Here is a 113,281-nt window from a genome sequence, read left to right on the forward strand (position 1 = left end):
TCAGCACCCCGGCGAAACCATGGCCGAGTGGTTTGTTGAAGGTTTCCTGAACCGCCTGCTCGATCCGCTGGACGCCACTTCGCGCGCCCTGCTGGACAAGGCTACCTTCTATGTGGTGCCGAACATGAACCCGGATGGCTCCATCCTGGGTAATCTGCGCACCAATGCAGCCGGCGCCAATCTCAATCGCGAATGGCTGGCACCGTCGGAAGAAACCAGTCCGGAAGTACTGGTCGTGCGTAACAAAATGCAGGAAACCGGCGTTGATTTGTTCCTCGACATCCACGGCGACGAAAAACTGCCCTATGTCTTTGTGGCCGGCACAGAGGGTGTTCCTTCCTACGATGAGCGTATTCGCCAGCTGGAAGACAAGTTCAAACACTACCTGATGGTGGCCAACCCGGACTTCCAGGATGAGTTCGGCTATGACAAGGATGCCCCGGGCTCGGCCAATCTGAGCCTGGCCACCAACTGGGTGGGTGAAAACTTCAAGTGCCTGGCCTTTACACTGGAAATGCCGTTCAAGGACAATGCCAACCTGCCTGATGATGACTATGGCTGGAATGGCCAACGCAGCCTGCGCATGGGTGAAGCAGCCCTGACGCCAATCTACGCAGTGATCAACGAATTACGCTGATCTCTCCCTACCCAGCAAAAAGCCGGAATCGCGATTCCGGCTTTTTTGTTTTTCGCAGCATGTAATCACATGGCTAGTGGCAGCTTGTCCAGCGCCTTCACCAGTTCGATTTCTGCCAGACACCAGTCACTCCCCTTTTCCAGCACCTTGCCCAGCGCTATCTGAAAATGCTTGCCGCGTGCTGTCATGTAATACTGCCGGCCCAGGGTATACACCGAGATCGGCATGATCAGGGCATTGATACGGCGCCCGCCACGGTCAAAGGGCACAAACAAGGCGATATGCCCTGCCAGCCACACCATGTCAGGCGGCAAGGTGGGATCGATCAGCTTGCTGTCGGTGGGGCGGATGGAGGCCGCCACTGGCCGGGTACACAGGGTTTCCACCCCGAGATAAATGCGCTCCCGCTGATTGGCCCGCTTGACCCGCCGCACCAGCCCCAGGCTCCAGTTGGTGTTATCGACATCTCGATAGCCCACCAGGCTACCCAGCGTGACCCATTCATTACCCAACGAGTCCAGCGTCACGCCAAGGCCGCTCTGGCTGATATTCTCGACCGACCAGCGCAAGAACTCGTCACGCAAAGACTGCGGTGCCGGCGCAGAATCGCCGGACATGGCAAGCGGAGCCAGCGCGAGTGTACTGCGATCGCGCTTGCGACTGGTGACAAAGCCATAGATACGGATATTGGCCGCATCATCAAAGCTGTCGTTGTCCGTATGACGTGCCTGCGCCTGAATGGCCTCATCCGGCTGACGAATCAGCCGGTGCAGGGTGGACAGACGATGCGCCACTTCCAGATTACGGTTTGTCACCGCAACACGTTCGGCACGCTCAAAGCGCAGCGGCTTGGCAGACCACTCACGGCACAGCATGTGCAGCAAGCTGGCATCAATACCAGGCTCGATCCATGGCTTGAGCTCTGGCGGCACCCGCCCCCCCTCCATCACCGTGGCCCAGCCATGGATGATTTCCACCATATTGGCAGTACTCCAGAACCGGGCGGATTCACTGACAAAACTGGGATTGGCACGAGCAGCAGGCTTGGCCTCGGCCAGTGTCACAGCAAAGCTGGCATCTTCATCATATTGCGGATGCAGCGACATGCGATTGGAAACGAGGCACAGCAGCTGATAAGAGAAATTGAATTGTCGCAGGCTGAGATTGCCACTACTTAACAATGACAACATCAACATGATCAGATATTGATCCTGTACCGTAGTACCCGGACTGCCTTCCCCGAATAAAAATACCGGGGTGGAGTCAATACGTCGCTGCTCTGCCAGGCGATAAAGCTGATTTACATTCAGCCAGAAAACATCATCCGGGCTGAAATGCCGCAAATATTGCCAACGGGCGAACTCGCCAAAGAAATGCATCATGCGTACCAATACCAATGGCAGCATGGCACGCACCCGCTCTTCTTGCTGCATGTCGGTATCAAGAGACAAGGCACGCTGATAAAACTCGAGAAACTGCTTTCCATACGCCAGTATCTGCGAGCGCAACTGCCCTTCCAGTACCTTAGGCATACGGGAATTCATAAAATACTGCGTGCACAAATTTTCATGCAGCGGCTGGATTTCCAGATTAAGCGTCAACACCGCATCCAGCAAATCTGCCGTCACATGGGGAGACAGCATATTGACCTCGGCCAGCATCTCGGTAATTCTCTCGTGCGCAGCCGCGCCATACTCTTGCTTCAGAGTATCGGCATAGGCTTTGGCAGCCGCTGCATTGGCCAAAGGATCTGACTTGTTCTTTGAGCCTCGGGAGAAGAAGTCCAACATGGCGTAACTTTCAGTCTGTCATCGTGACGGGATCAGGGCGAACCCGGAGCTTGCACTCGTCGGCCATACCAGTATTTATACAAGCCGGCAAATCAGCAAGAAGAACTTGCGCCCCAAAACAAAAAGCGCCCGTGCAGGCGCTTTTTGTCAGGCACTTGGAAGACAGTGTCACATCAGATAGCAAGATCTTCAAGCGTTTTGCCAGCAGCCAGCAGTTCCTGTACCCAAACCGGCTTACGGCCACGGCCAGTCCAAGTCAGCTCTGCATTTTCCGGGTGACGATACTTGGCTTCAACCGGCTTGCGCACAACGGCACCCACCTTGCCCAGAACCTCTTCTACGCTCAGGCCATAAGCCTTTGCCAGCTCGATGATCTGCTTTTTAGCCTTGGATTTTTCTTCGGATTCACGACGTTTGATTTCGTTTTCAACGTCGCTTTTCAATGCTACCAGTTCAGTAAAGCTAAGATTGCTAATATCCATTTTGCCGCCCTTATTATTCAGTTGGAGAACCACTGATTCAATTTAGCCAAAAGCCTATCTTCTCGTCAAGGCAAAGAGGTTAAATTTCAGTAAACAAAGCAATTTTTATTCATCCTGCGTAGGATAGGGCAAAGCCAGCTGCTCCAGCGCATTGATATATTCTGTCTCCAGATAAATACCCTTATCCCAGCATGCCGACTGCGCCACAACCAAAGCCTCATACTTGCTGTCTTCCACCTGACAAATTGCGGCCACCATACCGATAGACTGATCGGGCAGTTCAGGACTAAATAACTTGCTGCCAACCGCAGCAAATTGCGTCAGACGAGCCTTGAATAAGCGCCGTTTCAGCTTGCCCAGGTACTGGGTACGCGCCACAATTTCCTGGCCAGGATAACAGCCCTTTTTAAAGCTGACGGCGCCAATTATTTCCATATTGGCCATTTGCGGCACGAACTGTTCTTGCGTGGCCTGCGTCACCCATGCAATGCCGGCATCAATATCACGAACAGCCCAGGCTGCGGCAGACACGGCTACCGCAGCTACTCCTTGCAGCAATGCCGGCAATGGTGAATCAACCGCCGGACACACCAGATACCCTCCGTCGGGCAGCGCAATCGCCACATCAGCGCCCTGCTGCATCACATTGAGCGGTGGCTGTTCTTTGGCGTTGAAATACTGCTCCACGACCGACTGCAATAATGGGCCGCGCAAACCGGCCACCGGTGACAACGAGGTATCCAGCAAAGTCACCTTCACCTTGGAACGCATGACAAACATGGTCAGGCGCTTGGCGATTGCGGCGGCAATATCGGCCGACAACAACAGATAATAACTGTCCGCATGCTGCCAGATTAGAAAGCTGGCCAGCATGCGCCCCTTGGCAGTGGAATAGGTACTGAATTGCGCACGCGCGATGGACACATCCCGGATATCGGCAGAAAACTGCCCCTGCAGAAAGGTTTGCGCATCCTCGCCCTGCACCTGGATGATTCCCAGGTTATCCAGCAGTGCAAGCGCATTGCCGGTGCGCACGGCAGTGACTTGTGCCAGAAAATCGGAAAATGACAGCCGCCCTTCCTGGTCGATCTGTCCCTGATTCTTGTCTACCCACGACTGCCACGGCTGCTTCATGTTGCGATACCTGTGATTAAGCACACTAAATTAGTCAAGAATTTTACTTTTTTCAGCCCATTCCTGCCAGCGCCACTGTGCACCAGAGCCGCATGCCGTGGCGATATTCTTTTCGCCTCATGGACTTAGTCCACACACTACCCCCGACCATTTAAAAAGCTGGCATTTTCCATGGGCAAAGCGTTGACAGGCCTGATTGCCGTCGGTATAGTTCGCACTCTCTTGGATGTTCCCTGATAGCTCAGTTGGTAGAGCGACGGACTGTTAATCCGCAGGTCGCAGGTTCGAGCCCTGCTCGGGGAGCCAAGACCCTACAATTTATTGTGCATTGCCGGTTATTCCCTGATAGCTCAGTTGGTAGAGCGACGGACTGTTAATCCGCAGGTCGCAGGTTCGAGCCCTGCTCGGGGAGCCACCCCTACAATGCCATGCCAGTTTATTCCCTGATAGCTCAGTTGGTAGAGCGACGGACTGTTAATCCGCAGGTCGCAGGTTCGAGCCCTGCTCGGGGAGCCAGACAAAAGCCCGCTTTGATAGCGGGCTTTTTGCATTCCATTTGCGCCAAATATTCCCTTTTGACAAAACCTCTGTTTCTCGCCAAGAATCGTCTGGCTTTCAGCACTGTTTATTCGTGTTAAAATAAGCATCAATTAACTCTGTATTAAACAATAACCATAGGATCAGCCATGTCCATTCTGAAGGAATTCAAGGAATTTGCTGTTAAAGGCAATGTCATCGATCTGGCCGTCGGTGTGGTCATTGGTGGTGCGTTCGGCTCCATCGTCAAATCACTGGTCGACGATGTCATCATGCCGCCCATCGGCCTGCTGATCGGCAATGTCGATTTTGCCAACCTGTTCTTCGTATTGAAGGAAGGTGCCAAGCAAGCCGGGCCTTACGCCTCGGTGGCTGCCGCCAAACAGGCAGGTGCGGTAACCATGAACATCGGCCTGTTCATCAACTCGCTGGTTAGCTTCACCATTGTTGCCTTCGCCATTTTCATGCTGGTGAAAGCCATCAACAAGCTGAAGCGTGAAACCCCGGTTGAAGCTGCCCCCGCAGCCGCCACCAAGGAATGCCGCTACTGCCTGTCCAGCGTGCCAGAGAAGGCCAGCCGCTGCCCTTGCTGCACATCGCAACTGGATTGATCTTTTAAAGCATGCTCCAATAAAAAAGAGGCCGAATGGCCTCTTTTTTATTTCCCTTCGCGCCGGCCTTTATTCTCCAGGCCTGCCGCCTCCAGCAGACTTCCAGGATCAAAGCCCAGACGCAGCGCCCCCCAGTGCCGACCATCCAGGAAGACCGGCAGTGTCAGCTCCGACAGGATTTCGCCGGTATCACGCATATAGGTATGCAGCAGGAAGGGTTCGGTATTGCGGGCCGACTTGAGGCCGGCAGGATCGGCAAAAATGCGCTTATCGCGGCTATTTACCAAATCCTTTTGCTCGTCGCCAGTCAGTGGCTGGCTATACCAGCTGTTATGGGTAGGCGCATAGCCATTGTTGTCCACCAGCAAGCAGAAGCGCCCTCCCACCACATCACGCACCAGACTGTCGTAATGTGCCTGCACCAGGCCTGTCAGCTTCTCGTCATAGGCGGTGTGGTATTTACTGGGTTTGCTGCCGGGGATGGGCTGATAACGCTGGTCAAACACATTGACGCCGGCTTTTTGCTGTTGCTGCAGCACACCCTGCAACTGATCACGCATGCCGCGCGCCAAGCCTATCATGCGGTCAAATTCACCCTCGCCGATTACGAAGCGCGATACCATTTCCTGCACCTGTTCGGCCACTCCGGACAATTCATCGGCAACCTGCTCGGTATGGTTGAGGCGTTCGGTTACCTGCTGTCCCAGATCGTGAATTTCCGACACATGCCGGTTTACCTGCCGATTGGTTTCGGCGAAATCTTCCATGGTGCCTGCGATTTGCGTAAGGCTGCTGGCGGTGGATTCAAAATCACCCATCATGCGGCCAAAGTGCTGCGAGGCACGTGAGACAACCTCGCGGGCCTGATGGGTTCCCGCGGTGATTTCATTGGTTTCCACCTGGGTATCCGACACCAGCCCCAGCATGCCGTCGATATTGCTGGAGATCTCGTCGGTGGCCTTTTTCACCTTTTCCGCCAGCTTGCGCACTTCGTCGGCCACTACCGCAAAACCACGGCCGCTTTCGCCTGCCCGTGCCGCCTCGATGGCCGCATTCAGTGCCAGCAGATTGGTCTGGTCGGAAATATCCTTGATCAGATCGACAATAGTCTTGATGCTGGCCGAGCGCTGACTCAGATCTTCCACGGTCTCGTTAAAGTGGCTTACCTTCTGGCTGATATCGTAAATGCGGTCGGCCACGGTCTTCAGTTCGTCATAAGACTCGCGCGCCACATCCAGATTGGAAAGGGTGGACACGGAAATGCTTTGCGTCTGGCCGGTTACCTGATTAATGCCCGTGGTGGTCTGATCGCTGGCATCGCGTACGCGAGTAGCGAATTCATCCTGCCGCACGGCACTGTTCAAGGATTCACTCACATTTTTACGGGTACGGGCGGAGTCCATGGCGATACGCACGGTCATCAGCCGCACATTGCTGATGATTTCGCGCATTTTCAGCTGGAAGCGATTATAGGAAACCGAAACATCGCGGATTTCGTCGTAGGTAATGGCCGGAATATCGCGTGACAGATCCCCCTCGCCAGCGCCAATCTCATTGAAAATGCCGATAATCATGTTCAGCGGCCGCACAATGAGATAGCGCAGATACCAGACCATGAAGCAAGTAAAGGCCACACCCAGCCCCCACAGGCAGCTGCCCCAGAAAATGGCACTGTCGATACTGGACAGGATATTGGCGGAAACCGAGCCGGGAACCGCCGGGTTATTCAGTTGGCCACGAATATCGGTCAACACCAGATAGGAATAAGCCAACATGATCAACTGGAACAGGCTTAAACAAAAAAAACTGCACAATTTCCTGGTCAGTGTATTGAAGAAGGTTTTTTCGACCAGGGTATATACGCGCCAGAACCAATCCATGCTCTCTCCTTACGACCTGCTGATATTGCTTGTTATATGTTTAAAGCGGGCGCTACATTTTTACCTTAAATCTGTGAAATAACCAATCCCAATTGCAATAAAAATGACGGTTATCAAGAACCATTCGCAGGTAGTTCACAGCAAGCACAAACTGTAACTACAGGATATGAAAGATTATTCTGCCAGCCCACTGCCTGCGGCAGGCTTGCGCTGCCACACCATCCAGAACTCCTGGCCGGCAAACACCGGCAAAGCTGCACCAACCGGCTGGCAGTCTCTCAACTCAAAGCCCTCAGCAAACAGTTGCTGCAGTGCAGCGCGGCTCGTACCAAAGGGAGGCCCCTTGGCTTTGTCCGCCAGAAAAAACACCCCGGCCAGATAGGCGCCACGAGGAGTCAGTTGCATCATCTTCTGGGTATAGTCTCTCCACATCCTCGGCGGCAAGGCGCACAAGAAGGCTCGCTCGAACACCAGGTCGTATATTGCGGCGGCTTCAAGGGCAAAGAAGTCGGCCTGCCACAGACGCGCCGGGCTGTCTTGCAGTGCGGCCGCCGCGCGCCGAATGGCTTCATGGCTGAAATCGATGGCATCCACCTGCATGCCGGCCTGTAACAGCCAGCGCACATCCGCCGCCGAGCCGCACCCCGGCAGCAAGACTCTACTGCCTTGCGGCAGGCTGGCGATGAAGCGATGCATATGTGCATCCGGCTGCGCTCCCTCCCATGGCGTAACGCCCTGCTGGTAGCGCACATCCCAGAAATCTGCCAAGGAACTGTCCTGCGCCATATTTCAGTTCTCCATTAACTACTAATTAGCCAGCGCAGCATACTCACGCAATTGCGCTGTGATGCCATCCAGGCCTTGCTGCACATCCAGCGGCAGCGACCGGCCATCCGGCAAGCGCAGTTGCACACCGGAGGACTGCATGCGAATGAACAAGCGCCGCCCATCCAGCGACAACATCCCCCACTCCTCACCATCCAGTTGCTGCAGGTCGAGCAGCACCCCCAGCCGCTCGGCGATATCCAGCAAGGGCTGCCGCTGCGGCAACTGCTGCCAGACCTGCTCACGGGCGGGCTCATCCATGAAGCACCAGTTGGAAATCTCGGCAAAGCTGCGGCCGCAGCCCCGGCAGACATTGTCACCAACGGCCGTTGTGCAACGGGCGATACACGGTGAATCAGGACGCTCAAGCACCATGCACCACTCCAAACTGAAACACTTCTGTCATATTTCTTGACTTTCCCAACAAAAATGTCAGATAAATGAAAGATCGCTGCAACAATATAAACACAAATGCCACGCAACGAATTATTGGTATTCCGAATACTACGCATTTTGCGCCTGAAACAGGTGCAATATCTGGACGAGCGCCAGCTCATCGCCGCCATTCGCCGCGAAACCGGTGATGAATTCAACGAGCTGATCATCCATGAGCATCTGCGCCATATGCAGCAGCATGGCCTGCTCAAGCCTGTCAATCTGCGCAAGGTCAATGGCTACGCCCTGGACTGGGCCGGCTACGACTATCTGGATGCTTCCTGAAACCGGGTCCACCACCCCGGTCAACAAGATCGGCTCTGCGGCAGGATGCCGTCCTGAAAACAGAAAACCCCGGTTTGACCGGGGTTTTTCATTACAGGCAACAACAGTTCAGCCCTGAGCAGGCGGCGACGGTGACAGCATGGCCAACTCCTCTTCGCTCAGCAAGCGCGACAGCGTGACAAAGCGCATTCCTTCGGCCGACTCCAGCGAAAAGCCCCCGCCACGTCCCGGTACAGCATCAATGGTCAGTGCGCAGTTCTGCCAATAGCCATACAGAAATTCGCTGATGTAAAAAGGGCAGCCGCCGATTTCTCCCAACAGGATGTCATGATCGCCAACACGGAATTCCTGCTGGGTAAAGCACAGTGGCGCACTGCCGTCGCAACATCCACCAGACTGGTGGAACAGCAAGGAACCATGGCGCTGGCACAACACCGACAACAGTTCCGCAGCACGCTCTGTCATGTTGACGCGGGAAATCATGTCACCCCTTTTTGCGAGAAACCGGCGGCGCCAAAGCGAGGGCGACTTGCGCCACCCCCAAGGAGGACCGCTGCTTGCAAGCGGTCAACCGCCCGCAGGCGGTGACCGTGAAAAGAACTGCTTAGAAGAAGCCCAGTGCCTTCGGGCTATAGCTCACCAGCAGGTTCTTGGTTTGCTGGTAGTGATCCAGCATCATCTTGTGGGTTTCGCGACCAATGCCGGATTTCTTGTAGCCGCCAAAGGCAGCATGTGCCGGGTAGAGGTGATAGCAGTTGGTCCAGACACGGCCAGCCTTGATCTCGCGGCCCATGCGATAGGCGGTATTGCCATCACGCGTCCACACCCCTGCCCCCAGGCCAAAGGCGCTGTCATTGGCAATGTGCAGTGCTTCTTCCTTGTCCTTGAAGGTGGTGACAGCCACGACTGGCCCGAAGATTTCCTCCTGGAACACACGCATCTTGTTGTGGCCGGCCAGGATGGTGGGCTGTACATAGAAGCCCTCTGCCAGTTGGCCACCCAGATGGGCCTGGCCGCCACCAGTCAGCACCTGTGCACCTTCGGCGCGGCCGATGTCGATATAGGACAGGATCTTGTCCAGCTGCTCACGCGAGGCCTGAGCACCGATCATGGTGGACATGTCCAGCGGATTACCCTGCTTGATGGCTTTGACGCGTGCCACGGCACGTTCCATGAAGGCTTCGTAGATGGATTCCTGCACCAGCACGCGCGACGGGCAGGTACATACTTCGCCCTGATTGAGGGCAAACATGGCAAAGCCTTCCAGCGCCTTGTCGAAGTAATCGTCGTCCTCGCGCATCACGTCTTCGAAGAAGATATTGGGTGACTTGCCACCCAGCTCCAACGTCACCGGGATGATGTTTTCGGCAGCGTACTGCATGATCAGGCGGCCAGTGCCGGTTTCACCGGTGAAGGCGACCTTGGCAATGCGCGGATTGGTGGCCAGCGGCTTGCCGGCTTCCACGCCAAAGCCGTTCACCACATTCAGTACGCCATCGGGCAGCAGATCGGCAATCACTTCCATCAGCACCAGAATGGCCATCGGGGTCTGCTCGGCCGGCTTGAGCACCACGCAGTTGCCGGCAGCCAGCGCCGGGGCCAGCTTCCAGGCGGCCATCAGCAGCGGGAAATTCCAGGGAATGATCTGGCCGACCACGCCCAGCGGTTCGTGGTAGTGGTAGGCCACGGTGTCTTCGTCCAGTTCGGACAGCGAGCCTTCCTGGGCACGCAGACAAGCGGCAAAGTAGCGGAAGTGATCAACTGCCAGCGGCAGGTCGGCCGCATTGGTCTCGCGGATGGGCTTGCCGTTGTCCAGCGTTTCGACCAGGGCCAGGAAAGGCAGGTACTCTTCCATGCGGTCGGCAACCTTCAGCAACACATTGGCGCGCACCGCCGGTGCAGTACGACCCCAGCGATCGGCTGCGGCATGGGCGGCATCCAGTGCCAGTTCGATGTCAGCCGCGGTGGAGCGGGCAATATCGCACAGCGGTTTGCCGTCGATCGGGCTGACATTGGTGAAATATTGCCCTTGTACCGGCGCTACCCAGCGGCCGCCGATGAAATTTTCGTAACGGGATTTCAGCGGGAGTTTCTTGCTGAGTGCTGCGAGTGCTTGCTGATACATGACGTTGCCTCCTGGCTATTAGAATCGGAGCGCCGGTCGTTGCTACCGGCTGCCAAGTCATTGTGCGAAATCACCCGCCATTCCTCTATTCGACTTTGGTCTTAGAACAGCCCCCGCGCCACCTGGCCAATGCCTTCTTCCTGGATCTCGCCTGATGACAAAGCCAGCTTGCCCAGATGGCCGATCAGCGCCCGCAGCCTGGCCGGCCGCACCGGCTTGCTGAGCAAGGACCAGCCTTCGGCAGCGATTTCGGCGGCCACTTCCGGGCTGCGATCTGCGGTGATGATGGCAGCAGGAATCTTCACCTGTAGCTGGCGGTATAGCGCCAGGATGACTTGCGGCCCGCTCACATCGTGATCCAGATGATAGTCAGCCAGAATCACATCCGGCGGGCGACTAAGTTGTCCCAACAAGGCTTGGGCCTCGTCCAGTCCGGCAGCGGCCAGTGGCAGGCAGCCCCAGCCAGAGAGCAAGGTGCTCATACCGGCCAGAATCGTCGCTTCGTTGTCGATCAGCAAAATTGTCAGGCCCAGCAATTCCGATGGCAGCACCGTACTGATCCCTTCCTGCTGCCGCGGCATGGCGCTGGCGGCGGCCTGCTCGCCATAGGGCAGCACGATGCCGAAAAATGAGCCGCGCCCATGCTGCGAACGTACTTCCAGCCGGTGCTGCAAGCGCGTGGCCAGCCGCTTGACGATGGCCAGCCCCAGCCCCAGTCCCTTGCTGCACATGGCACGGTGCTCGGGCAAGCGCTGGAATTCTTCAAAAACCTGCGCCAGCTTGTCAGCCGGAATGCCCTGCCCCTGATCCCACACGCCAACCAGCACACCTTCGGCGGTACGACGGGCCGCCAGCAATAGCCGGCCATGCTCGCTGTAACGCAAGGCATTGCTGAGAAAATTGCGCAGGATGCGGCTGAGCAAGACCCAGTCGCTATACACCACCGCGCCACACAGGTGGCTGCGCAGGCTCAATCCGCGCTCGGCCACCAGCGGGCTGAATTCGATGCTGAGCTGGCGCAGCAGCTGGTCGATATGAAAATGACTGCGCTCCACCTCGATAGCACCGGCATCGATGCGCGACAGTTCCAGCAGGGTATTGATCAGATCATCCACGGCCTCCAGCGAGCTTGCGGCATGCTGCACCAGCCGCATGTTTTCACCGCTGGCTTCGCGTTCGGCCAGGCTGGCCACAAACAGCCGCGCGGCATTCAGCGGCTGTAGCAAGTCGTGGCTGGCCGCGGCAAAAAAGCGCGTCTTGCTGCGATTGGCCTCTTCGGCGGCGACAATGGCTTCCTGCAAGCGGCTATTGGCACGGCGCAGCTCGCTGGTGCGGGCGGTAACCCGCAGCTCCAGCTCCTGCTTGGCCTGCGTCAACACCTGTTCGGCACGGCGGGTCTGGGTAATGTCCTGGATCAGCGCATAGAAGCCATGCACCACGCCGTCTTCGCCAATATGCGGGATAAAGGCGGCCTGGGCGTACTCCACCGAGCGCTTGGGTGCCGGCATTTTCAGCTCGAATACCGACGACACCCCGGCCAGCGCGCGTTCGACAAAATGCTGGCGCGGATCGTACAAGGCCGGCCCCAGCACCTCGCGCAGGGTACGGCCATTGATTTCCTGTACCGGCAGGCCAAACCAGTCTTCGTAGCCCTTGTTGGTGAAGCGGTAAATCTGGTCTTTGTCGACATAGGAAATCAGCGCCGGCAAGGCATCGGTAATCAGCCGCAGCTTGGACTCACTCTCGCGCAAGGCCAGTTCATCGCGCTTGCGGGCGGTGACATCGCTGCAGGTAATGACAAAGCCGGCATTGGGCATGGGGCAGGATTCGATTTCCAGCACCAGGCCGCTGGCTGTTTCCACCTCGTAGCTGCCATTGACCGGGCACAGCAGCGGAATTTCCGCACTGCCCGGCAAGGCCTGCCCAACGCGCAAGGCCGCCGGCGACAGTCCGGCCAGCTCGCAAAAACGGTGATTCCAGGCCAGCAGCAGTGACTGGTGATCAAACACCGCAATACCCTGACGCAGGCTGTTGACAGTAGCCTCCAGCAACTGACGGTGGGCGGCCTGATCCTGCTGCCGCAAGCGCTGCTCCTGCCGTTTGATTTCGCTGATATCGGTATAAATGGCCACTCGGCCACCGTCGGCGGTCTGGCGTTCGCTGATGCGCAAATAGCGGCCATCGCTGAGCGCTTCCAGATAGCTGCCACTGCTGTCACGGTGTAGCTGGATGCGCTGCTGCCGCCAGTGTTCGACCTGGCCCAGCGCCTCCAGCGCGCTGCCGGAATCGGCCAGATGATCGAGGTACTCGGCAAACTGCATGCCGCTGCGCACATGCCGTCGCAATGCCGGCTGCAGCTCGACAAAGCGCTGGTTGAAGCGCACCAGCCGGTCGTGCTGGTCCCACTGGGCAAAGCCGTCAGCAATGGTATCCACCGCCACGCCCAGCCGGTTATTGGCTTGCTCGGCCGCTAGCCGGGCTTCTTCCAGCGCGATATTGCTGGTTTTCAGCTCATTCATGGCGCGCTCGAGTGCGTGGGTACGCTCCTGGATACGTTTTTCCAGCTCGGCCGATACCTGGAAGATGGTGAAGGAATTGCCATTGTCGGCCATGCCGCTTTCCACGCGGTAGATCAGGGCCTTGTTGATCTTGCGCAGCTTGGCATTGTCCTTTTCCAGCCGGGCAATGTGCAGCAGCAGCTGTGATGGATCAGCCACCGATAAATCCAGCTCCTGTTCCATCATCCCGCTCCGTGTATTGCGGCCGTCCCGGCGGCATAGCCGATGGCAATGCCGGTGAAGGTCTGGTTGACATGCATGGCATTGAACTGCTCGCCATAGGTGTTGAAACCCACCACACGGTTTTGCACCAGCAAACCGGACAGGCGGCTTTGTGCGGCGGTATTGCTGATCATGATGCGCCGCAAGATGCAGTCACAGCCCAGCACCACCTGCAGACGGCCCAGCTTGCTGCGGACCTGGGCAAAGGTGTGGGCCAGGCTGCCCACCAGATCTTGCTGTTCGGTGCCGGACAGCACCACCCCCTCGTCCACGCTGCAGAAAAAAGACAGCGACAAGTCATCGTTGACGCGCTGGATGGAGCGCGCATAAGGCACACCGCCCACTTGCAAGACCAGCGGGTGGGCGGCAAAGGTGTGCGGGTCCAGCTGCTCGGGGTCCAGCCCCAGCAGCCGGCAGTATTCTGCCGCCGCCGGTTCGGCATTGATCTCGGTGACCAGCCGGCTATCGGCATCGGCCTCGGTAATCACCATGCGCTCGCCACTGCGGGCGGCATGCTCGGACTTGAACATCTCGAAGGGATGACGGCTGGCCACCATCACAAAAGCCGCGCTATTGCTGTGAAAGCGTCCATTCAGCAGGATGGCGGTGTTTTCGAAGCGCATATTGTCACCGGCCGACCCGCCCAGCAAGGGGATATGCCCCAGTGCCGACGACAGCCGGCTGGCCACCCGCTCCTCGCAGGCCGCCAGCCCGTCGATCAGCATCAGGGCAAAGCTGTTGCGGTCGATTGCCTGGCCGCTCTTGCGCGCCAGCTCATGCCGCGAAGTCATCACCGCCTCGAAGGCATCGGACAGTTCGAAAGCGTGCAGATTATCCAGCCGTGCAGCCACGGCAAAGAAGTCGGGCTCGGCAAAACTCACCCCGCTGATACTGCCCTGCTGATAGCCATGACAGCCGATTTCCCCTGCCGTGGTACAGCCCACCACCAGCGCATCGCCAAAATGCCGGTGCAAGCTGGGGCCGAGGCGGGCCAGATCGTAGGCCGGGGAAATAAACAGCAATACCAGTGCCAGGTCTGGCTGATGCAGCTGCTGAAACAGCTCGGCTGCGGCCAGTGCGGGGTCCTGCTGCTGGGTACTTCCCAGCAGCACCAGGCTATTCTCCATCTTGTCTCCAGCTTGCCGTCTCACCACAGCGGGCGGCGGCCTTGTCATTCTATTGACCGGTCTTTGCCGGCTTGAACTGTGCTGCCCGTACCGCCTGCCTTGCACAAGATGGCGCTGGCCGGCAGATACGGCAAACAGGCTGATTCATTCTAGCGCGATCAGCGCGCAGATCATCCAGCCATGGCGCTCAATCAGCCGTGCAGCGCCAGATGAGCGCCAGACATGCAGCGGACATGCTGCCAGCATTGGCCGATTCAGGCTATAGTCTTGGACGCTGCCGCTGCCGGGCGCGCTATTTTGCGAGACTGAATCGATATGGAAATGAGTGTACTGATTGCCGACGACCACCCGCTGTTTCGCGAAGCCTTGAAGGACGTGGTGCGGGAAGTGTTTGGCCCGGACATCCACCTGATCGAATGCACCTCGCTGGCGGAAGCCAGCGCTGCCATCCACGACGACAGCCTGGAGCTGGCACTGCTCGACCTCAATATGCCGGGCATGCAGGGGCTGAGCGGCGTCGCCAGCCTGCGCCATGCCGCGCCAGTCGTGCCGCTGGTGGTGGTGTCCGCCGACGAGCGCAGCGAAGTGGTGCAAGCGGCATTGGCGCTGGGGGTATGCGGTTTCATTCCCAAATCCACCCCGCGCCAGCAAATGGCGGAGGCGGTGCGCCGCATCAGCGCGGATGGTGAAATCTACCAGCCGCCACAGCTCGCCGGCCACGATACCAACAGTCCCACCGCCATCCCGCTCTCGGCCGAACAGCAAGCCATGCAGGCCCGACTGGCCAGCCTGACCCGCCAGGAACGCTGCGTGCTGGAGGCTATTGTCGCCGGCAAACCCAACAAGATCGTGGCGCACGAACTGAATATCGCCGAGAGCACGGTCAAGGCGCATGTTTCCGCCATCCTGCGCAAGCTGGAAGTCAGCAGCCGCACCCAGGCCGTGATCAAGGCCGGGCCGCTGCTGGAGTAAGGCGGGACACGGGCCGCCAACCAGGCTGGCAATGACAAGGCCCCGCCAGCATGTCACTGCGCGGGGCCTTGTTCATCAGCAAAATCAATCAGACCTGATACTGCGCCACTGCCTTGCCCATGCGCTCCACATTGAGCTGCAAGCGGGTCGATGCGGCTTCGGTAGCATGCGCCACCTCCAGGTTTTTACCAGTCAGGGCGGCCACCGACTCCAGCCCCTGGCCCATCAGATCCATGCCCATTTTCTGCTCATCGGCCGAATGGCTGATTTCCGCCACCATGCTGACGGCTCTTGCCATTTGCACACTGATTTCATCCAGCACCGCATGGGCCTGATGCACCAGCTCGACACTGGTGCCCACTTGCGCCGCACTCTGGCGCATGCCGGTCACCGAACCCACGGTATCGGCCTGGATGCGTGAAATCATCTTGTCGATTTCCTGGGTGGCATTGGCCGTACGCTCAGCCAGCTTGCGTACTTCGTCGGCCACCACGGCAAAGCCACGTCCGGTTTCGCCAGCACGGGCGGCCTCGATGGCGGCATTCAGCGCCAGCAAATTGGTTTGATCGGCAATATCCTTGATGACACTGGCCACCTTGCCGATGTCTTCAGTGCGCCGGCCGAGTTTTTCCACAGTTTCAGCCGAGGTGGCAACGGTAGCCGCCAGTTCGCGAATGGTTTCACTGGCCCGCTCTGACAAGCGTGCCGCCTCGCCAGCCTTGCTACCGACATCACGCGTCACCGACTCGGTATCGTGGGCATGCTGCGCGATCAAACCTATCGATGCCGCCAGCTGCTCAATGGTGGCAGCCGAAGCCGTGGTCTTTTCGGTTTGCAGCGATGCAGACGAAACCAGCGACACCACGCTCTGGTTCAGATTGCCCGAGGTATCCTGCACATTGTGGGCCGAATTCATCATCACCTGGATGGTGGCACCGACGGCGGCCGTCTGGTTATCCAGCTCCGTCGCAATCTTGCTGATCAGATCACCGCGCTTGGGGTGCAAATTGGCGCGTAAATTGCCTGTTTTGAGCAGATCCTGCAAGAAGTGGTGGATGCGCGTCAGGCGACCAAGCACTCCCGGCAGGATGAATACCACCGCCAGCAAGCAGCACAGCAGCGCCAGCACCGCCGCACCCTGAAACAAAGGCATGAAACTGCTCTGGCTACTAGCCAGCAAACCCAGCAGCAAAGCCAGTGCAGCAAGCACCAGCACAGCGTAGAGCTGAAACACAAAACCACTCACCGCTTGCACCAGTGGTGACCGTTTTTTCACTACTGCGCCATTTTCGATAGACAAAGAGCGATCGCCCTGGCGGATGCGGCCATACAGCAGCTCGGCGGCAGCCACTTCCTCACGCCCGGGAGGGGTACGCACCGACTGGTAACCAACAATCTGCCCGTTTTCACGCACCGGGGAGGCATTGGCACGCACCCAGTAAAAACCACCATCCTTGCGCCGATTCTTCACCAGGCCACGCCAGGGCCGCCCATCCTTCAGATTGCGCCACATATCGGCAAATGCCGCTTCCGGCATATCGGGGTGACGAATCAGGTTATGCGGCTGACCAACCATCTCCTCTTGATCGAAGCCACTGATCTGGGCAAAGGCGCTGTTAGCCTCGACAATATTACCCTGGGTATCGGTACGTGAATAAATGAACACACCATCTGGAACGATGGTTTCTTGCTGGTTGACTGGCTGATTATTTCGCATATCTTTTTGTTTTATTTGGTGTTTATCAAAAATACATCATGACGCAACCAGGGAGAATAGTGATTGATTACCCTGCTTGTTTTTTGGCTCGATGGCGGCCCACTCCGGTTTTAATTGGACACGGCCAAATCATAAGCCGATTAAACCAGAGCACTACTGCAAGCGCACTGATTCATGACAAAAACAATAATAACTGTGTGGTTTTTGCACTTCAGGAAAATTTGCTGATTGCTTTACTGCGAAACCTGCAGATACAGCAGACTACATAGCAATAAGTTAAGAGACATTACAGTAGGAGAAGTGAAATGCAGCAATAACAGGCAATAAATAACAGTATGAAAAAGCAGAAACGTACAGACAAGCCGATCCGTGGATTATTTAGAATAAAACCGCGTAAAAATCGGTAAATAAATAGATAGAAAACAAAAAAGCCACCCCGCAGGATGGCTTAATGTTGGTATTACTGTGGTCTTGTGGTCGGGGTGAGAAGATTCGAACTTCCGACCCCCTGCACCCCATGCAGGTGCGCTACCAGGCTGCGCTACACCCCGACTTCAAGAGAAACGCATTGTAACTGTTTATTTATGGTTTGCCAATACCCGCATCCAACCAAGCCAGAATTGTTTCCAATTCTGCGCGCACTTCCTGCGCGGTAATCGGACGTTCCATCTCGCCGCCAGCGCCCAGACGCTGACGTGCACCATGAATGGTAAAACCATCGTCGTACAGCAGACCGCGAATGCGCCGCACCAGCAGCACCTCGTGGTGCTGGTAATAGCGACGGTTGCCACGGCGCTTGACCAGGCGCAACTGGGAGAATTCCTGCTCCCAGTAACGCAGCACATGCGGCTTGACCCCGGTCAGTTCACTGACTTCGCTGATGGTGAAGTAGCGTTTGGACGGGATTGCCGGCAGATCAGCCTTGCTTGTTAGCATGGTATTGCTCAACCATTCCTTTGAGTTTCTGACTGGCATGGAAGGTGACAACCCGGCGGGCCGTGATGGGAATTTCTTCCCCGGTCTTGGGATTGCGCCCCGGACGTTGCGGTTTGTCACGCAGCTGGAAATTGCCGAAACCGGACAGCTTTACCGAATCGCCGGCTTCCAGCGCGATACGGATTTCCTCGAAAAACGTTTCAACCATGTCCTTGGCTTCACGCTTGTTCAGACCTACCTGGTCAAACAACAGGTCGGCCAACTCAGCCTTGGTCAAAGTCATGACTACCCCTTAACTTCTTGAATGCAAATATGGAAGGCGGACATTATGCCACGCCTTCCGGCAATAATGGCTTACAGTCGTAGTTGGGCGGCGTGGCTGGCAGCCACGGCATCCAGCAGCTTCTGGATGGCCGGCTCGACATCTTCGTCGGTCAGGGTGCGGGCATCATCCTGCAACACCACGCGGAAAGCCAGGCTCTTCTTGCCTTCTTCCACGCCCTTGCCACGATAGACATCAAACAGGGCTACTTCCTTGACTAGCGCGGACGCATTCTGCCTGAAAGTGTCCAGCATAGCAGCAACCGTTACCTCTTCGTCAACCACCAGCGCCAGGTCACGCCGTACCGGCTGCAGCTTGCTCACCGGTTCTGCCTTGATGGCGGAGCGTGCTTCAACCGCAGCCAGATCCAGTTCGAACAATACCGGGGCAGTCGGCAGGCCGTATTCTTGCGCCCAGCGCGGATGCAGCTCGCCCATCACGCCAATGACCTTGCCGTGCAGGCTGATCTCGGCGCAACGGCCGGGATGGAAAGCCGGGTGCGCAGCCTTGGCAAAGCTGGCACGGGCCGGCAGCAGCAGGGCTTCGACATCAGCCTTCACATCGTAGAAGTCAACGCGCTCGGCTTTCTGCCCCCACTGCTCTGCTACACGCGGGCCCCAAGCGAGACCAGCTACTTTTTCCGGCTGAGTGCTTTCATCGGCCACACCCGCAGCATTCTTGCCGAATACGCGGGCCACTTCAAACACCCGCACGCGCGGCTGTTTGCGATTGAGGTTGCCTTGCAGCACATTGACCAGACCGCCAATCAGCGACGAGCGCATTACGCTCATCTGCGAGGCGATCGGATTGATCAGGCGTACCGGGTCGGTATTGCCGGCGAAATCACGCTCCCAGGCCTCTTCGACAAAGGCGTAGCTGACCACTTCCTGATAGTCGCGCCCCGCCAGGAAATGGCGGATGTCTTCACGCGGGCGACGCTCTTCCGGCAGCGCCAGCATACGCAGGCGCGCAGCCGGTGCGGCGTAAGGGATGGCATCGTAGCCATGCACGCGGGCCACTTCTTCGATCAGGTCTTCTTCGATTTCAATGTCGTAGCGGAAGGACGGCGCATGCACCAGGAAGCCGTCTTCCAGCGTGTCGAAGGACAGGCCCAGACGGGTGAGGATGGTCGCAATTTGCTCGGCAGTCAGGCTGATGCCCAGCAGGCGGGCGACACGGGCAGTACGCAGCTTGACACCACCGCGCGCCGGCAGTTCGGCTACCTTTTCGTTCAACGGGCCAGCTTCACCCCCACAGATGGACAGCACCAGCTCGGTAGCACGTTCCATGGCTTCGGTTTGCAGCTGGAAATCCACACCACGCTCGAAGCGGAAGGAGGAGTCCGAGCCGAAACCCCAGGCACGCGCCTTGCCAGCAATCGCGGCCGGAGCGAAAAAGGCACTTTCCAGCATGATGTCCGTGCTGGCGGTGGTGACACCGCTTTCTTCGCCACCCATGATGCCGGCAATGGCCAGTACCTTGGCATCGTCGGCAATCACCAGATGCTCGTCGCTGAGGGTGACGGTTTTTTCGTTCAGACACAGCAGCTGCTCACCAGCCTTGGCCATGCGCACGGTGATGCCACCGTCCAGCTTGGACAGATCAAAGGCGTGCATCGGCTGCCCCTGCTCCAGCAGCACATAATTGGTGACATCGACGATAGCCGAAATGGAACGCAGACCGGAACGCTCCAGACGGCGCTTCATCCAGTCCGGCGTCGGCGCAGCGGCGTTGACATTGCGGATGACGCGGCCAATGTAGCGACCGCAAGCTTGACCTGCCTGGATGGCAACCGGCACCACGTCGTCGATTTGCGGGGCAATGCTGGTAATGGCTTGCGGTTGCAGGGCAGCACCCGTCAGCGCCGCCACTTCGCGGGCAATGCCCTTGATGGACAGGCAGTCGGCACGATTAGGGGTGATTTTCAGCGTAAACAGCTGATCATCCAGCCCCAGATAATCCCGGATACTCTGGCCAACCGGCGCATCAGCCGGCAGCAACATCAGGCCATCGACATCTTCCGGCACACCCAGCTCCTTGCCGGAGCACAGCATGCCGCCCGATTCCACACCGCGCATCTTGGTGGGCTTGATCTTGAAGTCACCCGGCAATACCGCACCCGGCAGCGCGCACGGCACGCGTACGCCCACAGCCACGTTCGGTGCGCCACAGACGATCTGTACCAGCTCGCCACTGCCCACATCGACCTTGGTCACACGCAGGCGGTCGGCATTTTCGTGCTTGACGCACTCTTTGACTTCACCAATCACCACGCCAGTAAAGGCCGGTGCGGCAGCGGTGGTTTCTTCTACTTCCAGACCTGCCATGGTCAGCAGATTGGACAATTCCTCGCTGGAAAGGGAAGGATTAACCCAGCTTCTCAGCCACTGTTCGGAAAATTGCATTGTTTATCCCCTGCCTGCGATCAATTGAACTGTTTGAGGAAATTGAGATCGTTCTCGAAGAACAGTCGCAGGTCATTCACGCCATAGCGCAGCATGGCAAAACGGTCCAGACCAATACCAAAGGCAAAGCCGCTGTACTTTTCCGGATCGATATTCACATTGCGCAGCACATTCGGATGCACCATGCCGCAGCCGCCCACTTCCAGCCAGCCGCGCTCGCCCAGTACGTCTATTTCGGCGGAGGGCTCGGTGAAGGGGAAGAAGGACGGACGGAAACGCACTTGCAGATCGTCACGCTCGAAGAAGCGGCGCAGGAAGTCAGTCACCACGGCTTTGAGGTCGGCAAAGGACACGCCCTCTTCCACCCACAGGCCTTCCATCTGGTGGAACATCGGCGAATGAGTGGCATCGGAGTCGACACGGTACACACGACCGGGAGCCACGATCTTGATCGGCGGCTCGTTGTTCAGCATGTAGCGCACCTGGATCGGGCTGGTATGGGTGCGCAGCACATCGCCACCTTCCACATAGAAGGTGTCGGCCATGGCACGCGCCGGGTGGTTTTCCGGAATGTTCAGCGCCTGGAAATTGTGGAAATCGGTTTCGATTTCCGGACCATCCGCTACCTGAAAACCCATGGAGCGGAACAAGGTGGTGATACGTTCCAGCGTCAGCGCTACCGGATGCAGGCCACCGGTGGACAGGCCACGACCCGGCAGGGTCACGTCCAGCGATTCTGCCGCCAGCTGGGCTTCCAGCTTCTGGGCATTGATCAGGTCACGGCGGGCGTTATGGGCGGTTTCAAAAGCCTGCTTGGCCACATTGATGGTGGCACCGGCAGCCTTGCGCTCCTCCGGCGGGAGCTTGCCCAGTTGCTTGAGGAGTTCGGTCAGCTCGCCACTCTTGCCGAGATAGCGCGCCTTGACCTGCTCCAGTTCGATCAGGTCAGCGGCAGCCTCGATGGCAGCCAGACCAGCTTGGAGAATCGCGTCAACGTTAGTCATTGGGTCTCATACCGTATGCGTCTTTCCGGCCACCCGGCAGGCGATGCGACCGCCGCTGCATGACAACATCGGCACCCTGCATCGACCAGCTGGCCGAAACAAAAAGGCTGACCACACTCATGGCAGTCTGGTCAGCGCTCTTGCTACATCACTACCACAGGCAAATGAAAAAAAAGGGAGGCATCAGCCTCCCCTTTTACAGTCTTGCTATTAAGCGAGGCTAGCTTTCGCCTTTTCAACGAGCTGAGCGAAAACCGGCTTGTCGAACACGGCCAGATCGGCCAGGACCTTACGGTCGATTTCGATAGCAGCTTTCTTCAGGCCGTTCATGAACTTGCTGTACGGCAGACCGTTTTCACGCGCAGCGGCGTTGATACGGGCAATCCACAGCTGGCGGAACTGACGCTTTTTCTGACGACGGTCGCGGTATGCATATTGACCGGCTTTCATCACCGCCTGTTTGGCGATGCGATAGACGTTCTTGCGACGGCCGCGATAGCCTTTCGCCAGGGCAAGGATTTTCTTGTGACGAGCACGTGCGGTTACACCGCGTTTAACGCGTGGCATTATTCAGTCTCCTTATGCGTAGGGCAGCATGGCGCGAACAGAAGCCATATTGGTAGCGTGCACCATGGTGGTACCGCGCAACTGGCGCTTGTTCTTGGTGGTTTTCTTGGTCAGGATGTGACGCTTGAACGCATAAGAGCGCTTTACACCGCCATTGCCCAGCACGTTGAGACGCTTTTTCGCGCTCGACTTGGTCTTCATTTTCGGCATGGAAAACTCCTGCAGAATTTCTGAGTTAGATTAGACACAGGGTGGCCCGAAAGCACTTGATACCACTGCGTCACGCTTTTACGCGGGGCGTTGCCACCCCACAAAATCAACACGGCAGGGATGACCCTGCCGTATTGAGGAGACGATTATACCCGATTATTTCTTTTTCGGGGCAATCATCATCACCATTTGGCGACCTTCCAGCTTGGGGAACTGCTCGACTGTCGCAATTTCAGCCAGATCGGCCTCGACACGCTTGAGCAGAGCCAGGCCGATGTCCTGGTGAGCCATTTCACGACCACGGAAACGCAGGGTGATTTTGGCCTTGTCGCCATCATTGAGGAAGCGGGTCAGATTACGCAGCTTGACGTTGTAATCGCCATCATCAGTGCCCGGACGGAACTTGATTTCCTTGATCTGGACCTGCTTCTGCTTCTGCTTGGCTTCGTGACGTTTCTTCGACTGTTCGTACTTGAACTTGCCGTAGTCCATCAGCTTGCACACCGGGGGTTGAGCGGTCGGCGAAATTTCCACCAGATCCACATCATTTTCCTCGGCCAGAGCCATTGCCTCACGCAGACCAACAACACCGATCTGCTCACCTTCCATGCCTACCAGACGAATCTCGCGAGCGGTAATCTCGCCGTTGATCCGTGCTTCGCGTTCCTGAGCTATAGCCAAATCTCCTATTAATCTATCAAATGCCTGCCGCTGCCGGATCAGGCCTCTGGCATCTCAGCCTTGAGGCGGGCAATGAATGCATCCAGCGTGAGCTGACCGAGATCTTCACCCCGGGCGCGCACGGCAACCAGTTCGCCTGCTTTTTCCTTGTCGCCCACAATAATCTGGTACGGCAGCTTTTGCAGGCTGTGCTCGCGGATTTTATAGCCGATCTTCTCGTTTCTCAAGTCAAGATCAACGCGGAAGCCTTGTTTCTGCAATGCTCCTGCAATTTCCGCAGCATAATCGGCCTGTGCTTCGGTGATATTCATCACCACCATCTGCACCGGCGCCAGCCACAGCGGGAAGGCCCCGGCGTGGTTTTCAATCAAAATACCGAGGAAGCGTTCCAGCGAACCCAGCGCTGCGCGGTGCAGCATGACCGGGCGCTTGCGGCTGTTGTCATCGGCCACATATTCGGCATCCAGACTCTCCGGCAACATGAAGTCGAGTTGCAGGGTACCACATTGCCAGGAGCGACCCAGCGCATCCTTGACGTGGTATTCGATCTTGGGGCCATAAAAAGCCCCCTCGCCCGGCAATTCCTCCCAGGCTACACCGCAAGCCTGCAGCGCTTCGCGCATGCCTTGCTCGGCCTTGTCCCAGGTTTCTTCCGCACCCAGGCGCTTTTCCGGACGCAGCGCCAGCTTGATCGACACCTTGTCGAAGCCGAAGCGCTCGTACACTTCCATCACCAGACGATGGAAAGCCTTGGCTTCCTGATTGATCTGGTCTTCGGTGCAGAAAATATGGCCGTCATCCTGCACAAAACCGCGCACGCGCATGATGCCGTGCAGCGCACCACCCGGCTCGTTGCGGTGACAGGAACCAAACTCGGCATAACGCAGCGGCAGGTCACGGTAAGAACGCAGACCGCTGTTGAAAATCTGAATATGACCCGGGCAGTTCATCGGCTTGACGGCGTAGTCGCGCTTTTCCGACTCGGTGATGAACATGTTTTCCTTGTAGTTCTGCCAGTGACCCGACTTCTTCCACAACTCCACATCCATCATCATCGGCGTGCGGACTTCCTGGTAGCCCTCTTTCACCAACTTGCCACGCATGTATTGCTCGACGTTCTGCCACAGCTGCCAACCCTTGGGATGCCAGAACACCATGCCCGGCGCTTCATCCTGCAGGTGGAACAGGTCCAGCTGCACGCCCAGCTTGCGGTGGTCGCGCTTTTCCGCCTCTTCCAGCATGTAGAGGTAGGCTTCCAGGTCTTCCTTCTTGGCCCAGGCCGTGCCGTAAATACGCTGCAGCATTTCGTTCTTGCTGTCGCCGCGCCAGTAAGCACCGGCCACCTTCATCAGCTTGAACACCTTCAGCTTGCCGGTAGACGGCACGTGCGGACCGCGGCACAGGTCGGTGAATTCACCCTCGCGGTACAGGCTCAGCACCTGATCAGCAGGAATGGACTCGATGATCTCGGCCTTGTAAGCCTCGCCAATGCTCTTGAAGTAGGCCACAGCCTCGTCACGCGACAGCTCGTAGCGCTCGACCGGAATATCTTTCTTGGCCAGTTCGCTCATCTTCTTTTCGATGGCAACCAGATCTTCCGGAGTAAACGGGCGCTTGTAAGCAAAGTCGTAGTAGAAACCGTTTTCGATTTCCGGACCAATGGTGACCTGGGCTTCCGGGAACAACTCCTTCACTGCATAGGCCAGCAAGTGAGCCGTCGAGTGACGGATGATGCCAAGGCCATCGGCATCCTTGTCGGTCACGATGGCCAGATCGACATTGCGGTCGATGCTGTACGAGGTATCCACCAGCACGCCATCGACGCGACCCGCCAGCGCAGCGCGCGCCAGACCGGTACCGATGGACGCAGCCACTTCATGGACCGTTACCGGCTTGTCGAAGGATCGAACCGAGCCGTCAGGCAGGCGAATGTCAGGCATGTCAACTCCAAACAGGACGAAATATGATTGCGAAGGGTAAAAAAAAAGAGCGGCCTGAGCCGCTCTTTTTTTGCATGGTACAACCCGCAGGGCTCAGCTAGCGTGAGAATGTCGGGTTGTGGTAGTTCGCCAGTGTTTCACCTGGGATAACTCCATGCTAAGTGTTGGTAGGCACGATTGGACTCGAACCAACGACCCCCACCATGTCAAGGTGGTGCTCTAACCAGCTGAGCTACGTGCCTGTCGTCGAGTTGGCAATACTAGCGATGACGCCCGAAAAAAGCAAGGCCATTTTTAGCAAAAACACCGTAGCCGCCTGCTTCCTGTATACTAGCGCGCTGATTTTGCATAACAAATACACCATATGCTGAAGTTTACCGTACACAAAACGTCCGGCGGTGCACGCCGCGGGACTCTGGAACTCAACCACGGCACCGTGGAAACCCCGGTTTTCCAGCCGGTGGGCACCTACGGCTCGGTCAAGGCCATGAGCCCGGTGGAGCTGAACGATATCGGCGCGCAGATCATTCTGGGCAACACCTTCCACCTGTGGCTGCGCCCGGGGCTGGAGGTCATCGAGCAATTCGGCGGCCTGCACGACTTCATCGGCTGGGACAAACCCATCCTGACCGACTCGGGTGGCTTCCAGGTATTCAGCCTGTCCGACATGCGCAAGCTGACCGAGGAAGGCTGCACCTTCCAAAGCCCCATCAATGGCGACAAGCTGTTCTTGAGCCCGGAAATCTCGATGAAAATCCAGACCGTGCTCAACTCCGACATCGTGATGCAGCTGGATGAATGCACGCCGGGGCAGGTGGATCATGCTACCGCGCAAAAATCGCTACAAATGAGCCTGCGCTGGGCCGAGCGCTCGCGTCGCGCCTTTGACGATCTGAAAAATCCCAATGCGCTGTTCGGCATCGTGCAAGGCAATTTGTACACCGACCTGCGCCAGGAATCGCTGGAAGGCTTGCTGCAGGTTGGCTTTGACGGCTACGCCATCGGCGGCCTGTCGGTGGGCGAACCCAAGCCGGAAATGTACCGCATGCTCAACGAGCTGAACGGCATGTTGCCGGCCGACAAGCCGCATTATCTGATGGGCGTGGGCACACCGGAAGACCTAGTGCATGGCGTGGCCAACGGCATCGACATGTTCGACTGCGTGATGCCCACCCGCAATGCCCGCAACGGCTGGATTTTCACCCAGCACGGCGACATCAAGATCAAGAACGCACGCTACAAGGATGACAAGAAGCCGCTGGACGAAGAATGCGCCTGCTACGCCTGCCGCAACTTCAGCCGCGCCTATCTGCATCACCTGCACCGCGTGGGTGAGATTCTGGGCGCACGCCTGAACACCATTCACAACCTGCACTACTACCAGGAGCTGATGCGCGAAATGCGCAAGGCCATCGAGGAAGACCGCTTCGAAGACTTCCGCCTGGAGTTCGCCGACAAGCGCGCACGCGGCGTGTCGTAAAGCGCGGGAACCTGCCACTTCGCCAAGCGGTCTGAGCCTGCGTTCAGGCCGGAAGGTTGGAAAAGACACGCAGCGTGGCTACAATGGCCCGTTTGTTTCACCATCAACACTATAACAAGGGAGCAAATCCATGCCCTTTATTGACAAGGCTTTCGCCGCTGGCACCGCACCGGGCGGTTTTGACATCATGTCTTTCCTGCCGATGATCGTCATTTTCGTACTGTTCTGGTTCCTGATGGTTCGTCCGCAGCAGAAGAAAATGAAAGAGCATCAGAAGATGCTGTCGGAAATCCAGAAGGGTGATGAAGTAGTTACCCAGGGTGGCATTCTGGGCCGCGTCGTCAAGACCGGCGAGCAGTTCCTGACCGTAGAAATCGCCAATGGCGTGGAAATCAATGTGCAGCGCCCGGCCGTTACCGGCAAGGTGGAAAAGGGCACGCTGAAGTCCCTGTAATCCCCAGGACGGCCGCCCGGCCCGCAAGCCGGGCGGTCAGTTTCGTTTCCTACCTCCGATATCACTCATGAACCGCTATCCTCTCTGGAAATACCTCGTCATTGCGGTAGCCCTGATCATTGCCACGATCTACACGCTACCCAACTTCTACGGCGAGACTCCTGCGGTACAGGTCTCCAGCACCCGCCAGTCCATCACCGTGGACACCGCCCTGATGGGCCGCGTGGAAGAGGCACTGAAAGCCCAGAACATCAGCCCGGACGGTCTGTACCTGGACGGCAGCAGCCTGAAGATCCGCTTCAAGGATGCCGACACCCAGATCAAGGCGCGTGATGCCATCCAGCACGCGCTGGGCGACAGCTACATCATCGCGCTCAACCTGCTGCCGGCCTCGCCGCAGTGGCTGGCCGACCTGAAAGCCTACCCCATGTTCCTGGGTCTGGATTTGCGCGGTGGCGTGCACTTCCTGCTGCAGGTGGACATGCAGGCGGCCATCGACAAGACCATGGAACGCTACGCCGGCGACATCCGCCGCGAGCTGAAGAACAAGCAGGTGCGCTACGGCAGCATCAAGCGCAACGGCAATGTGCTGGAAGTGCAGCTGCGTGATGCCGACACCCTGAAGGCCGCGCAAAATGTGGTCAGCCGCACCCTGCCCACCCTGGTGGTGAGCAGTGATGATGCCGCCTACAAACTGACCGCCACCCTGAAGCCGGAAGAAGTCACCAAGATTCAGGGCGATGCCGTCAAACAGAACATCTCCACCCTGCACAACCGGGTGAATGAACTGGGCACGTCCGAACCCATCATCCAGCAGGCTGGCCCCAACCGCATCGTGGTCGAGCTGCCGGGCATCCAGGATACCGCCCGCGCCAAGGACATCATCGGCCGTACTGCCACGCTGGAAGTACGCATGGTGGAAGACGACCAGGGCAAGGTCAGCGACGCGCTGGCCGGCAATATTCCGGCTGGTTACGACCTGCTGGACGAAGCCACCTCGCATGGCGCCAGCAAGATTCTGGTGAAAAAAGATGTCGAGCTGACCGGCGACAACATCAACGACGCGCAAGCCGGCTTTGATGAAAACGGCGCACCGGCAGTCCACATCAATCTGGATTCCACTGGTGCCTCCATCTTCCGTCAGGTGACTGCTGAAAGCATCGGCAAGCGCATGGCGATGATTCTGGTGGAAAAAGGCCGTGCCGAAGTGGTGACCGCTCCGGTTATCCGCTCGGAAATCGGTGGTGGCCGTGTACAGATCTCCGGCAGCATGAACCCGGCCGAAGCCAATGACACCGCCCTCTTGCTGCGTGCCGGTTCGCTGGCCGCGCCGATGAACATCATCGAAGAGCGTACTGTCGGCCCGAGCCTGGGTAAGGAAAACATCGAGAAGGGCTTCCACTCCACCCTGTGGGGCTTTGCCGCCATCGCGGTGTTCATGGTGATCTACTACGGCGTGTTCGGGGTGTTCTCTGCCCTGTCGCTGGCCGTCAACGTGTTCCTGCTGCTGGCCATTCTGTCCATTTTGCAGGCCACCCTCACCCTGCCCGGCATCGCCGCCATTGCGCTGGCACTGGGTATGGCGATTGACGCCAACGTGCTGATCAACGAGCGTATCCGCGAAGAACTGCGCAATGGCGTACCGCCGCACTCGGCCATCCAGGCCGGTTACGGCCACGCCTGGGCCACCATTCTGGACTCCAACGTCACCACCCTGATCGCCGGCCTGGCCTTGCTGATTTTCGGCACCGGCCCGGTACGTGGCTTTGCCGTGGTGCACTGCATCGGCATTCTGACCTCGATGTTCTCGGCAGTGCTGGTTTCGCGCGGCCTGGTGAACCTGTGGTACGGCCGCCGTCGCAAACTGACCTCGCTGGCCATTGGCCAGGTGTGGAAACCTGAGAAATAAGGACAGGACAGATCATGGAGCTTTTCCGCATCAAACGGGACATCCCGTTCATGAGCTACGGCAAGCTGACCACGGCAATTTCGCTGGTCACCTTCATTCTTGCCGTGTTCTTCCTGGCCACGCGCGGTCTTAACTACAGTGTGGAATTCACTGGCGGCACGGTACTGGAAGTGCAATACCAGCAATCGGCCGACCTGAATCTGATCCGCGACTCGGTCGACAGTCTGAAGCTGGGTGAGGCTACGGTACAAAGCCTGGGCAGCAGCAGCGATGTCATGATTCGCCTGCCGAACAAGCCGGGCACCACTTCCGCCCAGCTGTCGGAAAAGGTGATGATCCTGCTCAAGGCCAAGGACAGCACCGTGCAACTGCGCAAGGTCGATTTTGTCGGCCCCAGCGTGGGTGAGGAGCTGGTGACCCACGGCCTGACCGCCGCCATCCTGGTGTGTCTGGGCATCATGGCCTACCTGGCCATCCGCTTCGAATGGCGCTTCGCCGTGTCGGCCATCATTGCCAACATGCACGACGTGGTGATCATCCTCGGCTGCTTTGCCTTCTTCCGCTGGGAATTCTCGCTGACCGTACTGGCCGGCGTGCTGGCGGTGCTGGGCTATTCGGTGAATGAATCGGTGGTGGTGTTCGACCGTATCCGCGAGAACTTCCGCAAGCCGGGCCTGCGTGGCAAGACCACCGCCAGCATCATCGACAACGCCATTACCGCCACCATGAGCCGTACCATCATCACCCACTTCTCGACCGAGATGATGGTGGTGTCGATGCTGGTTTTCGGTGGCCCGGCACTGCATGGTTTTGCCATGGCACTGACCATCGGCATCATCTTCGGTATTTACTCTTCGGTACTGGTCGCCAGCCCGATCGCGCTGTGGCTGGGTGTCAGCCGCGAGCACATGGTCAAGCCGGTCAAATCGAAAGAGGAAGCCGTGGTCTGAAGCAGAGCACGTCCTAAGCAATACACACTGGCCGGCTTGTCCGGCCGGTTTTTTATCCGCCTACAGCCAACCACGACGGTGACTCATGGAAGCCATCACTTTCCTGCTCGACTTCATCCTGCATATCGATGTCCACCTGACCCAGCTGGTCGTCCAGTACGGAGTGTGGATCTACGCCATCCTGTTTCTCATCATCTTTTGCGAAACCGGGCTGGTGGTTACCCCCTTCCTGCCGGGCGACTCGCTGCTGTTCGTTGCCGGTGCACTGGCGGCCATGGGCAAGATGGACGCCCACCTGCTGGTACTGTTGCTGACACTGGCCGCCATTCTGGGCAATAGCGTCAATTACGCCATCGGCCGGCATCTGGGCGCGAGCCTGCTGCAGCGTTTCCCGCGGCTGATCAAGCCGGAATACCTGGCCAAGACCCATGCTTTCTACGACAAGCACGGCGGCAAGACCATCATCTTTACCCGCTTCGTGCCCATCATCCGTACCTTTGCGCCCTTTGTGGCCGGCATTGGCAGCATGGGCTACCGCCAGTTCACGCTGTACAACGTGACCGGTGCCGTGCTGTGGGTAGCCGGCTTCTGCTATGCTGGTTATTTTTTCGGCAATCTGCCCTTCATTCGCAAGAATCTGGAATACCTGATTTTCGGCATCATCTTCGTCTCCTTCCTGCCGGCCATCATCGAAGTATGGCGCCACAAGCGCGCGGCACAACGCCAGTAAGCCTTGCCTACTCCCGCCAACGGTGGCGGGAGTATTGCCCTACCCTTTCAGCCAGTCCGGCACTATCATGGCCTGCATATGAAACGCATTCACAAGCTCCCAGATCACCTCGTCAACCAGATCGCCGCTGGCGAAGTGGTGGAACGCCCCGCCTCCGCCCTCAAGGAAATGCTGGAAAACAGCCTGGACTCCGGTGCCAGCAAGATCACGGTCGATCTGGCCCAGGGCGGCATCAAGCTGATTCGCGTCACCGACAACGGCAGCGGCATTACCGCCGATGATCTGCCGCTGGCACTGGACCGCCACGCCACCAGCAAGATTGCCTCGCTGGATGACCTGGAACAGGTCGGCACCCTGGGCTTTCGTGGTGAGGGACTGGCCAGCGTGGCCTCGGTATCGCGCCTCACCCTGACCAGCCGGCCGGCTGACAGCAGCCACGCCTACCAGATCATCGCCATCGATGGCCAGTTGCACCCGGTGGAACCGGCCGCCCACGCGGCGGGCACCAGTGTGGAAGTGGTAGACCTGTACTTCAACACCCCGGCGCGGCGCAAATTCCTCAAGAGTGAAAACACCGAATACGCCCACTGCGAAGCCACTTTCGAACGCATTGCCCTGGCGCATCCGCAAGTCGAGTTTCTGCTGCGCCACAATGGCAAGGTAATCTGGCGCTTGCCGGCGCAAGACCTGGCCGAGCGTGTTGGCGCACTGCTGGGCAAGGATTTCATCAGCGAAGCCATTGCGGTGGAGACCTCCGCTGGCAGCATGACGCTGAGCGGTTTTGTTGGCTCGCCCACTTATTCCAAGGCCAGCCGCGACGCCCAATATTTCTACGTCAATGGCCGCTTCGTGCGCGACAAGACCGCCCAGCATGCGCTGCGCCAGGCCTACCGCGATGTACTGCATCACGACCGCCACCCGGTGTATGCACTGTTCCTGTCGATGGACCCGGCCGGGGTGGATGTGAATGTGCACCCCACCAAGATCGAGGTGCGCTTTCGCGAAAGCCAGGCCATCCACCAGTTTCTGTTCCACAGCATCAACAAGGCACTGGCCGCCACCACCGCGGGCAGCAGTTCCCCCGTGCCAGCCCAGGGCGAGATCAATCAGGACACCATGCAAGGCAGCCGCTCCGCAGCCGAACCGCAAGCAGCCCTGTTTCCGCCGCGCGCCCCTCTGTCGGCCGCAACGCCCGCCAGCAGTGCCAGCGGCCATACCCCGGTGCGCCCCTTCAGCTATCAGCAGCAGAGCATCCCGCTGCATGTGGCACGCGAGGCCATCGGCACCTACGACAAGATGTTCTCCGGCCTGCGCGAAGAAGAAAACCGCAGCACGCCAGCTAGCGACAACCTGCCAGCCATGCTGTCGCCGGCCCAGTTGCAGGCACTGCCACAAGCCAGTGAAGGCATTCCGCCGCTGGGCTTTGCCCTGGCCCAGTTGCACGGCGTCTATATCCTCAGTCAGTGCGAAGACGGGCTGATCGTGGTGGACATGCATGCCGCTCACGAACGCATTGTCTACGAACGGCTGAAAACCGCGCTGGAAGCCGACATCATCCCCATGCAACCCTTGCTGCTGCCGGTATCCTTTGCCGCCGACCGCATGGAAGTGGCCACGGTGCACGAGCATGGCGAGCAGATGAAACAGCTGGGCGTGGAGCTGGCTCCGCTCTCCCCCACCCAGATTGCCGTGCGCGGCGTGCCGGTATGGCTGCAGGATGGCAACCCGGTGGATCTGGCGCGGGCCGTGCTCAAGGATGTGCGCGAATTCGGCCTCAGCCAGGTGCTGACCGAACGGCGCAACGAATTGCTGGCCACCATGGCCTGCCACGGCGCAGTACGTGCCAACCGCCAGCTGACGCTGACTGAAATGAATGCCCTGCTGCGTGACATGGAAAACACCGAGCGCTCCAACCAGTGCAATCACGGCCGCCCCACCTGGTCGCGACTGGGCATGAAGGACCTCGACAATCTGTTCATGCGCGGGCGCTGAACCACTTTTTATTTGAAACAGACGTATGGCCAAACTGTTTTTCCGCTACGCCGCCATGAACAGCGGCAAGAGCACCCAGCTGCTACAAATCGCCAATAATTACGAGAGCATGGGCAAGCAGGTGGCGCTGTATACCGCCGCCATCGACGACCGCTTCGGCGTGGGCATGATTTCCTCGCGACTGGGCATCCAGCGCCAGGCCCGCACCTTTGCCGACCATACCGACTTCCTGGCCGCAGACCTTGCCGGCATCAGTTGCCTGCTGCTGGATGAAGCGCAATTTCTCAGCCCACAGCAGGTGTGTCAGCTGCATCGGCTGGCGCATACCCGCAATATCCCGGTGATCTGCTTCGGCCTGCGGGTGGACTTTCAGGGCCACCCCTTCCCCGGCTCCACCTGGCTGCTGACCCGCGCCGAGGAGATTGAAGAAATCAAGACCATCTGCACCTGCGGCAAGAAGGCCACCATGCATATCCGCATCAATGCCGATGGCAGCCGGGTGGTAGAGGGCCCGCAAGTGGAGATTGGCGGCGAAGCACGCTATCGCGCCGTCTGCGGCCGCTGTTTTCATCAGGCAGACTGAGGCCGCCCACCGCCGCGCCTTGGCCCGTGGGCACATCGCTGCCACACTCAAGGCCCGGCCACCCACCGAGTGACAGCCTCCATGCATACTTTTTTCTGGCACGACTATGAAACCTTTGGCGCCGTGCCGCGCCAGGATCGCCCTTCGCAGTTTGCCGGGATACGTACCGATGCCGAGCTGAACGAAATCGGCGAACCGGTGATGCTGTACTGCCAGCCGGCACCCGATTACCTGCCAGCGCCGGAAGCCTGTCTGCTCACCGGCATCACGCCGCAACACTGCCAGGCCCATGGCGTGGCCGAGCATGAATTCGCCGGCGTGATTGAACGCGAACTGGCCGCGCCGGGCACCATCGGTGTGGGTTACAACTCCTTGCGCTTCGACGATGAGGTCAGCCGCTTCCTGTTCTGGCGCAATCTGATCGACCCCTATGCGCGCGAATGGCAGAACCAGTGTGGCCGCTGGGACATTCTCGATCTGGTGCGCGCCACCTACGCGCTGCGCCCGGAAGGCATCGAATGGCCGCAGCACGAAGATGGCCGCCCCAGCTTCAAGCTGGAACACCTGTCCACCGCCAATGGCCTGGCGCACGAAGCCGCCCACGATGCGCTGTCCGATGTGCGCGCCACCATTGCGCTGGCCAGGCTGATCAAGCAAAAGCAGCCCAAGCTGTTCGACTACTATCTCACCCTGCGCAAGAAAGACGCGGTCAAGGCGCAGCTGAACCTGCACCAGCCGCGCCCGCTGCTGCATGTGTCCGGCATGTATGGTGTGGAGCGCGGCAATATGGCGATTGTCTGGCCACTGGCCCAGCACCCCACCAATGGCAATGAAGTGATTGTGTGGGACCTGGCTTTCGACCCGGCCATGCTGCGCGGCCTGAGCGCCGACACCATCCGCCAGCGCATCTATACCCGCAGCGAAGATCTGCCAGAAGGCATGACACGGCTGCCGCTCAAGACCATCCACATCAACAAGTCCCCCTTCGTCGTCGCCAATCTCAAGGTGCTGAGTGCAGATCGCGCCACACACTGGGGCGTGGACATGGCGGTGATTGAGACCCATGCCGCCAGCGCCGCGGTCCTGCCCGACCTCAGCCCCATCTGGCGCCAGGTCTACCGCCGCGAAGCGGGCGAGGCGCGTGATGTGGACGAAAACCTGTATGGCGGCTTTGTCAGCAACAACGACCGCAAGGTGCTGAACAAGCTGCGACTGAAATGTGCCGCCCAGCTCACCAGCGAAATGGCCTTTTTTGAAGATGCCCAGCTGGGCGAGCTGCTGTTCCGCTACCGTGCGCGCAACTTTCCCAGCAGCCTGTCTGGCGAGGAGAGCCAGCGCTGGCAGCAATGGTGTCGGTACAAGCTGGATGAAGGGCTGGGTGGCCGCAGTCTGGCGCAATTCCAGCAGGAGATGGCAGCGGCACGCGAGCGCGAGCTGACGCCGGCCCAACACGCCATCCTGCAACAACTGGATAGTTACGCGGCCAGCCTGCTGCCGCAAAACCACTAACAGGAGGTTCCGGGGCGGCTACAGCTGTGCGACAATCCCGCCCCGGACCCTGCCAGCACTAAAGACCACACCATGTCACAGACACCCGACGCCATCCTGTTGATGGGCCCCACCGCCTCCGGCAAGACCGGCCTCGCGCTAGAGCTGGCCCGCCATTTCCCGGTGGAAATCATCAGCGTGGATTCGGCCCTGGTGTATCGCGGCATGGACATCGGCAGCGCCAAGCCCAGTGCCGAGGAAATGGCGGCCTGCCCGCATCACCTGATCGACATCATCAGCCCGCTGGAAACTTATTCCGCCGCCCAGTTTCATGCCGATGCCAACCGACTGATCCACGAAATCCGTGGCCGTGGCAATATGCCGCTGCTGGTCGGTGGCACCATGCTGTATTACAAAGCGCTGCTGGAAGGCTTGTCCGACCTGCCACAAGCCGACGCCGCACTGCGCGCCGAACTGGATACCGAAGCCGGCACCATCGGCTGGCCAGCCATGCACGCCCGGCTGGCCGAGCTGGACCCGGACACCGCCGCCCGCCTCAATCCCAACGACGCACAACGCATTCACCGCGCGCTGGAAATCTGCCTGATCAGCGGCCAGACCATGTCCAGCCTGATTGCCCGTGGCAAGGAAGCTGCGGCCGACTTTAACTGCCTGCCGCTGGCACTGGTGCCGGAGGAGCGCAGCTGGCTACACCAGCGCATTGCCCAGCGCTTCGACCTGATGCTGCAGCAGGACTTTCTCGGCGAAGTACGCCGCCTGCGCCAGGACTACCCGACACTCACGCCCGAGCTGCCCTCGATGCGCTGCGTCGGCTACCGCCAGGCCTGGGAGTATCTGGACGGCCAATGCAGCGAAGCCGAATTCATCGAACGCGGCGTGGCGGCCACCCGCCAGCTGTGCAAACGGCAGCTCACCTGGATGCGCAGCCTGCCGGTGATTCCGGTCAGCGCCCAGCGCGCCGACCTGGCCGACAGCGTATTGCAGGCCTGTAGCGATTTCATCGCCGGCCAGCCGCTGGCGGACAGCCTGCGCTATCCCGGCAGCTTTTAAGAGCTGCCAACAAAAACCGGCTGCTGCATTACCCCAGGGACGCGGCCCCATGTTTAGCCGCTCTCAGTCGGCCAGCAGCAGACAAGAAAAAACCCGCCGCAGCGGGTTTTTTCATCTTCAGCCAAATACGGCTTAGCTGGCAGCCACCAGCTTGATTTCCACTTTCCACGCCGGGTTGGCCAGCTTGGCCTCCACCGTGGCACGGGCCGGCACATTGCCAGCCGGCACCCAGGCATCCCAGGCGGCGTTCATGGCGTCGTAATCGGCCAGACTGGCCAGGAAAATGGTCACATCCAGAATCTTGCTTTTGTCCGAACCCAGCTCGGCCAGCAGGGTGTCAATCTGGGCCAGCACATTGGCAGTCTGCGCCTGGGCATCGGCCTCGGTGTTTTCCGGTACCTGGCCAGCCAGGAAAATCATGCCATTGCAAACGGCCGCCTCGGCCAGACGTGCGCCCTGCTTGTGACGATAGATGCTCATGCTGCTTCCCTCTTGCTACGGATGGTGGGTAAAACAGCGATTTTACCGAGAATACAGCTGACTGAAAGCCTGTTTTCAATAGCACACAGGCATGAATCGCCCTTCAGTCCGGCTTGCCGGGCGCTATTTTGTCGAATGTGCAAAAAAATATAAAAGCAGCGTTGACATGGCAAAAAGCATGGGAATAGAATCCGGCCTATTCCATTTTTCAGGTTTACTGCCTTGGACTGCCAGAGTCGTCAACAACGTTTTCAGTTTACTCGGTAAGACACGCGTCGTATTCCTTCGCCGCCGTTCTGCCGAATAAGCAGGCCGGTGCGCTTCCAGTTTTCTTGCAGCACACCCCCAAAAACCAGTAGTTCAGCCTTGCGCTCTGCCCTCTTTGCCTGGCAAGCCGGCCTATGGCTTTTGCATACCAGCCAATGCGGCGTATTCGGCCCGATAGCGCATCGCCGCCTGATCTGCCTCAACAGCCGGCTTGCGCATGACATTGCGCAGCGCTTGCTCACGACGCACACCGATCAGCCAGGACATACATTCAGGCTGACGGGCAGCAATACTTTACCCAGCCGCGTCCACGCGACGGAAAGGAGCCGCCATGCCATCTGACAGTTGTCGATGTGATTGCCGTACCGTTACGCCATTTTGCCAAACGGGAAGTGCCACCATCGCCTGAGATGATCGCGATCAAGCACTACCCGGAATACTCCAGGAGTCTGATCATGCACTACGCCATGCTGCTTTCCTCCAGCCAGGAGCGCGAAGTCACCCTGCCGGACAACTTCAAGCTGTACCAAGAAGACGAAAGCCTGTGGGCCTGCCTCGCCAGCAAGCTGCAGGCACTGAAACTGAAGTTTTTTCATTGAAATTGCCCAGCTTGCTGGCAAAGAAAGGATAAACATGGACCCCTACCCCAGTAGCGCGGTCGTACTGAGCGGCAAGGCGCCGCCAGGCCGGATGAGGGTGCGCTAACCACCAACCTCTTCCCCCCTGTCCGCCTCCCTTCCTTCAGTGCGACCTCCCCGCACGCCGGCCTTCCCGGCCACACCATATTGATCTTGCAGCGATTGCCCTGTTTCAGGATGCCTAGATATCTTCTCTTGTCCGCACACAAGAAAACACATCTATGCGCTCAGAACTGCCGGCTTCTGCTGCCTAATGCTTGCAAAAAGCATACCCAGGGAGTATTGCATGTCCAAAAACGAAAACCAGGCAGCCGTGCTGGATAGCGCCCACGTGGGCGATATCAAGGGGGCATTCGGCACCATCCACCACGACGACACTGTCGCCCGCAAGGGCTGGATGGCCAAATTCAAAACCCTGCTCGCCATCCTTGGCCCCGGCCTCATCGTGATGGTCGGCGATAACGATGCAGGCGCTTTCAGCACCTACGGCCAGGCCGGGCAGAACTACGGCACCTCGCTGCTATGGACGCTGGCCCTGCTGATTCCGGTCATCTACATCAGCCAGGAAATGGTATTGCGCCTGGGCGCGGTAACCGGCGTGGGCCATGCCCGGCTGATTCTGGAGCGCTTTGGCAAATTCTGGGGTGCATTCAGCGCCATCGACCTGCTCCTGCTCAATGCGCTGACCATCGTCACCGAATTCATCGGCATCAGCCTGGGCATGGACTTTCTCGGCGTATCCAAGATCACCGGTGTCTTGCTGGCCGCGCTGTTCATCATGCTGTCCGCCAGCACCGGGGATTTCCGCCGCTTCGAGCGCTTCTCGCTGCTACTGGTATTCGGCAGCCTGATCCTCGTCCCCATTTTCGTGATGGTGCACCCGCCGCTCAGCCAGGTTGCCCACGACTTTGTCGTGCCGCAGATGCCACCAGGCGGCAAGCTGTCCGACGTCATGCTGCTGATCATCGGCATTGTTGGCACCACGGTTGCCCCCTGGCAGCTGTTCTTCCAGCAAAGCTATATCATCGACAAACGCATCACCCCGCGCTTCATCAAGTATGAACGTGCCGACTTGTGGCTGGGCATTGTGCTGGTGATTGTCGGGGCGGTGGCAATGATTTCCTTCACCGCAAAAATCTTCATGGGCCACCCGGAATTCGGCAATTTCCAGGATGCAGGGGCCATCTGTGCCGGCCTTGCCAAATACTATGGCCGCCTGCCTGGGGTGCTGTTTGCCATTGCCCTGATCGACGCCAGCATCATCGGCGCCATGGCGGTATCGTTGTCCACCGCCTATGCCCTGGGCGATGTACTGAGTCTGAAGCACTCGCTGCATCGCAAGCCGGGGGATGCCAAGGGCTTTTATGCCATGTACTGCGGCCTGATCATCCTGGCAGCTGCGCTGGTGCTGCTGCCGGGCGTACCGCTGGGCCTGCTGACCAATGCCGTGCAGACGCTGGCCGGCGTACTGCTACCCAGCGCCGTGGTATTCCTGCTGATTCTGTGCAATGACAAGGAAGTACTGGGCCCCTGGGTCAACAACCGCCTGACCAACCTGATTGCCGCCGCCATTGTGGCCGTACTGGTGCTGCTATCGGTCATCTTGACTGCTGCGGTGGTATTCCCCGACATCTCCAGCGAAACCATCAGCAACATCCTGATTGGCGGTAGCGTATTGGGCCTGATCATTGCCATTGCCGTGAATGTGCTGCATGCCCGCGAAGAAATGGAAAGGGGCCAGCAGGCCAATCACAAAGCGCACAAGCGCGATGTACAGCATCGCCATGACTGGCGCATGCCGGCACTGGACAAGCTGAAACCCATGGTACTGTCCAGCCGCAACAAGCTATGGATGTCGGTACTACGGACTTATCTGCTCGTCGCCATGGGCATGGTGATTTACAAGGTGATCATTTCCCTGGTCTGAACCCTGCCGGCAGGCACCCTTGCCTGCCAAAGCGGAGCGGCACCCCCGGCGGCGTGCCGCTCATTCACCAGCTTGCAATCGTCATCTGTTATATCCATCAGGCGGAAACCGACAGCAGGAGAGCACATGCATTTCGACTTTGCCACTTTCACCCATTCCTTTATTGCGCTGGTCACGGCCTTTGTGCTCGGCTCAGCCATCGGCTACGAACGCCAGGTGCGCCAGCGTACCGCCGGCCTGCGTACCAATGCCCTGGTCGCCGTGGGCGCGGCGGCCTTTGTTGATCTCGCCATGCGGCTGGGCGGCAATGACGGTGCCACCCACGTGGTGGCATACGTGGTATCTGGCGTGGGTTTTCTGGGTGCCGGCACCATCATGAAAGAAGGGCTGAATGTGCGTGGCCTGAATACTGCCGCCACGCTATGGGGCTCGGCCGCGGCCGGAGCCTGCGCCGGGGCCGGCCTGCTGGATGCTGCGCTGCTGGACGCCGTATTTGTACTCGCGGCCAACACCCTGCTGCGGCCGGTGGTGAATTCAATCAACCGCACACCGCTGGACGATGAGCACAGCGAAGTCACCTACCAGCTTTGTGTAATCAGCGCTGAGGAACAGCAGAAACTGGCCTTCACCCTGATCGACCAGTTGCTGGAGCAGGCGCAGTACCCGCTGGGCGATATGAATGTCGAGCCGTTTGGCGATGATGATGTGGAAATCACTGCCACCCTGCTGTCGACATCGGCCGATTCGGCAGTGCTGGAGCAGATTGCCACCCAACTGGCCGCCAAGCCCTATATCAAGCAGGCCTACTGGAACCAGAGCATTACCGAGTAATACTGTCCTGCCCATGAAAAATCCCGCCAGCGGCGGGATTTTCTGTGTGCGGCAAAGCTGCTGTTTAAGCTAGCGCCGTCATGCGCAGACTCTGGGCAAAACGCTCCAGTGCGGCAATCCCGGACTGCTCGGCCCGCACACACCAGTCCTGCAGCTCATGCAGCAACTGTTCGCGGCTGAGCGAGGAACGCTCCCACAGCCGGCACAGCTCCTGACGCATGGTGTAGACGGTATGCAAGGTTTCGCTATGTTGCAGCACCACAGCCAGCTGCGCCTTGTCGCAAGACGGCGTGTCCTTGGCATCCTGCTTCAGCCATACCTTCATCTTGCGCGCCATATCATCCATGTCCGGCAAGCTGATTTTTTCCAGCTCGCTGCGATACACCTCTTTCAGCTCGCGGGCGTAGCGCGAGGCAATGGCGTAGCGGTTGGAGATGATGGCCTGCAGATGTTCCAGATCCAGCTGCGTCCGGCTGGCATCCTGCGCCAGGCGCGGTGCCACCCGGCGTACCTTGGCCAGATGGCAAATTTCCAGCAGGCGGATATACATCCAGCCAATATCAAACTCATACCACTTGTAAGACAGCTTGGCCGAGGTGCCGAAAGTGTGGTGGTTGTTGTGCAGCTCTTCGCCGCCCACGATGATGCCCCAGGGAATGAGGTTGGTAGAGGCATCTTCGTTTTCGAAGTTGCGATAGCCCCACCAGTGACCCAGGCCATTGATGACACCGGCGGCCCAGAAGGGAATCCACAGCATCTGTACCGCCCAGATCGACAGACCGGCCGGGCCAAACAGCAACAGGTCGATGGCCAGCATCAAGATGATGCCCTTGCCGAAATGCGGCGCATACAACTTGCGCTCCAGCCAGTCGTCCGGTGTGCCATGGCCAAACTTGTCCATGATGGACTGGTCCTTGCAGGCGGCGCGGTACAGCTCCACCCCTTCCCACAGTACTTTCTTGATGCCAAGAATCTGCGGGCTGTGCGGGTCTTCTGCGGTTTCGCACTTGGCATGGTGTTTACGGTGAATGGCCGCCCACTGCTTGGTGACCATGCCAGTGGTCAGCCACAGCCAGAAACGGAAAAAGTGGCTGGCAAGCGGATGCAGGTCCAGCGCGCGGTGCGCCTGATGGCGATGCAGGAAGATGGTGACCGACACAATGGTGATATGCGTCAGGATCAGTGCAGCAACGATATATCCCCACCACGGGAGATCAAGCAAACCGTTAAGCCAATGCATGAGGGCCGGCAACCTTGTAATTTGGACAATCCTCCATTTTAACTAATTGATCCAACAGTGTCAGACTGTTTTCTACGGTTCGACTTGTGGCGCGCTTGGTGTACCATAGGGCCTTATTCCACACACCCTTCAGAAAAACGCTTGTGTTGCCAAAACGACGTCTGATTATTGCGGGAGCCACTCTGGGTGGCCTGTTGGTGTTCAATGGGGCCGCCGCCTTCTGGGCTGGCATGAAAGCCGAGGACACGCTGGAGGAACAGCACAAGATGCTGGCCAGCCTGCCGCTGTTCAAGGTGAAGTCCCACAGCTATGACCGTGGCTGGTTCTCCTCCACCGAAACCACCGAGCTGGAGTTCAACCGCCGCCTGTCCGGGCCGTATGAAAACATGCTGCCGGACAACTTCAAGCCGCTGCTGAACTCCACCATCAAGTTCACCCACCACATCAAGCATGGCCCCTTCCCCGGCCTGTCCAGCCTGGACTTCCGTCCTGCGCGGGCGCTGGTCACCACGGAATTTGCCATGAGCGATGCCACCCGCAAGACGCTCAAGACCTTTTTTGGCGACAAGGACCCGATTACCGTCACCAACCGGCTGGGCTTTGGCGGCGGCGGCGAACTGAACGTCAACATTCCGTCCTTCGATTACGAAGAGACCCTGTCCGGGGTGAAGATGAAATGGAAAGGCTTCGACCTGAAGCTGGACTATGCATCGGGCTACAAGGAATACAAGACCGAAGCCAATTCGCCGGGCTTCCTGCTGGAAGCCTCCAGCAAGGGCAGCCTCGCCTTTGACGGCGTGCGTTATGTCTCGGACATCCGCCCTGGCAGCACCGGCATCAAGCTGGGCACCAGCGAACTGACCGTGGGCAATGTGCAGCTCAACTGGAAGGACAGCGTTCCCTACAGCATCAAGCTGAACGAACTGGTCTACCTGATGACGCGCATGCGTGTGGGCGAATTCATCAACCCGTCCGGCGAATTCAAGCCATCGGCCGTGTCGCTGAAGAACTTCCGCTACCAGATTGTCAGCAGCGAACAGGATGAATTCATCAATACCCGCGGCAAGCTGGATTTTGCCGAATTCAACTACAACGACCAGCGCTATGGCCCGTTGCGGCTGGATGTGTCGGCCAACCACCTGCACGGCCCCACCTTGCTGAAGCTGGATCAGGCCATCAGCCAGATTCCGTTCGAAGGCGTGGACCCGGCAGTATTGCGCAAGCAGTACATCGACACCATCAAGCACACCGGCATTCCGCTGCTGACCAACAATCCCAAGCTGGTGATCAACGACTTCTACCTGAAGATGCCCAGTGGCGAAACCACGCTACAAGGCAGTCTGGGCCTGAATGGCCTGCAGGAAGCAGACCTGAACAACTCCACGGCCTTCCTCAAGCGCTTTGAAGTTGAGGCCAAGCTCAGCCTGCCGCGCAAGACGCTGGAAAACCTGGTGGTTGCCCAGGCGCGCACCCTGTTCATGGTGGACCAGAGCGCCGAAGTGCAGCCGAACATGAGCGAAGTGGAAGATCTGGCGCGCAGTCTGCTGGATAGCCAGCTGGCGCAATGGAAGGACGAAAAGTTCATCAACGAAGACAAGGGGCAGATTTCCACCCAGCTCAACTACAAGGGTGGCAACCTGGCCATCAACAGCAAGAAGGTCAACCTGCCATGGGAAGAGCAGGAAGACCCGGCCCCGACCGCCTCAGCACCAGCAGCCAAAGCTGCCAGCGCCGCCAAATAAGCGGGTGACCGACGTAACAAAGGGGGCTAACGCCCCCTTTTTCATTCCCGCCGATATTAAACCGACACGATCAGCACTACGAGCCGAATCAGGCCGCTACCCGTGCCGGATGGCCAGCACCCAGTTGCTGCAGGGTTTCCTTACGCAGCTGGTTGGCACAGCAGGCACACTTGCCGCAATCGGCTGCCACGCCCAGCTCGGTGCGCAAATCGCACATGCGGGTGGCGCCGTCTTCCACCGCACGGCGGATCTGGCTATCGGTGACGGCATTGCACAAGCAGACATACATGGCAGCAACCTGAAATGAGAATAATTATCGATATAGTATTTTCAAATAATAACGATTGTCAATTAGATTGAGGTAAGCGTCATGCAATGGAAACCCAATACCACAGTCGCCACCATCGTTGAGCAAGATGGCCGCTATCTGCTGGTGGAAGAAGAAACCGAATACGGCCTGCGTTTCAACCAGCCGGCAGGGCATCTGGAACATGGCGAAAGCCTGTTTGCCGCCGCCATCCGCGAAACGCGCGAAGAAACCGGCTGGGAGGTGGAATTACAACACCTGGTCGGCATCTATATGGTGGACAAGCCCGACAGCGACATTACCTGGCTGCGCTTTGCCTTTGCTGCACGGGCCATTCGCCATCATCCGGCAGAAAAACTCGACACAGGCATTGTCAGCGCGCACTGGCTTACCTACGATGAGATCGCCGCCCGCCTGTCGCAACACCGCAGCCCGGTAGTCATGCACTGTCTGGATGACTACCGGCTGGGTAAACGTTTCGCTCTGGATCTGATCCATCATCAACCCTGAAACGGGCGGCAAGGGAGAAACCCTTGCGCCATCTGCTCTATCGTTTCCTGTTCGTGCTGACGCTGCTGGATATGACCGCAGGGGCCGCGCATGCGGAGCCTTTGCAGCTCTGTTATGATTACGGCTGCGCCAAACAGCTGGAAATGGAAATTTCTGGCGAGGCCCGCGACTGGCTGGCCGGACTGTTTGACGACCTGCATGACGCCACCATCGAACGCAGCCAGATCCAGCACGCGGTGCAGGCGCTGTATCTGCTGGCGGCTCAGGACAGCCCCCTCTGGCACGACAAGGGTGCCGATCGTTTCGACAACGATGCCGATGGCCGCATGGACTGCATAGACCACAGCCATAACGACTCGGCCTTTCTGCACTATCTGGCGGCACAGGGCTGGCTGCATTTTCACCGGGTCGACGCCATCGTGCGCCGCACCCGCTATCTGGTGGCTCAGCATTTTGCCAGCCACATCATCGAGCAGGACACCGGCCAGGAATGGGTGGTGGACAGCTGGTTCAATTCATTCGGGGAACCACCGGTCGTGGTGCCCCTGGCTCTCTGGAAAGAAGGATTTTCCCCGTGACGGGTAAGAAACGTATTGTCGTCGGCATGTCCGGCGGTGTGGATTCGTCGGTAACCGCCTGGCTGCTGAAGCAGCAGGGGCATGAAGTCATCGGCGTATTCATGCAGAACTGGGAAGACGACAACGACGACGAATACTGCTCCATCAAGCAGGATGCGCTGGATGCCATGAGCGTGGCCGACATCGTCGGCATCGACATGGAAATCGTCAACTTCGCCAAGGAATACAAGGACCGCGTGTTCTCGTACTTCCTCAAGGAATACTCGGCTGGCCGCACCCCTAATCCGGACGTGCTGTGCAATGCCGAAATCAAGTTCAAGGCCTTTCTGGACTACGCGCTGGAACTGGGCGCCGACTGCATCGCCACCGGCCACTATGCCCGCAAAATGGAGCGCGACGGCCTGCACTACCTGATGAAGGCGGTGGACCACACCAAGGACCAAAGCTACTTCCTGTATCGCCTGCAACAACACCAGCTATCGCGTGCCATGTTCCCGCTGGGCGACATCCGCAAGACCGAGGTACGCAAGCTGGCCGAGGAAGCCGGGCTGCCGACTGCAGCCAAAAAGGACTCCACCGGTATCTGCTTCATCGGCGAGCGACCCTTCCGTGAATTCCTGCAACGCTATCTGCCTACCCAGCCGGGCCAGATGATATTGCCGGATGGCAAGGTGGTCGGCGAGCACATGGGGCTGATGTACTACACGCTGGGCCAGCGCAAGGGCCTAACCATAGGCGGCAGCAAGGATGGCAATGGCGAGCCGTGGTTTGTCGCCGGCAAGGATATTCCGGGCAACAAGCTGATCGTGGTGCAGGGTCACGACCACCCGCTGCTGCTCAAGCCCACGCTGGCGATGAGCGACCTGTCGTGGACGCTGAATGGCGCACCGGCAGCCGGCGAGTACGCGGCCAAGAACCGCTACCGCATGGCCGATGCAGCCTGCTCACTGTCCCCGGTAGTGGATGGCCAGGCTACGCTGACCTTCCGCGAAAAACAGTGGGCGGTCACCCCCGGCCAGTCCGCCGTGCTATACGACGGCGATATCTGCCTGGGCGGTGGCATCATCCAATAAACGAAATATGGCCGGTAGCAAAAACTACCGGCCTACCTCACCAGCCTTTAGCGCAATAGCCTTCCCCCACCCTCCGCAGTACCCTTCACGCTGTAACTTCACTTCGGCAATTTCTTAGCTAAAATCAAGATGCAGAGTCCTATAGTCTGAGCTGATCAACCTATCAAAGACGGACTTAATATGATATTGCCCCTGAACAAGCACTGATACCAAAACCATACTGAAATATTTATTTACCATCCTTCCCGTACAGGTAAAACTCTGAAGGAAAGGCAATGCTGATGAAAAGAAAGATGCTTTGCCTACACAAGGGCCTACTTGTTATCGGACTGCTACTTTTCAGTTCGCTTGCCCACGCCTATTGCAGCAAAAGTGGTAGCGGCACACTCAATTTCAGCCCCACAGTCAATATCGGACGCGACCTCCCCATCGGCACCATTCTGGCCAGTGCAAAAATCAGCACGGCCATCACCTGCGATAGTCGTGGTTTTACCGCAGCAGGTAGTGTAGATGCCTCATGGCGCACTTATCCATCCAAAAACAATGTGGACTATGGGGCCAGCAGTGTCACGAATGTCCGCAACACGACAACGCCTGGCATAGGTATGCGTTGGGATAGCTTAAGCTCTGCAACAGGTGTTACCGTAACGTGGACCCAATATCCACTCAACAATATTCCCGTCGGCGTTAGCCGTGGCCTGCCTACTCCGCCATCAATAAGCTCTTCCACCACCACCACCCTTACCGACACGATTTATCTGGTCAAAACCGGAGCAATAAGTAGCGGCACCCTGAGCCCAATCACCTTGCTGATGGATTATGAAGGTGCCCAGAGTTATGCCCAGCAAGGCTTGCTCTACAGCTTGAACACAGCGACCACACCATCCTTCCAGGTCAATACCTGCTCAGTCAACAGCAACGCCCTTAATGTCACGTTGCCACCCATCTACACGAATACCCTGCCATTTCCCGGCGACACCACGGGGAATACCTCTTTCAATATCACGCTGTCCTGTCCGCAAACAACCAAGCTCTATATCACGTTCACCGACACCAGCAACCCAAGTCAAACCAGCAATATCCTGAGCATGAAGCCTGACTCGACCGCATCGGGACTGGCATTGCAGATCAAACAAAATGGCCAGGCAGTATCATTTGGCCCAGACTCCAATCTACTGGGCAATACCAGTCAACTGTTAATCGGTGACATTACCGGTAATATTTCACTGCCTTTCAGTGTCAATTACATCCGCACCACCAGCAGCCCATTAGTTGCAGGAGCGCTGACAGCCGTTGCATCGTTTACCCTTTCTTATCAATAACAGACGTAGACAGGCTGGACGGATGATCACGTCCATACGCCACAGACAGCGGTAACGCCACTCAGCCAACCAAGGGCTTGGCTGCATCTACAGAACAATCCGACCGCACCTCGTCCATTTCAGCCATGATAACTACAGAAATTTCTTAGCAAAAAAACCATCACCAGTATCTATATTGTCAATCGCCCAGCTGTCATGAAAGACAGTTCTGCCCTGCCCATTCACTAGGCGATGACAATGAAATTACCGCTATTTTCTTTACCGCACCGTTGGCTGTTCTCAGTATTATTATTTTGCCTCAGCCCGATTACTTCTGCCTATTGCAGTGCCAGTGGTAATGGTTTACTTAACTTTACCCCGCTAATCAATATCGGACGCGACCTTCCCATCGGCACCATCTTGGCTAGTGCAAAAATCAGCACAGCCGTCACCTGCGATAGTCATGGTTTTGTCGGCCTTGATGCCTCCTGGCGTGCCTATCCGTCCAAAAACAATGTGGATTATGGTGCCAGCAGCGTCACGAATGTCCGTAACACGACAACCCCCGGCATAGGCATACGCTGGGATAATTTAAGCTCTGCGACAGGCAGCACCGCCATCTGGACCCAATATCCACTGAACAATATCCCCCTCGGAGTTGGACGCGGCCTACCTACACCACCATCCCCTCCCGCCACCATGACCACTACCTTTACTGACACGATTTATCTGGTCAAAACCGGGCCTATCTCAAGTGGTACCATCAGCCCGATCACTTTACTGACAGATTACGAGGGCAGTATATCCTATGCTAAACAAGGCTTGCTCTACAGCTTAAGCACTCCGACAGCGCCATCTTTCCAGGTCAATACCTGTACAGTCAGCAGCAGCGCTCTTAATGTCACACTACCCGCCATTTACAATAATGCCATGCCATCCCCTGGTGATATTGCGGGGAATACCCCCTTCAATATTCCAGTGAACGGCCCACAAACCACCAAGCTCTATATCACATTTACAGACAGCAATAATCCAGGTCAGACAGGTAATATGCTGAGCCTACAGTCTGGCGCAACCGCTTCGGGACTCGCATTACAGATCAAACAAAACGGCCAGGCCGTATCATTTGGCCCTGACTCCAACGTGCTTGGCAATACCAATCAACTATTAATCGGTAACACTACGGGTAGTATCTTGCTTCCATTCAGCGTCAACTATATTCGCACCGCCAACGGTCCATTGATTGCAGGCAAGCTAACGGCACTGGCTTCTTTTACTTTTTCCTATCAATAATCATTGGCACCGACAGCATGATTATTGCAAAGTCAGAATAAGCCGGTGCGACATCTATCCGGCTGGCAACATCACCCAGCACACCAAATATCCCAAGGCCTGCCACGCGCAGGCTTTTTTCATGCCCGACTGGCGCGCAGGAATACCGAGAACAACTCGGACTGTGAGTTGATGCCCAGTTTGCTGTACAGATGCTTCTTGTGTACCCGCACGGTTTCCACCGATATCTGCAGGCGCTGGGCAATGGCCTTGCTGGAATGCCCGCTCAGCATCAGCTGCGCCACCTCGTTCTCACGTAGCGTCACCCCCTGCCCTTCCAGCCCGCCATGCACGGTCGCAGGTGGCACGGCGACCAGCTTGGCCGTGCTCGTTTGTTCAAAGTGCAGGCGCTGGCGCATCAGCGCCACCACCCAGGGCTGCAGCAGGCTCAAAGTCGCCATCTGCTGCGGTGAAAAGCGCTGGCCGGCTCCCAGCGACAGGCATAGCGTGCTGCCATCTTCACGCGGCAGGTTGAACTGCACTTCGTCCTCGACAATGTTCAGGCTGAAATAGCGCTGGTAGTAGTCGGTAAAGGGAAAGCGATCCGGTGCCACCTCGTCCAGCCGCAGCAGCCCGGCATGGCGATGCTCCAGGCTGGCCACATAAAACGGGTCCAGCCGGTACAGCCCCTGCAGATAATCCTGGAACAGCGTATCCACCCCACCATCGGCCATGGCCTGCTCGGCCAGTACCTGCGGCGGCGGCTGGGGGAAAAACAGCAATACCACCCAGCTGTCAAACGCCACATAATCTGCCAGCACACCCAGCAAGGCCGGCCAGAATACCGGTTTGTCCAGCTGATCAATCAAGCGCCCCACCGTGCGGTGCCAGGCGATATCCTGTAGTTGCAATGCCACGACTACCCCAATCTGGTTACCCACTTGATGTAATTTTCATACGCTTAACAGCAGCTGATACTGAGCCCTGCGCTGACAGCCTCTCAAGCTAGCACGCTTCCAGACTCTCCAACAGCCTCCCTGCCGCCAACAGGGCTGCGCTGGCGATGTAGTCTGACAACAGCCAAACAAGGAGACAGCATGATTGTAGAACTGGCCCAACTACCTGGCGTGGATGGCGACATCCCGGCCAACACCGCCAGCGCCCTAGAGGCCATTGCCCGCTGCGGCCCGGACACCCGCCTGCTGGTTTTCCCGGAAACCTATCTCACCGGTTTTCCCACCGCCGACAATATCGCCAGCCTGGCCCAGCCCATTGACGGCCCGGCCATCAGCACCATCCAGCAAGCCGCACGCGAGAAAAACATCAGTATCGCCATCGGTTTTGCCGAGGCGCATGACGGCCACTTTTACAACACCACCGCCCTGCTTACCCCGCAAGGCGTGGCACTGGCCTATCGCAAAACCCATTTGTGGGCTTCCGACCACGGCATTTTCACCCCGGGCGATGCACTGGTGAGCTGTGAGTGGGAAGGCCTGCGCGTCGGCATCCTCATCTGTTACGACATCGAGTTTCCGGAAACCGCCCGCGCCCTGGCCCAGCAAGAGGTGGACCTGCTGATTGTCACCAACGGCAATATGGACCCCTACGGCCCGGTGCATCGCACGGCGATTACTGCCCGCGCCATGGAAAACCAGCTGTTTGCGGTAATGACCAATCGCTGCGGCAGCGGCGACGGCCTGCAGTTTGCCGGCGAAAGCGCCGTGATCAACCCCTTTGGCCAACTGGTGGCCAGCTGTGGGCGCGATCCACAGCAATTGCGTGTTGTGCTGGACCTGACGCAGCTGCAAGCCAGCCGCCGCGATTACCGCTATCTGCACGACCGGCGCATTGCCCTCACCGGCAGCATCAGCACGGGAGAACACGGCCAGCGCAGCTTCCGTATCAAACACTAGGCAGTGGGCCGCCTCCGTCAGCCGGACGCGCCACGTCCGCCCGGAAGCACACCCCTGCCAACAAGGTGAAGTGCATACAAAAGAGACAGGCTCATGACAACAAACACAAACATGAGCGACAAAGGAGAAACAATGGAAACGAAACAACTGGAGCGCTCGCTGACGCTGGGCTCCGTGGTGCTGTTCGGGCTGGCTTACATGACGCCCATCATCGTGCTGGGGACCTTTGGCATCCTCGCGCAAATGACCGATGGCATGGTGCCGGCTTCTTATCTGGTGGCACTGGTGGCCATGCTGTTTACCGCCTACAGCTATGGCCGCATGGCGGCAGCCTATCCGGTGGCTGGTTCGGCCTATACCTATACCCGCAAGTCCATCCACGCCAAGCTGGGCTTTCTGGTGGGCTGGGCGGTGCTGCTGGACTATCTGTTCCTGCCGATGGCCATCTGGCTGATCGGCGCCGCCTATCTGGCTTCGGCCTTCCCCAGCATTCCGATGGCGGTGTGGGTGATTGCCTTCATCGTGTTCACCACGCTAATCAATATTGTCGGGCTGAAGATGGCCAATACCGTCAACTACCTGATGATGCTGCTGCAATTCCTGGTGTTGCTGGCCTTCGTGGCACTGTGCATCCACTATGTGGCGGGCGATGCCAGCAAGCCCTTGTGGAATCTGGCCCCGTTTTTCCGTAGTGACATGAAACTGCCGATGATCATGGCTGGTGCCGCCGTGGCCTGTTACTCCTTCCTGGGCTTTGATGCGGTCAGCACGCTTACCGAGGAAACCCGTGATGCGCGCCACACCATTCCGCGCGCCATCATGTGGATTACCATCATCGGCGGCTTGATTTTTGTGGTGGCATCGTACTTTGTGCAGCTGGCCCACCCCTCCAGCCAGTTCAAGAGTGTGGATGATGCCGCCTTCGAGATTGCCAAGAATATCGGCGGTGACCTGTTTGCCAGCATTTTTCTGATCGGCCTGATCATCGGCCAGTTTGCCTCCGGCCTGTCGGCGCAGGCCAGTGCCTCGCGCCTGCTGTACGCCATGGGCCGTGATGCGGTGCTGCCGCAGTCCATCTTCGGCAAGCTGCATGCGCGCTTTCGCACGCCAGTGAACAATCTGGTGATCTGTGGCGTGGTGGCCTTGCTGGCGCTGAAGCTGGATGTCACCACCTCCACTTCCTTCATCAACTTCGGAGCCTTCCTCGCCTTCAGCTTCGTCAACCTGTCGGTGATTGCCCACTACTATGTGCGCCAGCGCCGCCGCTCACCGCGTGACTTCTTCCTGTTCCTGCTGTTTCCGCTGATTGGCATGCTGGCCGACCTGTGGCTGCTGGTCAGCCTGGATGTCCGCGCCATCACGCTGGGCCTGATCTGGCTGGCGGTGGGGATTGCCTACCTGGCCAAGCTCACCGGCTTCTTCCGCCGCGAGCCGCCAGAGCTGGACTTTGTCGAAGCCGAAGGCTGATTCCATCTACCACAGACGCAAAAAAGCCCTGACGCATCAGGGCTTTTTGCTATCCGTACTGGCTTAAACCGACAGATAGGACGACTGCTTCAGACCGCGACAGAATTCGGCGAAGAACACATTGCGCTCGTCGCTGGTGAGGTCGGCCGCACGGGCCTTTTCCTCGTAGCGGTTGAGGATTTCCTCCGGTGACAGGTGCACATAACGCAGCATGTCTTCGATGGTGTCATGCTCTTCCACGCCGGCAAACTCCAGCTGGCCGTTGTCACGCACATAGACGTTGACCGAGTCGGTATCGCCAAACAGATTGTGCATGTCGCCCAGGATTTCCTGGTAGGCACCCACCATGAACACCGCAATCAGGTATTCGCGACCCGGCTCCACCGCATGCACCGACATGCTGGATTCGATGCTTTGCTGATCGACATACTGCTTCACCTTGCCGTCCGAATCGCAGGTCAAATCCTGCAGCACTGCGCGGCGGGTGGGCTGCTCGTCCAGGCGGTGTACCGGCATGATGGGCAGAATCTGGTCGATGGCCCAGGTATCCGGCAGGCTCTGGAACACCGAGAAATTGCAGAAATACTTGTCGGCCAGCTTGTCGGTCAGCTCGTCATACACCTGGCGCTGCGAGCGCTGGCTGGCTTGCAGCTGGCGATGCAAGCGACGGCACAGGGTGGCGTGCACGTCTTCGGCCATGGCTTTTTCCTTCAGCGAAATGCGGCCGGCGGAGTAGAGATCGGACACGTCGGAGGCGTAGTGGCTGGCACGGTAATAGATTTCCGTCACCATTTCCTCGTCGGTCAGCTCCATCAGCTCGAACAGCTTGCGCACCGGCTTGGCCAGCACCGACAGGTCGGCCACTTCCGGCACGCTTTCCGGCAGGCGTTCCACGTCGGTCACGTTCATGATCAGCACCGCGTGGTGGGCGGTCATGGCACGGCCGGATTCGGACAGGATGCGCGGATGCGGAATGCCGTTTTCGTCGCAGAACTCAGCCAGCATCGACACGATGACCTGGGCGTATTCGTCCATGTCGTAGTTGATGGAGCTGGCATTGCGCGAATGGGTACCGTCGTAGTCCACGCCCAGACCACCGCCGACATCGACATGGTCGATGGGCAGGCCCAGCGCGCGCAGCTCGGCAAAGTAGCGCACCGCTTCGCGGAAGCCGGCACGGTAGTCGCCGATATTGGCAATCTGCGAACCCATGTGGAAGTGCATCAGCCGTACGCAGTCGGACATGCCGGCGGCAGCCAGCTTGTCGGCAGCGGAAATCAGCTGGGCAGCGGACAGGCCGAACTTGCCCTTGTCACCGCCGGTATCCGCCCATTTGCTGCTGGCCAGCGAGGACAGGCGCACGCGCATGCCCAGCATGGGGCGTACGCCCAGCTTCTTGCTTTCTTCGATGGCCAGGTCAACTTCGGACTCTTTTTCGATAACGATGAACACCTGATGGCCCAGCTTCTGGCCAATCAGCGCCAGCCGCACGAATTCGCGGTCCTTGTAGCCATTGCAGATGATGGTGCCGCCCTTGGGCGCCAGCGCCAGCACGGCCATCAGTTCCGGCTTGGAGCCGGCTTCCAGCCCGATGGAGACCTCGCGCGTGGCGATGATGCTCTTGACCACCGCTTCTTGCTGGTTGACCTTGATCGGATAGATGGCGGTGTAGCGGTTGCCATAGTTTTGCGCGGCAATCGCGGTGTCGAAAGCGCGGCACAGGCGTGTCACGCGGTCCTGCAGGATGTCGGGGAAACGCACCAGCAGCGGCAGGTCCAGTCCCTTGGCGCCCAACTGGCGGCTCAATTCGTGCAAATCGATACGCGTGTCGTGGCGTACATTGGGCTGCACCTGAATGCAGCCATTGTCACCCACGTCAAAATAACCCGCCCCCCAATGCCGGATGCCATACAGGCTCCGGCTATCAGCCACAGTCCAAGCCATGAGATTTTCCCTCAATGATTCGATGGATAACCCCGCTCCTTAGTGCGCGGCTTTCGGGCTACAAAGCTTTTATGTGGGCCTGGGATGTCGGAGCGAAACAATTGATTGTCAGTGTTTTGCATTGCAAAACGAGCGCGGATTTTAACAACATCACGCAGCTTGACAAGTAAAAGTTTGATGACGTGGCCCTACGTCCATTTTTTTGGACAAACCACATGGCATGACAGCCTTTTCAGGCCGCCAATAAATGGCAAATGTGCTGCCTAACGATGCCAGCGATAGCATATCTTCCATTCTGCCGCGGCAGGCAGTGCACAGCGAAACTGTGCAAGATTTTCAACATCCAGCCCTCTGCCACGCGGGCTTGCCAGACCAGGCGATATGCGTCAGCAGGCTGGCAGACACGGGCCTAGAGGGCATCCAGCATGCGGTAATAAGCCATGCCCAACACCAGCGCCGGCGTGCGCAGCAACTTGCCACCGGGAAAATCACGGTGCTGCAGCCGGGCAAACAGGTCGAGCCGCCCGGCCGTGCCGGCGATGGCCTCGGCCACCACCTTGCCGGCAATGCCGGTCACATTCACGCCATGGCCGGAAAAACCCTGCATGTAGTAGATATTGCCGGCCAGCCGGCCCAGGTCCGGCGCGCGGTTGACGGTGATGTCGCAGAAGCCGCCCCAGGCATAGTCCACTTTCACATCGGCCAGCTGCGGAAACACCCGCAGCATGTCCTGGCGCATGGCCGTCGCCAGATCATGCGGCGGCTTGCCGGAATAGCTGACCTTGCCACCGAACAGCAGGCGGTGATCGGCCGACAGCCGGTAGTAATCCAGCACAAAATTGGTATCGCACACCGCCATATTGTTGGCGATCAGGCTGGCGGCACGCTCCCGCCCCAGCGGCTCGGTGGCAATGACATAAGTCCCGGCCGGCATGATCTTGCGCTCCAGTTGCGGCACCAGCTGGCCGATGTAGGCATTGCAGGCCAGCACCACATGGTCGCAGCTGATCGTGCCGTGCTCGGCATGCACGGTGGGGCGGCTGCCCTGCTCCAGCCGCAATACCGGTGTCTGCTCGTAAATTTTCACCCCGGCAGCCAGCGCAGCCCGCGCCAGCCCCAGCGCATAATTCAGCGGATGCAGATGCCCGGAACGCGCATCATACAAGCCGCCCAGATAACGCTCGCTGCCCAGTTGCTGCGCCAGCGTTGCCTTGTCCCATAGCTCCATGCCGCCATAGCCGTATTCTTCTTCGGCCTCCTGCTGCCACTCGGCCAGCTCCTGCATGTGACGCGGCTTGAGCGCGGCATTGCAAAAGCCGCGCGTCCAGTCACAGGCTATGGCATGCCGCTTGACACGCTCATCGATGATGTCGACCGCCTCCACCGACATATCCCACATCACCCGCGCCAGCTCCGCCCCCAGCTGTTCACGCATGGTGTCGATACCGCAGGCATAGCCGGCGATCACCTGCCCGCCGTTGCGGCCGGAAGCACCAAAGCCCACGGCCGAGCCCTCCAGCAGCGCCACCGACAAGCCGCGCTCGGCCAGATTGAGCGCAGCCGACAAGCCGGCCAGCCCACCGCCCACCACGCACACATCAACACTGGCCGAGCCTTGCAGCTCGGGACAGGCCTGCCAGGCATGGGCGCTGGCGCAATAGTAGGAAGGTGCGTGCGGCTGTCTGACAAAGCGGAGCATAAAGACCTCGCGAGCAATGAAACGGCAGGATGAAGCTGGCAGCCGCTGGCCAGATAACGGCCAGGACGGACGAAAAAAGAGCGGACACTCTTGCGAGTTATCCGCTCCTGGCCTGTGCGGGGCAGACTGCGCCCCACTCACAAAACCCCGGCAGCCGCGGTGCAGCTACCCGGTTTTGTTGGCGATACTTACTGGGTCAGCACTACCGGCACATCAGCGCGCCAGCTGACAAACACCGGGTCACCCCAGGTCGGGGCGGTTTCATCGGCATCGTACCAGCGCGACGACGGCACCACGGTCTTGACGATCTTGCCGCTGGCCAGCTTGATGTGGAAGATGGAATAGCTGCCCATGTAGGCGATGTTTTCGACCACACCGGCGGCCATGTTCGGGCCGACAGCCACCGGCTTGCGGTCCAGACGTACGTCTTCCGGACGCACACTGGCCCAGACATGCATACCCTTGGGACCGGTAATGCCGTGGTCGATACGCACCACGCCACCCAGCTCCTGCGAGGTGATTTCCACGCGGTCGGCCTCATCCACCGTCACCGCGCCTTCGAACATATTGGTTTCACCGATGAATTCGGCGGTGAAACGACAGTTCGGGTAGTCGTAGATCTCGGTCGGGGTACCCACTTGCAGCAGCTTGCCTTCGCTCATGATGCCGATGCGGTCGGCCATGGTCATGGCTTCTTCCTGGTCATGGGTCACCATGATGCAGGTCACGCCCACTTTTTCGATGGTGTTGGCCAGTTCCAGCTGGGTTTGCTGACGCAGTTTCTTGTCCAGTGCGCCCAGCGGCTCATCCAGCAGCAACAGTTTCGGACGCTTGGCCAGACTGCGGGCCAGGGCCACGCGCTGTTGCTGGCCGCCGGACAGTTGGTGCGGCTTGCGGTTGGCGTACTTGCGCATCTGTACCAGATCGAGCATTTCGTCGACGCGGGCACTGATTTCAGCCTTGGGCAGCTTGTCCTGCTTCAGACCAAAGGCGATGTTCTCTGCCACTGTCATGTGCGGGAACAGCGCATAGCTCTGGAACATCATGTTGACCGGGCGCTCGTACGGCTCCAGGCCGATGATGTCTTCGCCATCCAGAATGATCTTGCCCGAGGTCGGGGAGTCCATGCCCGCCAGCATGCGCAGCAGGGTGGACTTGCCGCAGCCGGAGCTACCCAGCAGGGCGAAAATTTCGTGTTGTCGAATATCCAGATCGACATGGTCAACGGCAACGTTGTCGCCAAACTTCTTCACCACTCCGCTGATGCGCAGATAGGGTTTGTCATTGGCTTGCACGCTCTGAACCTGCTTGGCAGCCTGTGCGCCCGCAACTGATTGAACCGGCTTATTGGCCGCTACAGCATCCGTCATGATTTTGCTCCCTCCAACTATTCCAGCCTTGGCGGCTGATTTCGCGTGTTCGCGACCTGATTATCGGGTCAGCTTCCAGAAAGGGCAGCCGGGCTGCTCTTTCCACTCGCACCTAATCCGCTTTCAAAACAATACCAGTACCCAACCCGGATGGGCAGTAGCCAGCAAGGAAAAAAGCGGGAAAAACGATCAAATCGGAAACGATAACATTTCGAGGAGGCTGGCAAACACAGGCATGGCCTGTGCTGTCATCAGGGACGGCAATATCCGCTGTGGCGTATTTCATGCTGGCTCCTCCCCTACTCTCCCGTACGTGGTGGTGCTAGCAGGCGTTCCGGACAAGGGGCAAACCGCATGCGCCTTGCAAGAATGCTTGCACTACCACCCAGAGCAGTCTTTACCGCTGCTCTTTTGCTGGAGAGAAGCCTAGCTTACGTTTAATAAATTTGACAAGCCTCAACACGAAACTTGATCAAAAGTGATGCTGCAATGTGGCTTCCCAGCCTCACAGCGCCTTTATTTTGGTAAAAAATCCATTACGTCGAAAAATATTTGATACAAAACCTGGGAAATTCTGCTGCTTGTTTAATTCATCAAACGCCCTTTTGCAGCGAGCTGCCCTGAGCCGGCAGCAGATGCCGCCGCTCGACAAACAAGGAGCTGCCCGCCTGCTTTTTGGCCTGCTTTTTGGCCTCGGCAGTGGCTGAGCCGACTTCATAGTGGGTGGGATACTGCCCGGGGCTCACCCGTACCACCCCCACCGACAGGCTGGTCAGTGGAAAACACATGTGCTCGCCGTTGCGACCAGTCATTTCAAAACCACCGGCAGCCAGGTGCGCGGGATCAAAAAAGCTGCGCACGCTGCGGTCAAACTCCTGCAGCATGCTCTGCAATTTGTCTTGCCAGTCTGCCGACTGGAATAACAGCGCAAAATCATCACCGCCGACATGGCCGACAAAATCGCGATCCGGGTCGGCACACTCCACCAGCAAGCGTCCCACCAGCTGAATCATTTCATCACCGGCGGCATAACCGTACAGGTCATTGAAGGGCTTGAAATTGTCCAGATCGGCATACGCCACCACAAAAGGCAGCCGCGCTTCCAGCAGGCGGTCGATGGCCTCGGACAAGGGCACATTGCCGGGCAGGCCGGTCAAGGGATTGGCATAGCGGGCGGCGGAAATCTGCAGCTCGGTCATCTTGCGCATCAGGGCAAAGCCGGTACCCATGCCCAGATAACGGCCGTTTTCGGTAATGATGAAGCCGTCCACCAGATAGCGCTGCTCGGAAGCCACCACCAGCGCCGACAGCTCGTGCACATTGATGTCGGCACTGACAATCAGCGGCTGCTTGTCCATCATCATGGTGCAGGGCTTTTTGCCGTACAGTTCACGATTGAAAGGCTTGGCAAAGCTTTCCAGCAAATGATGGCGGCGCAGCAGGCCGATGGGCACGCCATTCTCGACGACCGGAATGGCAAAGCGGGCCGGGTCGCTGGCAAAAATCCGGTAAGCCGCCTCATTGGGCAGCTTGGGCTCCAGATAGGGCACTTCCTGCAGCAGGTCACGCGCTACCGCAGGTACTTGCCACGGCAGCCGTGGCCGGCTGCCCGACCACGCCACGCCCTTGACATGGATTTGCAGATCCAGCGCCGGCACGGCGCTGGGACGGGCCAGCAGATAGCCCTGGCCGTAGCGCACGCCCAGCCGCTGCAGGGTGCGCAGCTCGGCCACGGTTTCGATGCCCTCGGCCACCAGCATCGCGCCGGACTGGCGGGCAATATCCACCATGGAGCGGACAAACTGCTCCTTGAGCGGGTCCAGATGCAGCTGTTGCACAAAGTGCTTGTCCAGCTTGACGAAGTCCGGCCGCAGTTCCGACCACAGCCGCAAATTGGAAAAGCCCTCGCCCAGATCATCCAGCGCGATACGGAAGCCATGATCGCGATAATGCTCGGTGGCACAGCGCAGGGCGGTATAGCAGCCACTGGGCGTGGTTTCGGTGACTTCGATGATGATGCGCTCGGCCGCCAGCCCTATTTTCTCAAGGAAGGCCAGCGTTTCGCCGTGACGGTGCTCGGGAGCCAGCAGCGTGGCGGGACAGATATTCAGGAACAGCAAACCGGACAGCGCCAGCTCGACAAAGCGCTCCATGGTGACCTGGCGGCAGGTGCGGTCCAGCATCACCGTCATATTGCAGCGCTCGGCCTGGTCAAACAGGCTGACCGGCGCGTGCAGCGGGCTGTTGGACGGGCCACGGATCAAGCCCTCATAACCGAGGATGCCGCCGCTATCCAGATCGACAATGGGCTGAAATACCGGCTGCAAACGCCTTTCATTGATGATCAGCTCCAGCTCCTGACAGCGGGAGGCTGATTGCTCCAGCTCCGCCACTTCCATCTGAGACATACAGTTCATACCCGATTATCAAGCCATCCCGCCATTTACCATCGCAGCACTTTAAACTTTACAAATGACAATCTGGTGACCCAACCCCCATATCGCCAGCAAACCCGCGTCTCTCGCTGGCCGGCCTGCCGCAATGCAGCCTAGAATGAAACCAGACACCCGCCAACCGGCGGGCAGGCAAGCCCGCAGGAGCCGCCCATGCCACACATCACGCTCAACGGACATTCACTGTTCTACGAACTGACCGGACAAGGCCAGCACACCCTGTTGCTATTCAATGGCATCACCATGTCGACCCCGGCCTGGACCCTGATGACGCCGGCGCTGGAAAGCCAGTATCGGCTGCTGCGGCTGGATTTTCTCGGCCAGGGCCAGAGCGACAAGCCGGAGGCGGAAAAGTACGCGCTGACCGAGCAGGCCGATCTGGCGGCCGCCTTGCTGGATGCGCTACAACTGGACAAGGTGTTTCTGGTGGGGCTGTCTTACGGCGGCATGGTGGCGCAGCACTTCGCCCACCGTCATGGCCAGCGCCTGCACAAGCTGCTGCTGGCCTCTACCCTGGCCTGGTCGGACGAAGTCAACAACCGCATCAGCCAGAGCTGGATCGAATCCAACGCCATCGGCGGCCTGGACTTGCGTTACAGCGCCAGCGTGCCCTGGCTGTTTTCCAGCCGTTTTCTGGCAGCCAATGCCGCCATGCTGGACGACATGAAAGAAATGGCCGGCATGGTGGATTGGGCTGCCGTCATCCGGCTAATCAATGGCGTCCGCGAGCACGATGCGCGCAACTGGCTGCAGCAGATCAAGCTGCCCTGCCATATCCTGCTGGGGGAAGAAGACCGTCTGACGCCGCTATACCAGGCCCACCTGCTGCAAGAGCGCATCAGCGGTGCCACGCTGGAACTGCTGCCGCACGCCGCCCACGTGCTGCATATCGAAGCGGCCGAAGCATTTGTGCGCAGTATTTTCCGTTTTTGCCAGCCCTAGGCCGGCCCAAAGCCACAACAACAAGATGAATACTGAGGAGAACCTGATGGAAGAAGCCGTACTGCTCAAGGTCAGCCCGCAGGGCATTGCGACCGTTACCCTGAATCGCGGCGAGTTGCACAATGCGCTGGATGACAAGATGGTGGAATTACTCACCGCCACCCTGCAAACCCTGGCAGAAGACGACAGCATCCGTGCCGTGATCCTGACCGGCGAAGGCATCAGTTTTTCCGCCGGCCACGACAGCGCCTGGATGCGCCGCCTGACCGACTACGACGAAGCCCAGTTGCGCCGTGATGCCGAGCGCCTGTCCACCCTGCTGGAAACACTGGACCACCTGCCCAAACCCACCATCGCCCGGGTACAAGGCTCGGCCTTCGGTATTGGCGCGGCGCTCATTGCCTGCTGCGATGTCTCCATCAGCGTCGCCGAGGCCCTGTTCTGCTTCTCTGACGTCAAGCTGGGCATCATTCCGGCACTGGCCGCACCCTATATCGTGCGCGCCATCGGCCCGCGTGCCGCCCGCCGCTATTTTGTCACCGCCGAGCGCATCAATGCCGGCAAGGCGCGCCGGCTGGGACTCATCCACCAGACCGTGGAAAACGACGAACTGGACGATGCGGTCGATCACATGTGCCGCCAGCTGCTGCTGAACGGCCCGCAGGCCATGATTGCTGCCAAACAGCTGATCCGCGACATCGAGCACCGCGACATCGGCCCGGAAGTCATCGCGCTGACGGTGGATCGCATTGTCGCCCTGCGTCGCAGCGATGAAGGCCAGGAAGGGGTCAAGGCTTTTCTGGAAATGCGCAAACCCGGCTGGATAGACTGAGTTTGCCCATATACGGCATCCGCGTTCAAATGCGCGGCATGCCGGCTGCAAGCCATGCGGGAATGGTTACAATCAGCCCTTCCCTCCGCACGGATAGCCCATGACCACCTCGCATTCTCGTTTTCTGCAGCACGTGCTGCAGCCGGCAGCGCTGGCGGAAACCCGCTGGACACTGGCGCACGGCGTCACCGCACACTGGCATGATGACAGCGCCGTCGAACTGCGCCCGGCCACGCCGGCTGCCAGCTGCAGCTACATCCTGCTGTCCTGCGGCATACACGGCAATGAAACCGCGCCGGTCGAAGTGGTGGATGGCATCCTGGCCGATATCGACAGCGGCCAGCTGCGCCTGCACCACCCCTTGCTGGTGCTGTTTGGCAATCCGCAAGCCATGCGTTGCGGCGAGCGCTATCTGGATTACGATCTGAACCGCCTGTTCAATGGCGCGCATCAGCAACACGCCGACCTGTACGAAGCCGAACGCGCTGCACTGCTGGAGCAACGCGCCAGCCGCTTTTTCGCTCAGGCAGGCCCACACAAGCCCAAATTGCATTACGACCTGCACACCGCCATTCGCGGTTCGGTCTACGAAAAATTTGCCATCTACCCCTTCTTGCAACAGCGCACGCACCGCCGCAGCCAACTGGCCTGGCTGAAGCATTGCGGCATCGAAGCCGTACTGCTGCACAGCAAGCCGGCCAATACCTTCAGCTATTACACCAGCCAGCAGCATCAGGCCGATGCCTTCACCCTGGAGCTGGGCAAGGCCAGGCCCTTTGGCGAGAACGACCTTGGCCGCTTTGCCGGCATCGACCACGCCCTGCGCCAGCTGCTTGATGACAGCACACCAGCCCTGCCCGACTATCGCGATGGCGACTACCCGCTATTCCGCGCCAAGTATGATCTGATCAAGCACAGCGAAGCCTTCCGCCTGCATCTGGCCGCCAGCGTGGAAAACTTCACCGTGCTGCCGGATGGTTTTCTCATTGCCGAGGATGGCACACAGCGCTACATCGCCAGCGGTGGCGAGGAACGCATCCTGTTTCCCAACCCCACGGTAAAACCGGGATTGCGCGCCGGCATCGTGGTCGAGCCGGCCACACTCACCGCCTGACGCTGCTCCGCCCCCACAATGAAAATGGCCGCTCAACGCGGCCATTTGCTTGAAGAGCCATGCGACAGGGCTCAGGACATATAGTTGAACAGCGACAGGTTGGTCACCTTGTTGTACACCAGCTGGCTGTACTTCAGTGAAGTCTGGGTCTGGGTGAAACTGGTAATGGCGCTGGGCATGTCCAGATCCTGCAGATCACTGATGCCGGACTTGTACTGCAGCCCGAGCTGGGTACCCATGTCCTGCACGCTCTGGTTTTCCTGCCGGCGCGCACCAATCGAAGCAATATTGGTAGACAGGTTTTTCTGCGCGGTATCCAGCGACGTCACGATGGCACCCATTGACGTGCTGTAATTCGCCGGCTTGGGATTCTGGGCCAACAAATCATTCAACGATTTCAGCGCATCAAACACCGCAGTCGTACTGGTGGCATTGCCAAACACATTGCTGCCGGCATCGGAAATCTGCATGCTGCGCGAGGCACTGATAGGCACATTGCGCTGACCGGTGTCCCCCTGATAAGTCGCGGCATAGGTGGCATCCAGCACATAAGGGGGCGTATCCACCTTGTTGCCGCTAAACAGGTAGTTGCCCTTGCCATCGGTGGCATTGGCATAACCGGTCATCTCGGCAATACCCTCCTGCACCTGCTTCTGGATCATCAGCAACTGGTCGGAGGACAGCACGGTATTACCCGCCTGGATGGCCACCGCCTTGATGCTGGTGAGCAGATTGGAGGCATTGGTCAGCTGGGATTCGGCCAATGACAAGGTGGACTCCACCGCCTTGGTATTGGTGACGTACTGGCTATTCATGCCGTCGGACTGATTCAGTTGCAAAATGCGTGCCGCCGCGACCGGATCATCGGCCGGGGTTACCACCCGTCTCTGGGTATCCAGCTGCATCTGCAGCGATTGCAACTGCGACTGCAGCGATTGCATGTCGTAGGTGCCGGTCATATAGGATGTTGCGGTACTGATTCTCATGATTCAACCCTCGCCTCAGCCGCCCATTTGCAGGATTTGCTGGAATAGTGTCTGTGCTATCTGCAGCACCTTGCCGGACGCCTGATAAGCCTGTTGATACTTGATCAGGTCAGCGGCTTCCTGATCCATGTTCACCCCGCTGACATTGGAACGCGAGGTGGTGGCCTGTTGCAGCAAGGTGGTCTGCGACGTTGAGGCCAGTTTCACCGTATTGGTGGCATTGCCCACATAGCTGACGGTGGTGGAGTAATAAGTCTGGAAAGACTGCAAGCCACTATTGGTGCCGTTCTTGTTTTCATCGACGATCTTGCGCGTTTGCAGACCCATCATCTCAGCCAGGTTATTACCATTACCGATGACGGCAGTACCGGTGGGCACGGGCGAGACATTGATGGTCATGCCAGCCTTCATCTGGCCGGACAGCTGGAACTTGATACCCAGATCATTGGCTGGGGAGGCACTGTCCACCAGTTTGTAGCCATTGGAAACAGTCGGGTCGGGCACGACATTGAAGGTCTGGCCATTATCCGGTCCGCCAGCCAAGGTGGCGGTAATGCTGGTGGCTGAAGTGGCATTGATGGTCATGCCAGTCATACCGGTAACCGGGTGCGTCGCAGTAGAAGGCGGCGTCGTAGCATTGGCCCAGCCATAGGTGCCGGGCATGCTGGCCCAGACCCCGGACAAGGTCACCCCGGTGCCGGCAGGCGTAATACCACCCGCTCCCAGTTGCAAGGACGAAGAAGCTGCCAGCTTGGACGGATCTGCCAGCAGCAACTGCATATTGGCCACGGCATCCTGCGGGTGCGTGGCGTAGCTGCTCATATCGGCAAAAATCTGCCCACCCTGATTACCCGACAGGTCTCGCCCCAGCTGGTTCTGGTAATTCATCGCCGTAGTGAAGTCGATGGCCAGCGTACCCAGCTTTTGCTGGGTGGTCAGCAGCGTACCGTCGCGAAAAGACATATAACCAGCCAATTGCCCACCCGACAGCGCCGAGCTGGGAATCACCGTGGCGGTGCCGTTGGGATTGGGGTAAGTCACTTGCACATTCAGCGGATTGGCCGGGTCAGTCTGCGTGCCCAGCTTGTTGACCTGATTGCCCAAGACCAGCGCCTGACCATTACCGATGAACACGCTGTAAGTACCATCCGACTGCGCCACCGACTTGGCACTCACCAGCTTGTTCAGCTGCTCCATCGCCTGATCACGCTGATCCATCAGGTCGTTGGGTTGCTGCTGGCTATTACCAGCGGCGGCGGCGGCAATCTGATTGTTCAGGTCGGCGATATTCTGAGCCAGTGCATTAATGCTGTTGACGGTGCTGGTAATTTGCGAATTGGCACCCGCTTGCATCTGGGACAGATTGTTGCCGATGGCGGTGAAGTTGGACACCAGCGCCTGCGACATATTGACCACGGTTTGCCGGCTGGGAATGGACGACGGGTCTTGCGACAGCGTCTGCAGGCTGCTGTAAAAGCTCTGGAAAGAATTATTCAGGCCAACGGTTGGATCAGCCAGCAGATTGTTGATCTGGTTCAGCTGCGACAACTGACTGGAATAGAAGTTACTGCCCGCCTGTGCGTTCAGCACTTGCGAATCCAGATACTTGTCGTAGATGCGGCTGACACCGGTGATGTCCACGCCCTGCCCCAGGAAGCCAAAGCCCTCCTGTTGCGGCATGCGCGCAGCCTGACTCATGACCTGACGGTTATAGCCCGGGGTATTGGCATTGGAAATGTTCTGGCCGACAACAGAAAGCGCAGTTTGTGCTGCATTCAGGCCGCTAACGCCAATGGAAAAAATGTTTGAGCCCATTATCGCCTCTCTGCTGTTTTATCGACCGCAACTGCTGAAACTTTAATCAAGAGCGCACCGCTTGCTGTGCCAGTGAAGCGGCCACGTCCACCAGTTTGCGCGCATAGCGTGGATCAGTGGCATAGCCGCCGCTTTGCAAACCCTGGGCGAAACCCTGCACATTACGTCCCTGATTCAATGCTGCCTGATAGCGCGGAGAGCCTTTCAACAGGCTGGCGTAATCGCTGAAGGCATCCGCATACGAATCATAGGAACGGAACTTCTCCACCTTCTTCTGCGCAGTGCCATTCACGTATTCGGTGGTGGTGATGCTGGTGGACTTGCCTTGCCAGTCACCCGTGGCCTTGATGCCGAACAGGTTGTGCGAATTGCTGCCGTCGGCATTACGAATGGCACGTTTGCCCCAGCCGCTTTCCAGCGCGGCATGTGCCACCACGAACTCCGGTGCCACACCCAGTTGTGAGGCCGCATTACGTGCATGCGGCAACATGCCCTGGATAAAGCTCTTGCCATCACCGCTGACAACCGGGCTGCTGCTTGCAGCCGCAGCTGCGGTATTGGAGGCAAGACCGGCACTGGCCGCCTCGCTCTGCGCTGCCTGATAGGCTTTCACGCCACTCGCTTGGGTAAAGCGTGTGGGGAGTACCGGACTGCTGGCCGCCGAATGCAGCTTGCTGGCATCGGTACCGGCATCAAAACCGGACTGTTTGGCGATCTGCTTGTACACCAGATCGGCAATGCCCATGCCACCGGCACGGCTGAGTGACTGCACCATCTGCTGGTCCAGCATGCCGCGATAGGTATCCATGGCCGAGTCACCTTCGTCGTCAAACTTGGTCTCGCGCATGGTTTTCAGCATGGTTCCCATCAGCAGGGCTTCGAACTGCGACGCTGCTTCCTTGGCCGCCCCCTGGGGGTCCTTGCTCATGCGCGCACGCAGGCTGGACATCTGGGTGGGATCCACCGCCAGCTGCTGGCTCAGGGCATCGTTTGCCGAATAGGTACTGGAAAACTGCGTCGTCATTCTTCACTCCTCCACCCGGCTAAAAGCAAGAAGCGGGCCAATAAAAAACGCCCCGTAAACGGGGCGTTTTTCAGCAAGGAAATCAGGCTTCAGATGATTTGCAAATCTGCCTTGAGCGAACCGGCTGCTTTCATCGCCTGCAGGATGGAAATCAGGTCTTGCGGGGTGGCACCCAAGGCGTTCAGTGCCGAGACAACCTGATTGAGATTGGCGCTCTTGGCCACTTTCAGCACCTTGCCGCCATCGCTGCTGACATTGACGCTGGTCTGGTTGGTGGCCACCGTCTGCCCACCGGACAGCGCCGGCGGCTGGCTCACCTGAGGGGTATTGCTGATGGTCACAGTCAGGTTGCCGTGCGCCACGGCACATGGCGCAAGCTGCACCGCCTGGTTCATCACGATAGAGCCGGTGCGGGCATTGATGATGACCAGAGGGGAAACTTCTGCCGGGTCGACGGCAAGATTTTCCATCCGCGACAGAAACTGCACTCGCTGATTGGAATCAAAAGGTGCGCGCACTTCCACCATGCCACCATCCACCGCCCGAGCAGTGCCACTGCCGAATGCCTTGTTGATGGCCTGCACCACACGATTGGCCGTGGTGAAATCGGCCTCCTGCAATTCCAGATTGATGAATTCTCCACTGCCCAGTGCCGTGGGTACTTCGCGCTCTACCGTGGCACCGCCGGCAATCCGCCCCACGCTGAGCTGATTGACCTGGGCCTTGCTGCCACCCGCGGCCGCACCCGCGCCCCCCACCAGCACATTGCCCTGCGCCATGCCGTAAATCTGCCCGTCAGCACCCTTGAGCGGTGACAGCAGCAAGGTACCGCCGCGCAGACTCTTGGCATCACCAATCGAGGACACGGTGACATCCAGCGCCTGGCCTTTACGGGCAAACGCCGGCAAGGTGGCGGTCAGGCTGACCGCCGCCACGTTCTTGGGATCAACCTTGGTACCCGGCGGAATCTGCACACCCAGCTGGGTCAGCATGTTCGATAGCGACTGACCGGTAAACGGCGAGGAAGTCACCTTGTCGCCGCTGCCATCCAGCCCCACCACCAGGCCGTAACCCAGCAATTGGTTGGAGCGCACGCCGGCGATATTGGTAATGTCCTTGAGCCGGTCGGCCGCCAGCGCCTGCCCACCCAGCATCAGCAGCAGTGCTGCCAGCAACAGTTTATTCATGATGTCATCCAGCCCGAGCCGCATCATTCAGATGGGGATGATGCTCAGGAAAAATTTGGCCAGCCAGCCCGGCTCGTTGTATAGACGGTTATTGCCCTTGGTTTCCTGCTCGATGCGGGCATCGGCCACCTTGAGCGAGGAGACCGAGCGGTCGGCGGCGATATCTCGCGGATTGACCACGCCGGACAGGCGGATGGACTCGGTATCGCCATTGATGCGTACCACTTTTTCACCGCTGACCACCAGATTGCCATTGGCCAGCACTTCGATCACGGTAACGGTAATGGAGCTGACAAAGGTGGTGGCTACCTGATTGGTACCCTTGCCGGTATTGCTGGCCGCGCCACTGCCGGTGAGCGATGCGCCCAGGCCCTTGGTCAGACCGCCCGGCACGAAGGGAAGCTGGATGCCGCTGGAAATGCTGTCGTTGAGTGCCGAGGAACGGGTGGCCGTGGTTTGTTCCGACTGCGAAGTCGAGGACTTTTCCTGGATGGTGATGGTGAGCGTATCCCCCACCAGCGCCGGCATTTTGTCTTCAAACATGGCACGGTAGCTGCCAGCCTGGAAGATGGAGCCATTAGCCGGCAAGGTGCTGGCTTGCGGCTGCGGGCGGGCTGTCATCGGCAGCGTCACCAGCGGCGGTTCCTGCGCCGCGCAACCGGCCAGCAGCAAGGCCAGCATCGCTGGCATCATCCATTTCAGCATTTTCATTCCGCCCTCCCCACACCGCCTGCCGGCCATCAAGCAAAACCGGATTTTAGCGTTTAAACACCGCCAGCAGAACCGGCAGATTACATCTGCGTCAGCTTTTGCAGCATCTGGTCAGCGGTGGTGATCGCCTTGGAGTTCATTTCAAACGAACGCTGCGCAGTAATCATGTTGACCAGCTCTTCCGTCACATTGACGTTGGACCCTTCCAGAAAACCCTGCTTGACCAGACCACGGCTGTCGGTACCCGGATCCCCATCCTGCGGATCGCCCGAAGAGGCGCTCTGCAGATACAGATTATTGCCAACACTTTCCAGACCTTGCGGATTGATGAAAGTCGTCAGCTGGATGGTGCCGGCAGTTTGCGGCGCCGGGTTATTGGGCAGGAAGTACTGCACCACACCAGCGGTGGAAACGGTGATTTGCGACGCCGTGCTGGGGATATTGATATTGGGGTTCAGCTGATAGCCATCCGAGGTCACGATATCGCCACTGGAGTTGCGCTTGAATTCACCATCACGGGTATAGGCAGTCGTGCCGTCCGGGCGCTGGATGCGGAAAAAACCGTCACCGGTAATGGCCCAGTCCAGCGGCTGACTGCTCTGCGTCATATTGCCCTGGGTAAAGTTTTTGGCTGTGGCCACCGCCGTGGCACCCGTGCCTACCTGCAAACCGGTCGGCGTGGTGCTGCCATCAGCCAGCTGAGCGCCCGGCTGGCGCAGGGTCTGATAATACAGGTCTTCGAAAATGGCGCGCCCGCGCTTGAAACCTACTGTGTTGACGTTGGCCAGGTTGTTGGAAATGACATCCAGATTGAACTGGCTGGAGTCCATCCCGGTCTTGGCAACATAAAGCGCACGCATCATGGCGGTGTTTCCTCAGAATTCTTGATTTGTTATCAGTGTTGTCGCGACCAGGCCTTAGCCTATGGCCAGCAGCTGGGTGGCTTTCTGATCGTTCTGATCAGCATTGGTCATCAGCTTGATATTCATGTCGTACTGCCGGCCATGCGAGATCATCTGCACCAGACTTTCCACCGCATTGACATTGCTGGCTTCCAGCGTTTCCGGCACCAGCTTGACCGAGGTATCGGCAGTGGCGGTATCGCCCCCGTTCATGCGGAACAAGCCATCCGGGCCTTTATAAACATCCTTGACCGCAGGATTCACCAGCTTGATCTGCCCCAGCAGCTGCGGGGTGCGGTCCTTGCCATTCTGTGGCACACCCACTACCGAACCATCCTGCCCCAGTTGCACCTGATAACCGGAGGGTACGGTAATCGGGCCACCGTCACCGCTGATGGGCAGGCCACTGCGTGTGCGCATCATGCCGTTGGCGTCCAGCACATAGCCGCCATCGCGGGTATAGGCTTCACTGCCATCCGCTGCCTGCACGGCAAAGAAACCGGGCGAACCCAGGGCAAAGTCGCTGGGGCTGCCGGTATGCATCAGGCTGCCCTGGCTCATGTCATGGCCAATGGTGTTGTCCACCACATAAGTACGGGTCGGGGCACCGGGGCCAACCACCGGCAGCGCACGGAAGGAAGCCAGATCGGCCTTGAAGGCATTGGTATTGGCATTGGACAGATTGTTGGCCGTGGTGGCTTGCTGCAAATCGATGTGTTTGGCACCGGTCATGGCCAGGTACAGCATCTTATCCATTGTTTCCCCGCTTCCTTAGGCTGTTCTGGCTGACATCAATTACAGATTGATGATGGTCTGCATCAAGGTGTCTTCGGTCTTGATGGTCTGGGCATTGGCCTGATAGAAGCGCTGCGCGGTAATCATGTTCACTAGCTCGGATGTCAGATCCACATTGGAATCTTCCAGCGCCTGCGACTGCACGGTACCGGAGTTGCCCGAGCCCGGTGCATTGTAGGCCGGCACGCCGGAGGCCAGCGTTTGCTGCCAACGGTTACCACCTTCGTTCTGCAGGCCCTGCGAGTTGGTGAAGGTTGCCAGGGCAACCTGACCGATGACTTTATTCTGACCATTGGAGAAGCTGGCCATGATATTGCCATGGGTGTCGATATTCATGCTGCTCAGGGTACCCGGCGCATAGCCATCCACTGTTTCCGTCGGGGTACCGGAAGCCTGTGCCACCTGGGTAGAGCCGGTGTAATCCACGGTAAAGGTAACCGGGGACGAAGAGCCATTCACCGGCGTCGGGGAGAAAGTGACACTGAACGGGGTGGTATTGGTCAGATTACCCTTGGTGTCGTAGTTCATGGTGTAGGTATTGGTACCACTGGCCGGGCTGCCATCGACATAGGCCGTCACCGTCCACGGTGTGCCGGTAGCGGTAGCCGTACCCTTGACGTAATACATGGTCAGGTTGTGCTGATTACCCAGGCTGTCATACACCTGTGCCGCATTCGACCAGTTAAAACTGTTGGTATTGGTCGGATTCAACGGCGTTACCGTCGGCGGCGTCAGTCGCGAATCCACATTCACGCCCATGGTGACCTTGGTGGTGACTGCCGGCGAAATCAGATTGGTTTGCAGTTTCAGATCGGTGACCGGGCCCTGGGTCACCACGCCATTATTGGCCATCCAGCCTTGCAGGCGGTCGTTGCCATTGACGATGTAACCATCCTTGTCCACCTGGAATTGTCCGTTGCGGGTATACGCCAGCGAACCGGTGGTCGAGGTCGGATTCTGCCGCATGATAAAGAAGCCATTGTTATTGATGGCCAGGTCCAGGCTGCGGCCGGTCGGGGTGATGTTGCCAGCACTGAAGGACTGGGTGACTGCATTCACCTGCGAGCCGATACCGGCGCTGGTATTGGCCACACCATAAAAGCTGGTGGAGAACAGATCGGCAAACTCGGCGCGCGAACTCTTGAAGCCGACGGTGCTGGCATTGGATACGTTGTTGCCAATGGTATCCAGCTGCGAGGACGCCGAATTCAGACCGCTCAAACCTTGTTGAAAACCCATGTGATTACTCCCCGAAACCTGTTTGCGCTAATGACTTGGTTAAGACAGCTGTGCAACGTTTGCCAGACCGACGCTGGTCCCGTCTTTCATGATCAGTTGCGGCGAGCCGCTGGCCCAGCTGACGGCGGTTACCGCCTGGTTGGCATACGGTGTGGCCGTCACCGCAGCGCTGCTGGCACTGGTCGCCTTGGCACTGAAAGTGTATTTGCCGCTGGGCAACTGCTTACCGTTGGCATCGGTGCCATCCCAGTTGAAAGAGTTAAGGCCGCTGCTAGGGCTCTTGACCGTCAGGGTATCCACCACATTGCCATTGGCGTCGGCGATACTGACGGTGTAATCGGTGGCCGCACCACTCAGATTCACGGCACCCTGCACATTGGAACCGCTGGTCAGGCTCAGCGCATTACCCGGCACCAACGCCTGCTTGCCAATCATGGTGGCAGCCATCAGCGATTGATTGGCAGCCTGCGACTGCACCAGGCTCTGCATGGCGGTGTTCAGCGTCTGCATCCCGGATACCTGACTGATCTGCGCCATCTGGCTGGTGATCTGGCTGTTATCCATCGGGTTCATCGGGTCCTGCGCCTGCAACTGCGTCACCAAGAGCTTGAGAAAGCGATCCTGAATACCCTGTGCACTGGTATCGGTATTGGAATTACCGGTGCCACTGGTGCTGCCAGTAGTGCCATTCAGCGCGGCATACGGATTGGTCGAGGAATTAACCGAGCTGGTCATGGCTGCTGCCTTTCATCACTGTCCAAGCTGCAGAGTCTTCTGCAGCAGGGTTTTGGCGGTATTCATCATTTCCACATTGGTCTGATACGAGCGCGAGGCGGAAATCATGTCGGACATTTCCTCGACCGGATTGACATTGGGCATGTTGACATAACCCTTTTCGTCCGCCAGAGGGTTGCTGGGGTCGTACTTCAGCCGCGGCGGGGTCTGGTCTTCCACAATGGAAGTCACCCTCACACCGGCCACTTGCGGCTGACTGGCGGTAACCGGCAAGGCGGTAAACACCACGTGGCGGCCCTTGTAAGGCTGGCCGGTCGAGCTGGTGGCACTTTCCGCATTGGCGATATTGCTGGCCACCACGTTAAGACGCATGGACTGGGCAGTCAGCGCCGAACCGGAAATGGCAAAAATATTGGCGAGCGACATGGTTACTGGCCTCCACCGGTAATGGCGGTATTCAGACTGGACATACGCTTGCTGAGGAAGGTGAGCGTGGTCTGGTATTGCAAGGCGTTATCGGCAAAGGCCGCACGCTCCACATCCATATCCACCGTGTTGCCGTCCAGGCTTTGCTGTACCGCATTGCGATACTGCACCGCCGGCTTGCCGGCACTGCCAGCCCCCGTACCAGCCAGATGGCGCGTATCGGTCACATTCATCGCCAGCTTGCCCTGTCCATCCTGCGCAGACTGCAAGGCCTGCTTGAAATCGAAATCGACTGCCTTGTAATTGGGGGTATCGGCATTGGCAACATTGCTGGCAATGACTTCCTGGCGATAGGCGCGCAGGTTGAGCGCTCGCTGCTGAAAATCAAATTCCTTGCCAATCTTGTCCAACATGACCTTGCCTCCTTGAATGCGTCCCCATCCTTAGCAGGAACTGTGCCAGCACAAACAATCCATACAGACCATTGATTTTATTGAAACTACAGGCAATACACACCACCACCCGCACAGCGCACACCGGCAGGAGCGGCAAGTTTTGCCGCCATCACCGCCCCGCTGCCGCTGCCACCAAAACAAAACCGCCGACGGCCCATGGCGTCGGCGGTTTTGATCCAGCCTTAACAGCACACCCCGCAAACAGCTTCTTAGTCTGCGCGCAGCTCGAAATCGTGGCTGATGTCAGCCGTCTTGCCCAGCATGATGGAGGCCGAGCAGTATTTCTCCGCCGACAGCTTGATGGCCCGCTCCACTACCTCGGACTTGAGATCACGTCCGGTGACCACAAAGTGGAAATGAATCTTGGTGAAGACCTTGGGTTCGGTCTCGGCGCGCTCGGCTTCCATTTCCACCCAGCAATCAGTCACTTGCTGACGCGACTTTTTCAGAATGGAAATCACGTCATAGCTGGTACAGCCGGCAGTGCCCAAGAGCAGCAGCTCCATCGGACGCGGCCCCAGATTGCGGCCGCCGCCTTCCGGCGCACCATCCATCACCACCGCATGGCCGCTGCCGCTCTCGCCCATGAAACACACGCCATCCACCCATTTGAGTCTTGCTTTCACTGCCCCATCCTTCCGCTTTTGTTCAGCGCAAATCCGCTTAATCGCCACAGACTATCATTCCCGATTTGGGCAGACAAAGATTCACCGGTAAAATGGAAAGATTGACCTGTTATAAAGCCATCATGCTGGTACTTGGAATCGAATCATCGTGCGACGAAACCGGCGTTGCACTGTACGACCTTAAGGCGGGCCTCATTGCCCACCAACTGCATACGCAAATGGCCATGCACGCCGAATACGGTGGCGTGGTGCCCGAACTGGCCAGCCGCGACCACATCCGCCGGGTTATCCCGCTCACCGAAGCCTGCCTAGCTGAAGTCGGCAAGACCCTGGCCGATGTGGATGCCATTGCCTACACCCAAGGCCCCGGCCTGGGTGGAGCCCTGCTGGTTGGTGCCAGCGTGGCCAATGCGCTAGCCTTTGGCCTGAACATTCCGGTGATTGGCGTCCATCATCTGGAAGGCCATCTGCTATCGCCGCTGCTGGCGGAGCCGCGACCGGACTTTCCCTTCATCGCCCTCTTGGTATCCGGCGGCCACACCCAGCTGATGGCCGTACGCGGCATCGGCCAGTACGAGGTGCTGGGCGAAACGCTGGACGACGCAGCCGGCGAAGCCTTCGACAAGACGGCAAAACTGCTGGGCCTGCCCTACCCAGGCGGCCCGCTGTTGTCGCGCCTGGCCGAAGAAGGCGACCCGGCGCGCTTCAACCTGCCACGCCCCATGCTGCACAGCGACAACCTGGACATGAGCTTCTCCGGCCTCAAGACTGCCGTGCTGACACTGAGCAAACAGGTGGAAGCCGAGCATGGCCAGATCGACGAACAGACGTGCAAAGACATCTGCCGCGCCTTTCAGGAGGCCATTGTCGACGTGCTGGTCAGCAAATCGCTGAAAGCCCTGAAGCAGACCGGCATGAAAAAGCTGGTGGTGGCTGGCGGCGTAGGTGCCAACAAACAGCTGCGCGCCGCACTGGATCAGGCCGCGGCAAGGCGCAAGCTGGAGGTGTTCTACCCGCCACTGGCCCTGTGCACCGACAACGGTGCCATGATTGCCTTTGCTGGCGCCATGCGGCTGAAATACGCCACCGCACCCGGCAGCTACTCGATCAAACCGCGCTGGGACCTGTCCGGCCTGCCCGCTGCCTAAATCACCCCGCCGGCGCAGCCTGCTGCGTCGGCCTGACAACCCCATCATGATCCAACTGAAAAACCTCAGCCTGCGTCGCGGCCTGAAAGAATTACTGGTCAACGCCAGCCTGACCCTGAACCCCGGCTACAAAACCGGCCTGGTCGGTGCCAATGGTGTGGGCAAATCCAGCCTGTTTGCCCTGCTCAAGGGCGAGCTGCACGCCGATGGCGGCGATGCCGACATCCCCAAGCAATGGGTCATGGCCCATGTGGCGCAGGAAACGCCGGCACTGGACACCGCTGCCATCGATTACGTGCTGGATGGCGACCACGAGTTACGCCAACTGGAAGCCGAACTCTCTGCCGCCGAAGCGCGCGACGACGGCAGCGCCATCGGCCATCTGCATGGTGAGTTGGCGCGCATCGAAGCCTATTCTGCCCCGGCCCGCGCCGCCAAGCTGCTGACCGGCCTGGGCTTTGCCACCGAAGCCCACCAGCGGGCAGTGAAAAGCTTCTCCGGCGGCTGGCGCATGCGGCTGAACCTGGCGCAGGCGCTGATGTGCCGTTCCGACCTGCTGCTGCTGGATGAACCCACCAACCACCTGGATCTGGAAACCGTACTGTGGCTGGAAGACTGGCTGCAAAGCTATCCGGGGACCTTGCTGATCATCTCGCATGATCGCGACTTCCTCGACAGCATCTGCAGCCATATTGCCGAAGTAGCCAACCAGACCCTGACGCTGTACACCGGCAATTACAGCCAGTTTGAAACCATGCGTGCGGAAAAGCTGGCGCGCCAACAGGGCGAATTCGACAAGCAGCAGCGCCAGATTGCTCATCTGGAATCCTTCATCACCCGCTTCAAGGCCAAGGCCACCAAGGCCAAGCAGGCACAAAGCCGGGTCAAGGCACTGGAAAAACTGGAGCGCATTGCCCCGGCCCACATTGCCTCGCCCTTCGATTTTCACTTCGACAGCCCAGACAACCTGCCCAACCCGCTGTTGCGGCTGGACAAGGTGAATATCGGCTACGGCGATACGACCATCTTGCAGGGCCTGTCGCTGTCGGTAGAAGCCGGCAGCCGCATTGGCCTGCTGGGGGTGAATGGTGCCGGTAAATCCACACTGGTGAAGCTGCTGGCGGGCGACCTGCCGCAACAGGCGGGCGAGCTGATCAAGGCGCAAACGCTGAAGATAGGCTATTTCGCCCAGCACCAGCTGGAAACCCTGCGCGAGGACGAATCACCGCTGCAGCATATGCAGAGACTGGCCCCCACTGCACGCGAGCTGGAACTGCGCAGCTTTCTGGGCGGCTTCAATTTCCGTGGCGACAACGCGACCGATCTGGTCGGCCCCATGTCCGGCGGTGAAAAGGCCAGACTGGCACTGGCAATGATCGTCTGGCAAAAGCCCAACCTCTTGCTGCTGGACGAACCGACCAACCATCTGGACCTGGAAATGCGCCATGCCCTGACGCTGGCACTGCAGGATTTTTCCGGCGCGCTGATCGTGGTTTCCCACGACCGCAGCCTGCTGGAATCCACCACCGACCTGTTCTGGCTGGTCAGCGGCGGCACGGTCACCCCGTTTGACGGCGATCTGGAAGACTATCGCCAGTGGCGACTGGCCCAGCTGGCAGAAAGCGGCAAACCGTCCAGCGGCGACGCCCAGGCCGTCAACCGCAAGGAGCAGAAGCGACAGGAAGCCGAAGCCCGCCAGAAATTGGCTCAGCTGAAAAAGCCGCTGCTGAGCAAGCTCGCCAAGCTGGAGAAGCAGCTGGAGCAACTGAGCAGCGAAAAAAACCAGCTGGACGCCTTCATGTCTGGCGAAGAAGCCTACTCGGACGCCAACAAGAGCAAGCTGGCCGAGGCGGTAAAACGGCTGGGTGTGGTCAGCAGTGAACTGGCTCAGGTAGAGGAAGACTGGATGCTGCTGCAAGAAGAGCTGGAAGCGCTGGAAAACAGTATGGACAGCCCGGACTAAGAGCGGCTAACAAGAGCGTAGCGCCCCTGGAGCAAGGGACACCGACGCAGACATTGCAAGGTGTACGGCCAGGAGGCGCAAGGCCGCAACAGGGTTTTTGTTAGCGGCGCCAAAGCTTGTCATCAGCGAGGCTGGGCCGATGCCACCCGCCCATGCCTCTTGCTGCCGGCTGCAATTATCCACAGCAATCAGCGGATAACTCTGTGGATAAGTACTGAACAAATAAAAAAAGTCTTTTTACCTTAACAACTTGCTGCAACTGCTCACTAAAAAGGCAGAATAGACCCAGTTGGATACTGATTATCAGTCCTGAGCACTTCCCTGCTTGCCTGATTGCAATCATTCAAATCAAGCCATTGATTTTAATGAAAATATACTGTTTATCTTTATTTTTTCAGTAGCTCATATGAAAAAATATATGCCATGAAGATGACGGTTCAAATACCAGTGCGCCGGGCAACAGCAGCCTATCCCTCTCGGCTCAGCAACTTGCCCGGATTCATGATGTTGTTGGGATCGAATACCGCCTTGACCCCGCGCATCAGCGCAATGTCTGCAGCACTGCGCGTTACCCCCAGATAATCGCGTTTCAACAGCCCCACGCCATGCTCGGCCGACATGCTGCCGGCAAACTCGGCCACCAGTGCAAACACCTGCTTGTTGACCGCCTCGCAGGCGTGACGAAAATCTTCCAGCGCCCAGCTTTCGGGCTTCAGCACATTGATATGCAGATTGCCATCGCCGATATGGCCATACCACAGCACCTCGAAATCCGGGTAATCGCGGGCCAGCAAGGCTTGTAGCCGGGACACAAAATCCGGCAGACGGCTGATCACCACCGAAATGTCGTTCTTGTACGGCGTACGCGGCGTAATGGCAGCACTGATGCCCTCGCGCAAGCGCCATAGCGCCCTGGCCTGCTGCTGCGACTGCGCCAGCACACCATCCACCACCCAACCTTGTTCCAGGCAATATTCAAATGCCTGCAATACCAGCGCATCGTCAGCCGCTGGCGGCAATTCGCACTCCAGCAGCACATAAAATGGCTGCCGCTCTGCCAGCGGTGGCTGCGCCTGCTCGGCCGCCAGCACATGGGTCAAGGCCTGATCGGAGAAAAACTCGAAGGCTTGCAAGGTCAGCCGGCTACGGAAGGCATGGAACACCGCCATGATGTCGGGCAATTGCGGTACGGCCAGCAGCAATACCGCGCTGGGCGGTGCCGGATCACACAAGCGCACCGTTGCCTCCACCACCAGCCCCAGCGTGCCTTCCGAACCGATAAACAGGTGACGGAAGTCATAGCCGCTATTGTTCTTGTTAAGGCCCAGATTGCACTGCAGCAGCTCACCGCGGCCAGTCACCACCGTCAGCCCGGCAATCCAGTCCCGGGTCATGCCATAACGCACCACGCGGATGCCGCCGGCGTTGGTGGCGATATTGCCGCCGATCTGGCTGGAGCCGCTGGAAGCAAAATCCACCGGATACAGCAGCCCCTGCTCTTGGGCAAAGGCCTGCAGCGCTGCCGTGACCACCCCCGCCTGGCAGCGTACCGTGCGCGCCAGCGGGTCGAACTGGTCGATACGATTCATCCGTTCGAAGGACAGCACCACCTCGCCCTGCGCCGCCACGGCACCGCCGGACAAGCCGGTACGGCCACCGGACGGCACGATGGCAACGCCATGCGCATTGGCCCAGCGCACCACCGCCTGCACTTCCTCAATACTGAGCGGGAACACCACTGCCGCCGCCTGCGGCTTGGTGTAACGGGTCCAGTCCTGGCCGTAACGCTCCAGCGTATCGGCATCGCCATGAATACGCTCGGCAGGAATAATGGTTTGCAAGGCAGAGAGTTGGGGCGAGGTCAGCACGGCAATATCCAGACAGAAAAGTGGCAGCGGCTACCATAGCACGCGGCAAAACAAATAAAAAAGCCGCCCCCCGAAGGAAGCGGCCTGGATGATCTTGGTGCTGTCAGCAAGAATCAGGCAACAGCAGCCTGCTTTTGCAGTATGGAGACCAGCTCGGCAATCTTGCGCTTGAGTTCGCGACGATCGACGATCATGTCGATGGCACCCTTTTCCAGCAGGAATTCCGAACGCTGGAAGCCTTCCGGCAGGGTTTCGCGCACGGTCTGCTCGATCACGCGCGGACCGGCAAAACCAATCAGCGCCCCCGGCTCGCCAATCACCACATCGCCCAGGAAGGCGAAGGAGGCGGAAACGCCACCCATGGTCGGATCGGTCAGCACCGAGATGAAGGGCAGCTGGTGATCGGTCAGCAATTGCAGTGCGGCACTGGTCTTGGCCATCTGCATCAGCGAATTCAGACCTTCCTGCATGCGCGCACCACCCGATGCGGCCACACAGATGAAGGGGGCCTTGGCTTCGATGGCAGCCTGTACGCCACGCACAAAACGCTCACCCACTACCGAACCCATGGAACCGCCGATGAAGCGGAACTCGAAGGCGGCCACGACAGCCGGCATGGAATGGATGCTGCCCTGCATCACCACCAGCGCGTCGTCTTCGCCAGTATTGCTCTGGGCGGCAGCCAGACGGTCGGGATAGCGTTTGCCATCCTTGAACTTGAGAATGTCCACCGGCTTGACCTCGGCACCGATTTCACGGCGGCCTTCGTCATCCAGCAGGACATCCAGCCGCTGACGTGCATTCAGCGGATGGTGATGATTACATTTGGGACAAACCTGCAGATTGCTCTCCAGGTCGGTGTAATACAGTACGGCTTCACATGCCGGGCACTTGCTCCACAGCCCCTCCGGTACCGCTGAAGGCTTGTCAGCGCGAGAATCGCGCTTGATCTTCGGCGGCAGGAGCTTGTTCAACCAGCTCATGCTGACTCCTTGCTCAACGCAGCCCGGCAGGGTATGCCGGGCTGACAATAAAACGGGGTGTTGTCACCCCGTTTGCGTGTCCTTAAAGAATGGCGGCCTTCAATTCGGCCACCAGACGGGTCAACCGCTCTCTGGCGGTTTCTGCTGTAGCCGCCTCGATTTCCTGCACCAGACGGCTCCCTACCACCACGGCATCGGCCGTCACGGAGATGGCCTGGGCGGTGGCGGCATCGCGAATGCCGAAGCCTACGCCGATGGGAACCTGAATATGTGCTCTAAGGGCGGCAATTTTACGCGCTACGTCGTCAATGTCCAGATTTCCTGCACCGGTGACGCCTTTCAGCGACACATAGTAGACATAACCACGGGCATGGCGGGCGATTTCACGCACCCGCGCTTCCGGCGTGGTCGGTGCAATCAGGAATACCGGATCAAGATCCGCCGCAATCAGTGCCGCAGACAGTTCGGCCGCTTCTTCCGGCGGGCAGTCCACGGTCAGCACGCCATCCACACCGGCAGCGTGAGCCTGTTCGGCAAAGGCGGTATAGCCCATGACGAACACCGGGTTCAGATAACCCATCAGCACCACGGGCGTGGTGGCATTGCTCTTGCGGAATTCGGCCACCAAGGCCAGCACATCGCGCAGGCCGACCTTGTGCACCAGCGCACGTTCGGACGCACGCTGGATCACCGGGCCATCGGCCATCGGATCGGAAAACGGCACCCCCAGCTCGATGATGTCGGCACCACCATCTACCAGACCGTGCATCAGCTCAACGGTCAGCGAGGGATGCGGGTCACCGGCCGTGATAAACGGGATCAGTGCTTTCTTGCCGTCCAGCCGGGCAAAACATGCAGCAATACGTGACATAAGCCTTCCTTAGCCTTGTTAGAGCGTGATACCGGCCAGACCGGCCACGGTATTGATGTCCTTGTCGCCACGGCCGGACAGATTCACCAGAATCACCTTGTCCTTGGCCATGGTCGGTGCCACCTTGGCAGCCCAGGCCAGCGCATGGCTGGATTCCAGCGCCGGGATGATGCCTTCCAGATGACAGCAGTCGTGGAAGGCCGACAAGGCTTCCTTGTCGTCGATGGCGACGTATTCGGCGCGGCCGATGTCCTTCAGATAGCTGTGCTCCGGGCCAACACCGGGGTAATCCAGACCGGCCGATACCGAGTGGGTCTCGACAACCTGACCATTGGCATCCTGCATCAGATAGCTCTTGGCACCGTGCAGCACGCCTACGCCAGCCCCACCGGACAGTGGAGCGGCGTGCATGCCGCTGGCAATGCCGTGGCCACCGGCCTCGACACCCACCATGCGCACGCCATTCACACCGATATAGGGATAGAACATGCCGATGGCGTTGGAGCCGCCACCGACGCAGGCCACCACCACATCCGGCTGGCGACCGGCCACTTCCGGCATCTGCTCCTTGGATTCCTCACCGATCACCGACAGGAAGTCACGCACCATCATCGGGTAAGGATGCGGACCTGCCGCCGTACCCAGAATGTAGAAGGTGCTGTCGACATTGGTCACCCAGTCGCGCATGGCTTCGTTCAGTGCATCTTTCAGGGTCTTGGAGCCGGACTCCACCGGCACCACGGTGGCACCCAGCAGCTTCATGCGGAAGACATTGGGCGACTGGCGCTTGATGTCCTCGGCACCCATATAGACAAAGCATTCCATGCCATAACGGGCAGCCACGGTAGCCGTGGCCACGCCATGCTGACCGGCACCGGTTTCGGCAATCACCCGTTTCTTGCCCATGCGGCGGGCCAACAGCGCCTGGCCGATGGCATTGCTGATCTTGTGCGCGCCAGTGTGGTTGAGGTCTTCACGCTTGAGGAAGATCTGCGCACCACCCAGTTGCTCCGACCAGCGCTTGGCATGGTAGATGGGGCTGGGGCGGCCCACATAGTGTTTCAGCTCGTGGCGAAACTCTTCCCAGAAAGTCGGATCGGCCTTGACGCGCTCGTATTCGTTCTTGAGTTCGTCCAGTGCCGCCATCAAGGTTTCGGCAACATAGACGCCACCATACGGTCCAAAGTGGCCGTTTGCATCCGGAAGATCATACCGCTCCATGCCTTGCTCCTGATATGAACGCCGCCATCCTGGCGGCATCTTTGATTCCTTTGGCTGCTTCCACTCCGCTGGAAACATCCACCGCCGCCGGCCGCACTGCGGCCACGGCTTGCTTGATATTCTGGTCGTCCAGCCCACCGGACAAAATCAACGGCAGGGGCAGGTTTGCCGGCAGCAAAGTCCAGTCAAACGTGGTACCGGTGCCACCATGTGCGCCTTCAACAAAGGCGTCGGTGAGCAGGCCGCGCGCGTCCGGGTATTGGGCGGCGGCTACTGTCAGGTCCAGTCCGGGCTTGACCCGCACCGCCTTGAGATAGGGCCGCTGGAAAGAGCGGCAGAATTCAGCCGGTTCTTCACCGTGAAATTGCAGGATGTCGATGCCGCAATGTGCCAGCACCTCTTCCACCCACTCGCGCTCCGGGTTGACGAACAACGCCACCACGCTGACAAAAGGCGGCAAGGCGGCAATCACCGCCTGTGCCTGCGCCAGGCTGACATTGCGCGGGCTTTTCGGATAAAACACCAGGCCGATGGCATCCGCGCCCAGCCGGGCGGCTTCTGCGCCATCCTCGGGCCGGGTAATGCCGCAAATCTTGATTCTGATGGTCACATCATCTCCACAGGGCCAGTCGGGCCGGCTCGGTCTGCGATGGCAATTGGTATTGTGCCGGATAACCGACCCCGGTCAGGTACAGCCCGTCCGGCATGAAGGTAGGCGGCGCACGGGTGCGGTCCTGTGCGGCCAGCAGCGCCTCCAGGTCGGCCGTTGTCAGACTGCCCTTGCCCACATACAGCAATGCACCAACGATATTGCGCACCATGTGGTGCAGGAAGGCATCGGCCAGCAGATCGAAACGGATCAGCCCGCCCTCCTCGCTGATCGCCAGTTGCTGCAGGTTCTTGACCGGGCTTTTCGCCTGGCATTCCGCCGCGCGGAAGCTGGAAAAATCATGCGAACCCAGCAACACGGCAGCAACCTCGCGCATGGCCTCGACATCCAGCGGCTGGTGATACCAGCCCACCTTGCCGGCCAACAGGCAGGGGCGTACCGGATGCGTCAGCAGGAAATAGCTGTAGGAGCGCGAAAAAGCGGAAAAGCGGGCGTGAAAGCCCTCGTCCACCTCGCGTGCCCACACCACGGCCACCTCGGGCGGCAGATGGGCATTGACCCCGCGCACCCAGGCATTGAGCGGGCGCGTAATCTGGCTGTCGAAATGCACCACCTGCATGGCGGCGTGCACGCCGGCATCGGTACGGCCTGCGGCCAGGGTTGTAATGTCTTGTCCGGCGATCTGGCTCAGGGCCCGGTTCAATCTGTCCTGGACGGTATTGCCATGCGGCTGAGTCTGCCAGCCGGAAAAGGCCCGGCCGTCATACTCGATGCCGAGCGCTATTCTCATGCCCACACCTTGCTTGCAACATCTTCCGCTGTCGGCAGCCTAGGCAGCCGACAGCAGACGCTAAAACGACAACTCTACCCTATCCGGCGGGGTTTACGCCATGCCGTCTTGCATGATCCGCCTGCCGGCCACCGGCGGCTGCCACGCAAAAATCACCCGCAGCACAGCACAATGCAAAACGGGGGAGCATCTGCTCCCCCGCTTGCTACGGCCAGTCCTGCGTCACGAAACGGTTTGGCCGGCTTCCTTCATCAGGGCTTCTGCCGTTTCCTTGTCGCCCATTTCCAGGTAAAGCTTGGCCAGCTCCATCTTGTCGTTGGCCTCGGATTGCGACTTGGCTTGCGTCGTTGCCGCAGCTGGCGCTAGAGGTGGATCTACCTTGACCGAGGCAGGCAGATCAGACAGGAAATCCATGCTCAACATCGGTTCCGGTGCCTGCTTTACCGCATTCTCCAGCTCCTGCTCACCCAGCGAAGCAAAGGCATCCAGCCCACTCAAGGCCGGATTGGGCTCGGTAGCCGGCGGCAGCGGAGCGGGCCCGGCTGCCGGCTTGTCCAGAAAGTCCATGGCCAGCGGTGCTTCCGGCTCGGGTTCAACCGCCCCCAGCTCAACGGCCAGATCCAGCGGTGGCACACGCTCAGCCGGAGCCTCAGCCAAGGCCTCAGCCGCAACATCCACCGGCGCTGCCGCCGAATTGACGCGCACGGCTTCCAGATTCAGCGGCGATGCTGCCGCAACCGGCTTGGCATCAAACAGCGGATGCTCCGGAGCCAGCGTGCGGCCCAGTTCACACACCCGCATCCACAAGGTGCTGTCCTTGCCGAAAATCCCCCGCGCCGTGGTCGCTTCGGCAATGAAGCCGTCCCTGTCCGGCTGCATGGCCAGGACTTCCAGCAGTTTGTAGCGCAGATCCTGGCGCATCGGTTCGCGCACCAGACCTTCGCGCAGGATTTCCAGCGCCTGGTCGATGCGACCATAGGCAAGGTAGACCTCTGCCTCGGCGATCAGGTCAACCGAGGCCAGATCGATACCTTCACCACGCTTGATGCCACTCATCAAGGTGGTCAACGGCCCCATGGTCAGCATGGATGCGTTATCAGCAGACGACTTGCTGGCAGGCTTGCTGCCGGACTCGGCTGCCTTACGCTGCCGCAGGCGCTGCGCCACCAGCAAGGCTCCCAGGCCGACGGCAGCGGCACCGCCGCCATACATCAGCGCCCCACTGTTGCGCAGGCTGTCCAGCACGTCATCCACCAGGAATGACGGTGGCGGGGCCTCGACAGCGGGCTTGACCGGCGCGGCCGCCTTGACTGGCGGATGAGCGGGTTCCGCCGGCTTGACGGGCTGCGCTGCCGGAGCAGACGCAAGCACTGCAGCAGGCTGGCTGGCCACAGCAGCAACGGCAGCAGCCGGCTGACTGGCTACGGCAGCCACCGCCGCTTGACTCGCCACAACGCGGGTTTCACCGGCAGCCGTACTGGCCGTTGCGGCTTTGGCAATTTGCAGATTACGGATTTTCTGTTCCAGCTCCAGCGTCTTCTGCTGGGCATGTAACAGGGCCTGATCCTGCTTTTGCAGGATGGTTTTCAGGCGATCCTCCTGAGCAGTGTCAGCCCCACCCACCGCCACCGCCTTGACTGCGGTCACCTGGGGAGCCGAGGCTGCCACCTTGGCTGCAGGATGGGCCGCTTCAGGAAGCGGCTTGTTCATGGGTTTGAGGGTGACAGCATCGGACTTGGCCGGGGCTTTGGCTGCCGGCACCGGCGCTTCTTGCGCCACAGCGGGCGGCTCGGCTGCAGCCGGAGAATTACCTGCCGTGGCCAGACGCCAGTCGGCCGGGTACTTCAGGGCTGCACCTGCGCGCAGGCGATTGACGTCACCAGAGATGAATGCATCCGGATTACTGCGATACAAGCGCTTGGCGATATCAGCCGGGTTACCGCCGCCCTTTACCCTGGAGGCGATCAGCGACAAGGTGTCGCCATGCAGAACCCGGTATACCTTCAGCGGCTGCACCTTCTCCGCAGCACGCGCACTCTTGCCGGCGCTGACCGGATTGATGGAACGCTCTTCAACGGTGTAACCATTGGGGTCCAGCAGCAGATTGTAATGTTTCTGCGCATGGACATTGCCCGCCCCGACTTCCAGGCGGAAAGCCAGCACCGGGTCATTCATAGGCTGACTGCTGCGCAACAGCAGCATGGATTTGCCAGCCGGCGACTTGCTGATCTGGTGCGAGATGGAGGCAATCAGTTGCAATTGCTCGCCGCTGGGTGCGCCTTGCAGGCTATCGGCAGCCAGTGCCACCCGAACATTGTCAGTCTGCTTGACGGCAGTACCAAACAGCTCCAGCTCGGCCACCAGCGGCTCGCCCAGCTTGGACTTAACCTTGAGTTCGCCCAGACCGAGGCTGCTCAGGCGGGGCATCAGGTCTGGCGAGACGGCGGTTTTCTTGACGGTATCATCATGAGCCGGCTGCTTGTCCTTGCGCGGCGGGCCATCCCGCTGGTAATCAACTTCGAATTCACGCACCAGACGCCCGGCTGGCCAGTTCATTTCCACGGCAAAGCGCAATAGTGCTTCATCGAAATGGCTGGGGCCTTTGACCAGAATCTTCTGAATACCGCCATCCGCTTTGCGAATGGCAGAAAACTTCAGCACCGGTGCCGACTGGCTATAAGTCGACACCAGCGGATATTTGTTGCGATCAGCCAGGCTGACCAGCACATTCCCTTGCGGATCTTCGTCCACCACGGGAATTTCCGCTTCAAAAGGCTGACCTTCCGAAGACAGGACATGAATCGACCCCAGGCCGGCCAAGGCCGATCCTGCAGAGCCCATGCCGGCCAACAAAATGGCGAGCAAGGTCATGCTATGTTTTGAAGCCATGATCCGGACTTCCCCGATTCCTGCTTAGGCAGGTTTTATTGCTAATGAACTACCCGGCTAAAACGTGTGCCATTCAATAGTAAAACCGACAATATTGCAAAACAGCGCGGCTGGCATCACAAAACTGGACCTGATCGACAAGCTCGGCGCATCAGCTGCTGATTTTGGTAAGTAAAGCCTGGGCTTCTTGTTTCAAACTTCCTTGTGCTTCTCCGACCAGATCCTGCAACACTTCACGGGCACCGTCGCGGTCGCCCATGTCCAGATAAACTTTGGCCAGATCAAGCTTGGTAGACAAAGGATCATCCAGCAGGGTCATGCCCTCGGCCACGACCGGTGCAGGTTCGGGTGCAGGTGCGACCACCGGAGCAGCACTGACCGCTGCTGTTTCAGCAGGTGCCGCTGGCGCTGCTGCCGGCGTGGCAGCCACCATGTCTTCATACAGCGATTCAAAACCATCCGTGCTAGCGGCAGAAGCCGGCAGCTCGAGGGTGCCGGTTTCCGGCTGGCCCTGGTTGTCGGCGGCCATTTCAGCAGCCAGGCCATCCAGGTTGAAATCAAAATCCAGCAAATTGGTATCGGCCGCGGCTGGCTCGGCCAGGCTTGGTGCAGCGACAGGCTCGACCAGCGGAGCGGCTGCCAGTTCGGCATCCAGATCGAAATCCAGCATATTGGCATCCGCCACGGCTGGCGCGGACACGGGGGCATCTTCTTCAAACAAGGCTGCGCGCAACGGGTCTGCTGCCGGCTCCGGCTCGACTACTGCCGCTGGCGGTGGCGTCTCAGCCTGCAGATCGCCAAACAGTTCGCGATCCAGATCGATAATACCGTCGTCAACAGCGGCGGCACTTTCCACTGGGGCCGCGTCTTCCGGCAACTGATACAGCGCATTGGCCGGATCAATACCCAGCCCCATGGCAGCCACCCTGGCCCAGGCCTGGCCCTTGCCATCGGTAGTGGCATGGAACTCGCGCGCCAGTTTTTCGAAATTGCCGGCGTCCGGGCGTGCGGCATACAGCTCAAGCAGTTTTTGACGCACTTCCTGGCGTGAGGGATCCTTGGCCAGCGCATCCTTGAGGATTTCCTCAGCCTGCGCATCACGCCCATAGGCCATATACACCTCAGCCTCGGCAACCGGATCGACTTCTGCTGCATCGATATCACCGGACGCCTGGGTGAAATTGGTCATGAAGGAGTGACCGCCACTGACTGTTTGCGGTCCACTGCCGACTGCGCCGCGCCCCAGCACGGCATTATTGGTCTGGGTGGACAGCTGCAGCGAGGAAGCACCAGCTTTGCGGCGGCGGGCAATCAGCGCGCCCAGCAGCCCCAGCAGACCAACACCGGCCACACCACCACCAACCAGCGGCAGGTTGTCGATGAGGCGATCCAGCATGGAAGGTTCGGGCGGAGGGGGCGGCGGCGCAAGCGGCTTGTGCACCACGGCCGGTTTCGGCGCAGGGGCAGCCTCGGCAACCGGCATGCTGGCCGGCTGCAGCGTTTCCGTGGCTGGCATCGAAGCGGCTACTGACGCTGCGGCCTCGGCCTGCGGCTGAGAAGCTTGCGGCTTGCCGCTTTGCATGGCCTTGAGCTGCTGCTCCAAGGCCGAGATGCGGGCTTCGGCGTCCTTCAGCGATTGTTCACGCGCAGAAACCTGCTGTTCCAGTACGGAAAGCTTGGGATTCGACTGACCGGCCAGTGCGTCCGGCGGCAATATCTTGAGAACGTCTCCGCCCTGACCATGCGCTTGCGGCTTGGCATCGGCCACTGCTGTAGTCGGCGCAGCAGCACCGTCAGGGCGCAGGATGGCATTGACCCGCGCCGCAGACAGCGACTTGATCTTGGCAACAGGTGGCAGCTTCAGGGTAATACCTGCTTTCAGCGCACTGGGATTGCCATCACTGAAGGCATGCGGATTGGCCAGCACCAGCGCTGCCATGGTCTGCTCCAGCGTGGCACCCGGCGGAACGGCCTTGGCAGCCATGCCGCGCAGGGTCGAGCCGGAGCGCGTCTGCAACACGCCATGGCTGGTATTGCGGCTGGCTTTACCCGGCTTGCCCTGATAGCGGCTGGACAGGTTTTCATCAGCGTAGCGCGGGGCATCCTGCACGATGGATTTGGATTGCGGAGCGTTATAGCTGGACGGATCAAGCAACACGGTATATTCGCGCACCGAACGGCCGGCACTGGTTTTGGCCTCTACGACAAAGCGTAAATACGGATCATTGATGGGAACGGCAGAACTGACGCGAATAATGGCACCATGCGCCGACGGAGCCAGCTGAAAACGCAGTGCCGACATCGTGCTGGCATAATCGACATTCAGGTCACGGAAGGTATCCGGACTGGCCAGGCCGATGCGTGCGCCTTCCAGTTCATTCGAGCGCACCCCGGTCAGCTCGATGTCCGCGTGAAAGGTTTCCCCCAGGAAGGATCGCACATTGATCCTGCCAAGTCCGGCCCATACATTTGCCGAGCAAACCACGGCTACCGCCAGTACGCTCAGCTTGAATTTTGCCTGATTATTCACAGTCTACCTTCCGGCACTTATTTGTCTTGATCTTATTCGCTCGGTTTGCCCATCGCAGGCAAAGAGCTGGCAACTAGTGCCATCTTAGGCCCTAGCCAAGCTTTTAGCTAGATTACATAACAACAAAACCCCGGATGAACCGGGGCTTTACATTTATTCAAACACGCCTGCTTTATACATGGCCTCGGCAACCAGTACGCAATTCAATGCCGCGCCAACGCGCACATTATCTGCCGCCAACCAGAATTGAATGGTATTTCCCGTTTTGCGCAAGCGGCTGATCCATACCCCGTCATTACCGGTTGCTTCCATCGGCGTAATATGGCCGCCATGCTGATCGGCCGTGACACATTGCAATCCTGCCGCCACCAGACGATTTTTGACTTGTACCAGATCAATATCAGCAGCGACCTCCAGGCTAACCGCCCAGGCATGTCCGAAGAAAACCGGCACCCGTACTGCAGTGGCCTCAATCGGCAATTCTGCTTGCTGCAACAGCCGGCGCAATTCCAGCATGATCGAACGTTCTTCTTCCGCCATACCGTCCTCATCCAGCGCACCAATCTGCGGCAGCACATTAAAGGCGATACGCTTTTCAAATACGGTATTTTCCGATTCGCGCTGCGAGAACAAGGCGGTGGTTTGCTCGGCCAGTTCTTCCAGGGCCTTTTGACCACTGCCGGAAACCGACTGATAAGTTGCCACGGTCAGCCGCTTGGGCTGCAAGGGCAGCAAGGGGCGCAGCGCCATGGCCAGCGGGGTGACCGTGCAATTGGGAACCGCAACCAGCGCACCAGCTTCCAGGCCGGCCAGCTGTTCGGCATTGACTGCCGGCACCACCAGCGGCACTTCGGCATCCAGGCGGAAGGCCGAGCTGAAATCGATGACCGTAACCCCGGCTGCGCGCGCTTGCGGCACGTATTCACGCGCCACGCTGTCGCCGGCAACAAAAATCGCCAGCGCCACATTCTCGAAACCAAACTCGTCCAACTGACGAATATCCAGCTCCAGATTGCCATAGCTGACGGTAGACGCTTCATGCTCCGGGCCATCCACGGCAAACACCCGCTCCGCCGGGAACTGGCGCTGGGCCAGCAGTTCGAGAACAGATTGGCCAACCAGGCCAGCGGCACCTACCACAGCAAGCTGCATCATCCGAATAAATCCTTACATTCTTGGAAAAGGCTGATTGTACCTCAGCCAAAAGCAAAGGGCGCGTTAAGGCGCCCTTTGCAGTGTAGTCGATTCCGGCGACAGTCCGGTTAAAGCCTTACAACCATGTCAAGCCGAATCAGCGCTCGATCAGGATGCGCAGCATGCGGCGCAGCGGTTCGGCCGCACCCCACAGCAGCTGGTCACCGATAACGAAGGCCGACAGGTATTCGCCACCCATGTTCAGCTTGCGCACACGGCCGACGCCCACTTCCAGCCCGCCGGTAATGGCAGCCGGGGTCAGTTCCTTGACACTGATTTCGCGGTCGTTCGGTACCCACTTCACCCAGTCATTGCCCGACTTGATGATGGCTTCGATTTCAGCCAGCGGCAGGTCTTTTTTCAGTTTAATGGTCAGAGCCAGGCTGTGGCAGCGCATGGCACCGATGCGCACGCACAGGCCATCCACCGGAATGGCGGCTTCGTTGCCCAGAATCTTGTTGACCTCGGCCTGGCCCTTCCACTCTTCCTTGGACTGGCCATTGTCCAGCTGCTTGTCGATCCAGGGGATCAGACCACCAGCCAGCGGCGCACCAAAGAATTCGGTCGGTACGTCTTCGCGGATGGCGGCAGCCACCTTGCGGTCGATGTCCAGAATGGCAGACGACGGCGTGGCCAGCTCGTCGGCCACGGCAGCGTGTACCACGCCCATGCCCTTGAGCAGTTCGCGCATGTGGTTGGCACCACCACCGGAAGCTGCCTGATAAGTCATGGAAGACACCCACTCCACCAGACCTTCACGGAACAGACCGCCCATGCCCATCAGCATGATGGAGTTGGTACAGTTGCCGCCGATGTAGTCCTTCACACCCTTGGCCAGTGCCGCATCGATCACATTGCGGTTAACCGGGTCCAGCACGATGACGGCATCGTCCGCCATGCGCAGGGTGGAAGCTGCATCGATCCAGTAGCCAGTCCAGCCGGCTGCGCGCAGTTGCGGGTAGATGTCGCTGGTGTAGTCGCCACCCTGACAGGTGACGATGGCGTCCATGGCCTTCAGTTCGTCGATGTTCTTGGCATCTTTCAATGCCGGTACGTCACGGCCGATGTCCGGGCCTTTGCCACCGACATTGGAAGTGGTGAAGAACACCGGTTCGTTGATGACAGCGAAATCGTTCTCTTCACGCATACGTTGCATCAGCACGGAACCAACCATGCCACGCCAGCCTACAAAGCCTACTTTCACGGGTTTCTCCTGGGATCTGTCTCTAAAGTTGCGATTGGCCCGTCAACGCAAGCGTTAGCGGGCCAAGTATTTTTATTACTCCATTGTGCAGCGCGATAGCGACTGAGGCAATGGGGTCAACCCTATCCGGGTGAAGTTTTTTTTACAGCGCTGCCACCACCGCGTCACCCATGCCGGAGCAGCTGACTTTCTGGCAGCCCGCTTCGAAGATGTCGCCGGTGCGGTAGCCTTGGGCCAGCACGCGCTTGACGGCGTTTTCCACGCGCTGGGCAGCTTCTTCCTGGGCAAAGGTGTAGCGCAGCATCATGGCGGCAGACAGGATGGTGGCCAGCGGATTGGCCAGGTTCTTGCCAGCGATATCCGGGGCGGAACCATGCGAAGGTTCGTACAGACCCTTGTTGTTCTGGTCGAGCGAAGCAGACGGCAGCATGCCGATGGAGCCGGTGAGCATGGACGCTTCGTCGGACAGGATGTCGCCGAAAATATTGCCGGTCACCATCACGTCGAACTGCTTGGGATTGCGCACCAGCTGCATGGCGGCGTTGTCCACATACATGTGGCTCAGTTCCACCTGCGGGTATTCGCGCGCCACGTCGATCATGATTTCTTTCCAGAACTCGGTGGTTTCCAGCACATTGGCCTTGTCCACCGAACACAGCTTCTTGTTGCGCTTCATGGCAATGCCGAAGGCAACGTGGGCGATGCGACGCACTTCGCTTTCGCTGTAGCGCATGGTGTTGAAGGCTTCACGTTCGCCCTGCTCGTTCACGCCCATGCCGCGCGGCTGACCAAAGTAGATGTCACCGGTAAGTTCGCGCACGATCATGATATCCAGGCCCGACACCACTTCCGGCTTCAGGGTGGAGGCATTGGCCAGTTCCGGATACAGGATGGCCGGACGCAGGTTGGCAAACAGGTTCAGGTCCTTGCGGATGGCCAGCAGGCCACGCTCGGGGCGCAGCGGACGATCCAGCGTGTCGTATTGCGGGCCGCCCACGGCACCCAGCAGCACGGCATCGGCTGCGCGGCACAGCTTCTGGGTGAATTCCGGATACGGCACGCCATAGGCATCGTAGCCAGCACCACCCAGCGGGGCTTCTTCCAGTTCGATGGGCAGACCATCCTGACGCAGCACATCCAGCACGCGACAGGCCTGGGCAATGATTTCCGGACCAATGCCGTCACCCGGCAATACGGCGATTTTCATGATTTATCCTTTGGTTTCTGTATTTGTTTGTTTTTGAATGCTTCACGCCGCCCACAGCACGATCACGTCGACCGTAAAGCTGCCATCCGCCTCGATGGCGTAGTAATCGCGCACTTCCTGGCCGACGGACTTCTGCAACAGGCGAATGGCCTGACGCAGGGTTTCCGGCGTACGCATGCGCTCCACCCATACGCCAAATTCCAGCCGCAGCTTTTGCCGCGTCACCTGCTGCACTTGCCAGCCGGCACCGGACAATGCGCTCAGCCACTCGGCCATGGCGTAGTTATGCACATGACTGGTATCACGCAGCACCTCGACGGTCTGCAGATAGGTATCCAGCAGCGGCTGACCGGGCGACATCACATCAATGAAGGCCAGCCGGCCACCCGGCTTGAGCACCCGGCGCGCTTCACGCAGCGCCAGAGCCAGATCACCCCAGTGGTGGGCGGAGTAGCGACTGAACACGAAGTCGAATTCGCCATCGGCAAAAGGGAGTCGTTCGGCCGCGCCTTGCTGGGTGGTGAGCGTGCCGAGGCCACGCGATGCAGCCTCGTCCGCCACCACCTGCAACATGCTGGCCGACAAGTCATAGGCCACCACGCTGGCGGCGTGTTCGGCAATCTGGAAGCTGACATGGCCAGCGCCGCAGCCCAGATCCAGTACCCGCGCCGCGCCGTGTTCACGCACGGCTTGCTGTAGCTGGGCAAACTCCGCGCCCTGGGCGTGTACCTGGCTGTGCAGGTAGGCCGCGGCCTGGGCACCAAACTGCTGTTGGACGTGCTCTGCGTGTGCGCTCTGGCTCATGTCATTCTCCAATCAGGCCTGATGGAACAACCAGGGCTGGCTTTGGCGACGCGCCGCCTCGTAAGTCTTGATGGTGTCGGCGTGTTGCAAGGTAAGGCCGATTTCATCCAGGCCACCCAGCAGGCAGTGCTTGCGATGCTCGGTGACATCAAAAGCAAACGACTGACCGGACGGGGTGGTGATGGTCTGCGCTGCCAGATCTACCGTCAGGCGGTAGCCTTCATTGGCTGCGCATTCGCGGAACAGCTGGTCGACCACCTCGGCTGGCTGGACGATGGGCAACAGGCCATTTTTGTAGCAGTTGTTGAAGAAGATGTCGGCAAAGCTGGGCGCAATCACCACGCGGAAGCCCTGATCATCCAGCGCCCACGGCGCGTGTTCGCGGCTGGAACCACAGCCAAAGTTTTCCCGTGCCAGCAATACCTGGGCACCGGCGTAGCGCGGGAAGTTGAGCACGAAATCCGGATTAATCGGACGCACACTGTTGTCCATGCCCGGTTCGCCGTGGTCCAGATAGCGCCACTCGTCGAACAGATTCGGGCCAAAGCCGGAACGGTTGATCGACTTCAGAAACTGCTTGGGGATGATGGCGTCGGTATCGACGTTGGCGCGATCAAGCGGGCACACCAGCCCGTCGAGTGTATTGAATGCTTTCATTGGGATTCTTTCCGAATCTGGCTGCCCTTACTGGGCAGCGTTTTCGATGGCCTGTCCGGCCTTCTGGATGCCATGACCAACAGCCTGGCCACCTTGTTTCAGGTCTTCACCCGCGCCGTGTAAGGTATTGCAGGCAGACAGCAGGATGGTCACAAACAGGCTGAGTGCAATTTTTTTCATGGATGAATTCCTTTCGCAGAATTAAAGCTGACGGATGTCGACAAAATGGCCGGTTACCCCTGCCGCCGCCGCCATGGCCGGGCTGACCAGATGGGTACGCCCACCCTGCCCCTGACGGCCTTCGAAGTTGCGGTTCGAGGTAGACGCACAACGCTCACCCGGCTGCAGACGGTCGGCATTCATCGCCAGACACATGGAGCAACCCGGCTCGCGCCATTCAAAACCGGCGGCGATGAAAATCTTGTCCAGTCCTTCGGCCTCGGCCTGTGCCTTCACCAGACCGGAGCCCGGCACCACCAGCACCTGCTTCACGCTGGCTGCCTTGCTGCGGCCACGTGCCACAGCGGCGGCTTCACGCAGGTCTTCGATACGGGAATTGGTACAGGAGCCGATAAACACGATGTCGACCGGAATCTCTTTCACCGGGGTATTGGCGGTCAGACCCATGTAAGCCAGCGCGCGTTCAATACTGCCCTTCTTCACCGGGTCGGCTTCGGCGGCCGGGTCCGGCACGATGCCGTCGATGTCGGTGACCATTTCCGGCGAAGTACCCCAGGTGACTTGCGGCTTGATCTGGCCGGCATCCAGCTCGACAACGGCGTCGAAATGCGCGCCTTCGTCGGAGTGCAGGGTATTCCAGTAGGCCACGGCAGCATCCCAGTCGGCTTCGCTCGGCGCAAAGGGGCGGCCCTTGACGTAGTCGATGGTTTTTTCATCCACCGCCACCATGCCGGAGCGGGCACCCGCTTCGATGGCCATATTGCACAAGGTCATGCGCCCTTCCATCGACAGGCTGCGGATGGCTTCGCCACCAAACTCGATGGCGTAGCCGGTACCGCCAGCAGTGCCAATCTTGCCGATGATTGCCAGCGCCACGTCCTTGCCAGTGATGCCGGCAGCCAGCGGGCCATTCACCTGCACCAGCATGTTCTTGGATTTCTTGGCCACGAGACACTGGGTCGCCATGACGTGCTCGACTTCCGAGGTACCGATGCCGTGTGCCAGCGCACCGAAAGCGCCATGGGTAGAGGTATGGCTGTCGCCACAGACCACGGTCATCCCCGGCAGGGTGGCACCCTGCTCCGGCCCCATCACATGCACAATGCCCTGACCCTTGTCCTTGAACGGGAAGTAAGCCAGCGCACCGAAGGACTTGATATTGGCGTCCAGGGTTTCCACCTGCTGGCGCGAAATCGGGTCCTTGATGCCTTCGTCCCAGTGATCGGTCGGGGTGTTGTGGTCGGCAGTGGACACCACCGAATCCACCCGCCACAGGCCGCGCCCGGCCAGCTTCAGGCCTTCAAAGGCTTGTGGGCTGGTCACTTCGTGCACCAGGTGGCGGTCGATATACAGAAGTACGGTGCCGTCGGCCTCTTCCCGCACCACATGGCTGGACCAGAGCTTGTCGTAAAGAGTTTGTGCTGTCATGGCTTCCTGCTCGTTGATGGCGGCCGCGCCGCCGGTTTGCCGGATAAGGCAGTCATTCTGTCACGCTGCCAGCTGGCACTACAAGGCGGATGAAACCGGCCTCGTGCATCTGGCAGCAGTCACAAGGGCTGCTGTTGCCTGACATCATGTCTCAGCTTTTTTCCTAGTACAAGATAAGCATTTATACTAGTACTGACACTACCACGTTGAGATTGCCTCCGGGGGAAAGCACATGAGCCATAGCAAGACCACCAGCCCGCTGGGTGAATTCATCCGCGCGCACCGCGAGCGCCTCAGCCCGCAACAAGCCGGCCTGCCGGCGGGAGTGCGTCGCCGCGCCAAGGGCTTGCGCCGCGAAGAGGTCGCCGCCCTGTGCGGCATCAGCCCCACCTGGCTGACCTGGATTGAGCAAGGCCGCAGCCAGTCGGTATCCGCACCCACGCTGTCACGGCTGGCCGATGCCCTGCTGCTGACCCATGCCGAGCGCGATTACCTGTTCAAGCTCGCCGGACTGAAAAACCCGCAGGAACGCCCGACCGAGCGCAACCCGCAGGCACGCGAGGCGCTGGCTGCAGCGGTCGAAGTGATCGCAACACCCGCCTATGTACTGGATGGCAACTGGAATGCCCTGGCCTGGAATCCCCTGGCACAGGATTTGTTCTGCGGCTGGCTGGACCAGCCGCTGGCGCGGCACAATCTGCTGGATTTCATGTTCCTGCAGCCGGCCTCGCGCCAACTGGTGGAAGACTGGCCGACCCGGGCCAGGCGCATGGTGGCGGAATTTCGCGCCGATGCCGGCGAGCGACTGGATGAAACCGCCATCCAGCAATGGGTGGACACGCTGCGGCTGGGCAGTGCGGAATTCGACAGTCTGTGGCAACAGCACGATGTACAAGGCCGCGAAGGAGGTGAACGTGCCTTCAATCATCCGCAACGCGGCCGGCTGGTCTATCAGCAGCTGACACTCAATCTGGCAGCCTCAGCCGAACTCAAGCTCATCATGCTGCTGCAGTAAGCCGGGCAGCCGGTGGCCGCAAATAGCGCCAGCACAGCAGCACACCCAGCGCCGCCGCCAGCACCGACATGCCAAAGGTGAGCAACATGCCGCCGTGCGGCCACAACACACCGCCGACCAGCCCACCGGTGCTGCCACCGATGCCGAAGGAGGCAATGATGTACAGCCCCTGCGCCCGCCCCTGGTGCTGCTCGGCAAAGAAGCGGTGAATCAGGCCCACCGAGGTGGCGTGATGCAGGCCGAAAGTGAGCGCGTGCATGCTTTGCGCCAGTACCGCCCATGCTGGATGATCGACCACCGTGGCAATCAGCAGGAAACGCAGCACGGCGGTGAGCAAGGACGCCAGCATCAGCCGCTCCAGCGAAAATCGCCCCATGATGCGCGGCATCAGCAGGAAGACCAGGATTTCACTGATCACCCCCACCGACCACAGCAGGCCGATGGCCCCCTGGGCATAGCCGGCATGGCGCAGGCCGATGGAGTAGAAGGTGTAGTAAGGCCCGTGGGCATACGCCATCAGGAAGCAGCAGCCAAACAGGGCCAGCACTCTGGGCTGGCGCAGCGTGTGCCAGATGGGGGCTGCAGCAGCCTGCTGGCGATGCGAGGCCACATCCGGCACCAGCCAGCCGGCCAGCACAATTAGCACCAGCAAGCACAACAGCGCCCAGGGCAGATTGGCCAGATGGATCAGGTCCAGCACATAGCCACCCACCATGGACAGGCAGACAAAACCGATCGACCCCCACACCCGCACCCGGCTATAGCGCCCCGGTTGCGCCCGTGTCAGATAGGCGGTACTGGCCTCGACCAGTGGCAATGCACCAGCCCAGAAAAAGTGCGACACCGCCAGGCTGATGAAAATCCACCAGAAGCCCTGCCCCAGCCCGACAAAGGCAAAGGCCAGTGCCGAGCACAGCGAAGTGCTGATGATGATGGCACGCCGACGCCCCTGGCGATCGGCCAGCCAGCCCCAGAAACCGGGCGCCGCAATACGCGCCAGCGTGGACAGGGCCATCAGGACGGAAATCTGCAAGGCAGAGAAGGACAAGGACTCCAGGTACAGGCCCCAGAACGGCCCGAACAAACCCTGAAAGGCGAAATAGGCAAAGTAGAACAGCGCGAACGGTCGCAGCGAAGGTGCCGCCGCAGCGGATGGCACAGCAGATGGAGCAGACATCAGACCACAATCAAACAGGCAACACACCATGCCACCCAGGCATGGTGTACTTGCGATTACAGGGTGCCCTTGAAGCGCGTGATATCACGTCGGGCTTTCTTGGTGGGACGGCCATCGCCATGCGGAAAACTGGCATGCTCGGCCTTGAGCAGCAGCATGCGCTCCTCGCGCGCCTGCCGTCCCGCCTCATCTTCACAGTACATAAGCACCGCCTCCTTGGCCGGACGACGCTGGGTGGCCAGTTGCAGCACGGTAATGCGGTACTCCAGCTGATTGATACGCAGCAGCAGCTCATCCCCTTCGCGCACGATACGCGAAGCCTTGACCCGCTCACCGCCCACCAGCACCCGCCCCAGCTCCAGCGCCTCGTGTGCCAGCTGGCGGGTTTTATAAAAACGCGCCGCCCACAGCCATTTGTCCAGCCGCACCTTGTCGTCGTCTTCCGCCTGGGTTTGCCGGCTCATGCTGACACCGTCCAGTCGGCCGTCACCAGACCATCCAGCTGTGCCTGCACGACATCTCCCGGCTGCAGGGCTGCCACGCCCTGCGGGGTGCCGGTATAGATCAGGTCGCCGTCGGTCAGCCCATACACTTGCGACAGATAGCTGATGATGGTGGCCAGCGGAAACAGCATCAGGCTGGTATCGCCACGCTGGCGAATGACACCATTCACTTGCAGGCTGAAGGTAAACGGCTTGCCGGCATCAACCGCCTCTGCCGCGACAAAATCCGACACGCAGGCCGCATGGCGAAAACCCTTGGCCTTGGTCCACGGCTTGCCGTGCTGCTTGGCCTCGCTCTGCACATCGCGGGCGGTCAGGTCCAGACCGATGCCATAAGCAGCAATATGCGACAGCGCATCAGCCTCGGCGATATCGCGCCCACCCCGGCCCACCAGCAGCACCAGCTCGCACTCATGGTGCACATCAGCCGAATAAGCCGGCAGGCTGATGGCCTGCCCACCAAGCGTCAGCGCCGAGCTGGGCTTGAGAAACACCAGCGGCTCTTCTTCCAGCTGATTGCCCAGTTCGGCCACATGTGCGGCGTAATTACGCCCGATGCAGAAAATATTGCCGACACGCTGTTCGACGCCATTCAGTCTGACCACTGCCATAGTGAAATTCTCCCGATTCAGGCCGTCGATTATCCCAGATGTGACCCCACTTGGGGCAATGCAATAGCTATCCTTTTGTCATTTACGCTGTGTACTCTGTTAGCATGCAGCACTTTGTCGTTTCTGCCGGTACAGTCGGCGGCGGTAACCGGGGGTTATGTTTTACGGCAATTGGGTTAAGGACATGGACATGATTTGTGCATTGCCGCAACAGCCCTTCCCCCGCTGTGGATTTTTTCCATCCGGCCTACCTTCACCCGGTGAAAATGTCATACAGTCCTGTTACAGTCAGCGAGTACCCCCTGGCGGCGGCACACCCCGACCGACCCGGGCAGGACGTATCCATCCACCTCTCACGGCATGTTAAGGAGATTTACCTTGACTCAGGACACGACCACTTCCCTGGAGAGCTTCTTCTCCAGCCTCTCCGAGGCCAATCAGCAGTGGATGCAGCAGTTTGTCAATTCGATGACCGCAGGCATGCCGCTGGACGCGGCCGCCAATCCGATTTCCGGCGCCTGGAACCAGATGGTGAACAACACCAATCAGCTGCTGGCCATGCAAACCAATCTGTACCAGCAGCAGATGAATATGTGGATGCAGTTTCTGGGCCAGAAGGCCCCCGCCGCCGGTGCCGCACCGGCCGCACCGGCCGCACCCGCAGGTGACCGCCGCTTCGCCGCCCCGGAATGGAATGAACACCCCTTTTACAGCTTCCTCAAGCAAAGCTATCTGCAGACATCCAAATGGATGACCGAGCTGGTCGATCAATCCCAGCTGGAAGAAGAATCCAAGGAAAAACTGGCTTTTGCCACCCGTCAGTATCTGGACGCGATGGCCCCCACCAACTTCATGCTGACCAACCCGGAAGTGATCAAGCGGGCGCTGGAAACCAAGGGCGAAAGCCTGGTGGAAGGCATGAAGAACATGGCCGATGACTTCCAGAAGGGCCATATCTCGATGTCGGACGAAAGCAAGTTCGAGATCGGCAAGAATATCGCCACCACCCCCGGCGAAGTGGTGTTCCGCAATGAGCTGATCGAACTGATCCAGTACACGCCGACCACCAGCGAAGTGTACGAAAAGCCGCTGCTGATCGTACCGCCCTGCATCAACAAGTACTACCTGATGGACCTGCAGCCGGACAACTCCATGGTGCGTCACTTTGTCGCCCAGGGTTACAAGGTATTCCTGATCAGCTGGCGTTCTGCCGTCCCGGAAATGAAGCATTTCACCTGGGAAAGCTATATCGAGAAGGGTGTGATTGCCGCTGCGGAAACCGTGAAGAAAATCACCAAGCAGCCCAGCATGAACGCACTGGGCTTCTGTGTCGGTGGCGTCATCCTCAATACCTCGCTGTGCGTCATGCAGGCCAGGGGCATCAAGCTGATCGACAGTGCCACCTTCATGACCTCGCTGATCGACCACGAAGATCCGGGCGAGATCAAGGTCTTCATCGATGACAAGCTGGTACAGAGCCGCGAGGCCAAGCTGGCCCATGGCGGCATCATCAGCGGCAAGGAAATCGGCCGTACTTTTGCCAGCCTGCGTGCCAACGATCTGGTGTGGAACTATGTAGTCAACAACTACCTGATGGGCAAGACCCCGGCACCGTTCGACCTCTTGTACTGGAACAACGACGCAGTCGACCTGCCGTTGCCGATGCATACCTTCTTCCTGCGCCAGTTCTACCTGAACAATGCGCTGGTCAAGAAAAACGCCATCACCCTGTGCGACGTGCCCATCGACATCAGCAAGCTGGACATTCCGCTCTATGTATTTGCTGCGCGCGAAGACCACATCGTACCGTGGAAGTCGGCCTTCTCCGGCATCAAGTACCTGACCGGAGCCGCCTCGCGCCGCTTTGTGCTGGGTGCATCCGGCCACATCGCCGGCTCCATCAACCCGGTGACCAAGGACAAGCGCAACTACTGGGTGAATGAAAACCTGCCGGAGGATCCGGAAGCCTGGCTGGAAGGTGCGGAAAGCCGCCCGGGTAGCTGGTGGAAAGACTGGGACAACTGGCTTGCCCCGCAGTCCGGCAAAAAGGTTGCCGCGCCCAAGACTGCCGGCAGCAAGGAATTCCCGGCACTGGTCGCAGCACCTGGCACTTACGTTCTGGCCAAGGCCATGCCCAGCACGGTAGCCAGCCTGCAATAATCACCTGATGCCCGGCGCATGAACGCCGGGCACTGGCTCCAGACAGGGGCCACCCCAAAACCATAACGGAGAATTAACTATGCAAGATGTCGTAATTGTTGCAGCCCTGCGTACTGCCGTAGGCAGCTTTGGTGGTGCACTGGCCAAGGTTCCGGCTCCGGAACTGGGCGCGACCGTCATCAAGGGCCTGCTGGCCCAGACCGGCGTCAAGCCGGAAGACGTCAGCGAAGTGATTCTGGGTCAGGTACTCACCGCCGGTGCCGGCCAGAACCCGGCCCGCCAGGCCCTGATCAAGGCTGGCCTGCCCATCTCCACTCCGGCGTCCACCCTCAATGTGGTATGTGGCTCCGGCCTGCGCGCCGTGCATCTGGCAGCCCAGGCCATTGCCAATGGCGATGCCGAAATCGTGATTGCCGGTGGCCAGGAAAGCATGTCGCTGTCGCCGCACATCCTGCCGGGCTCGCGTGACGGCTTCCGCATGGGCAATGCCCAATTGGTGGACACCATGGTGGCTGACGGCCTGACCGATGCCTACAACCAGTACCACATGGGCATCACCGCCGAAAACGTGGCCGAAAAATACGGTATCAGCCGCGAAGAACAGGATGCACTGGCACTGGCCTCGCAAAACCGCGCTGAAGCTGCTCAGAAAGCCGGCAAGTTCAAGGATGAAATCGTTCCGGTCCTGGTGCCGCAGCGCAAGGGCGATCCGGTAGCAGTCGATGCCGACGAATACATCAAGGTCGGCACCACGGCCGAAACGCTGGCCAAGCTGCGCCCGGCCTTCAAGAAAGATGGCACCGTGACCGCCGGCAACGCCTCCGGCATCAATGATGGCGCGGCCGCCGTCATGCTGATGACTGCAGCCAAGGCCGACCAACTGGGCCTGAAGCCGCTGGCCGTGATTCGTGGCTACGCCCTCACCGGCTGCGCCCCGGAAATCATGGGTATCGGCCCGGTTGCCGCCACCCGCAAGGCTGTGGAAAAAGCCGGCTGGACGGTAGAGCAGCTGGATCTGGTAGAAGCCAACGAAGCCTTTGCCGCACAGGCACTGGGCGTCGCCCGTGAACTGGGCTGGTCTGCCGACAAGGTCAACGTCAATGGCGGCGCCATTGCACTGGGCCACCCGATTGGTGCCTCCGGCTGCCGCGTACTGGTGACCTTGCTGCACGAAATGCAGCGTCGCGATGCCAAGAAAGGCCTGGCTACCCTGTGTATCGGCGGCGGCATGGGTGTTGCACTGGCGGTAGAACGTCCGTAAGCAGCAAAACCTGACTTGCCATACCAAGAAACCGGGCGCACAGCCCGGTTTCTTCATGGGTGGCCACCCACAAAAAAACCCCGGCACTCTGGCCGGGGCAGGTTCGGTCAACCGCCCTGCTGGCTGACCGAGGTGGAGACTTCACACCGCCAGACAATCCACTCTGCAATACTGTCTGGAAGGTTTCTTCAGCATAGATGGGACCGGGAAATTTCCCAGCGCAATATAACCGGCCTTCAGTCCAGTTGCAGTGGCGGCAAGCCATGCTGGGCACGCGCCCGATTACACGCTTCTTCATATACGCCGATGCTGGCACGCGCACCGAATTCACGGCAGGGGGATGGTCGCTCACTGTAAATGCCACAGCTAACCGACTCACCCACCTTGCCGATCAGGGCAATGCAGCGCGGGCGGGCATAATCGGTGCCACGCATGCGTACCGTGCTGCGGGTTTCCTCATCGGCCAGCCGCGCAGGCACCCGACCACCCGGTTCACTATCCAGTTCGGAATGATGAAAGCTGACACGGAATGCAGCGCAACAGGCCCCGCAGCGTTGACATATGTTTTGCTCGGATGAAGGCATAGCGGGAAACAGAGAATTCAAGAGGCCACAGTATGCCTGTAAGCTGGGGGAAATTCAGCAGCCTTGCGAGCCTTGCATGCCCTCCTTGCTTTCTAACCTCTGCCCCGGCAGCCACTGGCCCGATTACCACGGCGGCAGCCTGCTCAACCTGACCGCCAGCCTGTCCAGCGAACTGGGCGGCCCACAAACCGGCGTCCCGGCACTCTGCCAGCCATGGCTGGCGGGCATTGGCCGGCACCGCCATGTGGTATTGATCCTGATCGACGGGCTGGGCACACGGCAGCTGGCCGGTCTGGGGCCGCGCAGCCAGCTGTACCACCATCAGCTTGCCACGCTGACCTCAGTCTTTCCGGCCACCACCGCAGCAGCCATTACCAGCCTGATGACCGGCCAGTCCCCTGCCAGCCATGGCCTGGTGGGTTGGCACCTGTACAGCGATGGCGGCGGCAATACGCCAGCGGAAATTGTCGCGCCACTGCCACTCACCGTGCGCCACCCGGCCAATAGCAGGTCTACGCCACAGGAACTGGCCAGTCGCCTGCTGGTTTGCCCGCCCTTGCTGCCACAACTCGGCCGGTGGGTGCAGATACTACAGCCGCACTACATTGCCGACTCCCTCTACAGCCTGCACCATGCCGGTTCGGCCCAGCGCCGCAGCTATCGCAGCCTGGACGAGGCTTTCACACTGCTGGCTGCCTGCCTGAAAACAGAAACAGCACCCTATTTTCATTATCTGTATCTGCCGCAACTGGACAGCCTGATGCACCGTCACGGCACGCACAGCAGCGCGGTGGGCGAGCTGTTCGCGCAGATTGACCAGGGATTTGCCAGCCTGGCCGCCATTGCCGACCAGGCTGATTGCGTCTTGCTGGCCACGGCCGATCATGGCTTTATCGACACGCCACGTCAGCGGCAGATCAGCCTGGACGAAGAATTTCCCGCGCTGTACGCCATGCTGGCCCAACCCTTGTCTGGCGAACGGCGCGCGGTGTTTTGCCATCTCCAGCCCGGTTTGCAGCAGCGCTTCATCAGCCTGGCACAACAGCAAATAGGCCACGCCTGCTGGGTGATCGAGAGTGAACAGCTGCTGGCTGGCGGCGCGTTCGGCCCAGGCCCTGAGCATCCGCAACTGGCGCAACGCATGGGTGAGGTCACCCTGCTGGCCAAGGAGGACTGGAGTATTCGCGATACGCTGCCACAGGAAAAACCGCTCTATCTACCCGGCCAGCACGGTGGGGTAACCGCGGCGGAAATGACCGTGCCGCTCATCCTGCGCCTACCCCGGAAGGATTAGCGCCCATCCTGCCTGCGGCGAATACCACAGGCAGGGCAGCACATCACACAATGGGGCATGACAAAACCGAATCTTCCCTTGGTCTATGCCTGTTCCGGCTGCTCCAGTGCAGCGCAGATGGCCAATGACCTTGCCCTGCGTCTGGACCGCGCAGGATTGGCCGAGATGTCCTGCATCGCCGGTGTAGGGGGAGGTGTGGCCGCACTGGTCAGGCTGGCACAATCCGGCAGGCCGATACTGGCACTGGATGGCTGCCGACTGGCCTGCGTGCAGGCATGCCTGCAGCGGGTCGACGTCACGGCAGACCACACGCTGTTGCTGTCGGAGCTGGGAGTCATCAAGCGCAAGCATCAGGCTTATGCCACCGAACAAGCCGAGGAAATCTGGCCCCTGCTCAGTGCACTTGCCAACAGTCTGGCCACGACGGCGTCAGAATAAGCCGCTTTGTTGCTGTTGCTGCTGCAGGCTGGCCAACTCGTCGGCAAACTGCAGCTCCAGCTCGCGCAATTGCTGGCGATTGACATGCACCGGCATGATGGCACGCGAGACCGGCTGCAATTGACCCAGCACCACATGTTCGTAACTGAGGGCGGTCACGTCGTCGGCATCCGGCCGCTCATGCCGTACGCCCATGCGGTTGAGGTAGATGGTTTCGGCATCAATACGGAAAAACTCTGCCGGCTGCTCCAGCACCTGGCATACCACGTCCAGTATGCCGCTCAGTTCCGCCAGACCGGCCAGCGGCTGCAACTGCTGCTGCAAAGCCGCCTCTTGCTGGCGCAAACCGGCCTCGTCAGCCGGCAAGCCTTGCGAGCCGGAAGAGGCATTGCCAGTCGCATCAATCACCTTGCCGCCGCCCCGTGCAATGGTCAGCAGCTTGAGCTGTATCTGCTCCAGCTCGCTTTGCAGGTCCAGCCGCATCTGCTGCAGCAACCTGAGACGGCGGCCAATGACGGCCACCAGCACCGCCAGCCCGCGCTGACTGACGTTCTGTTGCAAGTCTTCCTGGCTGGCCGACGGGTCCATCAACTGGTGCTGATCAAAGCTGACCACCAGTTGTGCCACATCGCTACGCACTTCGCCGTTGTACTCGACCATGCCGAAACGGGCTGTCTCGCTGCGGCTCATGCTCATCATGGCCCAGGCATCATCGCCCTTGCTGGCCGACAGGAAGAAGTCTCCCAGCGCGGCACTACTCTTGAGGAACAGCAACAGGCTGAGCGGACTGGAAAACAGCAGGCCAAGGCGACGGTCAGTAGCAAATCCGCGCAAGGACAACTCCACCGGCTCGATACGCTGCCAGGGTAGGCTTGCCAGATAATCCAGCGAGCGCTGCATGCCGGGTAGCAAGCGTTGCTGATAAGCAGACAACAGGCGCAGACGGGCATCGCTGCCATCCACCACGGCTTCAATAGCCTGCAACAAGGTGGCCTTGCGCTGCCGGGATGCCGAATCCAGCTCCAGTTTTTGCCATAGCCAGTCGAACATCGGCCTACTCCCTTCACAAAAGACAGCAGTCCCAATGATGGCCAGCTATCCCAAATTATTTTCATGGCCCCGCGCATTCAGGGTGTTTGCCTGCTTAGGCAAAGGCGGGAAGAAACGGCACTGGCAGCCAGAAAATCAGCCCACCCAACACCGCAGGCCGAGCAGAACGGCCTAGGGCCTGCGCCGCAGAAAACATAGTGTTAACAGGCCCGAGCTACAGCATGCCCGTTTTTTACCGGCCTGCTGTAGCGCAGCATCAAACTTGTGGCGAACGGCCTTGCAAAATGTCTTGCAGGGCCGCTAGCGTCTGCACGGCGAACACCACCGGCAACACATGGGTGCCGCCATCGATGGTAATCAGTGGCGCATCCAGCAAGAGCGCCAAGCGCTGACCAATGTCCAGCGGGAAAATTTCGTCTTGCGACCCCCAAATCACGGCAACCGGCATCGCCAGCGGCAGGGAGTAGCGCTCCAGATGCTGTTGCTGGCGCGTGGCCAGCTCCTGCATCAGCGCGCGCAGCTGCGGCGCGCGGTCACGGTAATAGAATTGCCAGACATCCTTGAGCAAGAACTGTGGAGCGCGTGCCAGCGGACTGCCCACCATCGCCATCATGCGCGCCACGCCCTGCGGGTCGTCCGGTACGAACAGCTGCGCGGCCGATGCCACCTGGGCACGTAGCAGCAAGTCTTGCTGATCTTCCGGGGTATACACCATGCCGGGCGAGGCCATGATCACCAGCTGCGATACCTGCTGCGGCAAACGCCGCGCCAGTTCCAACGCAACAAAACCACCGTAGGACAAGCCCACCAGTTGCACGGGGCCGGTGATGCGCGCACGAATCAACGCCTCCAGTGCATCGGCCTGCGCCATCAACGAAGGTTCACCAGCCGCATGGCTGCGGCCGAACCACAGCAAGTCCGGCACCAGCACATGGTGACGCCGGATCAGCCCGGCCATCACCCGCCCCCAGCTGGCCGGGCCATCACCGCCAAAACCGTGAATCAGCAGCACGCTGCTGCCCTGCCCGCCCTCCAGAAAGGCCAGCTCGCCCTGCTCCAGCAGCAAATGACGGCTGCGAAAGCCGGCCAGCCGCAAATAGACCCGGACCATGTACTGACCGGTAGCAGAAGGAAAACAGCAGGCCAGCACCACGGCGGCCAGCAACAACAGCAGGGGAATGAGATAGGCGTTCATGACGGTGATGATGTCATGCCCGCCTTACAAATCCAAGTCAGCCGCCACCATGCAAAACGGCGACCATCAGTCGCCGTGTTTGCCCGAGACATGCCGCCGCTCAGAACATCTCGTCATCACGCAGGTAGCGCCATTGCCCGGTCGGCAGATTGCCCAGCTTGATGGTGCCGATACGGATACGCTTCAGCCCCACCACACGCAAGCCCACCAGCTCGCACATGCGGCGGATCTGGCGTTTCTTGCCTTCGCGCAGGACAAAGCGCAACTGGTCTTCGTTCTGCCAGGCAACTTCCGCCGGCTTCAGCGCCTCGCCATCCAGCGACAGGCCATGATTGAGCAAGGCCAGGCCACGCTCGTCCAGCTCACCGGTCACACGAACCAGGTATTCCTTTTCCACCTCGGAGTTCTCGCCGATGATGTGCTTGGCGACACGACCATCCTGTGTCAGCACCAGCAGGCCGACCGAATCGATATCCAGCCGCCCGGCCGGGGCCAGGCCGCGCAGATGGGCAGGAATGAAGCGTTTCTTGCTTGGGTCTTCCGTCCAGTGATTGTCGGGTTTCACCAGCGTCACCGCCGGTTGATAACCCTTTTCGGCCTGACCGGAGACATAGCCCATCGGCTTGTTCAGCAGAATGGTGACACGGGAAGATTGCGCATCCTGCGCCTTCTTCAGTACTTCGATGGTGTTGTGCGGCAGCACTTTCTGGCCAAGCACGGCCACTTCGCCGTCTACCTTGACCCAGCCTTGCTCGATATAGCTGTCCGCCTCGCGACGGGAACAGATGCCCAGCTCGGCCATACGCTTGGAAAGGCGCACGGGTTCCATTGGATAATCCTGTAATAAAAAAAGCGGGTAGCGCCGGGTGTCATGCCGCCACGGGCCATTCCCGTCCGCTGCATGCCGCCATCGGCACAGCCGCTGTTGATCTGCCGCCATTGTAGGGGATAGACCGCCGACTGACCATGATTTACGCGGAATCAGGCGACTACCGCCACGGCAGGGCGCTGGCGGCGATGTCATTCCGACACCGAGTATGGTAGTGAAAAAGTAAAATCCGGGAGAGCGGCAGACAAGAAAATGCCCGGTGAGTCGGGGAGGATTCACCGGGCCGAGCTATAGCCAATACTGAAGAGGAACAAAAGCCAGAGGTACTTCAACAACAAGCAAAAATAAGGTTGGCAGGTACTACAGGAGATCCAATAAGTACGGGCACTGCCAACAGAGCTAACTTTAGTCGCTGTTTACACTTTTAACCATCCGTAAAAATCCGTAGTCAAAACCACATTATTTGGCGGCCGACAGCTTTGCCGGCTGGTGAGCGGCAGCAACAAGAGCACGACGGCTGAGCGAGCCAAGCACAATGCCGGAAAAAATTGCAGCCAAGCCAGCCACATGATACCAGCGCAAATCCTCACCCAGCAGCAGGATGGACTGCAGCGCACCGAAGGCCGGCATCAGATAGAGAAAAGCAGCGGCCTTGGCCGCACCCACCTGGGCAATGGCGCGGTTATACATCAGGAAGGCCAGCACCGAAGGGAAAATGCCCAGATACAGCAAGCAGCCCATGACGGAGCCGGACAGCAGATGAAAGCCGCCGGCCTGCCAGGTTTCCGCCACAAAAGCCGGCAGCAGTAGCACCTCGCCCACCAGCAGCAGCACCATCATCATGACCAGCGGGTCCAGCCCGGGCAATAGCGTACGCAAACCAAGCGTATACACCGCCCAGCACAGCCCGGCAGCCAGCACCAGCAGGTCGCCGCTACTGAACTGGAAATGACTCATGCCCAGCAGATTGCCTTTGAGTACGATCAGCAAGGCCCCTGCCAGTGCCAGGCCCATGCCACCCCACTGACGCCGACTCAGCCGCTGCCGGAAATACAGGGAGCCCAGTACCAGCACCATCATCGGCGTGGCGCTATTGAGAATGACGGCATTGGTGGCGGTGGTGCTACGTACCGCAACATAGACCAGCGCATTGGTCAGCCCGATACCGAACACCCCCAGCAACAGCAGCTTTTGCCACTGCTGCCTCAACAGAGGCCAGGCGCGGGCCAGGCGCGGTAGCCCGAAAGGCAGCAGGCAGAGCAAGGCAGTCGCCCAGCGGCCAAAGGCCAAGCCGAAGGGACCGATCTGACCATGAATGGCGCGGGCAATGACAAAGTTGGTCGACCACAGCAGCATGGTCAGTACCAGCAGCAGATAAGCGGTGCGGGAAGACTGGGGACTTGAACGGGACATGATGACATAGCGAAATGGGTGACGGCAGAAATTTTACCCAAAGCCACTTAAACATTATTGCCAATTAAATAATTTAAAAAGCTCAATAAACCTTATTTTTTCAAATAAATGAATTTTTATTTCACATAAATAAATTCATGCGCAATCCACACCTACCAAGCCGTATTGGAGCTTGCACCAGAAGAGGCTATGCTATCGGGATTGCATAGCCCGGTGATCTCCATGGCTTTTTTCCCCGAATACGAAAACCACGACGGCATCGCGCTGGCCGCCCTGCTGGCCAAGGGCGAGATCAACAGTGCTGATTTGTTGCGGGCCGCCCAGGAGCGGATGGATCTGCACAATCCAGCAGTCAATGCCGTGCTGCTGCGCCTGGACGCACAAGCCAGCAGCCAGCCGCAACACGCTGGTGCCAGCCCCTTGGCCGGTCTGCCTATCCTGATCAAGGACTTGCAGGCAGACATCCAGGGCTGCCCTACCCGCAGCGGCAGCCGATTGTTCCAGGACCATGTCGCCACCCAGGATAGTGAGCTGATCCGTCGCTACCGCCAGGCCGGGCTGATTTTCGCTGGCAAGACCACCACGCCGGAATTCGGTCTCTATCCTTATACCGAATCCAGGCTCAGCGGTGCCACTCGCAATCCCTGGGATACCAGCCGGACGTGTGGTGGCTCCAGCGGTGGCTCGGCGGCAGCCGTGGCCAGCGGGATGGTACCCATTGCCCATGGTGGCGATGGCGGCGGCTCCATCCGCATCCCGGCATCCAATTGCGGACTGTTCGGCCTGAAACCCAGCCGTGGCCGCTCCCCTTGCGGCCCTCACCAGTCGGAGTTGTGGCAGGGCTATGCCAGCGAACACGCCCTGACCCGCAGCGTGCGCGACAGCGCCGCCATGCTGGACATCCTGTGCAAGGGCTTTGATGCAGGCGATGCCTATCACTGTCCGCCGCCAGAATCCTCTTTTCTGGCCAGCCTGCAACAACCCATCGGCAAGCTGCGCATTGCCTTTACCCGCCAGCCGTTTCTGGGCGGCAAACTGCATACCGATGGCGAGGCTGCACTCAGCCACAGCCTGCACCTGCTGCGCGATCTGGGGCATGAAGTGGAAGAAGCCCACCCGCAACTGGGCAGTGCCGATGAAATGTGTCACGCCATGCTGGTGATGATTTGCGGCGAACTGGCCTGCTTGATGCGCAACAGTCAGCGGCTATGCGGGCGCAAGGCTGATTTCCGTCTGGTCGAAGCCGACAGCTGGACGCTGGCCCGTTACGGCGAGCTGCTGTCGGCGGGAGAGTTTGCCTGGATGCGCGACTTTGCCTTGCGCCAGGGCCGCATCATGCAGGCATTCCATCAACGCTACGATGTACTGGTGACGCCGGTGCTGAATCAGCCGCCGGCAGCCATCGGCGCACTGGCCACCTCGCGCTTTGAACAATCACTGTCCACCCTGCTGCTGGGTCATCTGGGCTGGGACTGGACGCTGAAACTGAGTCGCTTGGTACCCGAGCACTCGCGCAAGCTGATGGAGTACATCGGCTGGACCATTCCCTTCAATATGAGCGGCCAGCCCGCGATGAGCGTGCCCCTGTTCTGGAATGAAGCCAATCTGCCCATCGGCACCCAGATGGCGGCGGCTTATGGCAAGGAGGCCCTGCTGCTGCAACTGGCAGCGCAACTGGAACAGGCTCAGCCCTGGTTCCAGCGCCGGCCGCCGCTACGCCAGGGCTAGCCTGCGGCCGGGCGCAACCAGTCCGGGTGGGCGGCCAGGGCTTCGGCGATCTGGCTGCTCATGCCATCCAGCAATACTTGCTGTGCCGCCACCAAGGCCGCCTGTTCGCTACCGGCCACGGCCTGGCGCTGGCTGAAATAACCTTGCAGTACCGGTGCAGCCTGACCATGCCGGGCAATACGCCAGGCGGCAGTCAGCAATGCGCCCTGCCCCGGCTGCAAGCGGAACTCGCGCACGTCCAGCTGCAATGTCAGATCTGCCCGTGCCAGGCTGAGTTGCGGCGCGGCGTAGACACCAGACAGGCCAAGCCGGCGCGACAGATTGAGCGCCAGCGCCTGTGTCAACAAGCGGGACAGGCTGGCCGTCCAGTAGTCACGCTCCTGGATCTGCGGCTGCCCCTGACGGTCTTCCAGCAGCAATTGCGGCCGGTCCACACTGGCGGGCAGGCTGACCGCTTCAACCAGGATCACTGCTCCGGCCTGCGGCTGCCCCTGTGCCGGCAGGCCGGCCTGCAACTGGTGGTAACGCAGCGGCGCCGAGCTGCAGGCAGCCAGTAGCAGCGCCAACAGCAGGCCAGTTGCGCTGCGGATAAGGGTGTTGTTGCTCATGGTTTGTTTTCCTGCTTGCCACGGATCAGCGCTTCCGGGTGGCGATCCAGATAATCACTCAGCGCGCGGAAGCTGCGGGCGGTGTCGCTGACTTCCTGCGCGGCCTTGCGCACGTCCTGCTGCAAAGGCGAATTGGCTTGCAAGGTCTGGCCAGCGGCATCCAGCGTGCGCTGCAGCTGCTGCAAGGTCTGCAGGGTTTGCGGGACCACCTTGCCATCCAGGCTTTCACCCAGCTGGCGGGTGGTGGCCAGTGTGGCATGCAGCTCCTTGATGGTGCTGTCCAGCTCCTTGCCGATGCTGTCGAACGGTACCTTGTCCAGCTTGCGGGCAATGCGCTGCAGCACGCCTTGCAGTTCTTCCAGATCGCCCGGAATGGTGGGCAGCACATCCATGCCCTGGCTGCGGCCCAGCAGGGCCGGGCGGGCATCGCGGAAGAAATCCAGCGCCACGTACAGCTGGCCGGTCAGCAGGCTGCCGGAGCGCAATTGCGCCCGCATGCCGTGCTCCACCATCTTGTCCAGTTTCAGCTGATGCAGCCTGGTTTCATCCAGGTTGCGCGACATGCTCAGCAAACGGCTGGGATAGATGCGGATATCCACCAGCATGTTGAAGTCTTTGCGTGGCGCGTCGTATTCCATGCCGATGCTGGTCACCTCACCAATCACGATGCCACGGAAGTCCACCGGTGCACCCACGGTGAGGCCACGTACCGATTGCTGGAATTTCAGCCGCAGCGGCACCACCTCGTGATCGGGTGCCTGCATCGCCTGTTCGCGGGTATTGGACAAGGAGAAGGCGCTACTGGCCGCGGCCGGCTTGCCTTCTTGCACGCTGGCCGGGGTTTCGAATGCCACCCCGCCCAGCATGATGGCGCTGAGCGACTGGGTATTCACTTTCAGACCATTGGCAGAGACCGACAGATCAACCCCGCTGGCGTGCCAGAAACGGCTGTCTTCGGTGACAAAGTGATCATACGGCGCATTGATGAATACCGTGATGTCGACATTGCGGCCCTGCTTGCCCAACTGGTAAGCCACCACCTGCCCCACCGGCACCCGCCGGAAATAGACTGGCGCGCCAATGTCCAGCGAACCCAGCTCCGTGGCCTTAAGGACAAACTGGCGGCCGGGCAGATCGCCGGTGAGAATCGGCGGCACTTCCAGCCCGGTAAAGTGCTGGCTCATCTCGCTGCTCTTGCCGGCATCCATGCCGACATAGGCGCCGGACAACAGCGTTCCCAGGCCGGATACGCTGCCACCGGCGATACGCGGCCGCACGATCCAGAAACGGCTGTCGTGGGCCAGAAAGCGCTCGGCTTCCTTGCTCAGCTGGGCCGTGGCCTCGATATTCTTGCTATCCGGGCTGATGCGCACAGCCGTCACTTCGCCGATTTCCACATCCTTGTACTTGATGCGGGTCTTGCCGGCCTCCAGCCCTTCGCCACTACGGAAGGTAATGGTAATGGTCGGGCCGCGCGACAGGACAGCCTGTACCGCCAGATAGCCACCAATCAAGGCAGCCACCAGCGGAATCAGCCAGACCAGCGAGGGCGACCAACGGCTGGGGCGGCTGCTGTCGGCTACCGCCAGCGGCACGGCATCAGCCTGGGCAGGCAGACCGTCATTCCCGGTCTGCGGTGTGTGCTTGTCACTCATCATCATCCTCGAAAACATCCCAGATCAGTCTGGGATCAAAATGCATGGCCGACAGCATGGTCAGTACCACGACGGCACCAAAGGCAATCGCCCCCGGCCCGGCCTTGATGGTGGCCAGCGACTGCAACTGCACCAGCGCCACCAGCAGGCCAACAACATAAATATCCAGCATCGACCACGGCCCCACCACCTCCAGCAAGCGGTACAAGCGGGTACGCTGGCGTGGTGCCCAGCGCGAGCGCCAGTGCACGGTGAGCAAGAGCAGCAGCATGGACAGTATCTTCAGCAAAGGCACCAGCACACTGGCAATGAACACCACCAGCGCCAGCGGCCAGGAGCCGCCCTGCCACAGATACACCACCCCGCTCATGATGGTGTCGCGCTGGGTGCCGGACAGCATCTCGGTCAGCATGATGGGCATGAGATTGGCCGGGATATAGCAGATCACCGCGGCAATCAGGAAGGCCCAGGCGTATTGCAGGCTGTGCGGCTTGCGCGGGTGCAACGCTGCGCCACAGCGCGGACAATGCCAGGCAGCCTGTTGCGCCGCAGCCGGCAGGCGGCATAACAGACTGCAACCGTGACAGCTCCACAAACCGTGGCGGGCGGCGGTCTTCAGCGGGTAGCGCGGCATGCCTGATAGCGCTCCCATAGCAAGCCAGCATCAAAGCGGCTGGCGCTGCCCGCCAGCAGCAGAATCAGTGCGAAAAACGACCACAGGCCGATGCCGGGATGCACTGCCGCCATGTGGGCCAGCTTGACCAGCGACACCAGCACGCCCAGCAGAAAGACCTCCACCATGCCCCAGGGATGCAGAATGCGCACCAGCCGCATCACGGCAGCAAAGCCACGCGGCGCACGCCCCAGCGATAGCGGCAGCAACAGATAGAGCAGGCAGAGCAGCTCCAGCCCCGGCAGCAACACGCCAGTCAGCAAGACCAGCAAGGCCACCGGCTGCATTTGCTGCTGGGATAGCTGCCAGGCAGTGCCGAGCAAGGTAGTGGCGGTACGCACGCCGCCGGCCTCCAGCCCGACCACGGGAAAGACATTGGCCAGCACGAATACCAGCAGACCGGCCACGACCAGCGCCAGCGAAGTGGCAGGCTGATAGCCAGGGCCAGGCAGCAGGCGGCAACCACAGCGGGCACAGCAAACGCCATGGGCGGCATGTGCAGGTGCGGTCTGCAGCAGATCGCATTCGTGGCAGGCCAGCACCGACGCATCGGCCAAGGGAACAGAAGAGTTCATCATCATGACTGCCTATTGTACAAGCGGCCAGGCAGGCCCGACAGCCCGGGAGGCAAGCTCCGCCTTGCGCTGTGCCGTGAAGTGCCACCACGGCAGGGCCTGATC

104 protein-coding genes and 5 tRNA genes (2 of these 109 only partly in view) are annotated in these 113,281 nt (G+C 59.4%); 38 read left to right on the forward strand and 71 right to left on the reverse strand.

The genetic code is table 11. The features are described 5' to 3' along the window. On the forward strand, positions 1–637 hold the 3' portion of the coding sequence (locus tag FAZ30_RS18075) for a M14 family metallopeptidase (RefSeq protein WP_124643799.1). 491 nt of this gene lie to the left of the window's left edge; only the last 637 of its 1,128 coding nucleotides appear in the window; its start codon lies off the left edge, out of view; the stop codon is at positions 635–637. A gap of 65 nt (positions 638–702) precedes the next feature. Here FAZ30_RS18075 and FAZ30_RS18080 read toward each other — a convergent pair whose 3' ends face one another. The 3 genes from FAZ30_RS18080 to ygfZ form a co-directional block, all read right to left on the reverse strand. After that, positions 703–2,427 (reverse strand): hypothetical protein, encoded by a 1,725-nt coding sequence (locus tag FAZ30_RS18080; protein WP_137009995.1) that lies wholly within the window; start codon positions 2,425–2,427, stop codon positions 703–705. Positions 2,428–2,600: 173 nt separating this feature from the next. Continuing rightward, positions 2,601–2,909 (reverse strand): H-NS histone family protein, encoded by a 309-nt coding sequence (locus FAZ30_RS18085; protein ID WP_124643797.1) that lies wholly within the window; start codon positions 2,907–2,909, stop codon positions 2,601–2,603. Positions 2,910–3,014: 105 nt separating this feature from the next. After that, entirely contained in the window at positions 3,015–4,043 is a 1,029-nt protein-coding gene (gene ygfZ, locus FAZ30_RS18090) for a CAF17-like 4Fe-4S cluster assembly/insertion protein YgfZ (RefSeq protein ID WP_124643796.1), read from the reverse strand. Positions 4,044–4,273: 230 nt separating this feature from the next. Here ygfZ and FAZ30_RS18095 point away from each other — a divergent pair. From FAZ30_RS18095 to mscL, 4 genes are all read left to right on the forward strand, one after another. Next, positions 4,274–4,349 (forward strand) — tRNA-Asn (locus FAZ30_RS18095). A 33-nt stretch (positions 4,350–4,382) separates the two neighbouring features. Then, a tRNA-Asn gene (locus tag FAZ30_RS18100) sits at positions 4,383–4,458 on the forward strand. 25 nt (positions 4,459–4,483) lie between these two features. Then, positions 4,484–4,559: transfer RNA gene (locus tag FAZ30_RS18105), tRNA-Asn, on the forward strand. A 170-nt stretch (positions 4,560–4,729) separates the two neighbouring features. Continuing rightward, the gene (gene mscL, locus FAZ30_RS18110; protein WP_124643795.1) at positions 4,730–5,191 is read left to right on the forward strand and encodes a large conductance mechanosensitive channel protein MscL; all 462 of its coding nucleotides are present in this window, start codon (positions 4,730–4,732) and stop codon (positions 5,189–5,191) included. Between the two features lie 47 nt (positions 5,192–5,238). Here the strand turns inward: mscL and FAZ30_RS18115 are convergent, their stop codons facing one another. The 3 genes from FAZ30_RS18115 to FAZ30_RS18125 form a co-directional block, all read right to left on the reverse strand. Further along, positions 5,239–7,071: a methyl-accepting chemotaxis protein gene (locus tag FAZ30_RS18115; protein ID WP_124643794.1), complete on the reverse strand. Its 1,833-nt coding sequence runs from the start codon at positions 7,069–7,071 to the stop codon at positions 5,239–5,241. 174 nt (positions 7,072–7,245) lie between these two features. Next, entirely contained in the window at positions 7,246–7,857 is a 612-nt protein-coding gene (locus FAZ30_RS18120; protein WP_124643793.1) for a methyltransferase domain-containing protein, read from the reverse strand. A 21-nt stretch (positions 7,858–7,878) separates the two neighbouring features. After that, positions 7,879–8,271, reverse strand: coding sequence for a DUF1289 domain-containing protein (locus tag FAZ30_RS18125; protein ID WP_124643792.1), 393 nt, complete (start codon positions 8,269–8,271; stop codon positions 7,879–7,881). A gap of 96 nt (positions 8,272–8,367) precedes the next feature. Between FAZ30_RS18125 and FAZ30_RS18130 the strand changes: the two genes are divergently transcribed. Next, a complete protein-coding gene (locus tag FAZ30_RS18130) occupies positions 8,368–8,616 on the forward strand; it encodes a hypothetical protein (protein WP_124643791.1) in 249 nt (82 codons plus the stop codon). Positions 8,617–8,724: 108 nt separating this feature from the next. Here the strand turns inward: FAZ30_RS18130 and FAZ30_RS18135 are convergent, their stop codons facing one another. From FAZ30_RS18135 to nosP, 4 genes are all read right to left on the reverse strand, one after another. Next, complete coding sequence (locus FAZ30_RS18135) at positions 8,725–9,099, reverse strand: DUF779 domain-containing protein (RefSeq protein WP_124643790.1); 375 nt, start codon at positions 9,097–9,099, stop codon at positions 8,725–8,727. 121 nt (positions 9,100–9,220) lie between these two features. Beyond that, the gene (adh, locus tag FAZ30_RS18140) at positions 9,221–10,741 is read right to left on the reverse strand and encodes an aldehyde dehydrogenase (RefSeq protein WP_124643789.1); all 1,521 of its coding nucleotides are present in this window, start codon (positions 10,739–10,741) and stop codon (positions 9,221–9,223) included. A 101-nt stretch (positions 10,742–10,842) separates the two neighbouring features. Then, positions 10,843–13,485, reverse strand: a complete 2,643-nt coding sequence (locus FAZ30_RS18145) for a hybrid sensor histidine kinase/response regulator (protein ID WP_233578443.1) — start codon at positions 13,483–13,485, stop codon at positions 10,843–10,845. After that, positions 13,482–14,648 (reverse strand): nitric oxide-sensing protein NosP, encoded by a 1,167-nt coding sequence (nosP, locus tag FAZ30_RS18150; RefSeq protein WP_246043378.1) that lies wholly within the window; start codon positions 14,646–14,648, stop codon positions 13,482–13,484. Before nosP ends, FAZ30_RS18145 begins: the two co-directional genes overlap by 4 nt. A gap of 321 nt (positions 14,649–14,969) precedes the next feature. Between nosP and FAZ30_RS18155 the strand changes: the two genes are divergently transcribed. Beyond that, the gene (locus tag FAZ30_RS18155; RefSeq protein ID WP_233578442.1) at positions 14,970–15,620 is read left to right on the forward strand and encodes a response regulator; all 651 of its coding nucleotides are present in this window, start codon (positions 14,970–14,972) and stop codon (positions 15,618–15,620) included. A gap of 88 nt (positions 15,621–15,708) precedes the next feature. On the opposite strand, the gene FAZ30_RS18160 is transcribed toward FAZ30_RS18155, so the two are convergent. The 11 genes from FAZ30_RS18160 to FAZ30_RS18210 form a co-directional block, all read right to left on the reverse strand. Next, complete coding sequence (locus tag FAZ30_RS18160; protein WP_124643786.1) at positions 15,709–17,337, reverse strand: methyl-accepting chemotaxis protein; 1,629 nt, start codon at positions 17,335–17,337, stop codon at positions 15,709–15,711. A 474-nt stretch (positions 17,338–17,811) separates the two neighbouring features. Beyond that, a tRNA-Pro gene (locus tag FAZ30_RS18165) sits at positions 17,812–17,888 on the reverse strand. Positions 17,889–17,919: 31 nt separating this feature from the next. Further along, entirely contained in the window at positions 17,920–18,273 is a 354-nt protein-coding gene (locus FAZ30_RS18170; RefSeq protein WP_124643785.1) for a MerR family transcriptional regulator, read from the reverse strand. Then, on the reverse strand, positions 18,254–18,556 hold the full coding sequence (locus FAZ30_RS18175) for an integration host factor subunit alpha (protein ID WP_045845169.1): 303 nt from the start codon (positions 18,554–18,556) through the stop codon (positions 18,254–18,256). Before FAZ30_RS18175 ends, FAZ30_RS18170 begins: the two co-directional genes overlap by 20 nt. A gap of 71 nt (positions 18,557–18,627) precedes the next feature. Then, on the reverse strand, positions 18,628–21,000 hold the full coding sequence (gene pheT / locus FAZ30_RS18180) for a phenylalanine--tRNA ligase subunit beta (protein ID WP_124643784.1): 2,373 nt from the start codon (positions 20,998–21,000) through the stop codon (positions 18,628–18,630). A gap of 20 nt (positions 21,001–21,020) precedes the next feature. Next, on the reverse strand, positions 21,021–22,004 hold the full coding sequence (pheS, locus tag FAZ30_RS18185) for a phenylalanine--tRNA ligase subunit alpha (protein ID WP_137009997.1): 984 nt from the start codon (positions 22,002–22,004) through the stop codon (positions 21,021–21,023). Positions 22,005–22,214: 210 nt separating this feature from the next. Then, positions 22,215–22,571, reverse strand: a complete 357-nt coding sequence (gene rplT / locus FAZ30_RS18190) for a 50S ribosomal protein L20 (protein WP_103525121.1) — start codon at positions 22,569–22,571, stop codon at positions 22,215–22,217. A gap of 12 nt (positions 22,572–22,583) precedes the next feature. Then, positions 22,584–22,781, reverse strand: coding sequence for a 50S ribosomal protein L35 (rpmI, locus tag FAZ30_RS18195; protein ID WP_124643783.1), 198 nt, complete (start codon positions 22,779–22,781; stop codon positions 22,584–22,586). 156 nt (positions 22,782–22,937) lie between these two features. Beyond that, positions 22,938–23,462 (reverse strand): translation initiation factor IF-3, encoded by a 525-nt coding sequence (gene infC, locus FAZ30_RS18200; protein WP_103525120.1) that lies wholly within the window; start codon positions 23,460–23,462, stop codon positions 22,938–22,940. Positions 23,463–23,500: 38 nt separating this feature from the next. Beyond that, positions 23,501–25,402: a threonine--tRNA ligase gene (gene thrS / locus FAZ30_RS18205; protein ID WP_103525119.1), complete on the reverse strand. Its 1,902-nt coding sequence runs from the start codon at positions 25,400–25,402 to the stop codon at positions 23,501–23,503. Between the two features lie 165 nt (positions 25,403–25,567). Next, positions 25,568–25,644 (reverse strand) — tRNA-Val (locus FAZ30_RS18210). Positions 25,645–25,766: 122 nt separating this feature from the next. On the opposite strand from FAZ30_RS18210, the gene tgt reads away from it, so the two are divergent. The 9 genes from tgt to miaA all read left to right on the forward strand — a co-directional run bounded on the left by tgt (position 25,767) and on the right by miaA (position 36,059). After that, a complete protein-coding gene (tgt, locus tag FAZ30_RS18215) occupies positions 25,767–26,882 on the forward strand; it encodes a tRNA guanosine(34) transglycosylase Tgt (RefSeq protein WP_124643782.1) in 1,116 nt (371 codons plus the stop codon). A 130-nt stretch (positions 26,883–27,012) separates the two neighbouring features. Further along, positions 27,013–27,336 (forward strand): preprotein translocase subunit YajC, encoded by a 324-nt coding sequence (gene yajC / locus FAZ30_RS18220; protein ID WP_124643781.1) that lies wholly within the window; start codon positions 27,013–27,015, stop codon positions 27,334–27,336. Positions 27,337–27,403: 67 nt separating this feature from the next. After that, positions 27,404–29,245 (forward strand): protein translocase subunit SecD, encoded by a 1,842-nt coding sequence (gene secD / locus FAZ30_RS18225; protein WP_124643780.1) that lies wholly within the window; start codon positions 27,404–27,406, stop codon positions 29,243–29,245. Positions 29,246–29,259: 14 nt separating this feature from the next. Beyond that, positions 29,260–30,195 carry a protein translocase subunit SecF gene (gene secF, locus FAZ30_RS18230; RefSeq protein ID WP_137009998.1) on the forward strand — a complete coding sequence of 312 codons (936 nt, stop codon included), beginning with the start codon at positions 29,260–29,262 and terminating at the stop codon, positions 30,193–30,195. A gap of 85 nt (positions 30,196–30,280) precedes the next feature. Then, the gene (locus FAZ30_RS18235; protein ID WP_124643778.1) at positions 30,281–30,925 is read left to right on the forward strand and encodes a DedA family protein; all 645 of its coding nucleotides are present in this window, start codon (positions 30,281–30,283) and stop codon (positions 30,923–30,925) included. A 78-nt stretch (positions 30,926–31,003) separates the two neighbouring features. Continuing rightward, positions 31,004–32,917 carry a DNA mismatch repair endonuclease MutL gene (gene mutL / locus FAZ30_RS18240; RefSeq protein ID WP_124643777.1) on the forward strand — a complete coding sequence of 638 codons (1,914 nt, stop codon included), beginning with the start codon at positions 31,004–31,006 and terminating at the stop codon, positions 32,915–32,917. Between the two features lie 25 nt (positions 32,918–32,942). Next, positions 32,943–33,500: a thymidine kinase gene (locus tag FAZ30_RS18245; protein WP_124643776.1), complete on the forward strand. Its 558-nt coding sequence runs from the start codon at positions 32,943–32,945 to the stop codon at positions 33,498–33,500. A gap of 81 nt (positions 33,501–33,581) precedes the next feature. Further along, positions 33,582–35,009: an exodeoxyribonuclease I gene (gene sbcB / locus FAZ30_RS18250; RefSeq protein WP_124643775.1), complete on the forward strand. Its 1,428-nt coding sequence runs from the start codon at positions 33,582–33,584 to the stop codon at positions 35,007–35,009. Between the two features lie 72 nt (positions 35,010–35,081). After that, entirely contained in the window at positions 35,082–36,059 is a 978-nt protein-coding gene (miaA, locus tag FAZ30_RS18255) for a tRNA (adenosine(37)-N6)-dimethylallyltransferase MiaA (protein ID WP_124643774.1), read from the forward strand. Between the two features lie 132 nt (positions 36,060–36,191). Here the strand turns inward: miaA and FAZ30_RS18260 are convergent, their stop codons facing one another. Together FAZ30_RS18260 and FAZ30_RS20925 are read right to left on the reverse strand one after the other, a co-directional pair. Continuing rightward, positions 36,192–36,539 carry a RidA family protein gene (locus tag FAZ30_RS18260; protein ID WP_059286794.1) on the reverse strand — a complete coding sequence of 116 codons (348 nt, stop codon included), beginning with the start codon at positions 36,537–36,539 and terminating at the stop codon, positions 36,192–36,194. A 399-nt stretch (positions 36,540–36,938) separates the two neighbouring features. Next, positions 36,939–37,073: a hypothetical protein gene (locus tag FAZ30_RS20925; protein ID WP_255424580.1), complete on the reverse strand. Its 135-nt coding sequence runs from the start codon at positions 37,071–37,073 to the stop codon at positions 36,939–36,941. 188 nt (positions 37,074–37,261) lie between these two features. Here FAZ30_RS20925 and FAZ30_RS20520 point away from each other — a divergent pair, with 188 nt between their 5' ends. The 3 genes from FAZ30_RS20520 (at position 37,262) to FAZ30_RS18270 (ending at position 40,202) form a co-directional block, all read left to right on the forward strand. Further along, positions 37,262–37,405, forward strand: coding sequence for a hypothetical protein (locus FAZ30_RS20520; protein WP_158613586.1), 144 nt, complete (start codon positions 37,262–37,264; stop codon positions 37,403–37,405). Positions 37,406–37,730: 325 nt separating this feature from the next. Beyond that, positions 37,731–39,371, forward strand: coding sequence for an Nramp family divalent metal transporter (locus tag FAZ30_RS18265; protein ID WP_137009999.1), 1,641 nt, complete (start codon positions 37,731–37,733; stop codon positions 39,369–39,371). A 126-nt stretch (positions 39,372–39,497) separates the two neighbouring features. After that, the gene (locus tag FAZ30_RS18270) at positions 39,498–40,202 is read left to right on the forward strand and encodes an MgtC/SapB family protein (protein WP_124643771.1); all 705 of its coding nucleotides are present in this window, start codon (positions 39,498–39,500) and stop codon (positions 40,200–40,202) included. Between the two features lie 64 nt (positions 40,203–40,266). Here the strand turns inward: FAZ30_RS18270 and FAZ30_RS18275 are convergent, their stop codons facing one another. Continuing rightward, positions 40,267–41,442 carry a DesA family fatty acid desaturase gene (locus tag FAZ30_RS18275; RefSeq protein ID WP_124643770.1) on the reverse strand — a complete coding sequence of 392 codons (1,176 nt, stop codon included), beginning with the start codon at positions 41,440–41,442 and terminating at the stop codon, positions 40,267–40,269. A 143-nt stretch (positions 41,443–41,585) separates the two neighbouring features. On the opposite strand from FAZ30_RS18275, the gene FAZ30_RS18280 reads away from it, so the two are divergent. After that, on the forward strand, positions 41,586–43,184 hold the full coding sequence (locus FAZ30_RS18280; protein ID WP_124643769.1) for a YdgA family protein: 1,599 nt from the start codon (positions 41,586–41,588) through the stop codon (positions 43,182–43,184). An 88-nt stretch (positions 43,185–43,272) separates the two neighbouring features. On the opposite strand, the gene FAZ30_RS18285 is transcribed toward FAZ30_RS18280, so the two are convergent. Continuing rightward, on the reverse strand, positions 43,273–43,473 hold the full coding sequence (locus FAZ30_RS18285) for a (2Fe-2S)-binding protein (RefSeq protein ID WP_124643768.1): 201 nt from the start codon (positions 43,471–43,473) through the stop codon (positions 43,273–43,275). A gap of 81 nt (positions 43,474–43,554) precedes the next feature. Here FAZ30_RS18285 and FAZ30_RS18290 point away from each other — a divergent pair, with 81 nt between their 5' ends. From FAZ30_RS18290 to FAZ30_RS18310, 5 genes are all read left to right on the forward strand, one after another. After that, entirely contained in the window at positions 43,555–44,001 is a 447-nt protein-coding gene (locus FAZ30_RS18290) for an NUDIX hydrolase (RefSeq protein WP_124643767.1), read from the forward strand. Between the two features lie 23 nt (positions 44,002–44,024). Beyond that, entirely contained in the window at positions 44,025–44,579 is a 555-nt protein-coding gene (locus FAZ30_RS18295) for a hypothetical protein (RefSeq protein WP_124643766.1), read from the forward strand. Next, positions 44,576–45,652 carry a tRNA 2-thiouridine(34) synthase MnmA gene (mnmA, locus tag FAZ30_RS18300; protein ID WP_137010000.1) on the forward strand — a complete coding sequence of 359 codons (1,077 nt, stop codon included), beginning with the start codon at positions 44,576–44,578 and terminating at the stop codon, positions 45,650–45,652. The genes FAZ30_RS18295 and mnmA overlap by 4 nt, the downstream gene beginning before the upstream one ends. Positions 45,653–45,927: 275 nt before the next feature. Beyond that, complete coding sequence (locus tag FAZ30_RS18305; protein WP_137010001.1) at positions 45,928–46,974, forward strand: fimbrial protein; 1,047 nt, start codon at positions 45,928–45,930, stop codon at positions 46,972–46,974. Between the two features lie 237 nt (positions 46,975–47,211). Continuing rightward, complete coding sequence (locus FAZ30_RS18310; protein WP_168190879.1) at positions 47,212–48,246, forward strand: fimbrial protein; 1,035 nt, start codon at positions 47,212–47,214, stop codon at positions 48,244–48,246. Positions 48,247–48,365: 119 nt separating this feature from the next. Here FAZ30_RS18310 and FAZ30_RS18315 read toward each other — a convergent pair whose 3' ends face one another. Then, positions 48,366–49,142 (reverse strand): helix-turn-helix transcriptional regulator, encoded by a 777-nt coding sequence (locus FAZ30_RS18315; RefSeq protein WP_137010003.1) that lies wholly within the window; start codon positions 49,140–49,142, stop codon positions 48,366–48,368. A gap of 180 nt (positions 49,143–49,322) precedes the next feature. Here FAZ30_RS18315 and FAZ30_RS18320 point away from each other — a divergent pair, with 180 nt between their 5' ends. Together FAZ30_RS18320 and FAZ30_RS18325 are read left to right on the forward strand one after the other, a co-directional pair. Then, the gene (locus FAZ30_RS18320; protein WP_137010004.1) at positions 49,323–50,138 is read left to right on the forward strand and encodes a carbon-nitrogen hydrolase family protein; all 816 of its coding nucleotides are present in this window, start codon (positions 49,323–49,325) and stop codon (positions 50,136–50,138) included. Between the two features lie 132 nt (positions 50,139–50,270). Beyond that, positions 50,271–51,605: an APC family permease gene (locus FAZ30_RS18325; protein ID WP_137010005.1), complete on the forward strand. Its 1,335-nt coding sequence runs from the start codon at positions 50,271–50,273 to the stop codon at positions 51,603–51,605. 63 nt (positions 51,606–51,668) lie between these two features. Here FAZ30_RS18325 and speA read toward each other — a convergent pair whose 3' ends face one another. From speA to FAZ30_RS18345, 5 genes are all read right to left on the reverse strand, one after another. Then, positions 51,669–53,549 (reverse strand): arginine decarboxylase, encoded by a 1,881-nt coding sequence (gene speA / locus FAZ30_RS18330; RefSeq protein WP_124643759.1) that lies wholly within the window; start codon positions 53,547–53,549, stop codon positions 51,669–51,671. A gap of 409 nt (positions 53,550–53,958) precedes the next feature. After that, positions 53,959–55,248, reverse strand: a complete 1,290-nt coding sequence (locus FAZ30_RS18335; protein ID WP_124643758.1) for an NAD(P)/FAD-dependent oxidoreductase — start codon at positions 55,246–55,248, stop codon at positions 53,959–53,961. A 188-nt stretch (positions 55,249–55,436) separates the two neighbouring features. Then, positions 55,437–56,618, reverse strand: a complete 1,182-nt coding sequence (locus tag FAZ30_RS18340; protein WP_124643757.1) for an ABC transporter ATP-binding protein — start codon at positions 56,616–56,618, stop codon at positions 55,437–55,439. A gap of 112 nt (positions 56,619–56,730) precedes the next feature. Beyond that, positions 56,731–56,904, reverse strand: a complete 174-nt coding sequence (locus tag FAZ30_RS20525; protein WP_158613584.1) for a hypothetical protein — start codon at positions 56,902–56,904, stop codon at positions 56,731–56,733. Positions 56,905–57,211: 307 nt separating this feature from the next. After that, the gene (locus FAZ30_RS18345; protein WP_246043379.1) at positions 57,212–59,035 is read right to left on the reverse strand and encodes a GGDEF domain-containing protein; all 1,824 of its coding nucleotides are present in this window, start codon (positions 59,033–59,035) and stop codon (positions 57,212–57,214) included. 189 nt (positions 59,036–59,224) lie between these two features. Here FAZ30_RS18345 and FAZ30_RS18350 point away from each other — a divergent pair, with 189 nt between their 5' ends. From FAZ30_RS18350 to astE, 3 genes are all read left to right on the forward strand, one after another. Further along, on the forward strand, positions 59,225–60,013 hold the full coding sequence (locus FAZ30_RS18350) for an alpha/beta fold hydrolase (RefSeq protein ID WP_124643756.1): 789 nt from the start codon (positions 59,225–59,227) through the stop codon (positions 60,011–60,013). 46 nt (positions 60,014–60,059) lie between these two features. Further along, positions 60,060–60,845 carry an enoyl-CoA hydratase-related protein gene (locus FAZ30_RS18355; protein WP_124643755.1) on the forward strand — a complete coding sequence of 262 codons (786 nt, stop codon included), beginning with the start codon at positions 60,060–60,062 and terminating at the stop codon, positions 60,843–60,845. Between the two features lie 100 nt (positions 60,846–60,945). Next, entirely contained in the window at positions 60,946–61,959 is a 1,014-nt protein-coding gene (gene astE / locus FAZ30_RS18360; RefSeq protein WP_124643754.1) for a succinylglutamate desuccinylase, read from the forward strand. Between the two features lie 71 nt (positions 61,960–62,030). Here astE and flgL read toward each other — a convergent pair whose 3' ends face one another. The 12 genes from flgL to FAZ30_RS18420 form a co-directional block, all read right to left on the reverse strand. Beyond that, positions 62,031–62,945, reverse strand: coding sequence for a flagellar hook-associated protein FlgL (gene flgL, locus FAZ30_RS18365; protein WP_124643753.1), 915 nt, complete (start codon positions 62,943–62,945; stop codon positions 62,031–62,033). A 15-nt stretch (positions 62,946–62,960) separates the two neighbouring features. Beyond that, positions 62,961–64,760, reverse strand: a complete 1,800-nt coding sequence (gene flgK, locus FAZ30_RS18370) for a flagellar hook-associated protein FlgK (protein ID WP_124643752.1) — start codon at positions 64,758–64,760, stop codon at positions 62,961–62,963. A 46-nt stretch (positions 64,761–64,806) separates the two neighbouring features. Next, complete coding sequence (flgJ, locus tag FAZ30_RS18375) at positions 64,807–65,784, reverse strand: flagellar assembly peptidoglycan hydrolase FlgJ (RefSeq protein WP_124643751.1); 978 nt, start codon at positions 65,782–65,784, stop codon at positions 64,807–64,809. An 89-nt stretch (positions 65,785–65,873) separates the two neighbouring features. Next, complete coding sequence (locus tag FAZ30_RS18380; RefSeq protein ID WP_124643750.1) at positions 65,874–66,971, reverse strand: flagellar basal body P-ring protein FlgI; 1,098 nt, start codon at positions 66,969–66,971, stop codon at positions 65,874–65,876. A 27-nt stretch (positions 66,972–66,998) separates the two neighbouring features. Next, positions 66,999–67,682 (reverse strand): flagellar basal body L-ring protein FlgH, encoded by a 684-nt coding sequence (locus FAZ30_RS18385; RefSeq protein ID WP_124643749.1) that lies wholly within the window; start codon positions 67,680–67,682, stop codon positions 66,999–67,001. Between the two features lie 80 nt (positions 67,683–67,762). Next, entirely contained in the window at positions 67,763–68,545 is a 783-nt protein-coding gene (gene flgG / locus FAZ30_RS18390; RefSeq protein WP_124643748.1) for a flagellar basal-body rod protein FlgG, read from the reverse strand. A gap of 54 nt (positions 68,546–68,599) precedes the next feature. Next, positions 68,600–69,340, reverse strand: a complete 741-nt coding sequence (locus FAZ30_RS18395; protein ID WP_124643747.1) for a flagellar basal body rod protein FlgF — start codon at positions 69,338–69,340, stop codon at positions 68,600–68,602. Between the two features lie 39 nt (positions 69,341–69,379). Further along, a complete protein-coding gene (gene flgE, locus FAZ30_RS18400; RefSeq protein ID WP_124643746.1) occupies positions 69,380–70,618 on the reverse strand; it encodes a flagellar hook protein FlgE in 1,239 nt (412 codons plus the stop codon). Between the two features lie 39 nt (positions 70,619–70,657). After that, positions 70,658–71,353 (reverse strand): flagellar hook assembly protein FlgD, encoded by a 696-nt coding sequence (locus FAZ30_RS18405; RefSeq protein WP_137010006.1) that lies wholly within the window; start codon positions 71,351–71,353, stop codon positions 70,658–70,660. Between the two features lie 15 nt (positions 71,354–71,368). Beyond that, positions 71,369–71,779 carry a flagellar basal body rod protein FlgC gene (gene flgC, locus FAZ30_RS18410; RefSeq protein WP_089086096.1) on the reverse strand — a complete coding sequence of 137 codons (411 nt, stop codon included), beginning with the start codon at positions 71,777–71,779 and terminating at the stop codon, positions 71,369–71,371. A gap of 2 nt (positions 71,780–71,781) precedes the next feature. Beyond that, positions 71,782–72,192: a flagellar basal body rod protein FlgB gene (gene flgB, locus FAZ30_RS18415; RefSeq protein WP_124643744.1), complete on the reverse strand. Its 411-nt coding sequence runs from the start codon at positions 72,190–72,192 to the stop codon at positions 71,782–71,784. Between the two features lie 251 nt (positions 72,193–72,443). Continuing rightward, positions 72,444–72,860, reverse strand: a complete 417-nt coding sequence (locus FAZ30_RS18420; RefSeq protein ID WP_124643743.1) for an OsmC family protein — start codon at positions 72,858–72,860, stop codon at positions 72,444–72,446. Between the two features lie 122 nt (positions 72,861–72,982). On the opposite strand from FAZ30_RS18420, the gene tsaD reads away from it, so the two are divergent. Together tsaD and FAZ30_RS18430 are read left to right on the forward strand one after the other, a co-directional pair. Further along, positions 72,983–74,008 carry a tRNA (adenosine(37)-N6)-threonylcarbamoyltransferase complex transferase subunit TsaD gene (gene tsaD, locus FAZ30_RS18425; RefSeq protein ID WP_137010007.1) on the forward strand — a complete coding sequence of 342 codons (1,026 nt, stop codon included), beginning with the start codon at positions 72,983–72,985 and terminating at the stop codon, positions 74,006–74,008. Between the two features lie 46 nt (positions 74,009–74,054). Then, positions 74,055–75,971, forward strand: coding sequence for an ATP-binding cassette domain-containing protein (locus tag FAZ30_RS18430; RefSeq protein ID WP_124643741.1), 1,917 nt, complete (start codon positions 74,055–74,057; stop codon positions 75,969–75,971). Between the two features lie 467 nt (positions 75,972–76,438). On the opposite strand, the gene FAZ30_RS18435 is transcribed toward FAZ30_RS18430, so the two are convergent. From FAZ30_RS18435 to leuC, 15 genes are all read right to left on the reverse strand, one after another. Next, a complete protein-coding gene (locus FAZ30_RS18435; RefSeq protein WP_246043380.1) occupies positions 76,439–77,839 on the reverse strand; it encodes an FAD-binding oxidoreductase in 1,401 nt (466 codons plus the stop codon). Between the two features lie 113 nt (positions 77,840–77,952). Further along, positions 77,953–78,822 (reverse strand): acetyl-CoA carboxylase, carboxyltransferase subunit beta, encoded by an 870-nt coding sequence (gene accD / locus FAZ30_RS18440; protein ID WP_124643740.1) that lies wholly within the window; start codon positions 78,820–78,822, stop codon positions 77,953–77,955. 82 nt (positions 78,823–78,904) lie between these two features. Further along, positions 78,905–79,693: a tryptophan synthase subunit alpha gene (gene trpA / locus FAZ30_RS18445; protein WP_124643739.1), complete on the reverse strand. Its 789-nt coding sequence runs from the start codon at positions 79,691–79,693 to the stop codon at positions 78,905–78,907. 18 nt (positions 79,694–79,711) lie between these two features. Continuing rightward, on the reverse strand, positions 79,712–80,914 hold the full coding sequence (gene trpB / locus FAZ30_RS18450; RefSeq protein WP_124643738.1) for a tryptophan synthase subunit beta: 1,203 nt from the start codon (positions 80,912–80,914) through the stop codon (positions 79,712–79,714). After that, on the reverse strand, positions 80,901–81,524 hold the full coding sequence (locus FAZ30_RS18455; RefSeq protein WP_124643737.1) for a phosphoribosylanthranilate isomerase: 624 nt from the start codon (positions 81,522–81,524) through the stop codon (positions 80,901–80,903). Before FAZ30_RS18455 ends, trpB begins: the two co-directional genes overlap by 14 nt. A 1-nt stretch (position 81,525) precedes the next feature. Then, a complete protein-coding gene (gene truA / locus FAZ30_RS18460) occupies positions 81,526–82,314 on the reverse strand; it encodes a tRNA pseudouridine(38-40) synthase TruA (RefSeq protein ID WP_124643736.1) in 789 nt (262 codons plus the stop codon). 222 nt (positions 82,315–82,536) lie between these two features. Then, on the reverse strand, positions 82,537–85,203 hold the full coding sequence (locus tag FAZ30_RS20650) for a type IV pilus assembly protein FimV (RefSeq protein WP_199731003.1): 2,667 nt from the start codon (positions 85,201–85,203) through the stop codon (positions 82,537–82,539). A 151-nt stretch (positions 85,204–85,354) separates the two neighbouring features. After that, positions 85,355–87,733, reverse strand: coding sequence for a motility hub landmark protein FimV (locus FAZ30_RS18470; RefSeq protein ID WP_124643735.1), 2,379 nt, complete (start codon positions 87,731–87,733; stop codon positions 85,355–85,357). A gap of 153 nt (positions 87,734–87,886) precedes the next feature. Further along, complete coding sequence (locus FAZ30_RS18475; RefSeq protein ID WP_137010008.1) at positions 87,887–88,888, reverse strand: aspartate-semialdehyde dehydrogenase; 1,002 nt, start codon at positions 88,886–88,888, stop codon at positions 87,887–87,889. Between the two features lie 136 nt (positions 88,889–89,024). After that, entirely contained in the window at positions 89,025–90,131 is a 1,107-nt protein-coding gene (gene asd, locus FAZ30_RS18480) for an aspartate-semialdehyde dehydrogenase (protein WP_124643733.1), read from the reverse strand. A gap of 142 nt (positions 90,132–90,273) precedes the next feature. Then, a complete protein-coding gene (leuB, locus tag FAZ30_RS18485; protein WP_124643732.1) occupies positions 90,274–91,338 on the reverse strand; it encodes a 3-isopropylmalate dehydrogenase in 1,065 nt (354 codons plus the stop codon). A 42-nt stretch (positions 91,339–91,380) separates the two neighbouring features. Further along, on the reverse strand, positions 91,381–92,142 hold the full coding sequence (locus tag FAZ30_RS18490; RefSeq protein WP_124643731.1) for a class I SAM-dependent methyltransferase: 762 nt from the start codon (positions 92,140–92,142) through the stop codon (positions 91,381–91,383). A gap of 12 nt (positions 92,143–92,154) precedes the next feature. Then, positions 92,155–92,799 (reverse strand): 3-isopropylmalate dehydratase small subunit, encoded by a 645-nt coding sequence (leuD, locus tag FAZ30_RS18495; RefSeq protein WP_137010009.1) that lies wholly within the window; start codon positions 92,797–92,799, stop codon positions 92,155–92,157. A 27-nt stretch (positions 92,800–92,826) separates the two neighbouring features. Continuing rightward, positions 92,827–92,979 carry an entericidin EcnAB gene (locus tag FAZ30_RS18500; RefSeq protein ID WP_124643729.1) on the reverse strand — a complete coding sequence of 51 codons (153 nt, stop codon included), beginning with the start codon at positions 92,977–92,979 and terminating at the stop codon, positions 92,827–92,829. A gap of 21 nt (positions 92,980–93,000) precedes the next feature. Next, on the reverse strand, positions 93,001–94,407 hold the full coding sequence (leuC, locus tag FAZ30_RS18505; RefSeq protein WP_124643728.1) for a 3-isopropylmalate dehydratase large subunit: 1,407 nt from the start codon (positions 94,405–94,407) through the stop codon (positions 93,001–93,003). A gap of 232 nt (positions 94,408–94,639) precedes the next feature. Between leuC and FAZ30_RS18510 the strand changes: the two genes are divergently transcribed. Then, positions 94,640–95,422, forward strand: coding sequence for a helix-turn-helix transcriptional regulator (locus FAZ30_RS18510; RefSeq protein WP_124643727.1), 783 nt, complete (start codon positions 94,640–94,642; stop codon positions 95,420–95,422). Here FAZ30_RS18510 and FAZ30_RS18515 read toward each other — a convergent pair. Genes FAZ30_RS18515 through FAZ30_RS18525 form a run of 3 tightly spaced genes read right to left on the reverse strand, consistent with a single transcriptional unit; the run spans position 95,406 to position 97,713 of the window. Then, entirely contained in the window at positions 95,406–96,599 is a 1,194-nt protein-coding gene (locus tag FAZ30_RS18515) for an MFS transporter (protein ID WP_124643726.1), read from the reverse strand. The two genes, FAZ30_RS18510 and FAZ30_RS18515, sit on opposite strands and share 17 nt — an antisense overlap. A gap of 56 nt (positions 96,600–96,655) precedes the next feature. After that, complete coding sequence (locus FAZ30_RS18520; RefSeq protein ID WP_124643725.1) at positions 96,656–97,063, reverse strand: RNA-binding S4 domain-containing protein; 408 nt, start codon at positions 97,061–97,063, stop codon at positions 96,656–96,658. Then, a complete protein-coding gene (locus FAZ30_RS18525) occupies positions 97,060–97,713 on the reverse strand; it encodes a fumarylacetoacetate hydrolase family protein (protein WP_124643724.1) in 654 nt (217 codons plus the stop codon). Before FAZ30_RS18525 ends, FAZ30_RS18520 begins: the two co-directional genes overlap by 4 nt. Positions 97,714–98,160: 447 nt before the next feature. Here FAZ30_RS18525 and FAZ30_RS18530 point away from each other — a divergent pair, with 447 nt between their 5' ends. Continuing rightward, positions 98,161–99,873, forward strand: coding sequence for a PHA/PHB synthase family protein (locus FAZ30_RS18530; protein WP_370449641.1), 1,713 nt, complete (start codon positions 98,161–98,163; stop codon positions 99,871–99,873). A 79-nt stretch (positions 99,874–99,952) separates the two neighbouring features. Next, on the forward strand, positions 99,953–101,134 hold the full coding sequence (locus FAZ30_RS18535) for an acetyl-CoA C-acetyltransferase (RefSeq protein WP_124643722.1): 1,182 nt from the start codon (positions 99,953–99,955) through the stop codon (positions 101,132–101,134). 236 nt (positions 101,135–101,370) lie between these two features. On the opposite strand, the gene FAZ30_RS18540 is transcribed toward FAZ30_RS18535, so the two are convergent. Continuing rightward, complete coding sequence (locus FAZ30_RS18540) at positions 101,371–101,718, reverse strand: YkgJ family cysteine cluster protein (protein WP_124643721.1); 348 nt, start codon at positions 101,716–101,718, stop codon at positions 101,371–101,373. A 76-nt stretch (positions 101,719–101,794) separates the two neighbouring features. Here FAZ30_RS18540 and FAZ30_RS18545 point away from each other — a divergent pair, with 76 nt between their 5' ends. Both FAZ30_RS18545 and FAZ30_RS18550 read left to right on the forward strand, forming a co-directional pair. Beyond that, a complete protein-coding gene (locus tag FAZ30_RS18545) occupies positions 101,795–103,012 on the forward strand; it encodes an alkaline phosphatase family protein (protein WP_124643720.1) in 1,218 nt (405 codons plus the stop codon). A gap of 57 nt (positions 103,013–103,069) precedes the next feature. Further along, positions 103,070–103,450, forward strand: coding sequence for a putative zinc-binding protein (locus FAZ30_RS18550; protein ID WP_124643719.1), 381 nt, complete (start codon positions 103,070–103,072; stop codon positions 103,448–103,450). On the opposite strand, the gene FAZ30_RS18555 is transcribed toward FAZ30_RS18550, so the two are convergent. The 4 genes from FAZ30_RS18555 to FAZ30_RS18570 form a co-directional block, all read right to left on the reverse strand. Further along, positions 103,442–104,500, reverse strand: coding sequence for a hypothetical protein (locus tag FAZ30_RS18555; protein WP_124643718.1), 1,059 nt, complete (start codon positions 104,498–104,500; stop codon positions 103,442–103,444). The two genes, FAZ30_RS18550 and FAZ30_RS18555, sit on opposite strands and share 9 nt — an antisense overlap. Positions 104,501–104,756: 256 nt before the next feature. Further along, positions 104,757–105,695 (reverse strand): alpha/beta fold hydrolase, encoded by a 939-nt coding sequence (locus FAZ30_RS18560; RefSeq protein WP_137010010.1) that lies wholly within the window; start codon positions 105,693–105,695, stop codon positions 104,757–104,759. A 100-nt stretch (positions 105,696–105,795) separates the two neighbouring features. After that, positions 105,796–106,524 (reverse strand): pseudouridine synthase, encoded by a 729-nt coding sequence (locus FAZ30_RS18565; RefSeq protein ID WP_124643716.1) that lies wholly within the window; start codon positions 106,522–106,524, stop codon positions 105,796–105,798. A 459-nt stretch (positions 106,525–106,983) separates the two neighbouring features. Next, positions 106,984–107,937 carry a DMT family transporter gene (locus tag FAZ30_RS18570; RefSeq protein WP_137010011.1) on the reverse strand — a complete coding sequence of 318 codons (954 nt, stop codon included), beginning with the start codon at positions 107,935–107,937 and terminating at the stop codon, positions 106,984–106,986. Positions 107,938–108,159: 222 nt separating this feature from the next. On the opposite strand from FAZ30_RS18570, the gene FAZ30_RS18575 reads away from it, so the two are divergent. Then, positions 108,160–109,665 (forward strand): amidase, encoded by a 1,506-nt coding sequence (locus FAZ30_RS18575; protein ID WP_124643714.1) that lies wholly within the window; start codon positions 108,160–108,162, stop codon positions 109,663–109,665. Here FAZ30_RS18575 and FAZ30_RS18580 read toward each other — a convergent pair. The 5 genes in view from FAZ30_RS18580 to FAZ30_RS18600 are tightly spaced (at most 6 nt apart) and all read right to left on the reverse strand, a layout consistent with a single transcriptional unit that may run on beyond the window. Beyond that, on the reverse strand, positions 109,662–110,273 hold the full coding sequence (locus tag FAZ30_RS18580; protein WP_124643713.1) for a PqiC family protein: 612 nt from the start codon (positions 110,271–110,273) through the stop codon (positions 109,662–109,664). The two genes, FAZ30_RS18575 and FAZ30_RS18580, sit on opposite strands and share 4 nt — an antisense overlap. Beyond that, a complete protein-coding gene (locus tag FAZ30_RS18585; protein ID WP_246043381.1) occupies positions 110,270–111,934 on the reverse strand; it encodes a PqiB family protein in 1,665 nt (554 codons plus the stop codon). The genes FAZ30_RS18580 and FAZ30_RS18585 overlap by 4 nt, the downstream gene beginning before the upstream one ends. Beyond that, positions 111,921–112,562, reverse strand: coding sequence for a paraquat-inducible protein A (locus FAZ30_RS18590; protein ID WP_124643711.1), 642 nt, complete (start codon positions 112,560–112,562; stop codon positions 111,921–111,923). Before FAZ30_RS18590 ends, FAZ30_RS18585 begins: the two co-directional genes overlap by 14 nt. Further along, positions 112,544–113,182 (reverse strand): paraquat-inducible protein A, encoded by a 639-nt coding sequence (locus FAZ30_RS18595; RefSeq protein WP_124643710.1) that lies wholly within the window; start codon positions 113,180–113,182, stop codon positions 112,544–112,546. Before FAZ30_RS18595 ends, FAZ30_RS18590 begins: the two co-directional genes overlap by 19 nt. 6 nt (positions 113,183–113,188) lie before the next feature. Next, positions 113,189–113,281, reverse strand: partial view of a helix-hairpin-helix domain-containing protein gene (locus tag FAZ30_RS18600; RefSeq protein WP_124643709.1) — the final stretch only. It continues 231 nt past the right edge of the window; only the last 93 of its 324 coding nucleotides appear in the window; the start codon falls outside the window, past its right edge; the stop codon is at positions 113,189–113,191.

The sequence above is a fragment of the Aquitalea aquatilis genome (assembly GCF_005155025.1).
Lineage (GTDB): Bacteria > Pseudomonadota > Gammaproteobacteria > Burkholderiales > Chromobacteriaceae > Aquitalea > Aquitalea aquatilis.

What these genes read in the sequence shown, in the direction of transcription:
- FAZ30_RS18080 (WP_137009995.1), bottom strand. Translation starts at nt 2,427, where the DNA reads ATGTTGGACTTCTTCTCCCGAGGCTCAAAGAACAAGTCAGATCCTTTG.
- FAZ30_RS18085 (WP_124643797.1), bottom strand. Translation starts at nt 2,909, where the DNA reads ATGGATATTAGCAATCTTAGCTTTACTGAACTGGTAGCATTGAAAAGC.
- ygfZ (WP_124643796.1), bottom strand. Translation starts at nt 4,043, where the DNA reads ATGAAGCAGCCGTGGCAGTCGTGGGTAGACAAGAATCAGGGACAGATC.
- mscL (WP_124643795.1), top strand. Translation starts at nt 4,730, where the DNA reads ATGTCCATTCTGAAGGAATTCAAGGAATTTGCTGTTAAAGGCAATGTC.
- FAZ30_RS18115 (WP_124643794.1), bottom strand. Translation starts at nt 7,071, where the DNA reads ATGGATTGGTTCTGGCGCGTATATACCCTGGTCGAAAAAACCTTCTTC.
- FAZ30_RS18120 (WP_124643793.1), bottom strand. Translation starts at nt 7,857, where the DNA reads ATGGCGCAGGACAGTTCCTTGGCAGATTTCTGGGATGTGCGCTACCAG.
- FAZ30_RS18125 (WP_124643792.1), bottom strand. Translation starts at nt 8,271, where the DNA reads ATGGTGCTTGAGCGTCCTGATTCACCGTGTATCGCCCGTTGCACAACG.
- FAZ30_RS18130 (WP_124643791.1), top strand. Translation starts at nt 8,368, where the DNA reads ATGCCACGCAACGAATTATTGGTATTCCGAATACTACGCATTTTGCGC.
- FAZ30_RS18135 (WP_124643790.1), bottom strand. Translation starts at nt 9,099, where the DNA reads ATGATTTCCCGCGTCAACATGACAGAGCGTGCTGCGGAACTGTTGTCG.
- adh (WP_124643789.1), bottom strand. Translation starts at nt 10,741, where the DNA reads ATGTATCAGCAAGCACTCGCAGCACTCAGCAAGAAACTCCCGCTGAAA.
- FAZ30_RS18145 (WP_233578443.1), bottom strand. Translation starts at nt 13,485, where the DNA reads ATGATGGAACAGGAGCTGGATTTATCGGTGGCTGATCCATCACAGCTG.
- nosP (WP_246043378.1), bottom strand. Translation starts at nt 14,648, where the DNA reads ATGGAGAATAGCCTGGTGCTGCTGGGAAGTACCCAGCAGCAGGACCCC.
- FAZ30_RS18155 (WP_233578442.1), top strand. Translation starts at nt 14,970, where the DNA reads ATGAGTGTACTGATTGCCGACGACCACCCGCTGTTTCGCGAAGCCTTG.
- FAZ30_RS18160 (WP_124643786.1), bottom strand. Translation starts at nt 17,337, where the DNA reads ATGCGAAATAATCAGCCAGTCAACCAGCAAGAAACCATCGTTCCAGAT.
- FAZ30_RS18170 (WP_124643785.1), bottom strand. Translation starts at nt 18,273, where the DNA reads ATGCTAACAAGCAAGGCTGATCTGCCGGCAATCCCGTCCAAACGCTAC.
- FAZ30_RS18175 (WP_045845169.1), bottom strand. Translation starts at nt 18,556, where the DNA reads ATGACTTTGACCAAGGCTGAGTTGGCCGACCTGTTGTTTGACCAGGTA.
- pheT (WP_124643784.1), bottom strand. Translation starts at nt 21,000, where the DNA reads ATGCAATTTTCCGAACAGTGGCTGAGAAGCTGGGTTAATCCTTCCCTT.
- pheS (WP_137009997.1), bottom strand. Translation starts at nt 22,004, where the DNA reads ATGACTAACGTTGACGCGATTCTCCAAGCTGGTCTGGCTGCCATCGAG.
- rplT (WP_103525121.1), bottom strand. Translation starts at nt 22,571, where the DNA reads ATGCCACGCGTTAAACGCGGTGTAACCGCACGTGCTCGTCACAAGAAA.
- rpmI (WP_124643783.1), bottom strand. Translation starts at nt 22,781, where the DNA reads ATGCCGAAAATGAAGACCAAGTCGAGCGCGAAAAAGCGTCTCAACGTG.
- thrS (WP_103525119.1), bottom strand. Translation starts at nt 25,402, where the DNA reads ATGCCTGACATTCGCCTGCCTGACGGCTCGGTTCGATCCTTCGACAAG.
- tgt (WP_124643782.1), top strand. Translation starts at nt 25,767, where the DNA reads ATGCTGAAGTTTACCGTACACAAAACGTCCGGCGGTGCACGCCGCGGG.
- yajC (WP_124643781.1), top strand. Translation starts at nt 27,013, where the DNA reads ATGCCCTTTATTGACAAGGCTTTCGCCGCTGGCACCGCACCGGGCGGT.
- secD (WP_124643780.1), top strand. Translation starts at nt 27,404, where the DNA reads ATGAACCGCTATCCTCTCTGGAAATACCTCGTCATTGCGGTAGCCCTG.
- secF (WP_137009998.1), top strand. Translation starts at nt 29,260, where the DNA reads ATGGAGCTTTTCCGCATCAAACGGGACATCCCGTTCATGAGCTACGGC.
- FAZ30_RS18235 (WP_124643778.1), top strand. Translation starts at nt 30,281, where the DNA reads ATGGAAGCCATCACTTTCCTGCTCGACTTCATCCTGCATATCGATGTC.
- mutL (WP_124643777.1), top strand. Translation starts at nt 31,004, where the DNA reads ATGAAACGCATTCACAAGCTCCCAGATCACCTCGTCAACCAGATCGCC.
- FAZ30_RS18245 (WP_124643776.1), top strand. Translation starts at nt 32,943, where the DNA reads ATGGCCAAACTGTTTTTCCGCTACGCCGCCATGAACAGCGGCAAGAGC.
- sbcB (WP_124643775.1), top strand. Translation starts at nt 33,582, where the DNA reads ATGCATACTTTTTTCTGGCACGACTATGAAACCTTTGGCGCCGTGCCG.
- miaA (WP_124643774.1), top strand. Translation starts at nt 35,082, where the DNA reads ATGTCACAGACACCCGACGCCATCCTGTTGATGGGCCCCACCGCCTCC.
- FAZ30_RS18260 (WP_059286794.1), bottom strand. Translation starts at nt 36,539, where the DNA reads ATGAGCATCTATCGTCACAAGCAGGGCGCACGTCTGGCCGAGGCGGCC.
- FAZ30_RS20925 (WP_255424580.1), bottom strand. Translation starts at nt 37,073, where the DNA reads ATGTCCTGGCTGATCGGTGTGCGTCGTGAGCAAGCGCTGCGCAATGTC.
- FAZ30_RS20520 (WP_158613586.1), top strand. Translation starts at nt 37,262, where the DNA reads ATGCACTACGCCATGCTGCTTTCCTCCAGCCAGGAGCGCGAAGTCACC.
- FAZ30_RS18265 (WP_137009999.1), top strand. Translation starts at nt 37,731, where the DNA reads ATGTCCAAAAACGAAAACCAGGCAGCCGTGCTGGATAGCGCCCACGTG.
- FAZ30_RS18270 (WP_124643771.1), top strand. Translation starts at nt 39,498, where the DNA reads ATGCATTTCGACTTTGCCACTTTCACCCATTCCTTTATTGCGCTGGTC.
- FAZ30_RS18275 (WP_124643770.1), bottom strand. Translation starts at nt 41,442, where the DNA reads ATGCATTGGCTTAACGGTTTGCTTGATCTCCCGTGGTGGGGATATATC.
- FAZ30_RS18285 (WP_124643768.1), bottom strand. Translation starts at nt 43,473, where the DNA reads ATGTATGTCTGCTTGTGCAATGCCGTCACCGATAGCCAGATCCGCCGT.
- FAZ30_RS18290 (WP_124643767.1), top strand. Translation starts at nt 43,555, where the DNA reads ATGCAATGGAAACCCAATACCACAGTCGCCACCATCGTTGAGCAAGAT.
- FAZ30_RS18305 (WP_137010001.1), top strand. Translation starts at nt 45,928, where the DNA reads ATGCTGATGAAAAGAAAGATGCTTTGCCTACACAAGGGCCTACTTGTT.
- FAZ30_RS18310 (WP_168190879.1), top strand. Translation starts at nt 47,212, where the DNA reads ATGAAATTACCGCTATTTTCTTTACCGCACCGTTGGCTGTTCTCAGTA.
- FAZ30_RS18320 (WP_137010004.1), top strand. Translation starts at nt 49,323, where the DNA reads ATGATTGTAGAACTGGCCCAACTACCTGGCGTGGATGGCGACATCCCG.
- FAZ30_RS18325 (WP_137010005.1), top strand. Translation starts at nt 50,271, where the DNA reads ATGGAAACGAAACAACTGGAGCGCTCGCTGACGCTGGGCTCCGTGGTG.
- speA (WP_124643759.1), bottom strand. Translation starts at nt 53,549, where the DNA reads ATGGCTTGGACTGTGGCTGATAGCCGGAGCCTGTATGGCATCCGGCAT.
- FAZ30_RS18335 (WP_124643758.1), bottom strand. Translation starts at nt 55,248, where the DNA reads ATGCTCCGCTTTGTCAGACAGCCGCACGCACCTTCCTACTATTGCGCC.
- FAZ30_RS18340 (WP_124643757.1), bottom strand. Translation starts at nt 56,618, where the DNA reads ATGACGGATGCTGTAGCGGCCAATAAGCCGGTTCAATCAGTTGCGGGC.
- FAZ30_RS20525 (WP_158613584.1), bottom strand. Translation starts at nt 56,904, where the DNA reads ATGAAATACGCCACAGCGGATATTGCCGTCCCTGATGACAGCACAGGC.
- FAZ30_RS18345 (WP_246043379.1), bottom strand. Translation starts at nt 59,035, where the DNA reads ATGAACTGTATGTCTCAGATGGAAGTGGCGGAGCTGGAGCAATCAGCC.
- FAZ30_RS18350 (WP_124643756.1), top strand. Translation starts at nt 59,225, where the DNA reads ATGCCACACATCACGCTCAACGGACATTCACTGTTCTACGAACTGACC.
- FAZ30_RS18355 (WP_124643755.1), top strand. Translation starts at nt 60,060, where the DNA reads ATGGAAGAAGCCGTACTGCTCAAGGTCAGCCCGCAGGGCATTGCGACC.
- astE (WP_124643754.1), top strand. Translation starts at nt 60,946, where the DNA reads ATGACCACCTCGCATTCTCGTTTTCTGCAGCACGTGCTGCAGCCGGCA.
- flgL (WP_124643753.1), bottom strand. Translation starts at nt 62,945, where the DNA reads ATGAGAATCAGTACCGCAACATCCTATATGACCGGCACCTACGACATG.
- flgK (WP_124643752.1), bottom strand. Translation starts at nt 64,760, where the DNA reads ATGGGCTCAAACATTTTTTCCATTGGCGTTAGCGGCCTGAATGCAGCA.
- flgJ (WP_124643751.1), bottom strand. Translation starts at nt 65,784, where the DNA reads ATGACGACGCAGTTTTCCAGTACCTATTCGGCAAACGATGCCCTGAGC.
- FAZ30_RS18380 (WP_124643750.1), bottom strand. Translation starts at nt 66,971, where the DNA reads ATGAATAAACTGTTGCTGGCAGCACTGCTGCTGATGCTGGGTGGGCAG.
- FAZ30_RS18385 (WP_124643749.1), bottom strand. Translation starts at nt 67,682, where the DNA reads ATGAAAATGCTGAAATGGATGATGCCAGCGATGCTGGCCTTGCTGCTG.
- flgG (WP_124643748.1), bottom strand. Translation starts at nt 68,545, where the DNA reads ATGATGCGTGCGCTTTATGTTGCCAAGACCGGGATGGACTCCAGCCAG.
- FAZ30_RS18395 (WP_124643747.1), bottom strand. Translation starts at nt 69,340, where the DNA reads ATGGATAAGATGCTGTACCTGGCCATGACCGGTGCCAAACACATCGAT.
- flgE (WP_124643746.1), bottom strand. Translation starts at nt 70,618, where the DNA reads ATGGGTTTTCAACAAGGTTTGAGCGGTCTGAATTCGGCGTCCTCGCAG.
- FAZ30_RS18405 (WP_137010006.1), bottom strand. Translation starts at nt 71,353, where the DNA reads ATGACCAGCTCGGTTAATTCCTCGACCAATCCGTATGCCGCGCTGAAT.
- flgC (WP_089086096.1), bottom strand. Translation starts at nt 71,779, where the DNA reads ATGTCGCTCGCCAATATTTTTGCCATTTCCGGTTCGGCGCTGACTGCC.
- flgB (WP_124643744.1), bottom strand. Translation starts at nt 72,192, where the DNA reads ATGTTGGACAAGATTGGCAAGGAATTTGATTTTCAGCAGCGAGCGCTC.
- tsaD (WP_137010007.1), top strand. Translation starts at nt 72,983, where the DNA reads ATGCTGGTACTTGGAATCGAATCATCGTGCGACGAAACCGGCGTTGCA.
- FAZ30_RS18430 (WP_124643741.1), top strand. Translation starts at nt 74,055, where the DNA reads ATGATCCAACTGAAAAACCTCAGCCTGCGTCGCGGCCTGAAAGAATTA.
- accD (WP_124643740.1), bottom strand. Translation starts at nt 78,822, where the DNA reads ATGAGCTGGTTGAACAAGCTCCTGCCGCCGAAGATCAAGCGCGATTCT.
- trpA (WP_124643739.1), bottom strand. Translation starts at nt 79,693, where the DNA reads ATGTCACGTATTGCTGCATGTTTTGCCCGGCTGGACGGCAAGAAAGCA.
- trpB (WP_124643738.1), bottom strand. Translation starts at nt 80,914, where the DNA reads ATGGAGCGGTATGATCTTCCGGATGCAAACGGCCACTTTGGACCGTAT.
- truA (WP_124643736.1), bottom strand. Translation starts at nt 82,314, where the DNA reads ATGAGAATAGCGCTCGGCATCGAGTATGACGGCCGGGCCTTTTCCGGC.
- FAZ30_RS20650 (WP_199731003.1), bottom strand. Translation starts at nt 85,203, where the DNA reads ATGGCTTCAAAACATAGCATGACCTTGCTCGCCATTTTGTTGGCCGGC.
- FAZ30_RS18475 (WP_137010008.1), bottom strand. Translation starts at nt 88,888, where the DNA reads ATGATGCAGCTTGCTGTGGTAGGTGCCGCTGGCCTGGTTGGCCAATCT.
- leuB (WP_124643732.1), bottom strand. Translation starts at nt 91,338, where the DNA reads ATGAAAATCGCCGTATTGCCGGGTGACGGCATTGGTCCGGAAATCATT.
- FAZ30_RS18490 (WP_124643731.1), bottom strand. Translation starts at nt 92,142, where the DNA reads ATGAGCCAGAGCGCACACGCAGAGCACGTCCAACAGCAGTTTGGTGCC.
- leuD (WP_137010009.1), bottom strand. Translation starts at nt 92,799, where the DNA reads ATGAAAGCATTCAATACACTCGACGGGCTGGTGTGCCCGCTTGATCGC.
- FAZ30_RS18500 (WP_124643729.1), bottom strand. Translation starts at nt 92,979, where the DNA reads ATGAAAAAAATTGCACTCAGCCTGTTTGTGACCATCCTGCTGTCTGCC.
- leuC (WP_124643728.1), bottom strand. Translation starts at nt 94,407, where the DNA reads ATGACAGCACAAACTCTTTACGACAAGCTCTGGTCCAGCCATGTGGTG.
- FAZ30_RS18510 (WP_124643727.1), top strand. Translation starts at nt 94,640, where the DNA reads ATGAGCCATAGCAAGACCACCAGCCCGCTGGGTGAATTCATCCGCGCG.
- FAZ30_RS18515 (WP_124643726.1), bottom strand. Translation starts at nt 96,599, where the DNA reads ATGTCTGCTCCATCTGCTGTGCCATCCGCTGCGGCGGCACCTTCGCTG.
- FAZ30_RS18520 (WP_124643725.1), bottom strand. Translation starts at nt 97,063, where the DNA reads ATGAGCCGGCAAACCCAGGCGGAAGACGACGACAAGGTGCGGCTGGAC.
- FAZ30_RS18525 (WP_124643724.1), bottom strand. Translation starts at nt 97,713, where the DNA reads ATGGCAGTGGTCAGACTGAATGGCGTCGAACAGCGTGTCGGCAATATT.
- FAZ30_RS18530 (WP_370449641.1), top strand. Translation starts at nt 98,161, where the DNA reads ATGCAGCAGTTTGTCAATTCGATGACCGCAGGCATGCCGCTGGACGCG.
- FAZ30_RS18535 (WP_124643722.1), top strand. Translation starts at nt 99,953, where the DNA reads ATGCAAGATGTCGTAATTGTTGCAGCCCTGCGTACTGCCGTAGGCAGC.
- FAZ30_RS18540 (WP_124643721.1), bottom strand. Translation starts at nt 101,718, where the DNA reads ATGCCTTCATCCGAGCAAAACATATGTCAACGCTGCGGGGCCTGTTGC.
- FAZ30_RS18545 (WP_124643720.1), top strand. Translation starts at nt 101,795, where the DNA reads ATGCCCTCCTTGCTTTCTAACCTCTGCCCCGGCAGCCACTGGCCCGAT.
- FAZ30_RS18550 (WP_124643719.1), top strand. Translation starts at nt 103,070, where the DNA reads ATGACAAAACCGAATCTTCCCTTGGTCTATGCCTGTTCCGGCTGCTCC.
- FAZ30_RS18555 (WP_124643718.1), bottom strand. Translation starts at nt 104,500, where the DNA reads ATGTTCGACTGGCTATGGCAAAAACTGGAGCTGGATTCGGCATCCCGG.
- FAZ30_RS18560 (WP_137010010.1), bottom strand. Translation starts at nt 105,695, where the DNA reads ATGAACGCCTATCTCATTCCCCTGCTGTTGTTGCTGGCCGCCGTGGTG.
- FAZ30_RS18565 (WP_124643716.1), bottom strand. Translation starts at nt 106,524, where the DNA reads ATGGAACCCGTGCGCCTTTCCAAGCGTATGGCCGAGCTGGGCATCTGT.
- FAZ30_RS18570 (WP_137010011.1), bottom strand. Translation starts at nt 107,937, where the DNA reads ATGTCCCGTTCAAGTCCCCAGTCTTCCCGCACCGCTTATCTGCTGCTG.
- FAZ30_RS18575 (WP_124643714.1), top strand. Translation starts at nt 108,160, where the DNA reads ATGGCTTTTTTCCCCGAATACGAAAACCACGACGGCATCGCGCTGGCC.
- FAZ30_RS18580 (WP_124643713.1), bottom strand. Translation starts at nt 110,273, where the DNA reads ATGAGCAACAACACCCTTATCCGCAGCGCAACTGGCCTGCTGTTGGCG.
- FAZ30_RS18585 (WP_246043381.1), bottom strand. Translation starts at nt 111,934, where the DNA reads ATGATGATGAGTGACAAGCACACACCGCAGACCGGGAATGACGGTCTG.
- FAZ30_RS18590 (WP_124643711.1), bottom strand. Translation starts at nt 112,562, where the DNA reads ATGCCGCGCTACCCGCTGAAGACCGCCGCCCGCCACGGTTTGTGGAGC.
- FAZ30_RS18595 (WP_124643710.1), bottom strand. Translation starts at nt 113,182, where the DNA reads ATGATGATGAACTCTTCTGTTCCCTTGGCCGATGCGTCGGTGCTGGCC.